This is a genomic window from Chryseobacterium aahli, from assembly GCF_022699665.1.
In the GTDB taxonomy this organism is placed as follows: domain Bacteria; phylum Bacteroidota; class Bacteroidia; order Flavobacteriales; family Weeksellaceae; genus Chryseobacterium; species Chryseobacterium aahli.
In genome coordinates, this window is sequence record NZ_JALDNB010000003.1 from 230,686 (window position 1) to 346,028 (window position 115,343).

Below are 115,343 nucleotides of genomic sequence, written 5' to 3' on the forward strand. Positions count from 1 at the left end.
TTGTAAGATGAGTTGGAACGGGTCGATTTTACAGTAATATGTCCGCTGAAATCTGCCAATCTCTCTTTAATGGCTTTTTTTGAACCAAAACCTGTGGAAACGGTAATCAAAGAAACAATGATTCCCAAAGCAACAGAAAGTCTGCCGATGAAGATGATCACCCGTGATAGGTTATTTTTGTTATCTTTGGAAAACGCTATTTTTCTAGAGAAATATAAAGGAAATTTCAAGCTTATGAATTTAGATTTCAAAATTAAAACTTTAGTTCTTATTTGCCTAATTTTTTTAGGAGTAATCAACCCATATTATTCTCAGTCTCAAGATCAGGAATGTTTTAAAACCGGTGCAGACCGACCAGAACTTTATTTGCCCTTATTGAAAGATAAAACCATCGGAATTGTGACCAACCAAACCGGTTTGATGAAAGACAAAACTCATGTTGTAGATTATCTGGTTAAAAACGGAATTAAAATTAAAACAATTTTTGCTCCTGAACACGGTTTCAGAGGTGATGCAGATGCAGGGGAAAAAGTGAAAAATGGGGTAGATGTTAAAACGGGAATTCCTATTATATCTCTTTACGGAGCTAATAAAAAACCAAAACCAGAGCAACTAAAAGGTTTAGATATTGTTTTATTTGATATTCAGGATGTTGGAGTGAGATTTTACACCTATATTTCTACTTTAACTTATTTAATGGAAGCAGGAGCTGAAAATAATGTCGAAATTCTGGTTTTAGACAGACCAAACCCACACGATGGATATATTGACGGACCGGTTTTAAAAAAGAAATGGGAAAGCTTTGTCGGAATGCATGAAGTTCCTGTTGTTTACGGCTTAACGATCGGTGAATACGGAAAAATGGTTAACGGAGAAAAATGGCTGAAGAATGGAGTGCAAGCAAAATACACTTTGATTCCGATGCAGAAGTATCATAAAAAACAGCGTTATGCCATTTTAGATAAGCCATCTCCCAATTTGCCTAATGATAAATCGATTAATCTCTATCCGAGTTTATGCTTTTTTGAAGGAACGCAGGTTTCTGTAGGAAGAGGAACAGATAGTCCGTTTCAAATCTATGGTTCACCATGGACGAAAAATTTGCCTTATCAATTCACTCCAAAACCAAACTTCGGAGCGAAAGATCCATTTTTAAATGGGAAATTGTGTTACGGAGAAAATCTTTCAAATTATTCTCAGGATTTGAGAAGTCTGAATTTAGAATGGCTGCTCAAAGCATATCAAAATTATAAAAATCCTCAACAAGATTTCTTTTTGAAGAATCTTTTCTTCGATACATTGGCAGGCAGTGATGATTTAAGAAAACAAATCGTTGCCGGAAAATCTGAATCTGAAATCAAAGCTTCATGGAAAGCTGATCTTGAAAAATTCTCAAAAATCAGAAGTAAATATCTGATTTATGAAGAATAAAAAAAATGTCAACTGCTAAACTTACAGTTGACATTTTTTTATGTTTTTCTTAATCAAAATTCTGTGGTGGGTTTTTATCATCTTTTCCTTTATTTAAAATAAAAAGTCCTATTGAGAGTCCAATAACTCCTGCAAAAGCTGTCATGAGCGCACGCTGCAATTTATCTGCTTCCTGATTTCCCAAATAATTCATCAAAAATAGGATTGCAAAAGTAATTACCGATATGATGATGTGGTTTCTTCCGAATAATTTCATACTACTTTAATTTATAAGATATCATTACACCTCCTCTGTAAGGGATGATTTCACCACTATGGTTATATCCTTCCGCAACATCATATCGTCTTCCTGTTTCGCGATCATATCCTTTGTAGAAATCCTGAGAAGTCCCAACAGTTCCATAAATATCCATGTTTAATCTGTCTGATAACCTGAATTGGTAACCAGCTGTAATTCCAAATAAAACAGAATATCCTTTTTGATATAAATTTGATTTTGTAAAAACTTCATTATTATCATTTATGTAATCACCTTCACCCCAATAATTCCATTTTTGTAAAACAAAAGACGATGCAGCAACATTTGCTCCTACATACCAGCCATTAAACGCTTCTTTAAAATAATACCTTCCCTCTACAGAAGCTGAATAGTATTGTAATTCATGCCCTGCAAATGATTTCCAGGGAGAGATAAGAACATCACCTTGTAAAGTATACTTTGAGTTGAGCTGATATTCAAGACCGGCGTTGATGACCCCAATCGGGATAAACAAAGCATTTCCTTTTAAACGTAAACTATTTTCGTTCTCTGAGATTTGCTCCTGAGCAGTCATTCGGTTTGCTGAGACTAATGCTAAGGCAGCTATAAAAATTTTGTATTTCAAATCGTCTTTTTATTTGATTTTACTTAATAATTCTGTCGCTAAATTGGCATCTTTTCCAGATTGTAAAGCCATGTTTTTTGATAATTCAGCGAAGTTTTTTGCTAAGTCTTTACTTCCTAAATTGTAATATATTTTTGCTAAAATATAAGTGTTTTCTGGAGTTTCACCACGCATGACCGATTTCTCAGCCCATTCTGCTGCTTTCTTTAACGAAGATTGTGTTTTGATATTGTCTGAGAAAATCCAGGCTGCCTTTAAAAGTTCGTTTGGTTCAAAAGAATCTGCGTTTTTATAATATTCTAACGCTGCTTTTTCGTATTCCAAGAAATTGGCATTTTGTTCATAATATGCTAATTTTGTTTGATTTAATTTTAAAATTGCTGCCTCTTTCCCAACTAAGGGTTCAGCAGTTTTTAAAAAATAATCGTCATTGATTTTCTTTGCTTTTTCGTCAATCGATTCTTGTACTACTTTGGCTAAAACCAATTGATTATTAAATTCTTTATAGTTTTCTTCAGGTAAAAATTTGATGATGTCTGCTTTTTGAGAAACAAATGTTTTGTAGTTGAGATCTTCTGTTGATTTTAAGAAATATAAAAGAAGACCAACATCGTCTTTGGTAAACTCGTCTGTTTTTTTTCTGTTGGAGAAGTATCTTTCAGAAGCTTGTTTTGCAAATTCGTAGTCAGCACTCGAATTCAACTTCATAATGTTGATGAGAAAATCTTTGTCTTTTTCACCTTTTGCAAAACGTTCTTTCAGCGAACCTTTTTTATTGTTTGGAGAATTGATATCCTGAGCCATTGCTAAGAAAATGCCTTCTTCCATGTACCCATAGTTTTGTGAAACCAATTCGCCGTCACCGTTTAAAAATAAATAAGTAGGATAGGAGCGAACGCCAAATTTTTGAGCAACCTCTCTTCCTTCACCTTTTTCCATGTCAATTCTTGCATTGACGAAGTTTTTATTATAAAAATCGCCTACAGATTTTTTGTTGAAAACATTCTTTTCCATCATCTTACAAGGGCCACACCAAGCAGCATATGCGTCGATAAAGACAAGTTTATTTTCCTCCTTAGCTTTTGCTACAAGATCTTTAAAAGGAAGATCCTGAAACTGAATTTCGTCCTGAGCAAAACCAAATATGGTGATAAAAATAAATAATCCGGAGATAATATTTTTCATTTTCAAATCAAAAATTTTAATAAGCGAAGATACTTAATTTTGACTGATAAGAATTGTTAAAAATATGTAAAAGTGAAAAAGCAATATTGCAGTTTCTATGTGATTACTGATATAAACGACATTAGAATTTTGAAGCTGGCTCTGAAAATTGAGACTTTTATTTATCTTTGAAATAATTTTTCATCGGTGAATTCTGTGCTATTATGTGAAATTTACAACACAAAAATACAGTTCAATTTAGAATCAATTTTTAGATCGAAAGAAAACTATTTTGCCTTCATCTTTCCGTTCTTAAATCTTTCGCTTGCGGTTTGATAATAAGAAATGGTCTCAGAAATTAGATCTTCATTCTTAAAATTGACTTCAGATAATGCTTGATCAGTTCCTGAAACTGTAAATTGTTTAACACGTTTTCTGTCATCAATTTGGGTGAATAAATTATTTCTTAGTAATCCTAAAGTTCTATAGTTTCCTATAAAAGCACGCTCATCGCCAATTTTGGTTTGATTAATATCTTTACCGTAAAAACTTGTGTTGTAATTCCATCCCAAATATCCGAATAGAGTAGGCATTAAGTCTATTTGTGAAGTCAGACGATTTATTTTTTCGGGTTGCTGATGAAGATTGTAAATAATTGCTGGAATATGATGTTTGGCAATATTAATTTCCCATTTTCCGGCGCTGCTTGCACAATGATCGGCAACTATTAAAAATACAGTATTTTTAAACCAAGGTTTCTTTTTTACATCTGAGATAAACTTTCCTAAGGCATAATCGGTATATTTTACGGCGCCGTTTCTGTCGCCTTGTGGAAGATTAATTTTTCCGTTCGGGAATGTGTAAGGTTTATGATTGGAAGTGGTCATTACAAACTGAAAAAAATGTTTTTTTTCTTGGGCACTTTTATCGGCGTATTTTATAGATTGTTTATAAAGGTCTTCATCACAGATTCCCCATGCATTTTCAAAACTGACTTCACTATCTTTGATCTGGAATCGATTCGTTTTAATTTCATCAGATAGAGGATTTCCTCTGTTTCTGTCTACGATATCAAATCCCTGACCTCCAAAAAAATTATTCATGTTATCAAAGTAACCATCACCACCGTAAATAAAGTAGGGTTGATAGTTTTTTGCTTTTACAATCGTGGAAACTGAAAATAAATTCTGATTGTTTGGTCTTCTCACAATGCTGTTTCCGGGAGTTGGAGGTACCGAAAGTGTTAATGCTTCCATGCCTCTTACCGTTCTCGTGCCTGTTGCATATAGATTGGTAAAAAATATACTTTCTTTTGATAATTGATCATAATTGGGTGTGAGATTTTCTTTATTCCCAAATTCAGTAAGGAAATCAGCACTGAAACTTTCAATCGCAATGACAATAATGTTAGGTTTCTGCTCGGTTTCTCCTTTTGTGAATCTTGAAAGATCATCATAATTTACACGGGTATATTTCTGATTTTCCTGCAGAAGATTGCCTTTCAGTATAGAATATGCTTTTTTCTCAGGCAGTTTAGGGTAAAATGTTTCGTAATCTAACTCGTTTGATTGGTAAGCAGATATAAAAGAAAAAGTTCCGTTTTTACCTAACTCATTAATAATTAAATTATTACTAAAATCTGCCTGCTTATTTTTCATTATTAATCCTAATACGAACGATATAACCAAAACAGGAATAGCGTAAAAGAGACGATTTGAAAAAGTAATTTTATCTGAAAATGTCTTTTTGAAAACATTTAATCTACTGAAAATGAAAAATGTAATTACTATAAGCCCAATGAGTAAAACTATAACTAACGGCAAAGGATAAGATTGATTAATGTTCTCAATAACTTCATATGTGTAGATTAAATAATCAACAGCAATAAAATTAAATCTTACCTCAAACTCATCCCAAAAAGGAATTTCTGCTAATAAGCTGAAATAAATGATGATAAAAATTAAACTTAAATAAAAATAAGTAAAACCTTTATCAAATAAGGATCCTACCCATTTTTTCGGGAAAAGCAAAAGATAAATGGTATACAAAAACAAGAAAAGCGAACCGACACAAAGATCATATAAAAATCCTGTAATGAATGCTCGTACAATGTATAGCAAATTTAAATCGACATCTTTTATTGACCAAATAAGCAATCCCAGTCTTATAATAAATGATAGTACGAGGTATAAACTTAAAACACTGAATAACGCAGAAAATCTACCACTAAAAATTTTTTTGAAAGGCTTTGAATTTATTTTTGAAGTCATGATGTTTGCTTTAAAAAACAAAGCAATGAATCAATTTAGAAGAAATTTTGAATTTTAAAGTTTTACAGAAAAAATATGCGAACTATTTTCAAATGAATAATCAATCTCCCAATTTTGAAATTTGCAAATTTCTTTGATGATTGCTAATCCCAGACCGCTTCCATTGTTTTCGGCAGACTGTCTTGAAAATCTTTTGAACAACAATTCAGAATTCAGTTTCTCAGTTCCGGAATTGGTTACTTCGAAGAAAGAATTGGTTAATTTCACTGAAATTATACCGTTGTTAGGTGTATGCCGAATGGCATTGATGAGTAAATTATTAATTAAAACCTCGGCCAGACCGCTGTTTCCAACTAATTTGATGTCTGATGAAATATTTGTGCTTACAGAAATGTTTTTTTGCTGAAAATGTTCTTCTAATAACTCCAGACTTTGTTTTACAAGTGCGTCTAGATCAATTTCTTCGGTTGCATCAAATTGGCTGTTGTCTATTTTAGCCAACAATAGAAGATTTTTATTGATTCTTGAACTTCTTGTCAGAGCTCGGTTCATCTCCTCGGTAATTTTATACTGATTTTCAGTCAGGTCTTTGTTTTGAAGTAAGAGGTCTAATTTGTTTTTAAGAATTGCCAGCGGTGTCTGCAGTTCATGCGAGGCATTTTCGGTAAATTCTTTTTGAGTTTTGTAGACAGAAATATTATGCTCAATCAATTTACTTAAAGACAGATGAAGTTCTTCGAATTCTGTAACATCGGTTTTTTCAAATTCTATTTTACTTTGATGATTAAGATTAAATTTTTTAAGCTGATTTAATGTATTTCTGAACGGCTTCCAGATCGTTACAGAAAGTTTTCGATTGAAAAAAAGTAAACCAAGAACAATCATAATAAAGAAAAAAGTAGTGGTGGCAGCAATTGCAGCAATCGTTTCACGAGATTCTTCAATGTTGGTCTGTACAGTAAATAAAAAAGGTTTGTTATTGATGTAAACTACTTTTTTCAGACATCTATAACGTTCCATTTCTGGTTCTGGTGAGAAAATTTCAGTTTTTTCTACCGTAAAATATTGGTCTTTTTTTAAATTATTAGAAGAGATTTCCTCAATATTTGTTTCTGGCTGAATTTTTTTCCAAAGGCTGATGCTTTCAGCCAATTCTTCATTAGAAAGTTTCAGATGATTAAATTCATAAGCTGTTTTTTCAGCGATGGTTTTGTTGTGTTCATCCAATTCATTTTTCCAGATGGTATCTATGATCAGATAATACACGGGAATACTTATTGCCAAAATAACAAGTACATAAATGATGAATGGCTTTGTGGTTTTGCTAAGTAATGGCTTCACAATGAATCTTGGATTATGATTTGTAAATGATGTTTTATTATAAAATCATCTTTGAAATTTAATGATACATAAAAGTATGAAAATAAAAGGTATGTTTAAATAAAAACCCATTTATAGCCTGTTCCGTAAACGGTTTTTAAGTAATGTTCACAACCTGCATCATATAATTTCTTTTTTAAGTTTTTAACGTGTGCGTAAACGAAGTCATGATTATCCAGCATATCTGCAAAATCGCCGGAAAGATGCTCTGCCAAAGTACTTTTGGAGATTACTCTATTTTTATTTCCGATGAAATAAATAAGTAAATCAAATTCTTTTTTTGTTAAGCTGATTATTTTTTGATTGATGGTAACGCTTTTTGCTAAAAGATCTAATTGCAATTCATTTTGAACAATAATATTTGAATTATTAAACTGTTTTCTACGGATCACTGAGAAAACTCTCGCCATTAATTCTGAAAGATGAAATGGTTTGGTAAGGTAATCATCAGCCCCCATTTGCAATCCTCGGATCTTGTCTTCAAGTGCATTTTTGGCAGAAACGATGATGACACCGTCCTGCTTGTTTTGAAGCTTTAGTTTTTCTAAAATTTTCAGCCCATTGCCATCAGGAAGCATAATGTCTAAAATAATGCAATCATATTCAAATTGCTCAATTTTATTGTTTGCATCAGCAAATGTCTTGGCAAATTCACACAAATAGTTTTCTTCAGAAAGATATTCTGCGATACTTTCAGCCAGTTCTATTTCGTCTTCAATGATTAGGATTTTCATACAGCTAATGTACTGTTTCAATTTTGAAGAAATTTAGAATGATGTTTTAATAAAATTAATATTTTCAATTTAAAATTTATTTAAAAACAAAAAAACCGCCTCAGAAAAGGCGGTTTAAGTGGTTTCTCCAGGAATCGAACCAGGGACACATGGATTTTCAATCCATTGCTCTACCAACTGAGCTAAGAAACCATTTTGGTTTGTACTTCGTTTTGAAGTGGTGCAAAAGTAATAATAAATATTAAATTCTGCAAATTACTTTTAAACAATTTTGAAAAGAAAACCGCCTAATGAAAGGCGGTTTAAGTGGTTTCTCCAGGAATCGAACCAGGGACACATGGATTTTCAATCCATTGCTCTACCAACTGAGCTAAGAAACCATTGATTTACTTCGTTGTTTTAAAGTGATGCAAAAGTAGGAAGTTTTGGTATATGAAGCAAATATTAATCAAACTTTTTTACCTTCAGATTAAAACCTACTGATTTTCAGTCGGATTATTTTCTTGCTCTTTTCTTATTTGCTCACTCATTTCCTCCAAAACAGGCTTAATTGTACTTTCAGGAAGATCACTTATTCTGATATACATCAATCCATCAATCGCATCATTGAAATTGGGGTCGACATTAAATGCAATCACCTTCGCATTTTGTTTGATATATTTTTTAATTAAAACAGGCATTCTCAGTTCTGGTTCCAGATCATCGATGATTTTATCTAATTTATTTAAATCAGATTCCATTTCATCTAAGAATAAATGTTTATCACGATCTCTTAGTTTTACTTTGAAATCATTTCTTGGTGTAATGTATTGAGCTACAGCAGAATCGTAGTAATTTGAACGCATAAACTCAATCATTAAAGATTTTGAAAACTCTGAGAATTTATTAGAAATACTCACGCCTCCCATCAGGAATTTATGATCCGGATTTCTCAAGCAAACATGTACAATTCCACGCCATAAAAGGAATAAAGGAAGTGGTTTTTGCTGATACTCTTCGCAGATATAAGCACGCCCCATTTCAATCACCTTTTTGAAAAACGGATGAATATCCTGTTCAAATTCAAATAAAGAACTCGTGTAAAAGCCTTTAATTCCGAATTTTTTCATCACATCTTTACCCAAAGCCATTCTATAAGCGCCGGCAAGTTTTTCTGCAGCGTTATCCCACAAAAATAGGTGATGATAGTGTTTGTCGTATTCATCAAGATCAAACGGTAGATTGCTTCCTTCACCCACCGCGCGGAAAGTCAGCTCTCTTTGTCTTCCGATTTCCCTCATCACTGACGGAATTTCTTCGTATGCTGTAAAATAAATTTCGTAATTACCGTTGCTGAAAAGCATTTTGTCGGTTCCACGAAGTTTAGAAATATCTTTTATTAAATCTTCCTTCGGAGTTTCATCGATAATATTCTGAACGATGTTTTCTTCTCGAAGCAACTGGAATTTTAATGATAAATTTTTAAGATTGATGACCTGAGCCAGAGATTTTCTTTTCTCATAGTAAGATTTCATCATATAGACCTTACGTTTCAGAAACTCTCCCAATTCATCAATATTTTCCATCTCATCCATCGTTTTTACGGTGATAGGTTTTCCTATTCTTATTCTGATGGGTTTCTCACGGTCATTCATCATTTCCGCAGGAAGCATAATGGTCTGTAAGTTAGGATGGATTTTGGCAACCTGATAAAATAAAGTGCTGTTCTTTGCATGAAAATACATTGGGACAACAGGAACTTTTGCCATTTTTATAAGCTTCAAAGCTGGTTTTTCCCACTCTCTATCCAGAATTTCACCATAAGGATTGTTCTTGTTTGAAACTTCTCCTGCTGGGAAAATTCCTACACAGCCACCGTTTTCAAGATGTTTTAAAGTTTCACGCATTCCGGTTGCACTGTTTCTGACTTCTTTTCTTCCTTCAAAAGGATTTACAGCAATCACAAACGGTTCCATGGGCTTTATTTTTTCTAAAAGAAAATTCCCCATCACTTTGAAATCCGGACGTACTTCTGAAAGAATTTTACACATCAAAATTCCGTCAATAGCACCCAAAGGATGATTAGAAACCAATATAAACGGCCCTGTTTTAGGTATTTTTGCTAAATCTTCCTCAAACGCAACATAGCTTAAATTCCTTTCTCTCACGAAAGAATCGAAAAAATCTTTACCTTCTTTGTCTTTCAGCTTGTCATAAAGTCTGTTGACTTCATTTATTTTTGCAATGCTCATGACAGCAGACGCAACAGGATTTTTGAGGAATCCTATTTTATGTAAGCCGGAAGCTTTGATTAAATCAGTTTTCGATATTAAGCTCATCTGTGGTTTAGTCGGAATTAGTTTTACAATGTTACCATTTGAAGTGTGTTTTTTGAAATCTGTTCCAATAATACACTTTTTTCTTGGTAAAATTTGTCGATGTTCTCCATTTTTGCATTTCTTACAGTAAATAAAGATACATTTTTTATTACATCGGTTTTGAAAATTTTCTGAAGTTCATTATTCAGTTCCTCAATTTTAAGGAATTTATCTTCAAGGCATAACGCCAATGAAATTGCAGAATTCTGCATCAAAGAAACTTTAATTTTATATTTAGCTAAATTGTTGAAAATTAAGCTCATGTGATCTTCTGCAATGAATGAAAAATCTCTTGTGGAAATTTTAAGTAATGTCTGATCACCTTTTAGAATATAAGATTCTTCGCTTTGATTTTTTTCAGAAGCGCCTACTTTAGTTCCTTCTTTTGTGGGATCTACGAAAGATTTCACATAAAAAGGAATATTTTTTTGCTGAAGCGGCTGCAAAGTTTTTGGGTGAATTACACTTGCACCAAAATATGCCATTTCTATTGCCTCTTCATAAGATATATTAGATAAAAGGGTGACGTTTTTAAAAACTCTTGGGTCACCTGTCATTACTCCAGGAACGTCTTTCCAAATCGTCATCGCCGTTGCATCAAGACAATATGCGAAAATCGCAGCAGAATAATCTGAACCTTCTCTTCCTAAAGTTACAGTGAAATTATTGTCATCAGAACCAATAAAACCTTGTGTAACATAGCAAATGTTAGAATTTAAATTTGATATGAATTCTTCAGTTTTTTGCCAATTCACATTACCATCTCTGTAAGAGTCGTCTGTTTTTATAAAGTCTCTTGCATCAAGCCATTGGTTGGTAAACTGTATATCATTAAGATATTCGCTTACAATTTTGGTAGATATCATTTCTCCACAGCTTACAACCTGGTCGTAGACAAAATTGTAATTAGGAGATTTATTTCTTCTTAAAAATGAAACAATATCATCAAAAAATAAATTGATCTCTGCAAATACTGCATGATCTTCCGAGAAAAGCCCCTTAGCTATTTCGATGTGTTTCTGTTTTATATTCTCAATTTCAGTTTGATAGTTGTCTTTTTTGAAATACATTTCTACCACCTTTTCCAGCTCATTGGTGGTTTTACCCATCGCTGAAATTACCAATAGACATTTTTCAAAACCTTGGCTGCTAAGAACCATTGATACATTTTTTACACTTTCAGCGTCTTTCACAGATGCGCCACCAAACTTGAAAATTTTCATTAAATTGTTAAGAATAAAATTGTTAGATAGAAATCATTCACGTTTTTTTTCGGAGGTCAAAATTAGACATTTACGATGAGATATGAAATAGGGCAACGGCAGGTTGAATTAAGATTTAATTAAAATTACCGTAAAAGAGAAGAAATATTGCTTTCCTAGGTGTGTAATTTGGGAGCACTTCTGATAGTCTGTCTCCTATTTATCTAGGTGAAATTTAGGTTTAAGATGTTGATTAATAGTGTTTAAAGTCTTTTATGAGAAAATGTTTTTTAGTGTGATAAATTTTACGAAATTTGACGGTAAAGTAAAAAACATAAAAATGTCAGATCAACCGTTACAGACTTTAGGAGAATTTTTAATTGATAAACAGGAAGATTTTCAGTATTCCACTGGTGAATTTTCACGTCTTCTAAGTGCTATAAGGCTGGCATCCAAGGTCGTAAATAGAGAAGTTAACAAAGCTGGAATCGTAGATATTACAGGAGCAGCCGGAAATCAGAACATTCAGGGGGAAGAGCAACAAAAGCTTGATGTGATTGCAAATGATATCTTTATCACTGCACTTTCTCAAAGAGAAGTTGTCTGCGGAATTGCTTCTGAAGAGAATGACGATTTTATCGATATCAAATGTGGAGAAAATGGTCATTTAAGTAAATATGTAGTATTGATCGATCCTTTGGATGGTTCTTCAAATATAGACGTCAATGTTTCTGTAGGAACTATTTTTTCAATTTACAGAAGAGTTACCGAGCCAGGAACACCGGTTCAGCTGGAAGATTTCTTACAAAAAGGAATTAATCAGATTGCTGCAGGATATGTAATTTACGGTTCGTCTACGATGATTGTTTACACAACAGGAAACGGCGTGAACGGATTTACTTTAGATCCTTCTTTGGGAACGTATTATCTTTCTCATCCTAATATGACATTCCCAAGAACTGGTAAAATTTACTCCATCAACGAAGGGAATTATATTAAATTCCCCCAAGGAGTTAAAAATTATCTGAAATATTGTCAGATGGAAGAAGGCGATCGTCCCTACACTTCAAGATATATCGGTTCGTTGGTAGCAGATTTTCATAGAAATATGTTAAAAGGTGGAATTTATATTTATCCATCATATGGTCAGTCGCCGAACGGAAAACTGAGATTGTTGTATGAATGTAATCCGATGGCATTCTTGGCTGAACAAGCTGGCGGGAAGGCAACAGACGGTTTCAGAAGAATTATGGAGGTTGAGCCTACCGAACTTCACCAGAGAATACCATTTTTTGCAGGAAGTATCGATATGGTGGAAAAAGCCGAAGAGTTTATGCGAATCGACAGCGTAAAATAAATGAAAGCAGAATATTTTAGATATTTATTAAAATTCAAACGCCCGAGTGGAACATCTCGCGGCGTTTTGTATGAAAAGGAAACTTTTATTCTTGAAATTTCTAATGACGGAAAAAAAGGAGTAGGAGAGTGTGCTATTTTCAGAGGACTGAGTTTTGATGATCGACCGGATTATGAAGATAAACTAAAATGGCTTTGTGAAAATATTCATCAGGATTTTAAATTTTTAAAACAAGAATTAAAAGGATTTCCCTCCATTTGGTTTGGGTACGAACAGGCTTTACTGAATTTAAAACATGGCGGAAAACTCTATTTTCCAAGTGAATTTACAGAAGGTAAAAGCTCAATGATGATCAACGGGTTGATCTGGATGGGCGATGTTGGTTACATGGAAGAACAGATTAAGGAAAAATTAGCACAAGGCTTTCGTTGTATTAAATTAAAAATCGGGGTCGACTGGAAGTCTGAACATGAAATTCTTCAAAAATTAAGACAAAAATTCTCTAAAGAAAAACTGGAGCTGCGTGTTGATGCCAACGGCGGTTTTTCGAAAGAAGAAGCTAAAATCGTATTGCAACAATTGGCAGATTTGAATATTCATTCAATAGAGCAGCCTATAAGAGCTGGAAATTGGAATGAAATGGCAGAATTGTGTGCGCAAACTCCAACTCCGATTGCTTTAGATGAAGAGTTGATTGGGGTAATTGATTTTACTGAAAAGAAAAAACTTTTAGAAGTTATAAAACCTCAATATATTATCTTGAAACCATCTTTAGTTGGTGGAATTTTTGGTTCTGACGAATGGATAGCTTTAGCCGAACAAAATAATATAGGATGGTGGATTACTTCTGCATTAGAAAGTAATTTAGGTCTAAATGCAATTGCACAATATACATTTACAAAAAATAATCCAATGCCTCAAGGTTTGGGAACAGGCAGTCTTTTCACAAACAATTTTGAAAGTGATTTGGAATTAAAAGGGGATCGATTATTTTTTAAATAAAGTAGTAGCTTTTTAAATCAATAATTTTCTGTTTAAAATTAATTCTGTGTGACTAAATCACGTCTTTTTTGATGAACATTGCTTTCTTTATATAGTCTAAAATATAAGAAAACTTTTTTTTAACTTTTTCCATAATATATAGTTTGGTTTATCTGAAGGATTTTGGTTAGGACAAAGGTCGTACCATTTATAGTAATAGCGAAAAAAATTACTATTTACTGCATTGTACTTTTTAATCTGAAATTATTGTGAAGGTATAATCGTTATTTTTTATTCTGTTAGTAATTAAATTTCTGTCAACTCCATTCAATGTCTGGAAAATATCATCTTGAGCTTGTGAACTTGAAAGATATCCCCAATGGTTTCCAAACTCAAATTTGAAAGTATTCTTTAAATCATTTTCAATAAATGTACAATCGACAATGGAGACAATATCTTTAAAATGTTCAATATTTGAAGGCCCATTTTTTCCTAATCTTGGGGTGAGAATGTTTTTTGTAAACTGAGAAATTCCCAGAATTGCATCTTTTCGATTTAAATAAATAGAAACTTTGTTTGCCAATAAGGGAAGCTTGTTAAAAGAATTTTCCGCATCATCAAATACTTTATAAGAAACATCGGCATTTAACAATAAAACTTGGTCAATCACTCTTAGCACATTTTCTTTTTTTAAACTGTACAACATACTTTGAAGCACTCTGTTCCCCATAGAATGCGTCATCAGGTGAATGTGCTGATTGCAAGGTTTCAGGTCTTTGTGAGAGAAAATATCTTTTAAAAATTGAGTATAGAAATAAAACATTCTCACCAATGAAGTTCCGGAATTAATGCTTGCCGCCTTATCATCAAAATACGTCATTGGAACCAAGCTGCTCGATGCGGGCCAACTCACAAACAAAATATGTTCAATCGGAGATTCGTGATTATCAATAAACAGTTTTTTGAGATCAATAATGGCTTTCAGTTCATCGTCAAAAGTGTACGCATACCCATGAATAAATATCAAAACATCACTTCTCACTTTTGTAGAAGACATATTTTTATATAACTCATAAAACATTCTTTGGGTTCCGCCAAGATTATTCGCGGTTAATTTTGAGTTTTTTAAACCTTTTTCGCTTAGTAAAACATCCAAAACTTCTTCATAACCTTGCTTTTCAGGTTCGGAAAACAGTTGGTAATCTAAAATTTTTCTATTGGAATAATCTTTTTTCTTTTTTGTCTGAGAAGTTGGCTCTGTGAAATTTTCAAAATTACATCTTGCAATCCTGAAATTTGGGATTGAGTATTCGTCGTTAGAGAAAGAATCTGTCTTTTCGCCTTTATGACGTACAATTTTGCGGTTGCTGAGGATATAAACAGCCATTATCAATAGTTTTGTGAATGTAGTTTTGGTTGAATAAAGGTCGGAATAAATTTTCAATTGTGTGTGAATTCATTGTTAAAAATATCGTTTTTTTAAACAACGAATTTTTCTTAAATTTGCAAATTGCTGTGTAAACTATGCAGCAACGTAAGTTTACTCTAATGGAAGAAGAAAAAAAATCACTCAATTTTATTGAGCAAATTATAGAAGATGATTTGGCAAACGGTATGAGAAATGATCAGATCCGTTTCCGTTTTCCGCCGGAACCTAATGGTTATCTGCATGTAGGTCACACAAAAGCGATCTGCATCAATTTTGGTTTGGGCGAAAAATACAATGCTCCTGTAAACCTTCGTTTCGACGATACAAACCCTGAAAAAGAAGAGCAGGAATTTGTAGATTCTATCATGAAAGATGTTGAATGGTTAGGTTTCAAATGGGATAAAGTGTTGTATGCATCTGATTACTTCCAGCAACTTTACGATTGGGCTGTTCAATTGATTAAAGAAGGGAAAGCTTATGTAGACGAGCAGCCATCGCAAACGATTACAGAGCAGAGAAAAAATCCTGCAGAACCAGGTGTAGAATCACCTTTCAGAAATCGTCCTGTGGAAGAATCTTTAGAGTTATTCGAAAAGATGAAAAACGGTGAATTTGAAAGTGGTTCAATGTCACTGCGTGCAAAAATCGATATGGTTTCGCCAAATATGAATATGCGTGACCCTGTTATGTATAGGATTTTAAACAAGCCGCACCACAGAACCGGTACAGATTGGAAAATTTATCCAATGTACGACTGGGCTCATGGTGAATCTGATTATATCGAACAAATTTCACACTCATTGTGCTCTTTAGAATTTGAAAACCACAGACCGCTTTACAACTGGTATTTAGACCAGGTGTACGAAGAAGGTAAGGTTAAAAATAAGCAAAGAGAATTTGCAAGGATGAATGTCTCTTATATGATTACTTCCAAACGAAAACTACAAAGGCTGGTCGCTGAAAATGTGGTCAACGGTTGGGATGATCCTAGAATGCCTACGATTTCCGGAATGAGAAGAAAAGGGTATACACCAACTTCTATCAGGAACTTTATTGATAAGGTAGGTGTTGCCAAGAGAGAAAATTTAATTTCCATTCAATTATTGGATTTCTGCGTGCGTGAAGACCTGAATAAAGTTGCAAAACGTGTCATGGCAGTCGTTGATCCGGTAAAATTGGTCATTGAAAATTATCCTGAAGGACAAGAAGAGTGGTTAGAGACTGAGAACAATCCTGAGCAGGAAAATGCAGGAACAAGAGAAGTTCCGTTTTCAAGAGAATTATATATCGAACGTGAAGATTTTCAGGAAGAAGCAAACAAAAAATTCTTCAGATTAAAATTGGGTGGTGAAGTCCGTTTAAAATCGGCCTACATCATTAAAGCTGAAAGAGTGGATAAGGATGAAAACGGAGAAATCACGACAATCTACGCTACTTACGACGAAAAATCTAAGTCAGGAAGCGGAACTGAAGAAAGTTTAAGAAAAGTAAAAGGAACACTTCATTGGGTTTCTGCATCACATGCAATTCCTGTAGATGTCAGAATTTACGATAACTTATTCACGGTAGAACAGCCTGATGCTGAGAAAGATGTAGATTTCTTAAATTTCATCAATCCGGATTCTGTTTCTACCATTCAGGGATTTGCTGAGCCTAGTTTGAAAGATGTTGCTGTTGGCGAGCCGCTTCAGTTCCAGAGAATTGGATATTTTACTAAAGATCAGGATTCTACGGATACAAATTTTGTATTCAACAGAACAGTAACTTTAAAAGACTCCTATAAGCCGGAGTAAAAATTTATTTATATCATTATAAATGAAACAGGGCTTAATTTTTTAAGTCCTGTTTTTTTTCGTCAGTTGAAGTGTTTTTCGAAATGAAATGAAGAAAAATGTATCGAGAACTATCAATGAACTTCTCGATACGATTCTCTTCAAAAATCTACTCGAAGTGACGTTATTAATCATTAAATCAGAAATTGTGAAACTCTTACATATATATACAAGTTCTTACAAAGGACTTTCAAAAGAAAGCTGGATGCTGGCATTGGTAATGCTCATCAACCGTTCCGGCTCTATGGTACTTCCGTTTTTGGGAGTATACATGACTGCGCATCTGAAATTCAGTATAGAAAATACCGGAATTGTTTTAAGCTTTTTCGGAATCGGTTCGGTAATCGGTTCTTGGTTAGGCGGATTCATTACCGATAGAATCGGAGAATACAAAGTTCAATATCTTAGTTTATTATTGAGTGTACCCTTATTTTGTTTAATTCCGCTTTTTAAAACAGAGGCTGGTGTTGCTTTAATTATTTTACTGCAAAGTATTGTAAGTGATTCATTTCGCCCGGCGAACTCTGTGGCCATTACAAAATATGCAAAGCCTGAAAATATTACGAGAGCGTTCTCGCTTAATCGTATGGCGGTCAATTTGGGATTTTCAATTGGTCCTGCTTTAGGTGGAATCTTGTCTGCAATTTCTTATGATTTTTTGTTTTACAGTAATGCATTAGCAGCTTTATTGGCGGGTTTAATTTATATTTGGTTTTTCTACAAAAGAAATAAATTGGCAAAAATAAAAGCAAAAAAGGTACAAGAAGTTATAGAAATTAAAAAAGAAAACTCGCCATATAGTGATGGTAAGTTCTTGATTTACTGTTTCTTTTGCATGTTGTTTTCAATCTGTTTTTTCCAGTTATTCAGTACATTGACCATATTTTACAAAGACACTGCTCACTTAAGTCAGCAAAGCATTGGATATATTTTAGGATACAGCGGATTTTTGGTGGTTTTACTTGAAATGGGACTGGTACAGATTGCCGAGAAGTATTTTACTTTGGCTCGTACCATGTTTTTAGGAACATTTATTTGTGGACTTTCGTACGCAATGTTAGGTTTCGATCATAGTATTGTGACTTTAATTATTTCAATGAGCCTCTTGTCTGCCGGTGAAATCTGGGCATTACCTTTCATGTCAACCATTACGGCTTTACGTTCAGGCAAAAATAACAAAGGCGCATACATGGGCTTGAACGGAATTTCCTTTTCAATCGCATTTATCGTTACGCCTTATTTAGGAACTTTAATTGCTGAAAAATTCGGATTTAATATGCTGTGGATAGGCACCGGAATTTTAGCGACCATGATAGCCATTGGTTTTTACTTTATTGTGCCTTGGATGTTGAAAGATAAAGAGGCTGAAGCGCAATCTTAAATAAAGTATAGGATTTCATCCTGTCAACGTATCAAAGAAAAGCTACAGAATTTCTGTAGCTTTTTTCTTTGTGTAATATGTATTCAATTAAAAAAATTCAAATCATTTTTATTCAGATTATATATTTTTTGGAAATTAGATATATTTTATCTCAAACTCCTCACACTTACTTCAGGTTTCTCACCTGCAGGCACAATAAAAATAGCATTGTCGTTAATGGTGTCTCCGGCATCAAAGTAATAACTTCCTATGACCGGAAGAATGTTGGTTACAGACTTACCAGATTTATCGTAAGAAGAATATGATACATTAATCATTTGGGTTTTCATTTTTAACTGAATCTTTTTTGAGGTCAGTTTTGCTCCTGTAGCATTTACGCAATCAAGTTCCACAATTCCGGTGTCTAGTACGATTTGCGGGTATGAAGTAAGCCTGATATTATAAGATTTATCTGATGTATTTTTTACAGATGCCGAAACTTTATAGCGGTCAAATGTTTTTCCGCCAGCCTGTACGCTTTCTTTGTTGGTGATATTAAAACTGACCTTCAGACCGTTGACGTCTACTGTTTCACCGTCAGAAATTTTCTGAGCCTTTGCGAAAGTTACGAAACTGCTGAATGTTAAAACTAAAAGTAAAAGAATTGAGTTTTTCATGTGATATGATTTTGGTGATTTTTATTGATATAAATTTACAAAATAATGAGAGTTGATAAAACTAAATTTCCTCATATTCAGAAAAAATTTGAGCATGAGGAAATATAAAGCTGAAAATTATTCAATTTTTGCTGTCCATTCTGCGCCGCTGATATCAGTTAATTTGATAATTGAAATCTTTTCATTTTGAATTAAAGCTTTTTTTATATCTAAACTTAAATCTGCTTTTGCACCTAGTGGAATAATCAAACTGTGCTTTCCTGGCTTTACTTTTGCCACATAATGATTATGAATATTTACTTTTGGAAATTTTGAAAGCTCTGTTCCGTTCAATGATTGAATAACTTTCCCTTTTTCGTTGAGTAAATCAATTCCGATAAGAAAAGAGCCATAGACATCTGCACCTTCCGTTCTGTAAACTTCAAATTTAATCTGGGATTGATTCATCTCAATATTAGATATTTCAATTTTTGGTTTTACCGATTTATTATGCAAAGTTCCAAAGACACCACCATGAAAATATTGATTGGTAAATAAGGTAAGTCCAAAAATAAGAAGTGATCCGAACAGTACAAAATATTTATAATTTAACATTGGAAATTGACCGGAGCCTAACCATTTAAACCATTTTTTCTGTGTAAAACCGTATTGTTTATTTTTAAAATATTGGTCTAAAGAATAAGATCCGCTTCCTGTGAGAAAGAGGGCAAATCCACACGCTATTCCTAAAACTCCTATTTGCCATTCGTCTAAGCAAGTCGTACCGATCCATCCTGAACCCAACAGGATGCCCATTGCTAAGCCGAAAACTCCTAGAGCCATTAATCTTGTGAATAAACCGAAAATAATAAATAATCCCACAATACCTTCGATAATGGTAAAACTGATCATAGAGGTTTGCAGCGCATCGGGATGAGTTACCAAATACTCAATAATGGGTTTTATTCCCAAAGCATTGGGCAAAAAGTGATTGAATTTTTCACCGATATATCCGGCTTCATCTGGTATCAGTTTGTTTTCGAGGATAAGTCTGCGCCAAAAAGCAGAAAAGTACGTCCATCCAATGACAAGGCGTATAGGTAAAGTATATAAACCAGCCACATCAAAGGGCTGATTGCTCATATTGTTTTTCATTAAAATTTATTTAAAAATTGATACTAAAAATGATTTTCGAACGAAATCTAAATCATATCTAATTTCAACTGCTTAAATAAAATATATTTTGGGGGACTGTTTCCGGACGTGTTTCCAGAATAGTTTTTGAGAGCGAAACTTTTATTTTCAGAGTAATAATTTACTAATTGTAAAATATCAGAAAATAGATTGTTTTTAAATTTAAAATCAGTTTTTAAAAAGGAAACTTTTGCAGAAGAACTGATTGTCTGACAACTTGAAAATGATAATGCTGTTGTTTTTACTTTGTTGAGAGAACTTGTATGCTGAATGTCGAAAATCTCCAACACATCTCTCTTTAGTGAGCACGGAGATAATGAAAACGCCACAACAAGCATCACTACAATTGCTTTGTATATTTTTATATGGAGTTTTACATTTGACATCGTCACAAAACTACGGTTTTTATTTGTATTGGTTTTTTTAGATTTAATTTCTTACTTATTTTTTTGCTACTGACTAACAGTTGTCAATAGTACATCTTATCTTTGTTTGTTAATTGTAAAATATAGATGATGGAATACAATAATTTAGACAAAATTATAGAACGCTCACTAGCAATCAGAGAAAAATACCACGAGTTAGAAATTCAGCAAAATGGAACTGAATGGACACTTGAGCAAGATGCTTTGGCATATCTTACGGATGCAGGGTTGGTTGGCAGAAATGTGATGTCCCATGAAAAAACGTGGTCAAAAAAGAATTCTGCGGAAGAATTGGAACATAAATTAGGCGAAAATATTTGGTGGCTCATCGTTTTGGCAGACCGTACCGGAATTGATATGAAAGAAGCTTTAGATAAATTTTTAACAAAAACAGAAAACCTATTCTCATGAGTTATTGTTCAGTAATCGAAAGAATGCAGCCCGAAAGCAGAAAAGAATTGCACAAAAAATACCACGACAACCATTATGGTTTCCCGATTCATGATGATAACGAATTGTTCGGAAGACTCATCATGGAAATCAATCAGGCAGGTTTGAGCTGGGAAACAATCCTGAAAAAGGAAGAAAGTTTCAGAAAAGCGTATGACAATTTTAATATTGAAAAAATTGCCGCTTACACCGAAGAAGACCGTGAAAGATTATTAAGCGATCCAGGAATTATTAGAAATAAATTGAAAGTTAATGCCGCAATAGAAAACGCAAAAACCATTATTGAACTTCAAAAAGAATTCGGCTCTTTTGAAAAATGGCTGGAACATCATCATCCAAAAGATCTACAGGAATGGATGAAATTATTCAAAAAAACATTCAAATTCACAGGCGGAGAGATTGTGAATGAGTTTTTGATGAGCATCGGTTTCCTGAAAGGTGCTCATGCTGAAGGTTGTGCTGTGAATGAGGATATTTGGAAGTGTGATCCGATGTGGAGGAGAGGTTAGGTTATTGTAATTTGTCATTCTGACGAAGGAAGAATCTCTAAAATTTTATTTTCAACTTCAATTTTTTAAATAAAAATAAACTTTTGCAATTATTTAATCTGACTTTTCAATCTTTCGATCAGCATTGTGATGATTCTTTTATTAAAAACTTTGCTGTCAAATTGATACACCTCCAATTCCTCTAACGTAAACATTCCGATGGTCATCCCGATGAAAGTGTTTTTCAAGACAGCATCTTTTTGCAGACTCTGCTCGATAAATGTTTGCTTTTTAAAAGCCGATAACGTAGGGAAATCCGATTTTTGTCGCAATGCATAGTTTGTAAACAGCGACAGATAAAGATCGTTCTGTAGTTTTAAAACAGGGCGCAGGATTTGGTTTTGAAATATTTCTGTTTCAGTGGCTGTTTCTGAGTTGGGTAGGTTGAGAGATTTTCTGAGGTTTATTTTTGTGGACATGGTTTGATTAATAATTTAATTTACAAGCATATGTTGTAGTTAGTGCTTTTTAAGTAAGTATAAGCGTTACATATGCGTTATGAAGATATATAAACTTCAAAAAATAGTAAGAATACAAGTGAATTAAGTTTATAGTTTGTGAAAATTTTATACATCAGTATTGATTATAGGTGTGTATTTTTAAAAACTCTAATTAACCAATGTGAAAATTACTGTTTTATAAATTTTTTTATTGTCGTTTTATTATTTATATCAACAGTAATGTAATAAAGTCCTTGCGATAATGAAGAAATGTCTATTTTAGACTGTTTGTTCTTAAAGTTTAATGCTTTTTTTCCAGAAGCATCAAATATTGATACATCCTGAACCTTGTCAGTATTTGAATAATTAATGTTAATAAATTGTCTTGCTGGATTTGGGTATATTGTTAGATAATTTTCCGATGTATTTTGTTCTTGCAAATCTAAATTGTTACATGAGTTATTAAGAATTTGGAGAGTATTTATGTTAGTTGTATTTCCGTTGCCTATTTGTCCAAAATTATTTTGTCCACTAAGCCATAATTCATTATTAGAATTAAGAGCTGCAGAATAGTTAAAGCCATTGCTGAGCTGTATCCAATTAGTTCCATTACCAATTTGGATAGGAATTGAACTTGGATTATTTGAACTGTTACCTAGCTGTCCGAAGCTGTTTGCTCCCCATCCCCACAAAGTTCCATCACTTTTTATTGCGGTTGTAAAGTTTGAATTAATATCTGCAATTGACCAATTAGTTTGAGATCCAATTTGAATAGGAATAGTGCTGTTTTGTGTAGAACCGTTCCCAAATTGCCCTGAATTCAATCCCCATGACCAAAGAGTTCCATTATTTTTAATGGCTATTGAAAACCAATTTCCAGATGTAACTAATTTCCAGTCTGTAGAATTACTTATTATAGCCGGAGTAAGATTTTGTGAATTACTTGTACCATTTCCTAATTCTCCAAAAGATGAAATCCCCCAAGACCATAATGTATTATCTGTTTTAAGCGCTATTGTAAATAATCCACCAAATGAAATTTGTTTCCAATTTGTATCATCTCCAACCTGTGTTGGTATGGAAACATCTGGAATATTATTTGTTGGAAGCCCAAGTTGACTCGAATCTATCTTACCCCAAGTCCACAATGAGAAATCGGTTTTAATGGCTGCAGAAACGTATATTCCAGTAAATATATCTTTCCAATTATTATTTGTACCCACCTGCGATGGCACAGGAATGTTTGTAAAAGAATTAAGCCCTAACTGTCCATTTTGATTATAACCCCATGCCCAAAGGGTTCCATCATTTTTTAATGCTAAAGTATGTGCACCACCACTAGAAATTGTCTTCCAATTATTATCTGTTCCAATTTGAATTGGAGTAGTACTGTTAATGAAATTGCCAGTTCCAAGTTGACCAAAGTTATTTGCACCCCAAGCCCATAATGTTCCATCATTTTTTATTGCAACACTGTAATATTGTCCATTACTTATTTGTTTCCAGCACTGGCAATAAATAGTAATTGGTACTAAAAATAGAATGAAAAAGAGTTTAGGTAAAAAAAGTTTCATATTAATATGTTATTTGTTTTTTACAAATGTACAAAAATTCACCCCACCGTCTTCGTATCCTCCTCCTTCAAAATCTTTTTCTCTTTCATCGCAACCATCATTCTTTCGCACTTATATTTTGCCCAGTCAAATTGATTCAGAAAATCAAGAGCCGCTAGAAACCCAGCGTTGAAAAGCTGTTCTTTTTCATCTTTTTTCATAAAGAAATTCAGCCAGCTGCTCGTTCCGCAGTTGACGGTTTTGATGCTGTAAAGATTGTAAAAAGAGTATTTGGTCAGAAACGTTTTGTCGTTAAAACCTTTTAAAGTTCCGATAATATTTCCGGCATAGGAGAGGGGAGTTTTCAGGATTTGTTCGCTTGTTTTTCCTTTTTCGCCTAAAATTTCAGAATCGCTGGTGAGTTGAACACCAAACAAAGGAAGTCTCGGATAAAAAATATCATTCATGTGAAAAAGATCAATCGGGAAATTGGAAAGTGTACCGCCATCGATAAAAATTCCGACAGGATAAATGTCTTCTTTTTGAGTGTTCATCCAGAATTTCCAGGCGTATTTTACAGAGTCATCGTCTTTGTTGATGAGTTTTTGCATTGGCTCAAAAAAGAACGGCACAGACATCGAAGCACGCACAAACTCAGCCGGACTGATGTGTTTCAGTTCTTCCTCAGACCAATAAAGATTGGCCATTGTCGGTAATTCGACTTTTATTTTTGCATTAATATCTGTGGTAATGACAATATATTCTGTCTTAAGCTGATAAAACGGATTGTTTTTGTAATAATCGTTGTTTTCGGCACTCTCGAAGAATATTTTGTAACGGGTTTCGTCGATGTGCTCGAGGTTATTCATCTTGATTTCTTCAATTCCATTTAAGGCATTCGTGTAAAATTCCATTCCGTTTCCGTAGCGGTAATTGAGATTCATTTGAGCTTCTTTCTGAATGAATTTTTGGTTGAGTTCTGCGACAGTTTTGATTCCGAATCCGTTCATCACATCAGTCATTTGTTGAAGAAAAACATTTCCTGGATTCAATCCGCTATTACTTTTCCTGAAATCACTATAAAACTTTTTAAAACAGAAAAATCCAATGATAATAGGAATCAACGGGACTAAAAATAAAAGTTTAGCATTAAGAATTGTTCCAGACGAAATAATAAAAGGCAGCGCAACAAGAATCAGCATGACAACAGAAATAATAATCACATTGATTTTAATGAAATTTTTATTGTTGAGCATGGCATGAATGGTGGTTCTCACATATGGTTTGCCATCCATAAAATCAGAAAAATCCCAATTGAATAGAATGTCTTTAATGACTTCAGCTTTCGCTTCTTCTTTTGTTTTGCAAGCTGCGATAAGCATCGTGTTGATGGCTCCGGCACTCGTTCCTGCCACTTTCAGAAACCGGATTCCGATGATTTCTAAAGCATAAAGATAGCCGACTAATGCACTACCCCAAACGCCACCGCCTTCCTGCACAAACTCAATATACTGATTGCCTTCAGCATCGAGAATGTCAGAAAATTCTTTGCTGGAAATATTTTCTTGTAAAGCATTAAGCTTTTCTTTTGATTCCTGAGAAAGTACGTCGTCCTCAAGGATTTTTTGAAGGATTTCGGGTTTCATGATTTGGTTTGGTGTTTTTTTTAAGTGAGGATATTTTCTTAGTAACTAAGTTAGTGGTTTTCGGATAATCCTGAAGTCTTTTCTTTTGCAAATGAAAATTTGATGTTGTTTAAAAGAAAATTATAAGGTTATTTCAAACCAAGAGCTTATAAAAAAACCGAGGCTGTACCTCGGTAAAATATTCAATAATTTTCATCAGATCAAATGGTAAATTTTTTGTGAAATTTCAATTCTTCAAGGTTTATAAAATAGGTTCAGAAGTTGTAAAACGAACGTTTTTGGTGAAAGAGACAGGACAGGGAGATTTTATTCCATAGTTCAATGAGTAAGTAATTCTGTAAGTTCCACCGGTTGTCATAGGCCTGAATGAGTTTGGCAAATGCAATTGGGTGATCACAAAAATTCTTTGTCCCATAGTATCTACAAAAGAAGTTAAATTACCTACAGGAATGGTAACTTGAATAGCATCACTTCTATAAATGGTAATATTTCCTTTAAATTCTGGCTTGCATTGGTTCCGGCCTTTATGATGAAAATCGAAGCGCAGATACAAGTGGGAATTGGGTGCACTCGCGTCTTTGTAATAGAAATAGGGATATATTTCTAAATCTTTGCATAGGCAAGAAGTTTGTGTGTCTGCTTGCGGAGGTCTTGGTTTTTTTTGAGCAAATATATTGCTGAAGCTTAGAAAGACGAAGGCTAAAAATATGATTTTTGTTTTCATGATTGTTTAGTTTAATGGTTATTAAATTATAATTGTTTGTATTTTATTTGCGTTTGATCATCTCCTTCAATTGTTCTCCCAATTGTTTGGCGCCATCTTCCATCGGATTTTTTTTGGTATTTCCCGCTTTGTCTTGGTTGCAATTGGTGTCTATGCTTCTCATTTTGCTCAGGTAAAGCATATTTTTTTCAGCCAAAGCTTTTGCATAGTTGCTTCCGTGTCTTACATTGATGGCTGTCAAAGATTTTTGTAATTCGTCCAATTGTTTTACTGCAATAGAGTAGCAAGCTATTTTTTTTGAAGCTCTTTCTTTTGCTTTTGCCCCGTTGTATTCTCTAGAAGCGACCTGAATAGAATATTCTGCCGCACAGATTCTTTTTTCGGTTTCCAGACGATGGGTTACAACCTGATCTGTTACATCCTGAGCCATTGCGCCAAGTCTCAATCCATCTTTACTATTGGGATTTCCGCCGGATTTAATAAAATTGTGGTAACTTTTTTCTTTATTTAAAACCTGTCGTTTGTGCTGAACCAATGCCGTGGTAGCTTCGCATGTTTTACCGTATTCTAAATTATCCTGATAATCGAGATCCTTTTCCCGTTCTCTTATCGTTTCTTCATTGGATTGAAGAGCTTCTTCTACACCATCTTTAAATAAACTTCCGTCAAAACATTCGGTAACATCGGTTATTTTTTCAATTTTCACGAAATTATTCTCGCTTTCCACTGCCAGACAGATAAAGGTATTTCCCATTCCGTCTTTGTAATAGCCTGTTCCAAAAGCACCCACATAATCTTTTAGCGGAATTCTTTGAGCATGATATACTCCAAACAAATATTTCGTGCTGCTTTCACCAATTCCTTCGATAACGTACCCAAGCGTCGGCAAATTGAGGTTGGTAAATGGTTCTCGATAATCCAGAGATAACGCTCTTGGATTTTTCAGGACAAAATTGGTAGACATTCCATAGGGAACACCTTCAGGAGGCATCTCTGCATAAAAAGTTCTTTCGCCTCTTTTATTAATTTTAAATGTGAAAGATTCTCCTACTTTAGAAGTGATCATCATTTCAAATCCGGGTTGCGGATTGTTCATTCCGTTGCAGCTTTCGTTCAGATTTGTTAAGAATTGAGCTACATATCCTGTTACAGAATTCATGTAATAGCAGCCTCTTTTGGTTTTTCCGTTGATGGTTGCCATGTATTCCAATTTTTTGTCGAAGCAGATTTTCTGAGTTCTGTTTATTTTTCTTGGAGCATGATTTCTGAAAACCGATTTCGGACCAATGGCATCATCATAATACAAGCAAGAATTCGGCGATTTTTTGCAGATAGAATCTAATTTAGTTTGGTCTCTTCTTCTTTGTTCTTCGGTGTAAGTTCCCTGTGCAACAAAGATTTGAAGCATCAGAAAAGTGATGAAAAAGGTAAAAATGGTTTTCATATTAGTAGATTTTAGGTAATAGTTTTTTTTGACTACTTCGAACCGCTTCTTTAAATTTATACAGCATTTGAAAGCATCGAATAACTATTTTATATTTTTTTATGGCAGCTTTTTCCGCCCTCCACTCCCGCTTTTTTGTTCGTCGTGCCTCCTCACAAAAAGAGCTCCGTTCAGGTCGGGCTGCGGGTGATTTCTTATAAAAAGATTGGCTTTTCATCAACCTTATCAAGGTTAGATTTGGTGAAAAGAATTACTGAACGACTACAAATTCAACTCTGCGGTTTTGCTTTTTATCTTCTGCTGAAGTATTGTCGTTCAAAGGCTCAGATTCGCCTTTACCGTAGGTTTCTAGTCGTGAACTTGAGATTTTATATTTCGTCTGAAAATATTGCGCAACCGCTTTTGCTCGGTTTTCAGAGAGTTTTTGGTTTGCATCATCATTGCCATCGTTGTCGGTATGGCCTGTAATACTTACATGTACGGAAGGATTTTCAGCAAGAACTTTTCCTAATTCATCTAAAATTTTAAAACTTGCGGGTTTTATGGTGGCTTTATTGACATCAAATAAAATTTCGTTGGTCGTGAAATTTCCTGTTTCTAATAATTTATGACGTTTGTCTTCGCCCGCTTCTGCTAATCTTAAGTTAGAAATGAAAAGTTTGTCTGTAGAATTTTTGTACGTTCCGATAAAAAAGATGATTTGATTGTAATTGGCATCTCCGAATGCAGATGGCAAATCCCACGCTTTTTTACCATCGATATACATTCTGAATCGGTTTTTTTGTCGCCACACTTGTACACGAACGGTATTGTTGTTATTGTTAAATTCAGAAATGTCAACTTTGTTTTTTAGAATTTCTTTCTTTTCAGAAATTACAAAAACCTCGCTTCTGCCTTGTTTTGAAAGCGAACTTGTAGGATGTACGCTAAAAACTACGCCTTCTTTTCTTTTAATAACGGTATTCCAAACATTGTCGGCTTTGGTCGTTTTTTCTGTAAAAACAATATTCAAAGGTGTAGAATAAAAATTGAAATTATCAGTCGTAGTAACATCAAATTCAAAAGTGAAATTCTCTGGTAGTTTGGTGATGTTATTTGGAGTAAAACTTCCTTTATCAGAAAGTTGCAACCATTTTTTGTTGTTGAGATTTTGTATTTCTCCGCTGCTGCTGGTAAACCAATTAACAGGGAAATCTCCTTCTGCATCCTGACCGAATTTTTCTTCAAAGATGACTTTAGTTCCGGGTACAAAATCAGAGTTTTTATTAAGGTTTTTCGTACCGGAAGAATTGTTTGTAGAAGAGTTGTTTTTCGTATTTGTTTTTTTATTGTTCAAAATAACGTCCATACCATCACTGGTAGTTTTCGTGGCTTTTTGTTCAACTTTTCTTTCAATGGCTCTTTCGGTGGATTTTTGAGCTTTTTTTGCAAGCTTTTCTAAGAATTGAGCGTTGAAAAACGCACACATAAAGAGAAAAGCAAAAGTGATAATTGTTTTCATAGTGTTTTTAGTTTAAATTATATTTAGATTCACAGATACTAAATGTTTGTGTTTTATTTGGTAAAATTAGACACCCTTTAATTAAAAATATAAGGCAAATCACCCTTTATTGTTGAAATTATCTTACATTATACATGATGTTTCCGTCATTATCCACATAAAACTGTGTGAAATAAACAGTTTCGCCGGTAATTCCTAGAAGTGCACGATTTGCCAGAATTCCTGACATTAGTTGATCAGAAATATCATTGATAGTCTCAGGACTGTTGAGGTACTCTGTGATTTTACCCGAGAATAGGTCAAACAGAGGCCCATTCATTGCTCTGGTAAATGGCTCTAATTGGGTGAAAATAAAATTAAAACCATCATGTCCTGCATTGGCAGAAATTTTACAGTTGGCGTTTCTATATCTTATTTTACCGTTCTCGGCATAAGGCTCTAGTTCAATGTTTAACCGCAAATCATCTACATGAAATTGAGGATTTCCTAATCCTCCACAAGCCAGATTTCTTACACAGTTCACACTTATCTCTACATCTTCTTTTTCAAAGCTTACCAAAAACTGTATTTTACCGTCTTTGGTATTTACTTCAGCTTTATTACTGTTGATATTTTTAAAATAAACGGTAAGCGGCTCATAGCGAAGTGGTTCTAATTTGAAAATAGTTTCAACGCCAGTTCTTCCCAATCGTAGTTTAGTGTCTTCTGGTTTATAAAACTGGAAATTCCCCGAAGCATCAGTTCCTGCAGGATCAAAATTGTTGATCCGAAAGTAAGATTGCCGCAAAGTCGCATTGATGAGAGTAACCCAAAGTCTACGGTCTATTTTTTTTATAAAGTTGAGTTTAGGTTTTTCAGTTATTTTTTTTGCAACATTGGGATTTACGACTTGTGAATATGCAGTTTGACTTATGAATAAGCTAAGAATAAGTAGTAGTAATTTTTTCATGATTTATTATTTTATAAAACTTTAAAATAGTAAGTACACGTTTTACACGTCATTTTGCCACATTTTGCAGACAAAACGAGTTTGAAATTTCCATTAGAAGGAAATTGAATGGTTTCGGTAAAAGTAAAATTGCTGAAATTCTGAACAACGCTGGTTCCGTTCATTAGTTTTGCAGAAATTTGTGCTTTACATTCTTTTTTGTCGATGCACAGATAGCCTCCGCTTACAAAGGTAATTTTAGCGGTGGTTTTTACGGTAAGTTGGTATCCGCAAGCGTATTTTTTGAGAGGTTCATCATTGATTCTGAATCCAATTCCGTCCCATCTGTTTTCTGATGGTGTAGTTCCACAAAGGCATTGCGCACTGATGTGATTTCCAAATACCAGAAATAATGTGATAATGAAGAGTAGTTTTTTCATGGTGATTAAATTTATAAGTAAAGCTCACCAAAAAAAAGAAGGTAAAAAATAGCAGATATCTGTCATTTTTCAAGACAGATAAAATAATTTAAATTCTAAAAAATATTGTTTTTAAAAGCGAAAGAGATCAATTCTGCAGAAGTTTTGGTATTGGTTTTTATTCTTAAATTTCTCTTGTGATTTTCTACCGTGTGATAAGAAATTGAAAGTTTCTCTGCAACTTCCGGTGAGTTAAGACCTTTGGAAGTAAGGAGTAAAATTTCATGCTCTCTTTTTGAAATTTTTGGAATGGGGAGTGGCTTTAAAGTTTGATCTTTCATTACTTTAAAGTATTGGTTTTCGATATTGCTTCCGTCAAAAAAAGTAATCATTGCCTGGTTGTCGATATGAAGATGAGAAATATCAGTTACCATAATCCAACTGCTTTCTACAATGCCATTTTCATCAAAATAATATCCTGGAAACTGAATAAGCCTCCACTGAAATTCTTCGTTGGCATCAAGCATTCTTCCGTAGATGTTTACTCTGCAGTTTTTTTGTTTTTCGAGAGGCAGCTTCTCTGCTAATTCTAATGCGAAAATAAAGGCGGAAAGTACGTGGTTTTTATCATCGGGATGAAAAAGATTGGCGAAGAAGTAAGCATCACCGTTCGTCCATTCTTTCTCAGAAAAAGGGGTTAGCTTATGAATATTTTTACTTACGGCGATTATTTTGCTGTCTTTTCGGCTTCCGATAAACCAAAAGTATTGACCAATCGCCAGATCGGCAACCTTTTCAATATTTGGAAAAAAATAAGAAATAAAATCTTGTTCTGAAAAGGCTTTATTTTTTTTTGAATTAATTACTTTGTTAAATTTTTCTTCCGAAATCGGCTTTACTATTTTCATCAGATGAATATTTGTGTTTTTTTATTGTTGAAAATCTACCACTGTTTTCTCCTCGCATAAATAAACGTACAAATCACAATCACCCCCATTAATCCCAAAGTGTAAAAATATCCGTGCTTGGTATGAAGTTCAGGCATATTATCGAAGTTCATTCCATATAATCCGGCAATAAAAGTGATCGGTAAAAAGTACACTGAGTAAATCGCTAAAACTTTCATCACTTGATTCGCTTTCTGATCAGACAATGCCAAAAACATCGAAATTAAGTTAGTAATCTGAATATTTAAATGATCAAAATCAGCAACAACATCTTTCTGTTTATCCTTTAAATCGACTACTTCAGAATCTTCCAATTCGAGCAATTTAAACTTATCAACGGCATCATTTGAAATCGTTAAAACTCTGGAATTTAAACCCGATTTTCTTTTTAATTTATAGAGCCTCCTGATTTGATTGGTGTGATTGGTGTTTTTAAGAAAAATTTCGTTTTCAATATTATCCATCGTCTCAAAAAGGCTGATGGCTTCATCATCAAAGGTTTTCATAATGACCAACGAAATCATCAGGGCAATTTTATGTGGATGTACATGATCGGAACTTTCGCTAAGCTCTTTCTTGGTTTCAGCAATACTTTTTGCCTTCATTCTGTGTACCGTGATAATGGTTTTTTCTAAAAGGAAAATTCCGATTTTGGTACTGATATCGCTGATGGTGTTGAGGTTTTTTCGTTCGAGTTCGGTGCTTTCACGAAGAAGGAAGAATTTCACGTTTCCGTCTTCCTCATATTTGGGTAAGTGATTGGGGTCTAAAGTGTCTTCCAAAAGGAGATTATTAATCTCATATCTTTCATGAAGGTACTTCATATCTTCGTCCGTAGGTGCTTCTACGTCTATCCATTCGCATCCCGAATCTCTGTAAATTGTATTGATAGGCATAAAGTAAAAATACTATAAATTTTAAAAAAACCTATGTGTAAAATAAAGTTTTATCTTTACCAAAATTAAACAAACTATATGATTAAAAGTACAATAAAAGGAATCGGATTTCATGTTCCGGATCACGTTGTCACCAATGATGATTTAGCCAAATTAATGACCACCAATGATGAATGGATTACTGAGCGAACCGGCATCAAAGAGCGCAGACACAGAATCAACAGAAATGATGCGCAGGAAACTACGGCGTTTCTAGGGTTTAAAGCTTCTGAAAAAGCACTTCAACATGCTGGCTTAACGGCAAAAGATATTGATTATATTGTTTTTGCAACGCTTTCACCGGATTATTATTTTCCTGGTTGTGGCGTTTTGCTGCAGGATATGTTGGGTTGCGATACGATCGGTGCTTTGGATGTTAGAAATCAGTGTTCAGGTTTTGTATATGCGATGAGTGTTGCCAATGCTTTTATTAAATCCGGTACTTATAAAAATATTTTGGTTGTAGGCGCAGAAGTTCATTCTTTCGGACTCGATTTTTCTGATGAAGGAAGAGGAGTTTCAGTAATTTTCGGGGATGGGGCAGGAGCGATTGTACTTTCGGCAACTGAAGACGAAAATGCAGGTGATATTTTAGCCATGAATATGCATTCTGAAGGAAAATATGCTGATGAATTGTGTACGCAGTTTCCGGGTTCAAAATACGGCTGGAGCGACAGAATGAGAAAGGAACCTGAAAATGTGACCGACAAGGAAGTTTACCCGATCATGAACGGAAATTTTGTTTTCAAACATGCAGTAACAAGATTCCCTGAGACAATGAAGGAAGCTTTAGATAAAGCTGGAAAAACGATTGAAGATTTAGATATGTTTATTCCGCATCAGGCGAATTTGAGAATTGCTCAATTTGTACAGCAGAAATTTGGTTTACCGGACGAAAAAATTCACAACAACATCCAAAAATACGGAAATACAACCGCAGCTTCTATTCCGATTGCATTGAGTGAAGCGATCGAACTTGGGAAAGTTAAAAGAGGAGATTTAGTACTTCTTTCAGCTTTTGGTAGTGGATTTACTTGGGGAAGTGTTTTATTTCAATATTAAATAAATATTACCGAAGATTTCAAATGCTACGTCATTTCGAGTAGGTTTTTGAAGAAAACTGTATCGAGAAATTTTTATTAAGTGTAACCGAAAGTTCCCAATACGCTTCGCTACTCGAACTGACGAAACTTATAACTAGTCAATAAATAAAAATTCCGCTGAAATTTATTTCAGCGGAATTTTTTATGTTTTTAAATTAAAGTTTATAAACTCTTCAATATTTTTTCGGTATCAGCAGTATCTTGACCTTCTGCTTTTCCTAATGCAATAGACTTTTCAGCCCAAAGTTTAGCGTTTTTCTTGTCACCGATTTTGTTGTAAAGATTGGCAAGAGTATCTGTATTTGCATATTCTTCTTTTTTCTTTACAGATTCCTGAGCCCATTTTACAGCAGTTTCAAGAGAAGATTTTGTGTTGACGTTTTCAAAGAAATTCCATGCAATTGAATTTAATTCTTCTGAATTTGCAGCAGAATAATCCTTGTAAAGATCTAAAGTCATTTTCTCATAAGTTGCGAAATCTTTGTCTTTTAAAGCTCTGTTTGATTTTGCTCTTTTTAAAAGCTTTTCAGATTCTTCTTTTGTTAAGAACTTCTGAGTTTCAGTGTAGAAATAATCGTCATTCCATTTTTTTGTATCAGCGCTGTACGTTTTTTTCATGATCGTATTCAGCTTGATGTTTTTGTCAAACATTTCGTAACGGTCAGCCGGGAAAACTTTAATGATTTCTTCTTTTTTATTCTGGAAAATCTTATACACAGGACTTTCTGTGCTTTGAGTTCCTGCAAGAATCATCTGAACATCATCTTTATCTAAAGTAGTTTTTGCACTGAAATAACGATCCAAAACTCTTCCTGCAAAGTCTGAATCATTGTAAATTGTAAGACCAGCAAGATTTTTCAAGAATTCAGGATCTTTTTCTCCTTTTTCAAATTTTTGCTTTAGAGCGGTCAATCTTTTATTAGGATCTCCTGCATCCATTGCAAACTGAATAAAGTCTTTCTCCTCAACATACCCTAAAGTTCTGTGAACCTCTTCACCATCACCATTGATGAAAAGATAAGTTGGGAAAGCTTTTACATTGTATTTTTTTGCTAAATCTATACCTTCACCCTTCTCCATGTCAATTTTAGCATTGATGAAATTGGCATTGTAATAATCACCAACAGGTTTTAGAGGGAAAATATTTTTCACCATCAGTTTACACGGTCCGCACCAAACTGCATAAGCATCAATGAAAATCAGTTTGTTTTCTTTTTTTGCTTTAGCTAAAAGGCTTTTAAAATTTCCTTCTTCAAATTTAATTCCTTGTCCGAATGCAATCACGGCAAAGAAAATAAGTGATAATATTGCTGTTTTTTTCATGAAATATTTTATTGAATACAAATGTAATAATTATGTTAATATAAGTCTTTAAAATTATCAGTAATTCAATTCATAAAATTAAGTTAAAATCTTTAAAGATAATTTGGATGAAATTGTTTGTAAACAAAAAATCCACAGAAAATTCTGTGGATTGTATTTTATCTTGAACCGCCTACTTTTGTGTTTGGGCGTGATTCTTTACTTTCGTAATCTGTTGGTTTTTTAAGAGTATCTTGTGCGAGATTTGTAGTGTCTGGAGCGTTCTTTTCAGAGTTGGCTACTGCCGAATCTCCCAAATCATTTCGCATGGCATCTTTGTTATGCTCAGCTTTAAATTCTTCTCTGTTTTCTTTTTTATCTGCGCAGCTTGCAAAAACCAACAATCCTAGAATTGTTCCTATCCATAGTTTTTTCATAGTAAATTTTTTAATGTTTGTTATTCAAATATAAAAAAATCCACAGAACTTTCATCTGTGGATTTCCATTTTTACATTAGACTTTTTATTTGGGTGCAGGAGCAACTACGCTATCTACTTTCGTACTATCCATTGGAGCTGTTGTCATTGTATCTGCTACAATTGGTGCGGCTTGCGCTGCGTCTATTGCTGTAGAATCTGTGTTACTAGATGACATTTGCTTCTCTTTAGTTCCGCAGCTCGCAGCAAAAAATCCTATCCCTAAGGTTAATAAAACTAACTTTTTCATAATATAATTTTAAATGGTGTGATAGGAAGTATTCAATAATTATTCCGAAAAGTATTGCTTTATTACTAATTAAATGATAAAAATATTAAAATACTGTTAAATTTTATACAAAAAACCTCGAAGTTAATTCCGAGGCCATTTTATATTTTGTGAGCAATTACTCATTACCCATTATTTATAATTGATAGTTATCCCAAATATGGGTATTTATAATCTTTAGGAGAAACGAAAGTTTCTTTGATGCTTCTCACAGAAGTCCATCTTAGTAAATTCATTTTAGAACCTGCTTTATCGTTTGTTCCTGAAGCTCTACCACCCCCGAAAGGTTGTTGACCTACAACCGCACCTGTTGGTTTATCGTTAATGTAGAAGTTTCCAGAAGCATTTTCTAACGCTTTGAAAGCTTCATCAGTTGCATATCTGTCTTGTGAAAACACAGAACCTGTTAATGAATAAGGTGATGAAGAATCTACTATTTTAAGGGTTTCTGTCCAGTCTTTATCTTCGTAAACATACACTGATAAGATTGGGCCGAAGATTTCTTCTACCATACTTTCGTACTGAGGATCAGTTGTCTCGATTACGGTTGGGCTTACAAACCATCCTTTAGAATCATCACATTTACCACCGATAATTACGTTGGCATTGCTTGATGCTTCAGCTCTGTCGATATACCCTTTGCATTTTTCGAATGAGTTTTTGTCGATTACTGCATTCACAAAGTTAGAAGGATCTTCTGGTGAACCAATTTTGATTGAACCAATCTGAGTTTCCATTACTTTTTTTACGTCTGCCCAAAGCGATCTTGGAATATAAGCTCTTGAAGCAGCAGAACATTTCTGTCCTTGATATTCAAAAGAACCTCTTACCAAACCTGTAGCCACAGCTTCTACATTTGCTGAAGGGTGAGCAATCACGAAATCTTTTCCACCGGTTTCTCCAACAATTCTCGGGTATGTTCTGTAGTTGTGAATATTGTCACCAATCATTTTCCACATTCCCTGGAAAACTTTTGTAGATCCTGTAAAGTGAAGTCCTGCAAAATCTCTGTGTGCCAAAACTTTTTCAGCAGTTTCTTTTCCGTCTGTGAAAATCATGTTGATGACCCCTGCTGGAAGACCAGCTTCAGTTAAAACATCCATGATTACTTTTGCAGAATAGATTTGTTTGTCTGAAGGTTTCCAAACAACTACGTTTCCAAGCATTGCCATACAAGCCGGTAAGTTTCCAGAGATTGCTGTAAAGTTGAAAGGTGTTACTGCAAAAACGAATCCTTCTAAAGGTCTGTACTCTACACGATTCCAGATTCCAGCGTCAGAAACCGGCTGCTCAGAATACATTTCTGTCATGAATTCTACGTTGAATCTCAAGAAATCGATGAACTCACAAGCTGCATCAATTTCTGCCTGATGAACATTTTTAGACTGTCCGATCATTGTAGCAGCGTTGATCACATCTCTGTAAGGTCCTGCCAAAAGATCAGCAGCTTTTAAGAAAATAGCTGCACGGTGCTCCCAACCCAATTCGTTCCACTGTTTTTTAGCAGCTAAAGCAGCGTTGATGGCATCATCTACATGTTGCATCGTTCCTCTGTGATAAAACCCGAAATCATGAGCGTGATCCTGAGGAGATTGAAGCTGAACTTTATCGTCAGTTTTTACTTCTTTACCATTGATAACCATTGGGATCTCGATCTTTTGTGCCCACATTTTTTTGTACTGAGCGATCAGAGATTTTACTTCCGGAGAACCTGGTTCGTAAGAATTTACCGGTTCGTTTACTGCAAATGGTACTTGCGAAATTGCTTTTGACATATTACGTTGTATTGTTTAATTTTTGCTTTTTACAAATTTACAACAATTAATTTGTACAAAAAATCGATAGAGACTATTTGCATTTTAGAATGATTATATTTGATAAATACTAAACTTTAGAATATGAAAAAAATATTTTTGATTCTTTTGTTGTTGTCTCAAACCGTTTTTGCACAACACAAAAAGAAAGTTGTAAAAGAATATCCTTTAGCTCCTCAAATTGAAGAATATAAAATTCCTGAAGATGAATTGTTGAATAGTAAGTTAAAAGGTTCAAAATGGTATTTCGACCTAAAAAATTATAAAGAAACGGAGCTGTTTTTAGATAAAGACAAAATGAAATCCGATGTTTTGTATTTTGTAGACGCTAAGAATTTTCAGATTAATATCAATCAGAAAAATTGTAAAAGTTTAATAAAAGGAACCTACCAGATCATGAAAATGAATGATGGAACTACTACGATACAAAAAGGACATCAACCTTTTAAAATCAAGTCACCTTATCAAAAATGTGTTGCGAAATTTTCTGGATTTTTGTCAAAAGCACTAGATGTTTCTTTTAATGAAAATGGACAAGTTATGGAAATGAAAGAAGGAGAAATTTATTCACCTATTACAGTTCCCGGATTTTAATTGAAATATCAAACTACATTTTTTCGTTTTCCAAAATTTTTAAAACTAATTTTTCCTCGTGCGTCAGTCCTGCTTTTCCGTCGTTTTCTTCAATGACCTCGAGGGCATCTAAATATTTTTTGATGGAATTGTTTTCGTAAAGATTAATGACTAAAGGGTGAACGTAATACTTTCTGCAAACGGTGCTTGTGTTTCCGAGATGTTCGGCGACAATGTCTAATGCGGCTTTTACTTTCTTTTTGTATTGAGTATTGTTTTCGGCATAACCGATTTCTTTGAATGCGATTAAAGCATTGACTGTTCCAGACCAGGTTCTGAAATCTTTTGCAGTAAAATCTTCACCACTTAATTCTTTGATGTAATCATTTACCATTCCGGAATCGATGTGATGGCGGTTTCCTTCGCTGTCGTAATATTGAAAGAGTTCTTTTCCTGGAATTTCTTTGCATTTTGTAATTAGTTTTGCGAGTCTTTTGCTTTTCAGATTGACATCATGCATTACTCCTTTTTTTCCTTTGAAGGCAAAATTGATTTTCTGTCCTTCCACTTTTACGTGTTTTCCTTTGAGAGTGGTAAGACCAAAAGAACCGTAAAGTTTTTCATAAATACTGTTCCCAATTCTAATGTTCGTGCGCTGCATTAAGCTTACAATTAATGCAAGGATTTTTCTTTTTTCGAAATTTCTTAAGGCTAAATCTTTTTCTAACTGCAAGCGAATCTCAGGCAAGGCATAGCCAAACTGAAGCATTCTGTAGAATTTGGTGTGATTTCTCAATGCGCTCCACAGTGAATGGTAACGGTACTGTTTTCTTTTTCTTGCGTCCAGACCAGTTGCCTGAAGATGACCATTATCGATGGCGCAAATCCAGACATTTTCCCATGCCGGAGGGATGACCAAGTCATTGATACGCTTGATCTCTTCTTTGTCTTTGATTTTCTCGCCGTCTTTGAAATAAAGATATTTCTTACCTCTTTTTCTGCGGATGATACCGGCTGTTTCTGCATCGGAAGTGTAAATAAGATTCACTGCCTTTGCAGAAGCTACCGGATCCTTCATAATTTTAACAATCTTTGACGGCTTTAGGTGAGAAATAATCTCTTGGTCTGATTGATTCATAAAATAATTTGGTTAAGAGTTTTTACCCCTAGAAAACAGCCATAATAATAAGGCCACGATGCCAACAACTACAATTATTCCCCACCACATTCCGGCTTTGAAGATTGTTTCTACTGCTTCACAACTTGTCAATAGCAGTATGGCAAAAAGACTCATACTGTATAAAGATAACTTTCTCATAATAGTTTATTTATAGTGATTATATAATTAAATTCTTTCGTTATCGGGACGCCAATTTTTGATTGACTTTTTGATCTCGTCTCCTGAAATATTTTCATTTAAAGCTTTGTATAAAAGTTCTTTAAACTCTTCATCATAGGCGAATCTCAGTGCAGCGATTTGTCCAAAACTTAATTTTTCACAAACTTCATCTGACCTTTTATTGAAAATCTCAAAATATCTTTGTCTGAACTCTAACAGAACGATTCTGTTTTGAAGTCCGAGTGCGTAATGCTGTCTGGTCATGAATGCCAAATAGAAAATCAGAAAAATGATGACCGAAAATAAAATCCAAAGCAGTTGGTTTTCTGTGTCATCCCAGATTTTATAAATTCCGTAAGCCTCTAAAATCATCAGTAATGGAAGCAAAATGAAGTGATGAGGCGGGTAAAACTTCCTATGGTTTTGGTAATTCTGTGTTTTCATTTTTAATGAATAGCAAGAACCTTTCCAAAATTTTATGAAATTGATAATGATTTAAGTTTATGGTATCTAAAACTATTTGTATTGAGGGTAACTGACACTCGTACAGAGACTTCAGCCTAGCCCGGATAGAAGCGGTTACCCCGCAACAGGCGGCAGGCTTTCGTCGCAGACGAAAAAGCGCTGGCGTGAGGAGTATGAGCGGATAGCCGGATAAAGCTCCTGAAAAAACAAGAATGCCTGCTGAAAACATCTGTAAATCGGAGTAACGCACTTGATTTTTTTGTAACTTTCGGTTTTTAAAATTTATAAAAATGACTTCAAAGGAAAAAGTAGCTGCGCTTCGTGAGGAGATGCAAAAAAACAATGTTGATGCATTTATCATATATTCTGCCGACCCGCATATGAGCGAATATTTGCCGGAAGAATGGCAAGAAAGGGCTTGGCTGTCGGGGTTTTTAGGCTCTGCGGGTTTTGTAGTTGTTACTCAAGATAAGGCAGGACTTTGGACTGACGGAAGGTATTTCACGCAGGCTCCGATTGAATTGGCGGGCTCAGGAATTGACCTTTTCAAAGACGGAATGGAAGGAACTCCAAACTATATTGACTGGATTATTTCTGAAATTCCTGCAAGCGGTAAAGTGGCCGTAAATGCAATGGCGACTTCTCATGCTAACTGGGAACTGCTTTTTGAAAAACTGAATGCCAAAAACATTACACTAGTTGACAATGCTTTACTAAAGAATGTTTGGAAAGAGAGAGGAGAAGCTTCAAAAAATCCTATTTATACACACCCTGTCGAAAGAGCTGGGAAATCTGTAGTTGATAAAATTGCAGCGATTCGCCAAAAGATGGAAAGCCTGGAAGTGACTGTTCACGTGATTTCGAGTCTTGATGATGTTGCATGGACCCTGAATTTGAGAGGAAGTGATGTCGAAAGCAATCCTGTATTTTTAGGATACATTATTATTACGAAAAATGACGCAATCTTGTTCACAGATCTTGATAAAATGGAGGTTGAAGCAAGAAAGCAAATGGACGAAGCTTGGGTGAAGATGATGCCTTATGAAGAATTCTACAATCACCTGAGAACCATCAAAAACGAAAAAGTTTTAGTTTCACCAAATAGCAATCAGTCGATTTTCGAGGCTTTAAAAATCGGAAATGAGTTTGTAAAAGCTGCTGTTCCTGGAAATCTGATGAAAGCTCAGAAAAATGAAACTGAATTGGAAGGTTTCAGAAAAGTAATGGTAAGAGATGGCGTTGCGATGGTAAAATTTCTTTACTGGCTGACGCACAATGTCGGAAAAGAGGCGATGAATGAATATTCTATCGGTCAAAAACTGAAAGGCTTCCGTGCAGAGGGAGAAAATTTTGTAGGAGAAAGCTTCGGAAGTATCGTTGGGTATAAAGATAATGGTGCCATCATGCACTACTCTGCAAAAAAAGAAGGTAGCAAAGATGTAATGAATGAGTCGACGATTTTAGTAGATTCAGGAGGTCAATATTTGGAAGGAACCACTGATATTACGAGAACTTTTGCTTTGGGTACGGCTTCTGAAGAGTTTAAAACAAATTCTACTTTAGTTTTACAGGGATTAATCCGTTTGTCGATGGTGAAATTTCCTAAAGGGACGAGAGGCGTACAGTTGGATGCCATTGCAAGACTTCCTTTGTGGATGAATGCTAAAGATTTTAATCACGGAACAGGTCACGGTGTAGGAAGTTTTATGAATGTGCATGAAGGTCCACAAAACATCAGAAAAGATTTGAATCCTCAGGAATTGCTTGTGGGAATGGTTTGTTCAAATGAGCCCGGATATTATGTTGAAGGTGAATACGGAATCCGTCATGAGAACCTGATTGCCGTAAAAGAATCTGAAACTACGACTTCTGGAACTTTCTATGAGTTTGAAACATTGACGTTCTGTCCGTTCTTCAAAGACACGATTACAAAAGATATTTTGTCTGTTGAAGAAATCAATTGGCTGAATGATTATCACAGAATTTGTGAAGAAAAATTGGCTCCGCATTTGGAAGGCGAAGTAAAAGATTGGTTCTTAGAACTGGTAAAACCTTTATAAGATAAAAATATAAACTGAAAGCCCTGCGTCGAATGATGTAGGGCTTTTTTTATTACATTTTTCCGCAATAAAATTAGGGTGTTTTTCCTGTTTTGCAATCTGAATATTGATTTTATCTTTGGGATATTAAATTTTCAGCATCAAAACACTCACTATATACTTTAAATTAATTTTATTTAAATCATCTCAGAAATGGGGTGATTTTTTTAATTTAAAACAATTATTCAGTATCTCGCTTTTTTAAACATCAAAAAACTGTATAATATTTGCTAATGAAATTATACAAATTCTTTCATGACCAAAATTTATTTTTTAGCTCTCACTTTTTGCGGTTCATTAGTCTTTTCTCAAAAACGAGATTCGGCGACGTTAATCTCCGAAGTACGAATTGATGCGTACAAAAAACCGACGTCTTTCATCACTTCTACAAAATCAGTTTCTGTAGTTTCTGAAAACTTATTAAATCAGAATCCACCCGAAAGGTTATTAGAATCCGTCAATCAGATCTCAGGAGCGAGAATGGAAGAACGTTCACCGGGAAGTTACAGAATTTCGTTGCGTGGAAGCACTTTGAGATCGCCTTTTGGAGTGCGGAATGTAAAAGTCTATCTCGATGATTTTATTTTGTCTGATGCATCTGGAAATACCTATTTTAATCTTATTTCTCCTGAATTGATCAACAGAATGGAAATCTTTAAAGGTCCTGAAAGCGGCGATTTTGGAGCAGCAACTGGCGGAATGGTTTTGTTGCAGACGCAGAATTCAGAAAAGACTACTGCCAATCTTTCTGTTGGAAGCTATGGGACTTTTAATGAAAGCGTAAATTTTTCAAAGCAGTTTGGGAAGCACTTTTTTCAGATTTTCCAAAATTATTATCGCACAGATTCTTACCGTGAACAGTCTGCTGTTGAAAGAAAACAGATATTTATTAAAGACAATTTTCAGTATTCAAAAAATGCTGAACTGAAAGCCATGATTCTTCTTTCAGATATGGATTATCAGACTCCGGGCGGATTAACTTTAGAGAAAATGCAGCTTAATAGAAAACTGGCCAGACCAAAGACGGCAACTGTTTCGGGAGCAAAAGAACAAGATGCGGGAATCCGTAATAAAATGGTTTTAGCAGGAATTTCTCATGACTTTAAAATTATTCCAAATCTATCGCATTTTGTTTTGGTTCAGGGATCGTATGTCGATTTTGAAAATCCGTTTATTACCAATTATGAAAACCGTTTTGAGAGTAATTTTGCATTAAGAACTCATCTGAATTATCAGCAAAACTGGGAGAAAGTTTCTGCAGAATGGAGATTGGGTTTTGAAGGCGGAACAAACAATATTTTTATTAAAAATTTTGATAATAACAGAGGAGTAGAAGGTGATCCGCAGAATTTTGACAAGCTTAAAAACAATTCGGGATTCTTTTTCGTTTCCCAGAAATTGAATTTTAATGAAAAACTATCTTCAGATATTTCCTTGAGTTTAAATTCAAATGCTTACGAATGGGAAAAGCTGTATCCTACGTCTGAAAATGGAAAAACAAAATTTAAAGATCAGTTGCTTCCCAATTTTGGACTGACCTATCTTATCGGAAAAGGTTTCTCGGTTCGGGGTAAAGTAGGAAAAGGAAATTCGGCACCGACCAATGAAGAAATCCGCTCATCCAATCAGGAATTTAATCTCAATCTTGTTCCCGAGTATGGCTGGAATAAAGAAATTGGGGTGAGAAAACAGTTCGGAAATATATTGTTTGCAGAAGCCAATTATTTCGATTTCCGAATGAAAGATGCGATTGTGAGAAGACAGAATGAACGTGGACGGGAATTTTTTGTAAACTCAGGTGAAACTATTCAGAAAGGAATAGAGTTGCTTTTAGAATCTAAAAATTTCAATCTGAAAAATGACTTTTTAAGCAATGTAAAATTTAGATTTTCAGGAAGTTTCTACAATTTTAAATTTCAAAATTATCAGCAGGGAGAAAATGATTTTTCGGGGAATGATTTAACCGGAGTTCCAAAAACGACTATTAACAGTTTATTGAATTTTACTTTCTTTAATAAACTTTCAGTCGATTACTCGCATTTCTATACTTCAAAAATGCCTTTGAATGATGCAAATACGATTTGGTCAGACTCTAATTTGATCGGGAATATCCAGTTTAGATTTCCTTTTGATATTGAAAACACAAGACTAAATTTATTTCTGCAAATTCAGAATTTATACAATACCGATTACGTTTTAGGATTTGATATCAACGCTTTTGGAAACCGTTACTATAATCCTGCTGCGAAAAGGAGTTTTGTTTTGGGTGTGAAGGTTGATTTTTAATCTTTCTTTTTACCATCAATAAATTCGAATGCCTTTTTCAAATAATCTTCATTGGTTTTTGTTTCGTCAGTGGATTTTTCGATTTTAATATCGGGAGAAATTCCTTCACCAATTTTAGCATATTCTTTTCCCGTTCTGTCAACAATATTCCCTATGGTAAGCACAAGAAAAGAACCGTCAGATAATTTGTATTCCTGATTTCCGGATGTTAAACCCTGAGTGTTTGTACCGATAAGATTTGCGTTTTTTTGACCTACAAATGCTGCGGTGATAAATTCAGCAGAACTTCCAGTAACTTTATTCACCAAGATAGCTATCGGCTTTTTTACGGCTTTTGGCTCTTTCTGTGTCAATTGAAATAACTGAGTTGCCGTAGAACCTTCATAAAATCTACCATTTTTATAGTTGTAGTATTCAATCGCTCCCTCAGCATCTTTTGTGCCGACCACATTTTTACTATCCAGAAAAGGAGCAATTGCAGCATACATCGGATAAAGCATCCCTCCGAAATTACCTCGCAAATCAATAATCCATCCCTTTGGATTGCGTTTTTGTAATTCATTCACTTTTGCGTAAAAAGTGTTGATATACAAATTCCAATCTCCTTTGTTGAACGAGCCAATATCGGGCAAACTAATGTAGGCATATTTGTTTTCCAGCAATTCGCTTTTAATAACCGGAAATTCTTGCCCGGTTGCTTTGTACCCTAAAGTGTACGCTCTTACCATTTCTTCAGGATAAAAATTTGAGTGAGAGTCGTTTAAAGAACTTAAAGCATTCTTGATACTCGGATAAGTTTCTTTAATAGTTTTAGCTTTTGAAGCTTCTGCTAAGGTCTTATTAAATATATCTTCCCAGTTGAGTTTAGATTTATTGACCGATTTATTTTTCATAATCTTTAGTGCTTTGGTGACATACGTCTGAATGCTGTCTGCCTGAGCAAAAGTATGAACTGAACAAAAAGTAGCTAAGAATATGAAGATGATGAGTTTTTTCATGTTGAATATGGAATAGTCAAATGTAAGATATTTTGTGATGAGTTTATTTCTGGCTAACAAGAATATTTCTCACAATTATTTCCGCATGAATTCTTGAGTTCTCGATAAACCAAAGATGGGTGTCTTTTCCGCCACAAACCACACCTGCCAAATATAAATTCGGGATATTGGTTTCCATCGTTTTAGGATCATAAACAGGATTTAAGCATTCTCCCTGAAGATCAATTCCTGAATTTCTCAGAAAATCAAAATCTGGAAGATAACCGGTCATTGCCAACACAAAATCATTTTCAATTTCCTGAATTTCGCCATTTTCATCTTTAAAAATCACAGAATTTTCTTTAATTTCTACTAATTCAGAATTAAAATGAGCCGTGATGTTTCCTTCAGAAATTCTGTTTTCAATATCAGGTTTTACCCAATATTTTACATTCTTAGAAATCTCAGAATGACGGATAATCATTGTCACTTCAGCACCTTTTCTATATGTTTCTAAAGCAGCATCAACAGAAGAATTGCTTGAGCCAACGACCACGATTTTTTGTTTAGCGTAAGGATAAGGTTCGGTGTAGTAATGTTTTACTTTTTCTAAATGTTCTCCGGGAATATTCATCAAATTTGGGATGTCGTAGAAACCTGTAGAAATGATGACGTTTTTTGCCAAATATTTTGATTTAGAAGTTTCAATTTCAAATATTTCTTCTTTTTTAAAGACATTTAAAACCTTTTCATACAAATTGATATTCAGATTTTTCTGTCTCGCAATTCCTTGATAATATTCTAAAGCATCCTGTCTTCCCGGTTTCGGAGCTGCTGAAATGAAAGGGATTTCAGCGATTTCCAATTTTTCGGCAGTCGAAAAAAATCTCATGTACAAAGGATAATTATACAACGAATTAACAATGGTTCCTTTTTCTATGATCAAATAACTGAGGTTGTTTTTCTTTGCCTCCAAGGCGCAATTTAAACCAATGGGTCCGGCTCCAATAATCAGAATATCTACAATTTCCATATAACAAATTTACAAAAATAGGTAAAGCAAAAGACCGTGAGATAATGCTAAAAGACTAAAGTTTAAAATTGAAACTAAAAAAGCTCAACAAAACACTCTTACTCCCTAACTCAATCGTGGCATTGGTTTTGGACTTTTTGTGAAAATTTTAGAATGAAAAAAGCTTTTGCCATATTTTCACTTTTATTGGCGTTATCATGTGAAAAAAAACAGGATAAAAATCCGGCGGTTGCCACAGATAATATTAAAAGGTCAAATGAAAGAACCGATACCAAACAAGATGCATTATCAACTGAAGTTGCATTGAAAAAAACTAACGATGAGCTTATTCAGGCTTTGAAAGTTGGATATTATGATATTTTCGCAAACTACATCCATCCTCAGAAAGGAGTTCGATTTTCTATGTATGCTTTCATCAATAAAAATGAAGACAAACATTTTACAAAAGCTGATTTTGAGAAATATCTTCCTACAAAAACGGTTTTTACATGGGGATCTAGAGATGGCTCTGGTGAAATTTATAAATCCGCATTAGATAAATATCTTAAAGATTGGGTGTTTAAAAAAGACTTTACCAAATCTGAATATTCATTTAACCAATTTCGTGGTGGAGGTAATTCTCTGAATAATTTAAAAGAAATATATCCCAATACCAATTTCACAGAAAATTTTATTCCAGGTTCAGAAAAAAACGGTGGAATGGATTGGAATGCTCTCCGTTTTGTCTTTGAAGAATTTGACGGTAAATATTATGTAGTTGCAGTCATCAACGATGAGTGGACGATATAATATTCCCCTTCTTTGAAGGGGTGGATTCAACGAAGTTGAAGACGGGGTAGTTTACAAAATCTCAGATAATTGTTTCGTTAAATTTCTTCTTGAAAACTGTTCAATGTTTCCAGGATTTTCTAAAAGATTTCCAGCTTTCCAAAGTTCAAATTTCTCTGAGATAAATTGCTTAATCGTTTCAAAATCCTGATAACCGAAATGCTTTCCGGCTTTTGTTTCATTTAAAATTTTTGAAACATCCGCGTCATTGGGACCAAACGAAATAATCTGTTTTCCGGTAGCCAAATATTCAAATATTTTTCCAGGAATAATTCCTTTTGAAGAATCGTTGGGGAAATTGGTAATCAGTAACATAGAAGAATTGGCCATCTCATCAATTGCTTTATCGTGTGAGAGATATCCGAGATTGTCAATGTGATTTTTTAAGTTTGAATTTTCAATAGAACTTAAAATCTTATCATCAATTCTCCCGACAAATTTTAATCTGAAATCTTCTGCAAAATCAGCATTGGTTTTAACCAAATCATCAAGCGCCTTCCAAAGGTTCTCAGGATTTCTCAATTGTTCAAGAACGCCTATGTAGCTGAGCGTGAATTTTGCTTGAGAATTTGAAGGTTTGAGAGTTTTAGAGTTTGAGGAGTCGCTTTCATCAAAACCGTTTGTAATACACACTGCATTAGCTCCGTTTTTTCTGAAATTTTCAGCATCGGTATAGCTAGTGGCAAGAGTAATATCTGCATTTCTGAAAACCTCGCTTTCTAATTGACGGTGTTTTTTGTCAGATTTATTGGTGAGTTTTAGATGTTTGTAGTACGAAATTTCTGTCCATGGATCACGGAAATCTGCAATCCATTTGATATTAGGGAATTTCTTTTTTAAATTTAAACCAATCAAATGCAATGAGTGTGGCGGCCCAGAAGTGACAACTACACCAATCTTGTTTATTTTTAAATATTGTTCTAAAAATTTCACAGAAGGATTTACCCAAAAAACTCTGGCATCGGGAATGAAAAAGTTTCCACGAACCCAAATCGAAAGTTTAGATTTCCAGCTTTGGTTATTTCCCACATCAAACTGTCCGGCCTTGAATTTTTTATTGCTTTTATTAAGCTTTTCCGCTAACTGATAAGGTTCCCAGATTTTAGTTTTTATAATTTCTAAATCTTTAGGAACATCTTTCATTAAACTTTCATCAATCAAAGGATAACTTGGATTTTCCGGGGTGAAGATGATTGGTTTCCAACCAAATTCCGGTAAATATTTTGCAAACTTTAACCACCGCTGAACGCCTGGTCCACCTGCAGGCGGCCAGTAGTAGGTGATGATAAGGATTTTTTTTTCCTGCATGGGTTTAAAAAATGTTGTTGTCATTCTGAATGAAGCAAAGCGTAATGAAGAATCTCATTAAATTTCATCATTCAAAAATTTCCAAGTAGGATTAAATTCTTTTATTAGGTTGTTTTTTTTAATTCTTGTCCAACCTTTTATTTGTTTTTCTCTTTTGATCGCAGTTTCAATGTCACTAAATTGCTCGAAGTAGATTAAATAAAAGCATTTGTATTTAGTGGTGAAATGTTTATCAATTGCTTCAGAATTTTGATGCCAGTACAATCTAATTTTTAAGTCATTAGTTACTCCTGTATACAATACCGTTTTTATTTTATTAGTTAAAATATAAACGTAGTAATTATGAGTTCCTAAAGTTTTCATGTTTTTAAGATATTTTTGAGATTCTTCACTTCGCTTTGCTCCGTTCAGAATGACAGAATGTTAAATCTTTTCTTCAATCAAAACTTCTTTCTTTTTGCTTTTATTCAGCCAGAAAATTCCAAAAGCGCTCAGAGTAACAAACAATCCGAAAGATAATAAAGAGATCCATTTTCCTGTAGCAATAACTTCCGGTTCAAAAATCATTCTGATGCTGTGTTCTCCGGCAGGAACATGTACTGCACGCAACAAATAATCTGCTTTAATATAGGGAACTTCTTTTTCGTCAACAAACATTTTCCAGCCATGAGGATAATAAATCTCTGAAAATACAGCTAACTGTGGAGTTTTCGATTGAGATTTAAACTCTAGTTCGTTGGCTTCATATTTTGTTAAATTAATGGAAGCTGTAGAATCTGCCTGAACCTGTTTTCCGCTCAAATAAGCTTTGTCTGAAACATTGACAACTACAGTTTTTTTAGAATCGATGTTTCCAAGTGATTTTATTTCTTCATCCGGAGTATTTACAAATTTTACATCAGCAACAAACCATGCATTTCCGTTGGCATTAGGATTCGGAACAACCTGTGGCTCTTGTGGATTTCCGAAAACCATGTATTTGGTGTTCAGTAAATTCAGGATTCTCGGCGTTTTTATACTGTCTGGATTCGAAATGTATTCATTCATTAAATCATCATAACGTCTCAGTCTCACTGCGTGATAACCACCGATGGAAGATTTAAAATAAGACGTATTGGTCTCACTCGTTACGCCCAAAACCTGATTGTAAACTCGGTAATGTTTTTTGTCTTTTTCAGCAATCGTTTCCAAAGTTTTATTGACAGGAATACTTGCCATAATAGACTGTAAATTCGGATTATCACCTACTTTTTCGGCTAAATAGTCTGAACCTTCTGTCTGGAAAGGATTTTCAGCAAAGATTTTATCAACGTAATTTTCGTCATTCAGATAACGTTTGTTCACTGTCCATAAATCAAATAAACTTACTGCACCGATGATAATCAAAGCAATATTCTGATTCAGTTTTTGTTTTAGACTAAAGAATAAAACAGCTGCGGTAATTCCAACATAAAGCAATGCTTTAATCGCATCAATTCTGAATAATTTGAATCTTTCATCAGTTAAATAATCTAACAAGAAAGGTGGTAAATATGTTTTCTCGTTATCTGTATGGAAACCTAATAATGCCTTCCCGAAAACGATCAATAGTAAAGTTAAACCTAAAACCCCACCGCTTACATAGGTTAGAATTTTCTTTTTGTAATCTTCCTCTAAAGTTGAATCTGTGTAAAATCTGTACAAACCGATGATCGCAACCAATGGGAATAATAGTTCTACCACAACCAAAATCGAAGATGGTGCTCTGAATTTGCTGTAAAAAGGAACATACTCAATAAATAAATCTGAAAGCGGCATGAAGTTGCTTCCCCAAGCCAAAGGTATCGTCAGAATTGTTGCTCCAAGAATCCAGTAGCGGTATTTTTTCCAGGCAAAAAAGAAACCTAATAATGCAAGGAAACAAACGATAGCACCTTGATACGCTGGTCCCGAAGTTCCAGGTTGGTCTCCCCAATAGGTGATGCTACCAAAACCTTTAGAAATTCTATCGTATTCAGCTTGAGAACTAACGTTGTCCTGTACCAACTGCTGTACGTTTTCCATCATTTCTTTTCCTTCAGGCTCCTGACTTCCACCTCCCATCAATCTTGGGATAAAAAGATTTAAAGTTTCAAGTTTACCGTAGCTCCACATCAGGATACTTTTTTTATCCATCCCTGTATCTCCGGCGGTGTGGTCTTCGGTGTTTAAAATCTGTTTTCCTCTTACGGTTTCTTTGATGTACTCAGAGTTGGCCATGATTCTTTGAGAGTTCATCCCAACACCAATGGCTAAAGCACCTGCTATAATTCCTGATGAGATCAGGAAATGTTTCATCGCAGTCTTCTTTACGATGGCTCTTATCAATTCAGATAAAAATAAAAATCCAAGTCCTAAAAATAGATAATAGGTCATCTGGGGGTGATTGGCAGCGACCTGCAGTCCGAAGAATAGGGTAGTGACAATAAAACCGAGGACGTATTTTTTTCTGATATAAACCAATAAAATTCCGGCTAAAAGTGGTGCGAAATATTCGATGGTATTCACTTTTCCGTTGTGTCCTGCGGCAATGATGATGTAGAAATACGTGGAGAGCCCGAAAAATGTGGCTCCCAAAAGTGCATATTTCCAGTTTCTAACGGCAACCATCCCTAAAAGGAAAAATCCTGAAAATAAAAGGAATAAATAGTTGACAGGTCTCGGAAGAATATTCAGATAACTGTCCAGTTTTTTGATAATATCACCTTCAAAACGGCTTCCCATCTGGTAAGTGGGCATTCCTCCAAACATAGAGTCACTCCAATACGTTTCTTTGTCGTAAGTGTCTCTGTAATCGATGAGTTCTTTTGCTCCGCCACGATACTGAACGATATCATGCTGGAAAAGCTGCTTGCCCGTAAAAACAGGAGTGGAATATAAAAATGCTAAAACTAAGAATGCGATGATGGAAATCGCAATATAAATTAAGTTTTTATTTTTCGCCATTTTGGTTATTAAGTTGATATTTAATTGAGAAGTTCTGATTTTTTAAGAATCAGTCATTTAGATTCGTTTTGTTTCTAACGCAAAGTCCGCAAAGATTTTTTTGACTACTATCTGCATAGATTTAAGTTAGCAAAGGCGTTTCACTCAGCAAAGTTCACAAAGATTTATTAATGATTCGCACTGTTTTTATCTTTCACTTCCTCATAGTCCACAGTTTCTGCGTCCCATTTTACTTTCTTTTCAATATTCGTGTTTGAGTTTTTAGGTTCTTGATTCGGAACATTGTTAGGTTTAAAGCCTGTGTATTTATAAAAAGATTTAAAGAAGATTCTTTTTAAAATATTCCAAACAAAAAAAATAATAATAGTACCGAGTATTAACTCAAAAAGGAATTTCATAAAATAATTAATTTAATATTCAATGTTTACTATTCAAGATTGAACGTTTGTTTGCGATGACTCAATAACGTTAAAACTCTCATACTTTATTTCGCTGCAGGATTCACCATTACTGAAGAATTTGAAACACTTTTCATGCTCTGAGACTGTTTTCCGTCTGAAATCGTTTCAATCTGAGTCGTTTTTACCGTGATATTCTGATTAGTAATCCAACCTGTGTTTTGATCAAATTTTATGATTCCGTTTTGTGCCAGTTCACTGCTCATGCTGTGAGTCATTTCGCCTTGAGATTTTTTCTCTTCTTTTTTCGGAATTCCACCGTTTACAGAGATTTCAGCAATGCCATTTCCTACGCTTTTTAAAACATAGTTTGATGTTACTTTAAATTTTCCGGTTTCGTCTGCACTTTCACTCGTTGTCCATTTTTCACCGATTTTAACTCCTTTCTTAGGAATAATCGTTAAGTTTTTTGCAAACTGATCCTTTAAGACTTTTTCGTTAAAACTTTGTTTCAGACCTGCAACGGCACTTGCTTTTTGGTTAGCATCTTTGATAAGCGTTCCCAATGCATTGGATATTTTTGTGTAAATAGCATCAAAACCTGTGATAGAAATCACATTTCCTTTGCTGTCCATCTTCATGTTTAGTTTGTTTCCGGTCAAAGCACGGTTTACATTCCAGATCATTTTCAGATTATCTTCTTTAGGAATTGGCAATTTCGTATCAACAATGATTGTCTTTCCGTCAGCACTTTGAGAATTTCTTTTTCCGATTAGATTGATGGTAATATCGTAAACCCCACCTTTCACATCATTTACGGTAAAGCTCATTTCATCGGTCGATTCGCTGGTTCCGTTCAGGGTTTTTCCTGATGGGTCAGTCATTGTCTTTACATCTCTTTGGTACGTTGTCAAAGGATAAGTTTTTCCTTTTTCAAGTTTAAAAGATTGAGTAAAAACTCCCAAAGAATCTTTGATTGCAGGGTTTGCTTTTACTTCAGCCACAGAATCTGCAGGAACTTCAACGGTGATTGTTTTTCCTGTTTTAGGATCAACTTTAGTGATGGTTGCTGTTTCTTTCTTACAAGAAATAATTGCTAAAGAGATGAGTGCTAATACTGCTATATTTTTCATAAATAATATTCTGATTTTTAAGAAATTTCCTCCTTTTAGGGTTGGGGAAAAGAAATTTCTTTTTTTATAAATTTTAATTAATTTTCACTAATTTTTGTCTCATTGCCTCGTAAAGAATAGCTCCACAAGCAACAGAAACATTCAGTGACTGTGTTTTTCCTTCAATCGGAAGTTTGATTTTTTCGTCAGAATGATGAAGAACTTCTTTTGAAATACCGGTTTCTTCATTCCCCATCACAATAGCGCAAGGTTCTGTGAAATTAACATCGTAAATCAGCTTTTGTGCCTTTTCTGTTGCTGAAAACACAGAAACACCGCTCTGCTGAAGGTAATCTACAACGTGAGCTAAATTATTTTCTTTACAGATTTTGATATTGTACATCGCTCCCGCAGAAGTTTTGATTGCATCAGAATTGATTGGCGCTCCACCTTTTTCTGGAATGACAACGGCATGAATTCCTACACATTCTGCTGTTCTGCAGATGGCTCCAAAGTTTCTGACGTCAGTTAATCGGTCTAAGATTAATATAAAGGGCACTTTCCCTTCCTCAAATAATTCCGGAATTATGTTTTCTATCTTGTGAAAAGGTACATCTGAAATAAACGCCACCACACCCTGGTGGTTTTTTCTTGTAAAACGGTTAAGTTTCTCAACCGGAACATAGTTCGGACGAATTTTATATTTTGCTAAAACCGCTTTCAGTTCTGCATAAATTTCTCCCTGCAAAGCGTTTTGTACAAAGATTTTATCAATTGTTTTCCCTGCTTCAATCGCTTCTAACACGGGACGTAGCCCAAATATAAAATCGTCTTTTTTACTAGGTTCTGAATTTCTAAATTCAGGTTTTGAGTTCTTATGTTGAAAATCTTCCAAAATTTTTATTTTATTTTTTTAAATGAATAAACTTCGTTATTCAAACTTATTTTACTTTACTCTTTTAAGACTTTTCTCCTAAAATTGCTCTCTTTATTGCCATTGCATAACCGTAATGCAGGCTTTCATGCATGTTATTGAAAATGATAGCATCCTGAATGCTTTTCAAATCCATCCCAAAACTTGTGGTGTAGGGCGTGTAATCTGAAAAGAAATCGCTGTCATAATCTTTCATTAAAATCTTTGAAGTTTCGGTTAAAAGAAATTCCAGGTCTTCCACTTCAGACTTCTGTACATTCAGATTGGGCATCGTTCCTTTTTTGTAGGTTTCGATCCAATAATTATCAATTCTGAACGGATTTCCGCTTAGGTAATAATGCAGTAATTGCTGTGTAGCAACGGTGTGGGCAATATTCCAATACAGATTGTTATTAAAACCATCGGGGATTAATAAAAGGTCTTCGTGAGAAGTGTCCCGCAAGATATCCAAAAGGTTTTTTCTAACCTGTCTGTGAGCTTGAAAATGATAATTCATGTTTCAAAAATTTAATCACCAAAAATAGTTTAATAAACTGAAAATGACAATTTTTTGAATGGAGTATAAAAGTTAAAATTTTTTTAATTTTAAAGATAAATTGAATTTTTAAACAAAAACGCATTAAAAAAACCTCTTATGGAGAATATCCAAGAGGAGGTTTTTAGTTTTTTAAATTTAGTCGAATGGAATGATTTTTAAAATAAAATAAAATAATTTTATTTTTTGATGATTTTATGTTTGAAAGTTGTACCATCTTTCAAAACAATATTTAAAATATACACTCCAGTGTTGTATGAAGAAATATTTATTTTGTTTTCTTTAAAATTTTCTGTTAATTTCCTTCCATCAATACTGAAAAGAGTCATTGAAGCTACATCTGTTTTTGATTTTATATTAACGAAATCAGAAGTAGGATTAGGATAAATACTAACATCTATTGATTTGATGTCTTTTACATCCATAGTAGCATTATTTTTACTTTGCATGTAAACAGATAGAAAAACATCTCCTTGTTGTTGGTTGAAAACAGCTGTTGGTATTGTATGTTTAAGGGTGTGGGTTCCTGCGGTCATACTAGTCATTGTAAAACTTCTGATAGGAACAGCGTCACCGGGACACCAGTTATTCCAGGCAGTCCAGTCAGCAGTTGAACTAGGAGAGCTGCCATAGATTCCGTTTCCTTGTGTATTGTAAACCCTAAATGGTTCGCAAGAAGTTCCTCCAGGTTTATAGGTTAGCATTTGTACATCATCTATATAGGTGAAGTTATCTCTTCTCACATATTCTTCACCACCAGCATTTGCACCATGAGGTGTAGATATTACGAAAAACTGAGCATCCGTAATTGCATTGGGTAGATTGAACGTTGTAATTCTCACAGTTTGCCCTGGAACATCTGTACTATTGTAATTATTTAATTTACTATAATTTACTATTGGGGTGAGGTTATTGTAACTTGTTGGAGTTGCGCCTGCATTCGTGGAGAAAAAAGTAAGTGTTCCTTTAAAAACGTCATTCCTGCCTGAGCATCCTGCAATTTCAGTTTGTGCTGCATAAGGAACACCGAAAACATCAAGTTCCATATACATGTCGTAAGTGTTTCGCAATGTTGCATCATGAAACACATTATACAAATTACTTAGATTATAGGTGTAAGGAACTTCTAAAGGCGAAACATTTTTATTCATAAAAGGAGTAATGTATCTAGCTACCTCAATCCTTTTCACATTTGCATCATCTATAGTATATGTAGGTTGGTTTTTTGGAACCATGGCTAAAAATACACTTCCCAATCGGTCATAATTATCACACAAAGCTCCAATGGTTACTCTCATAGCAATCTTTGCTTTAAAGCCATCCAACTCAGCATCTGTCATTTTTCTTGCATACCTCGCATTTGTTAACCGAATGAGACCTGCAGGCACAGGTTGAGATACTAAAGCTGCATAACCATCGTAATAAACTGCTTCGGAAACGATATTCGTTCTTGTAGTTTGTGAATTAAAAAATCCCGTGATTAAAACGCTTAAAAAAAATAGCTTTTTATACATACCATTATTATTTGTCGAGTTGTGTGCAAATGTATCAAAAATATATTAAAATAAATAAATATTTATAATTAAATTATCTTAATCAATTGCGAATAATCAAAATAAATTATTAAATTCGCACATTATTAACTATTGATCTATTAAAGATGAGAAAGAAATTACTTTTATTTTTATTGTTGGCGACTTTGATGTCTAATGCCCAAATAAATTTGAACATTGGAAGCACAGATGTAGGAGTAGCACCTGTAAGTAGTTTTTTTTCATACTCTTACGTTCAGCAGATATATCCTAAACAAGAAATAAATGCTAATTCTGCAGGGAATATTACGGGCCTAATATTTTATGTAGATCCTTCAGTAACTATCTCAGATTCTTCAGATTGGACTGTATATCTTGGTCTTAGCTCAAAAACCGCTTTCACTTCCAATACAGATTGGGTTCCTGTAACGCAGCTTACTCAAGTATTTACAGGAACGGTAACTAATAATAATGGTCAGGTTGTGGTTACCTTTACAACCCCATTTGCTTATAACAATACAGATAATTTAATAATTGCTACAAAAGAAAACTCGCAAAGTATTGATATTAATAATTTCAGCGAAGTTTTCCGTGTTTATCAGCATCTTCCATCTTCTACACTTTATTACACAAGAGATCTTGCAGTGATTGACCCTGCATCTCCACCAGCAGGTTTGAGAGCTGGTTATAAATCATCAGTTACATTTTCAGGACTAACTCCTAATACAACTCCTCCTTGCCCATTTGTTACCTATCCGGCAAATAATCAGCAGATGGTTCTTTTATCTCCTATTATTAAATGGCTTCCGGTACCTGTGGCAAATTCTTATAAAGTTTCAATAGGAACTAGTGCGGGAGCTACAGATGTTGTTAATCAACAGGTAGTACTTACTAATAGTTTCACTCCATCTACTCCTCTTGTACAAAATACAAATTATTATTTGAGGGTTACTTCTGTTTCAGGTGGTCTGGAATCTTCTGGTTGTACAGATGTTGTCTTTAAAACTATTCCACCGCCGCCGGCTAATGATGTTTGTTCGGGTGCTTTAGTAGCCACTGTTTTCCCTTATGTTTACACACAAGCTGACGCTGCATCAGCTACCAATAATACTGGATTTATAACTACTTGTCCTGATGCGATGAATGACGGTACTTGGTTTAAATTCACAGGAGATGGTGGTGTGTTTAATATTAAAGTAACTATGCCTGCAAGTAGCGCTGATTTTGATCCTCAAATGGGAGTTTACAGAGGTAGTTGCGGTAGTTTAATATGCGTTGGTACATTAGATAATAACGGCGGTGGCGGTACGGAATCTGCTAATTTGACTACTACAGTGGGTACAGTTTATTATATCAATGTAGGATCTTATGAAGAGACTGTAGATGTTCCGGAAAATGTATTCACTTTAACTATTACGAAACTATAAAAAATAACTTATGTTTTTTATAAATTGATCCTGTTTGTCAACTGATAAACAGGATCAATTTTTCATAATCGCAAAAAAAAATCAATATATCATATTGATTACCTTATTAGCTATAAAATATTTAACAAATTTTAACTCAAAAATGGCATTTATTGTGTTGATTAATGCAAGTATTTATCAGAAATTTACCACTTATTTTAATTTAAACTATGTCAGATTCATATCAAGCAGAAGACATTCGTCAACTCACAGAGAAAGTAAGAGAACAGAATTATTTCTTTTCACTTTTGAGGCAGGAAATCAACAAAGTAATTATCGGACAAGAATACATGATAGACCGACTTTTGGTTGGGCTTCTAGGTAACGGTCACGTTTTACTTGAAGGGGTTCCCGGGTTGGCAAAAACATTGGCGATAAAAACCTTGGCGGAGGCTGTTCATGGTGATTTTTCAAGAATTCAGTTTACGCCAGATTTGCTTCCTGCAGATGTTGTGGGAACGATGATTTATAATATTAAAGAAAACGATTTTTCTATAAAAAGAGGTCCTGTTTTCGCGAACTTCGTGCTTGCAGATGAGATCAACAGGGCTCCGGCAAAGGTTCAGTCAGCACTTTTGGAGGTGATGCAGGAAAAGCAGGTGACGATTGGTGACGAAACGATGCATTTACCAAAACCGTTTTTAGTGTTGGCAACGCAAAACCCTATCGACCAGGAAGGAACGTATCTTTTGCCTGAAGCACAAAGCGACCGTTTTATGTTGAAATGTACCATTGATTATCCCGAGTTTGAGGATGAAAGAAAGGTTATGAGAATGGTTTCCACTTCTCATCAGTATGACGTAAAACCTGTAATTTCATTACAAAATATTGTTGAAGCAAAATCAATTGTCAATCAAATTTATTTGGATGAAAAAATTGAGAAATATATTCTCGATATGGTTTTTGCAACCCGTTTCCCTGAAAGATATGGTCTTTCAGAATTGAAGAATTATATCAGTTTTGGAGCTTCGCCAAGAGCGTCGATTAACTTGGCCATTGCGTCTAGGGCTTATGCATTTTTAAAAGGTAGAGCTTTTGTAATTCCTGAAGATGTAAAAGAATTGGCAAAAGATGTCTTAAGACACAGAATTGGATTAACCTTTGAAGCGGAAGCCGAAGAAATTACTTCTGAGGAAATTGTGAATAGAATTTTGGCTAAAATACAGGCACCATAATCTATAATTGATAAATGATTATTTATAATTGATGTTGTTGTATCGATCATTAATTATCATTCATCATTTATATTGAAGTTATGCAGATAAAAGACATCATAAAAAAAGTAAAGCAAATAGAAATTCGTACTCGCAAGAAGACGGAAGCTTCCTTGATGGGACAATATCACAGTGCTTTTAAAGGTCAGGGAATGACATTTTCTGAAGTTCGCCCTTACCAATTTGGTGATGAAATCCGCAGAATCGACTGGAATAAAACGGCACGTTTCCGTGAGCCTTTTGTGAAAGTGATGGAAGAGGAGCGTGAATTAACGATGATGATTTTAGTTGATATTTCTGCTTCAATGGACTACGGAACAAAAACCCAACTGAAAAGAGAGTATGTCGCAGAAATTGCCGCAAGTTTAGGGTTTTCAGCAGCCGGAAATAATGATAAGGTGGGTTTGATTTTGTTTGCAGATAAAGTTTACAAGGTGATTCCACCACAAAAAGGAAGAAAACATATTTTGTCAATTATCAGTAATATTCTGACGGCAGATTATATTCCTACGGTTTCTAAAATCGATAAATCTTTAGAATACATGATGGGAATTTTCAAAAGAAAATCGTTGGTGTTTTTACTTTCAGATTTTGGAGATGCCTATGATTCTAAAATGCTTCGTGTCGCTTCAAAGAAACATCAGCTTTTGGGAATGAGAATTTTTGATGAGAAAGACAACGAAATTCCTGATGTTGGTTACACGCTTTTCAGCGATGTAGAAACGGGGAAACAAGTTTGGGTCAATACGTCAAACGCAAGATGGAGATATACATTTGCGGAAGCTCAAAAACAAAAAATTAGAGCGTTGGAAGAAGATTTTGCCAACAGTTCGGCAAGCTTTATGAATATCAGTACGGGCGATGATTACTCAAAATTGTTGTATCATTACTTTCAGAAGAAATAAATTTAAATTAAAAATAAATTAGGCATTAGCCGAAATTGACTATTTAAAATTGAAAAAATTAGTATTACTCTTATCATTTTTCATCTGTGCAAATGCTTTTTCGCAGATACTTTCCTCGAATCTTGAAAAGAAGACCCTGGCTCTAGGTGAAGTCAACCGCTTTACCGTGAAAATTGATAATCTGAACAATCAGGAAGTAAAAGCTGCACCAAAAGACAAGTTGCTCCCTTTTCATTTTGAAGAAATTAAAGACAGTATAGGGATTCAACCCAATTCTTATCAGAGAAATATTGAATTTTCAGTTTTTGAAGAAGGAAAATATACCATTCCCGAGCTTGAATTTAAAGTAGGAGACAGGGTTTTAAAAACAATTCCTTACGAAATTGAAGTAATCAACACTGCTCAAAAAGGCGACCCGATCAACGATATTATGAACAATAAAGATGTCAAGCTGGAAGTTACAGATTATTGGCAGCTTTATAAATGGTATGTTTTGGGTGCTTTGGCTTTGATTGCTTTAATAATTGCCATTTTTATGATTGTGAAATACGGCAGAAAATCTAAAGATTCTCCGGTTGTGGCAACCAATCAGACTTTGAAAGAACTAGACTCATTAAAAAAGAAAAAATATATCGAAGACGGAAATTACCGTTCGTTTTATGTGGAGTTAATCGATATTTCAAGGAAATTTTTGGCCAAACAATACAGAATTCCTGCAGATGTTTTGTTGACTGACGATTTGGTTCAGCTGATGAAAGAAAACAATACCATTTCGCAGGACAATGAAAAGATCATCGAAGATGTTTTCTTCAGAGGCGATCTGGTGAAATTTGCCAAAACGTTCCCGGATCAGCAGATGATGGAAAAAGATTTTAACGAGATCAAAGACTTTGTGAAAAGATCATCAAAGGATATAGAATTTGAAAACCTGAGAAAAGATGCTTAATTTCGAGTTTTACAGTCCGTGGTTTTTATTTCTTTTCCTTTTGTTTATTCCATTATTGATCAGAGATATCAGCAGAAAAAAACTGAAAGGAATAAAAGTTCCTACCGTTCAGAATATGAACTCAAGCAGTGGGATTTTACCTGTTTTGTTTTTACTTAAAATTTCAAAGTACATCATTTTATCGTGTCTCTTCATTGCGATGGCGAGACCGAGAACGTTTACCATTTCTCAGGACAGAGACGATACCAAAGGGGTAGATATTATGTTTGCAGTCGATGTGTCGTTGAGTATGTTGTCTAAAGATCTTTCACCAGACCGACTGACAGCATTGAAAGAAATTGCCATTCAGTTTGTTGAAAAACGACCGAATGACCGGATTGGAGTCGTAACTTATGCTTCTGAAGCTTTTACCAAAGTTCCCGTGACTTCCGATCATCAGGTTGTGGTAGATGAACTTAAAAATCTGAACACTGCTGAGCTTTATCCCGGAACGGCCATTGGTGAAGGACTTTCTGTTGCGGTAAACCATCTTCGCACAAGCAAAGCAAAGAGCAAAATCATTATTCTGATGACCGATGGGGTGAATAATGTTCAAAATGCCATCGCACCACAAATCGCTGCAGAACTGGCGAGAAGTAATGATATTAAAGTGTATTCAATTGGTGTAGGAACCAATGGTGTCGCTTTGATGCCGACTGAAGTTGATATTTTTGGAGATTTGGTTTTTACTGAAACTCAGGTGCAGATTGATGAGCCCGTTTTAAGAGAAATCGCTGAGGCAACAGGCGGAAAATATTTCCGTGCTACGTCAAACAGTAGTTTGGAGGAAGTTTACAGCGAAATCAATCAACTTGAAAAGACTGATGTGAAAGTTTCAAAACTTTACAATTATCAGGAATATTTTACAATTTTCCTTTGGGCTGCTTTGGGAATGCTATTTTTTGACGCATTATTGAGATGGGTATTATATAAATTTTTAAGCTGATGGAATTGTATTTAGGAAATTATTGGTACTTATTATTGCTGTTGCTTTTACCGGTCTTAGCTTTTTTTCTGATCAGATATTTAAAATGGAAAAACAAGAGAAGAGAAGTTTTTGCAGACAGCCGTTTTCATGAAGCTTTATTCGAAAAAAAATCTGGCTTTATTAAAATATTTCCCGTTTTATACTTTTTGGCAACTTTGTTTTTGATTTTTTCAATCATCGATTTGCTGAGTGGTTCTGAAGAGGTGACGACCAACCAGAAGTTCAATAATGTTATTTTTATGCTGGATGTTTCCAATTCTATGAATGCGGAAGATATTTCGCCGAGTCGTTTGACGGAAGGTAAAAATCTGATGATTCAGACAATGAAGAAACTGAAAAATGATAAAGTGGGAGTGATTATTTTTGCAGGTCAGGCAACTTCTATTATGCCGCTCACAACGGATTATAATTCTGCGGAAACGTATATTAGCGGTGTTGAAACCAATTCAATTAAAATACAGGGAACAGACTTTTTAAAAGCGATGCAAACTGCGGTTGATAAATTTATAAATATCAGTAAAGGTTCACGAAAAGTCATTCTTCTGAGTGATGGTGAAGATAATGAAGGAAACGACAATGCTGCTATAAAACTAGCCAACAAAGAAGGGATTATTGTGACTTCCGTAGGAATTGGTTCAGACGAGGGCGCACCTGTTCCGGAATACGAGTTTGGTCAGTTGATGGGATATAAAAGTGATATGAACGGACAAACCGTTATTTCTAAAAGGCAGACCGAAGCGCTGCATAAGATGGCAGAATCTACCGGTGGAACTTATATTGATGGTAATAATATCGACGAAGCTCCCGATAAAATCGTTGAAGCCTTAAACAAAAAAGCATCATCAACGGCAACTTTGGTGAAATCTCAAAACGCTACTCATTATTATCAGTACTTTTTGGCGGTTTCTATTTTCTTCTTTCTGATTATTTTTCTATTTAATCCTAAAAGAGATTTTAATGTTTGATTTGCTTTTGTTAAAATCTTAAGCTGGTGAATACTTTAACCCAATTTTAACAATTAAAAGACTGTTTCTTAACATATAAAGGAATAATTTTGCAAGGGATGAATACTAAAATTTTATTTTTATCGTTTATGATTGTTTTCTGTTGCTCAGGCGCATTGTTTGGGCAGAAAAGCTATAAGACTTTGGTCTATGAGGGCAATCAGAAATTCAACGGTAAAGATTATGATGGTGCGTCGTCAAGATACATGGAAGCGGTGAAATCGAACGAAAAAGATTTTACGGCACATTACAATTTGGGTAATGCTTTGTACAAGAACAAGAAATATGAAGAGGCAAAAGGAGAGTTTGAAAAGGCACAGCGTCTTTCCCAAACAATTCCAGATAAAGCGGCAGCTTTGCACAACTTGGGGAATACGTATATGCAAATGAATCAGCCTGAGAAGGCAGCTGATTTTTATAAACAATCGCTGAAACAAGATCCTTACAATGAAGCAACGAGAAAGAATTTTGAAATTGCCAAATTAAAGGAAAAAGAAAATCAGCAGAAGAAAAATAAAGATGACAAATCCGGCAAAGGCGGCGGAGGCGAAGATCAGCAAAAAGATAAAGATCAAAAAGGCGATTCTAAAGATAAAGGAGAAGGTCAGAAAAGTGAGGGCAACAGCCCAGAAGGAAATCAGCCCGATCCTAATAAAAATAATCAGGGCAAAATGCCTAAAGATCTTCAAAACGCAATACTGGATAAAGTAGGCGAGAAAGAAAAAGAAACTGCCAAAAGGATTTTAAATAAGAATTCTTATTCGTTGCCTCAAAGCAATGAGAAAGATTGGTGATGAAACAAAAATTGATTTACATATTGTTGACTTTTGTCTCCGTAATTGCTTACGGACAGGTAGAACTCAATATGAAACCTGACAAAACCGACTACAACGGTAGAGATATTGTAAATCTAACGATTACCTTAGAACTAAACGGCGATAATCTGGTTCAGCAAAGTAAGATTCAGCTTCCGGACTTATCAAAGTTTACGATGATTGGAAATGGGTCGTTTAACCAAATGGTTAGAGATCCCGAATCTAATGTTGCCGTTGAACAATATGTTACTAGAATTGCCTTAGAACCGAAACAAAGAGGGAAAATAAGAATAGGTTCTGTCTTGGTGACTGTCAATAACAAAATCTATAAAACTGAGCCTTTCGATATTTTCATTCGTGATATTGAGAAAAAGCCAATTGCAAAAAATACTGATAATGACGTCTATCTCAATATGGAAATTGAAGATAGAGATGTATATCAAAATCAGCCAACAGTCGCAGTTTTGAGGGTGTATTCTAAAAATATAGACAACCTTAGAAAAGTAAGACACATCAATCTTCCGGAGCAGGAAGATATCAATGTACATCCTATTAATTTTCATAAATCAGACATCGATCCATCGGGATATAGCAACATGCCTTCGCAGGTTTTGGCAATGTTTATTGTATTTCCAAATGAGTCAGGTTATGTTGAAGTGCCATCTGTTTCAGCTTCAGTAAATTCTTATTCTAGCAAAAATAAAATTGTTTCTAATAAGGTAAAACTTAATGTTAAAAAGCTTCCTGAAGGTTCACCGGAATGTTTTAAAGATGCTGTAGGAAATTTTAAAGTGGATGTTTACCACGAATCTAAAGAAAAAATTGAGGCTAAAAAACCGGTTAATGTTATTCTGAAAGTTTCAGGAGAAGGGAATTTAGCAGATATGCATTTGCCTAAAATTGAAAGTTCCCCAGATTACGAAGTTTTTGCTCCAAAGATCACTTCAAAAGTTGTAGCTGGAATTGAGGGAATGAAAGGGTATATTTTAGCCAATTATGTTTTAATTCCAAATAAATCTGGTCAGCTTAATATTAAAACTGAAGAATTTGCTTTCTTTAATCCTTCAGAAAAAGAATATGTAAATCTCGGGAAGGAAACCTTAAATCTTACGGCTTTTTCACATGATGAGGTTTTAGAAGCCCGCACAACGGTTGAAAAAGTAAACGAATATACCAATACACTGCTTGAAACTGTCAATAGTCCGGTATTAAAGACGACGACTTTCAAAGTAAAAGAAAAAAGCCGATTTAATTGGAGCATTCTTTTGATTAATGCAGGAATTCTTTTAGGCTTATTTATTGCGTATTTGTTGTTTAAAAATTGGCAAAAAAAGCGTATTGTAATTAAAGAAAAAATAGCTTCAAAAAAACCTCTTGGTTCTGTTGCAGAAACTGAAAGAGAAATCAGAGAAAGCCTGAAAACTGATGTCGGTGATTATTTTACATACTTGGAAAATCTTAAAGATAGTCAGAGTTTTGATGAATTTTTTAAGACGGTAGATGAGTTGGACTCTGAAGTTAGAAACCAGTATTTCCAAAGTTCTAAAGATGATTTCAGACAGTTTTTAGAAAATTATAAAGGAAATGCAGTGGCAGAAGAATACCGAAATCTTTCTCAAAGGATTCAGATTGAAAAATATACACCAGTAAAATCTCAGGAGGGAATTTCTGAACTTCTGAAAGATATTATCAATTTGTATTCTCAGATTAGTAAATAATCATTTTTTATTCATAATTTTGCGAAATTAATAATTATTGAATAATGGAGATTTTTGACGATTTTTCTATCAAAGAAACGGTAACTTGTTTTATGGTGCTTTTTGCGGTGATTGACATCATCGGATCTATTCCAATTATCGTTAGCTTAAAGCAAAAATTCGGACAAATTGAAGCGAGAAGAGCGTCAATCACTGCCGGACTAATCATGATTGTATTTCTTTTTGTAGGAAATAAGCTTTTGAAATTTATTGGTGTAGATGTGAACTCATTTGCGATTGCCGGTGCAGTTGTAATTTTTGTGATTGCTTTAGAAATGATTCTAGGTATCGAAATCAATAAAACCACAGAAGCAAAAGCTGCATCTATTGTTCCCATTGCGTTTCCTTTGGTTGCAGGTGCAGGAACTCTTACGACAACATTGTCATTACGTGCCGAATTTCATGATATCAATATCATTCTGGGGATTATTCTCAACACAATTTTCGTATATTTGGTGCTGAAATCTGCTCCTTGGCTAGAGAAGAGAATGGGAGAGGCGACTTTGTCGATTCTACAGAAAGTTTTCGGGATTATCCTTTTGGCAATTTCAATCAAATTATTTACAGCAAATTTTGCTCAACTAATACAAGCAAACATTAATTTTTAATTATCATGCAGAAGTTTTATAAAGTATTTTTGATCGTGTTTATCATTATTATCGCAATCAACATTTATGCAATAGATTGGCATTCAGAAATTTCATCTGAGGACAATATGAAATATGTAATTTCAATTATTTGTGGTGTAGTCGGACTTTTCGTACTCTTCATTATGAATACTTGGAGTAAAATCGGATTAAAGAAATAATCATTTCTGATATAAAATATAATCCTCTTTCAGTTTTTGAGAGAGGATTTTTTTTGCTTTAAAATAATTGATTTGAAAGTGTTCTAAACTAATGCTTGTGATTGAGTAAAGTCATCCGCATAATTTTAGAAGTTTATCCGCATGAATTGAGTAAGTGTCATCCGGTTAATTTTAAAAAGAAAGGTTTTTCAAAACGGCTTCAGATTTCAATTCCGTTTCTCTCCATTCTTTTTCAGGATTGCTTTGAGGTGTTATACCGCCGCCAACGAAAAGGTGTACTGAATCGCTGTATAATTTTGCACAACGTAAGTTGACGAAGTATTGAATGAAATCATCTGTTTCAATTCTTATAAATCCTGCGTACAATTCTCTCGGAAATTTCTCAAACTCCTGAATTTTATCTTTACAAAAATCTTTTGGAATCCCGCAAACTGCAGGTGTTGGGTGAAGTTCTTCTATGATGAAATCAAGATCTTCAGGATTTATTTTCAATTTAAAATCAGTTTTTAAATGTTTAATATTTCCTGAAATGTGATCATAGGTTTCAGATTCCTGAATTTCAGATTCTGTATTGAATTTTTCTAAAACATTTCTGATGTAAGATGAAACGGGTTTTTGTTCTTCAATTTCTTTATCAGTCCAGCTCTCAGACGTTGGTATAGTGCCTGCTAAACTCATTGTTTCAAACTCGTGAGTAGATTTATTGAATTTTCCTAAAACCTCCGAAAAAGCACCCATCCAAGCTTTGTTTTCTTTAATAAAAATATATCGAAAAGCGTTTGGATAAGCTTTACATAGGTTATTAAAACTTTCCTTTAAATCGATTTCATTAAAGTCTGTGAAAATCTTTCTTCTTGAAATTACCAGTTTTGGAAGTTGATTTTTCTTGATGACATCAATAACTTCCTGAAGTTTTTCTAAATATTCATCATGGGTTTCCGCCGAAAATTCGGTTTCGTCTTTAGCTAATAATTGATTAGAGAATCTTTCTGAAATAGTGTTGACTTCAATACAATTCCCATTAAAATTGACACTTTCAGCTTGATCAAAAGACTTGAAAATGACTGCCTTTTTATCTATATTTTCGTCTGTAGAATAGAGTTTTTCGTCAAAAGGAAATTTGAAGTAAATCATAAATTGAATGCTTAATGAAAACATCTATTTGGAAATGACATAAGAAATTCCCAGATTGAGTTTTCGTTCAGCAAAGGTATTATTAGTCTTAAAAATGTCAAAATCAAATGAACTATTTTTTAAAGATAAATTGTTTGACGAATACTGTTGATAATCGGCAGTGATCAATATTTTTGGTAAAATTCGATATTGAAGTCCGAATGAAAATCCTAAATTGAAATTGCTGCTTTTAAAGTCATCAAGTTTATTTAAAACCTTGTTTTCAGGAACTAAAAATTGCATTTTGTAACTGTTTTTATTTAAAGCAAACCCAATAAAAGGTCTGAATTTTCTCCATTCGTACAAAACTTTTAGCTGTGCGGTGTATTCAAAATGTTTGTTGTTGAATCTTTGAAAAAGCAGTGGCTGACTGTCTTGCGTAAAATAAAAGCCGTTCAGATAGGTGTCTTTTTTGTTTGCATCGAGATCAAAAGTTGAGTTCCAGCGGTAGACATTGGCAGATAACATCAGATATAAATTAGAAGTTACACTTTTAGAAATCCAGATTCCAAGATTTTGCCCGAATTGTTGTTTGTTGCTGCTGAGTTCTTTCGCCCAAGTTGATTTTTTTAAGCCGATTCCAGCTTCTATACCGTATTGAAATGTAGACAAGAAACTGTTTTTTTTAATTTCTTTTTCTTCTTCAATTTTGAAAATCCGTTTTTTAATCGATAATTCGTTTAATGTAGGTAAGGCTAAATTGATGTCTCGAAATTTGCTTTTAATCGCTTTTTCAAAATAAATCGTGTCATATACAATTACTTTTTCATAAACATAGACGGTATCTACTTTTGTTTTTTGTGCCTTAACAAATTGCAAAAATAATAGGGTAAAAATTAAGAAAAATTTTCGGTAAAACATATAGGGGAATTAGTTTTCTCTTTCAATGAAAATAGTATCTCTTTGAATGATTTTTTTTACAATAATAACTTTTTTTGGAGCATTTTCAATTGAATCTTTTTGTTTGATTGCTTTTTCTTTTGCCTTATTTTCGATTGCAATAGGTTTTTGAATTTCTATTTCTTGATTTAATTTAACTTCATTCAATTTTTTAAGATCAGCTTGTGTTTTCTCATTAATTCCAGGTTGTGCTTGAAGAGGAATGTCATTTTTCTGAATGTTTTCTTTAACCAAATTATTTGAGGATTCTTCAGTAGAAAATTTTTGGAATAATGAGCTGTTATTTTTATTAATATAAACCGAAAAGAAAAGTACGATTAAAAGAGTCGTTGCGATGATTATTTTATTCTGAAGATTTTTATTGGAAACAGATGATGAAAAACTCCTTGTGATAGCATCTTCAGGAACAATAAATTCTTTCTTCGGAGAAATGCTAAAGTCTAAAAATTTAGTTTGAAAAGTCTGCGCTAAGGCCAACCCGCCAAAACCTAGGAAAACCAATAGCTGGGTGGTTTTCTTTTTATTTTTGGGTGTGTTTCCATTGACGAAATTATTTAATAAATAATTTTGGACTGATTTTTTGGCTCTTAATAAATGTGATTTTGAAGTATTCACAGTAATTCCTAACAGTTTTGAAATTTCTGCATGAGAATTTTTTTCAATAAAATACAGATTAAAAACAGAACGGTGATGTAAAGGCAAACTATCAATCGATTTCAGGAGTTCTTCTCTGGTGAAATCATATGCTAAAACGTGATTTTTTTCTGTGGAAGAGTTGTTCATTTCGGTCAGTTGTTCCGGGATTTCTGATATTTCTTTAGAAACGAAAATTTCTTTGGAGCTGCTTCGTAAATACTGTAGAGCATTATTCACAACAATGGTTTTAAGCCAGCCAAATAATGCATTTTCATCTTTCAATTGATGGCTTTTTTGCATTGCTAAAATAAAACTGTCCTGTAAAAGATCTTCTGCGGTCTGTAAGTCTGCGATGTATCTACGACAAATCCCCAAGAGTTTTGGGGAATGGTCGAGATAGATTTTTTGCCAGTTGATTTTATGCATCATATTAGTCTATATATATCGATAGGAGACCTCCGATATTTGGATCTGAAACGGCTGTAATGGACTGACTCTGAACTTCAACATCATTAATGAATACTTTTGCCAAAATTCCAATACTTGGACCATCTTTATATCTGATGGTGTAAATTTGCTGGTTTTTCACGTTAAATCCACGAATTCTGTTATATCCATTCGGATCGTTTAATTGCACTAATGTATTATTTTTATAATAAAAATTATCTCCGATGTAATACTTATCATTATCAATCCAAATAATATCTAAAATTTCACTAGGAGGATTTAAAGGTAATGGTATGGTAGCATTTGTATTTATATTTTTCAAAGTCTTTTCACCTGTTAGTATATTTTTAATATAGGCATATATTCCGGTATTATCAGTATAAAAATCTTCAATTTGTGAGTCATTTGTCAGGGGGAAATATATGTTGTTTTTGTAAAATCCAGTTTCCCAAGTAAGTGGATTGTACTGATAATCTTTCCTGATTCCCAAATAAATTTCATTATTAATTAATTGATATCCTGCAGGGAATGTTACAGTTGTGTCATTTGAAATCATAAATTTCATTCCGTTTTTCCAATAATAATAAGTTTGAGTTGTTTGACTAGGTATAGAAGTGTCAGTAATTGATCCGCAAAAATATATATTTCCATTTTGAACAATCATTCTAGAAGAAATCTGAAAATAGTTACTTTGACTTGGATTTGGGACGCCCTCTAAATATTCATCTAAATTATGCTTTGTTCCATTTATCCATAAATACAAATGCTTAGATGGTAAATTTAAAATATATTCTGAGGTCATTGCTCCATACACGTAAACATTGTTGTTTTCAACTATAATTTGACTAGCGTATAATCCTGTACCATTACTAAGAATTACTTTTTGCCCGTTTTTCCAGTAACATGCCTGATTGTTCTCTGCTCCGGCAACATATATGTCTACAGAATTTACATTTTTCTCAAGCATTTCATCACTTTCACTTCTGCAAGAAAACATTATAGTCAAAATCAATAAAAATGGTAGAATTAAATTTCTCATGGTCGTTATTTTATTATTAAGATGCAAAAAACTGAAAAGGTTGCAGATGGGTTATTGGAATGAAACAGGTTTTGTACTTTTTGGTATTTTCACAATGTGATAGGGTTGCGTAACAACAGATGTTGCGTTTCCTGTCAGAAGTTTTTCAAGATCTACCACGATGCTTTGCGGGTTCTCATCTACGGTAATAATATCAATGGAATGTCCGCCATTTGAGAAAACCTGATCAAAAGTTGCGATAATCATAAACTGGTTAAAATCTATATTAGTTTCTGTAAAACTACCTGAAATATTATTAGAAGCATCTAAATTATTAAGGAGAGTATTCCACTGTGCAGAATTTGTGATGACCATATTTTGCTGCGGAATATTATTTCCAACCAAATCACCTTTCCCGATCTGTTGTACGGCTATCGGAGTTTTATATTCAGTATTTTCTTCATTATCTTTACAGGAGTTTAAGATAAAGAAAACTGAACAAAAGAATAGAAGTAGATAATTTTTCATAATTGATAATTTTTTGGTTACAATTATAAGATGAAAAAAACTCAAAAGGTTGCAGCAAGTATATAAAAAAAGACTCAAATAATTTGAGCCTTAAGTATTTTTACTTTAAATATTATCTGTTAATAATATTATTCGTCATCGTCGTATGATTGATCAGTTGACCTTTCTCGTCCCGTATTTCAATTTCAGAAACATGCATGGTCTTTCCTTTTCTGATGAATCTTGCAACTGCAGTTACAATTCCGTCTTTTTTGCTTCGTAAATGATTGGAATTGATATTGGTTCCCACGCCGAAATACTTGCTCCCATCTATGAAAATATTAGAAAGGCTCGACCCCATCGTTTCTGCTAAAACGCAACTTGCACCGCCATGCATAATCCCGAAAGGCTGATGGATTTTTGGTGAAACAGGCATTGTTGCAGTAAGCGTTTCATTTTCGATGTCGATATCGATGAATTGTATATCAAGAGTCTTTGCAAAAGTTTCCTCGCCCCAATTGTTGATGAATTCTAAAATTTCTTCTTTTGTTTTGCCTTCTGTGTACATATCTATAAGTAATGAGTAATTGGTAATGAGTAATTTTGTTTTTAGCTCTTCGCTTCTGCATCGTTTCCGATAATGTTCGGATTCCAATTGGCTGGTATTTTCGGTCCGATGTCGTTTTTGATATAGTAATTTTGAATTTCTTCCATCACTTCAAGGAAAGATGCAGTTTCTAATCTTTCATAGGGGATAGTGTAGCCTAAGTAAACAATATTTCTTTTAAAATCTCCTGCCGCTAAAACGATAGGAACTTTTGCTGCCAAAGCCATGTGATAAAAGCCTTTTCTCCATTTCGGAACCCAGCTTCTTGTGCCTTCCGGTGTGATTACCAAACTGAAATCATCTTTTTTAAATTCATTTGCAACAAAATTAATCAAATCATTTTTCTGGCTTCTGTCGATACCGATACCTCCTAGACCCCGTACAAGCGAACCATACCAGGCTTTTGTGTGAGCATCTTTGATAATGATTTTCAACGGTTTTTCTAAGGTCCAGTAAGCAAGATTTCCCAATATGTATTCCATGTTGTGGGTGTGGGGTGCCACCACCAGAATACAACGGTTCAGGCTATTTACATCGCCCTGAAGAACGACTTTCCAACCCAATATTTTTAATATCAATTTGCCTAATAGCTTTTTCATGAATTTAAATTTAAAACAAAAAAGTATAACCAATAATGGTTATACTCTACAAATATATTGAAATATTATGGCTCTTAAAATAATCCGCTGATTAAATCTGCGATTTTTACTGCAATTTCTAAAACTAATTGTACCATGATTTGATGTTTTTGTATTGGTTAATTTTTTTTACGAATATAAGACTATTTTAGCATATAAACCACTTATTAATGAAAATTTTTGCTATTTTTTTGAGAGTAGAAGGGTGTGGGTTTCAAACGGTTGCTCTACATCCACACCTTCCGCCACTCTCTCAAGTTTAATTATTTGGTTTTGATAGAAACTTCTTTTTTTCCGTCTTTTATTTTGATATCAACGTCTTTCATTTTATCAATGTTCATCTTCATCGTATCCATAATCTTTTTGGCTTCATCTTTTTGATATTTCTTGCCATTGATGATGACGCTGTCTCTGTCGTTATCGTTATATTCTATGGTAGAACCGTTGATTGAGATTTTGTTTTTCTCAATTGAAATATTTCCGTTTTCATTGTCGTTGTTGTCTTCTTCATCATTATCTTCTTCATCATTATCATTGATTCCGTTACCGTCTGTATCTCCGTCAAAATTGATTCCGTCTTTCTTCAAAGGAATTACAATTGAGTTTTGTGGAATTACCAATTCGTAATCAATGCTGTAATCTCTGAAACGGTGATCGTAAGGATATTTGATATAATTCGGAAGAATCACTTTGTTACCAACAATCTCCACAGGAACACTTGCATTAAGCGGGATATTGTATCCTTTCGCCTCCTTTTTAATAATTAAATAAGGGGTTTTGATATCTGCTTTTCTTGTAACGTCCACATGAATCCAGTCTTTCTCATAAACAGATATTTTATCAGAAAAAAGATCATCGTCGTATGCAGTGAAGTTCTGAGGGATTGTTACACTTTTCATGTCCACATAAATGGTGTCAGATAATGTATTGATGGCTACCTCTTCAGTGTCTTCTTTTTGTCCTTTTAAGAACATTTCTTTTTTTGCCATGCTCACTCCAAAATAAGTACCTAATGCAATAACTGCCAGAAAAAGAACTCCTATTACCCAACCAATGTTTCTCAGTTTAGTTTTTGGTGAGAAAATCTTGATGCTTAGCAAACTGAATAATATTGCAGGAATCAATGATGCTATAATGATTAGTGCAGTAAATACAGTGTACAATCCATCATCATCAAAAAGGAACTTCATTTCATTTGCTCCCGGAAAATTTGAATCTATTCCGAAAAGTCCGAATAACACAAATACTCCAATGATGCTTCCAAATGCAAAAAAGACAAATAATGCACCTATTAAATATTTTAGAATATTCCAAACACCGCTTCCTGCATTATTGATATGAGGTTTGTTTTCAATATAAATTTCTCCGGCTCTGGTAGTAGTTTCATTGGCAAACTGTACAATTTTGCTCGATTCTTCTTTCAGATTGTCAAAATTCAAAGGCTTTCCCTTCATTTTCAAAAAATCTGATGCGGTCTCTGCTTGCGGTAAAACAGCCCAAAGAATGAAATATAAAATAATCACTAGGAAAGATGATCCCGGTGCTACCCAAAGAAAGATAAATGCACCCACCCAGATTAATCTCATCCAAGTAATATCCATTCCTGAATAAGCGGCTAAACCTGCGCAAACTCCGGCAATCTTTTGTCTTTCAGGATCACGGAATAACTGTCTTTTATCAGTCTGTGTAGTTCCTGAGAAGTTATTTCTGTTTGAGTTTGTATTTTTCTCAGAATAATAAGCTTCTTCCTGTTCTTCAATTTTTTCAGGAGAACCGATTTGGGCAATTACCTTTTCTACATCACCATCGTTGATTACTTCACGTTTTCCTAAAGTATCTCTGAAGATTTCTACCATTCTGATTTCTATGTCGTGCATTACCTCGTCTGCTTCAGAAGCCTCTAGTGAGCTTCTAAGAGCGTTAAGATAATCGCTGAGCTTTATGTATGCGTGTTCTTCTATTGTGAAAGAAAAACCTGCGAGTCCTATTGAGAGTGTCTTGTTCATAGCTTTGTTTTTTTAAATTTTTTGAGTGATTTGGTTCACAGAATCTGTCAATTCTTTCCAGGTATTTTGCAGCTCGGCTAAAAAAGTTTCCCCTTTCTCTGTGATCTGATAATATTTTCTTGGCGGGCCTCCTGTAGATTCTTCCCATCTGTAAGAAAGAAATTCACCGTTTTTCAATCTTGTTAAAAGAGGGTAGAGGGTTCCTTCCACAACATCCAGTTTTCCTTTTTTCAGTTCATCTATTAAATCAGAAACATACATTTCGCGATTGTTGATAAGACTCAAAATACAGAATTCCAGAATCCCTTTTCGCATTTGCGCTTTGGTATTTTCAGTATTCATCTTTAGTAAGTTTTTGTTATTGAGTTATATAAAATCAGTTTTCGGTTCCTAGCTAGTTAAACCTTCTCCGATTCTACATTACAAAGATATGTAATTAAAATGGTAATATGCAATACAAAGTAGTGTAAATATTTTTAAATTTAATTTAAAGTGTTGATTTTTAGTTATATAAATTTTAAACTGATTTTGTATTCTGAATTATTTATACTTAAAAAAAGATATTTTAAAACCTAAATTTTCTATTTTTGCAATATATTATGTTAAATTGATACTCGGAAAAACAACTAAAAACAATGAAGTACAAATTTTTCTACCTGTTAAGTCTATTTGGAACTTTATGTTGGGCTCAGAATTATTTTGAATTAAATGAAATCTCTAAAAATTATCATGTGAGCATTGATATAGCCACATGTAATGAAAAAGAATGTTTTGGGAAATCATCCGTTAATTTGACAGATAAGAAAACATCAGAGAAATTTCCAGCCTTGATTTCAGATAATTTTACTTTTACCATTGAAACAGATTCATTAAATTTAAACAAAGCTAAATTTAACGAAGAACCGCAATCTTTAATTTTTGAAGATTTTAATTTTGATGGTTTTGAAGATCTAGCTTTGATTAATAAATTTTCAGATAATTCTGAGAAATCCATTTATGATATTTATACCTTTGATTCCATTCAAAAACAGTTTTTAATGAATGAAGGAATGACGACTGTGGTAAAAGATAATTCAGCAATGTTTACCGTAGATTCTGAAAGAAAAAGACTAATCATGTATTTGAAATCAGGATGTTGTTTACATATTACCAAAGAATATAACGTCATTCCGGAAAGAGATCCTTTAAAAGTATACGAATTTGAAGAAGACACCAGAGATCGGGAAACTGTAATCACAAAGAAAAGTGAGTTTATAGATTACAAATGGTTTACAAAGACGACAAAATATCCCAGAGAAGTTTATTATAAAGAAAATAATGATGAAAATACAGAAAGAAATTGATTTTATAGTCGCTATCGACGCTTTAAAAAATGTACAAAGAAGAAATTACAACGCTGACGATTCTAGAAGAGAAAATACAGCTGAACATTCCTGGCAGATTATCATTTTAGCTCAAATTCTATTTCCTTATGCGAAAAACAGAGCAGATATAGATTTGTTGAGAGTAATCAGAATGCTGTCAATTCACGATTTGGTAGAAATTGAAGCGGGAGATACTTTCCTTTTTGATGAAGCAGCAATGGTTGGGAAGTTTGAAAGAGAAAAGCTTTCTGCTAAAAATATTTTTGGAATTTTAGATGAACCCATTCGTTCAGAATTTTTCAATCTTTGGCTGGAATTTGAAGAGGAGCAAACTCCGGATGCAATTTTCGCGTGTGCTATTGATAGAATCATGCCTTTTATTCTCAACTCCCACACTTCCGGAAAAAGCTGGACAGAAGCTTCGGTAACTGAGAAACAAGTTAGAAATATGCTCGAAAATGCCATCAGCAGAGCATCCGATGAAATGGGAGAGGCTTTTCAGTTTTTAATGATTAAAAATCTTGAAACGGAGAAGGTTTTAAGATGATTTTAAAATAAATACTCTTACTAGATTATTCAAATTTTCATTTTAAGTTTGTCATTCCGCAGGAATCTAAATTCACTATATAGAGATGCTTCCAGTATGACAAAATAGATTTAAATATAAGAAGAAAATGGTTTCGGCGGGCCAAAGGCCCGCCGAAACCGCTCTGAATTTATAGTATTTGAATTGGTTTCTTAAATTCATCAATCGCTACAAAAGTAAAATCACCTACAATTGCCTTTTCTCTTTCGTAAGAATACATTTGCTCAGTATAGATTTCGACATTCACTTTCATACTAGTTTTTCCGACATAAATTACTTTCCCGATTAGTTCAACAATCGTTCCGGCAGGAATTGGTTTTTTAAAGTCAATTTTATCGCTGCTTACGGTTACCACTCTTTTTCTTGCAAAACGGGTAGCGGTAATAAAGGCAACTTCATCCATTAATTGCATGGCTGTTCCACCGAAAAGTGTGTCGTAATGATTGGTGGTGTTGGGGAAAACCGCTTTAAAAATTCGGGTCTCGGAAGCTTCAATTCTTTCTTCTGTAGTCATATTTCATTATTAAATTAAAACGAAATGAAATACATTGAAACAAACAGATAGTTCAGGAACAAGAAATTCCTGAGATAAACCATAAGATCAACAAACTTCAAATCGCGAAAGTTTTTTGTCTAAAGAAATAGGCAGGTCTCCTGACTTGTAACATCTTTATTTCCTTCCCATGCCTTTTACACAGTGGATTTTAATAAAGACTTCTGTTACTTTACAGTTGCGCGACAGTTCGTGATTTTCACACGATTCCCTTTTCATCTGCGGTTAGGCAGAACCAATTTCCTGAAAATTATAAGCATGAGGTATTAGCCAAAAGCTCAATTCTTTTCGGATGCAAAAATAATGATAAATAGATGAATTATTCAGGATTTTTAAAAATAATCTGGCTGATTACTTTTCCCTCTTTGATTGTCCAAAGCGTCGTGTATCTATTCGCTCCAGAACCGTTGATCATATAAAGAAAAATATGGTCGTTATCGATTGACGTTACTCCAATGCTCTCAAAATTCATGGTTGGCTGAAACATGTTTTTAATGGCTTCACGCACAAAAACAGAACCTCTTCCCGGTTGTTGTACTCTGATCGATTTTATTTCGGTCATCCCTTCAGGCAATTCTTTATCAATTCCCCAAGGTTTTACTTTGTCGATGGTTGCAATATTTCCGTCAGCATCTTTTACCTGTTTACGGAAACCTGCATTAGAAGGATAAATGTCAATCACCACTTTACTTCTTTGTGCTGTAGGAATTTTAGGATTGCTGTTATCAGTGAAAATCAATGATTTTCCGTTTTTAGATTTTGATGGCGTGTATTTTGGAAGCTGATCAATGAAGGCAATACGGTTCTTATTGACCATTCCTTCTTTGGTTAGGCTGTCATATCTTACAAAAGGTTTTTCTATTTCTGCTTTTTCAGGATATTTTATCCAGATCCATTCTGTTTCGCCAGGAGCAGGCTTTACATAAACAAAAACATCACCTCTTTTCATTCTGATTTTATCTACGATTTTACGATAATCTTCTTTGTGTACACGCACCATCGCATAGCCTTCCTCGGCTTTTACAACGCCAAAAGGAACTTTGCTTTGTGCAAAAATCAACGAAAAAGAAAATATACTGAATATCGATAGGTAGATTGTTTTGTTTATAAACGTCATTATAAAGAGTATTTATGGCCAAAGATATAAATTAAATATTTTTTGGAAGGTAATTAAACCTTTTCAATTCTGTTAAATCTTTAATAGGCTTTAAATAAGAGTCAGATAACAAATATACCTCGTCCGAAATGTCTAAAACATCTTGGTATAAATGATCAGAAATAATAAAACCTTTGAACTGCGACTGTTCTTTAATCAAATCTTTTACTATTGAAACAATTTTTGGCGAAAGACTATGGAATGGCTCGTCAAGTAAAATAAATTCTGCTGACGAATATATAATGAGCAAAACTTCTAAAAGTCTGATCTCACCACCAGATAATTTATTGGGAGTTGTATTAGTGAGAGGTTTGATTAGATCCAAATTTCTAAGTTTTTTTGCATTTTCATGATTACAGAAGACTTTAATTAAGTTTTCAACTTTTACATTTTTTGGTAAAAATGGATATTGTGGTAAATAAGCAATTCTGTTTTTCCTGTCAAACTGATTTTTCAGTATAGTATCATTAAATTTGATATATTGAGTATCGCCTTTCAATGTTCCGAAAATAATCTGAAATAAAGTTGATTTTCCACATCCGTTTCTGCCTAGAATACTTACGATTTTACCTGTTTCACAAGACAAATAAACATCTTGTAAAATTTTCTTTTCACTAAATGATTTTGTAATGCTGTCGATGTGAAGACTGCTCATAAAAATGCGGTTGATGTTTTAATGAAGAATCCGAAAGACAAGGTGAATGTCCATAGAAAGGCTTTTGAGAATCCGAAATTTGCATAAAAGCAATATTCATTTTTAAGTCTTAATTCATAGATGAAAAAATGCATCACTGGGAAAATGAATAAAAAACATAATCCAAAACTTTTACAGCTCATCCCTGCTGCAAAATTAAGTATCAATGAAAACAGAACTGTCGGAATGAGCAGTTTTTTATAAAAAATCCATAGAATTTTAATGAATGTCTGCATTATATGAAAAAGCAATTATAAATTTTTCGAATGTAGTTTTAATTGTTAAATAATGAAAAAAGCAAAACTATGGATAGTTTTGCTTTTTTGCTATATATAACTGTTTGGTGTAAATGTTCTTAGTTTTGTCCTTTCCAATGAGTGCTATTTTTAGGGGGATCAGTTACGTCTATGATTTTTATAGAATCATTTAATCTCCAATGCGTACCATTTTTTGGAGGGTCACTTGGTGTTATACCTGTATCGGTAGAATCGGAACTTTTACTATAGGAAATGCTATCAGATTTTTTAGATGTTTTTTTTTCTACAATGTCTTTAGATTGTAATTCGATAAACTTTAATTCAGTTACGGGTAAATCTTCATCTTGACGACAAGACACAACAGAAATACTTATAATCGCAAAAGCTATGAAAAGATATTTTTTTATCATGATGCAAGATTTAAAAGGACTGAACTATTTTTTACAAAGATAGATATGTAAAGTACTTATTACAAGTTAATCTAAGGTTAATTTATAAATATGGCTGTAAAAATTTATAAATGTTTACTTTTAATTATTTGTAAAACAATGTTTTATGAGTTTTTTGAAAGTTGAATTTTATTTACTTGTCAGCATTGTGGTTATGAATGAATTTGCTTATTTTTGGCTATGATTTTTAATTATACATATCCAATGATAAAGAGAATGCTGGCGCTTTGCTTTTGTTTTTTCGCGTCATTTTTATTTTCGCAGGATATCTATTCCGAATTGCGAAAAAAATATTGGGGATATGAAGAGAACGACGGTCGTGCTTTTGTTTACTTAAATCAATACATTAAAAAAGCTAAATCTGAAAAAAATTATCCTGAATTATTTCAAGGATACAAAGATGCTATATTGTTTTCTAAAGAACAAAAAATACAATATTCAGATAGTGCAATTTCTGCAGCAAAAAAGTCTGGTAACAATGATTTGATAGGTGATTCCTATCTTGGTAAGGGTGCTATTTATTATTTCAATCACAGGAAATTTCAGTCTGCTTTAAATGAATATTTGACAGCTTATGAATATTTAAAAGATTCGAAAAATGATTTTTTAAAGTATCAAAATCTATATCATATTGGCGTTGTAAAAAGTTATTTAGGCTACTATGACGAGGCTTTGCAGATTTTTAAAGAGTGTATTGCTTACTTTGAGACCAATGCTAAAGGCGATTTTCATGAAAATCTTATTTACAATAATAAAAAAGGATATCTCAATTCACTTCATCAGGCAATTATTTGTTATCAGGCTTTAGGGAAATTTGACGAGGTGCAAAATCTGCTTGAACTCGCTGAAGAATCTACTCCTAAAACTAAAGACTTCAGTCTTGAAAACAGCTACTTTAAGAAAAGTTTAGGTGTATTAAATTTTTCAAAAAAAAATTATAAAGAAGCTATCTTAGAGTTTAATCAATCGCTTCCTGGGCTTCTGAAAGTGAATGATTTCACTTGGGCATCTTATGTTTACTTTTATAAAGGAAAAAGTTATACAAATCTCGGTGACAAAGAATTAGGTGTTGAAAATTATAAAAAGGTAGATTCTATATTTAATAAACATCAATTCATACTTCCTGAATTACGGAGTAATTACGAAGAGCTTATTAATTACTATAAAAAGCAAAATAATTCTGAAAATGAATTGTATTACACTAATCAGCTTCTGAAAGTAGACAGTATTATATCTTCAGACTTCAAATATCTCTCCACTCGTATTTATAAAGATTACGATACGAAACAATTATTAGAGGTAAAAGAAAATCTCGAAAAGACAAACACTTTAGGAATTGGTTTATTGGTTATTTGCGGTATTGTTATCATATTGCTGGGTTTTATGATGTTTTACAGAAATAGAAAACAAAAACAAATACAGCAAAAGTATGAAGAGCTATTGGTGAAAATAGAAGATGAAAAATTGTCTGATGCTGTTGCTGTCAATGAGCCGCTAAAATTCGATGAAAGTAAAAATGTAAAACTCGATCAGAATATTGTAGAGAAATTGTTGAAAGATATCAGCGCTTTTGAAGCTAACGAAGGCTTCCTTGAGCGTGGATTGACGCTGAAAAAACTGGCCGAGCACTTCAAAACCAATACTTCTTATCTTTCACAAGTTATTAATGAATATAAAGGAAGTAATTTCAGTGTTTATATTAATGTTCTTAGAATCAATTATGCTACGCAAAAAATTTATCATGAGAAAGAGTGGAGAAAATACTCAATCGAGCATGTTGCCTCAGCTTCTGGATTCAGTAATAGACAAAGTTTTTCTAATATTTTCCTTGAAATAAACGGAATAAGACCTGTTGATTTTATCAAAAAAAGAGTGAAGGAATTAGAAGTTGGTGAATAAAGAAAATAATAAAAAGTTTCAACGTATATAAAAGTAGATGCCCAGATTGTGAAATCTGGGCATACTACTAATAGAAACTAAGTGATGAAACAATATATTTTAATGTGATAATGATGAATGTTCAATTTTGATAAGACAATCTTAGATTACTTTGTATCATGTCTGTCAATTATTATAATGCTAAAGTATAAAGTTTTACAATCTATTGCAAGGTGATGTTGGGCGCATTTATAAATGTTTACGTAGTAATTTATAAATCGATACGGATTTTATGTATTGTAAATCATTATTATTCAGATGCTTATAATGTAATGTGGATGAGGTTGTAAAATTCATATTTCTATTTTTAAATTATCTAGACTTTATTAGAATTTTGTAAAATTTATTTTAAAATCATCAATTCCCTCAGATACTTTAACTTTTATTAAGCAGTCTTCCGCCCTCTGTTCTCGCAAATTTCCTTAACTTTAGTAAAAATAAATTTATGCAGATAGATACTCGTACACTGAATATTGATGATTATGATGAATTGGTTTCGGCAATGCGTCGGGCTTATCCGAAAATGTCCGAATACGTTTGGTCTAAGAAAAGCATTTTAAAGCTTACCAAAATTTTTGAAGCCGGCCAGATTTGTATTACTGTTGACGGGAAAATTGCTGCGGTTGCGCTTTCTATCGTGGTTAATTATGAAGAATTCGATGATGAACATACTTACAGTGACATTACAGGGAATTATACTTTTAATACCCATTCTTCAACCGGAAATGTATTGTACGGAATTGAAATTTTTGTAGATCCTGTTTATCGTGAGTTGAGATTAGGGCGAAGATTGTATGATGCAAGAAAAGAATTGTGTGAGCAATTAAATTTAAAATCAATTATTCTGGGCGGAAGAATTCCTGATTATCATAAATACAGTCACGAGATTTCCCCAAGAGAATACATCAGAAGGGTAAGAGATAAAGAAATTTATGATCCTGTGCTTTCTTTTCAGCTTTCCAATAATTTTTTACCAATCAGAGTTCTGAAAAAATATTTACCTGAAGATGAGGCTTCCAGAGAAAATGCTGTTTTGCTTCAGTGGAATAATATTTATTACAGCAAAAAACCAAATACAATGCAGGATAGTACTATTCGATTGGGTTTGGTGCAGTGGCAGATGAGGCATTTCAAAGACATCAATGCGTTTTATGAGCAGGTAGAATTTTTTGTAAATGTGATGGGAGATTACAAGTCTGATTTTGTGCTTTTCCCGGAGTTATTTAACACACCTCTGCTTGCACCTTTCAATAATCTTTCGGAGCGTGATAGTATGATTGAGCTGGCAAAAATTACGGATCAGATTAAAACTAAAATTTCTGAGCTGGCAATCAGCTACAACGTCAATATCATTTCCGGAAGTATGCCTGTTTTTGAAAATAATGATTTATATAATGTAAGTTACCTTTTGCATCGTGACGGGCGGATAGACGAATATAGAAAAATTCACATTACGCCAAACGAAAGAAAATATTATGGAATGAAAGGCGGGAGCGAAATCAAAGTTTTCGATACCGATTGCGGAAAAATTGGTTTGGTGATTTGCTACGATGTTGAATTTCCAGAATTACCAAGGCTATTAGCCGATCAGGGAATGAAAATTCTTTTCGTTCCATATCTTACCGATACTCAAAATGCGTATATGAGAGTGCGTCATTGTGCTGCGGCAAGAGCTATTGAAAACGAATGTTATGTAGCCATTGCAGGCTGTGTCGGGAATTTGCCTGGTGTTAACAATATGGATATTCAGTTTGGTCAGGCTGCCGTATTTACGCCTTCAGATTTTGCTTTTCCATCGAATGCGGTGAAAGGTGAGGCGACACCAAATACAGAGATGACGTTGATTGTGGATGTAGATTTAAATCTTTTAAAAGATCTTCATTATCACGGTTCGGTTCAGATTCTGAACGATAGACGAAAAGATTTATATGAAACTTATCTTATTAAAGACAAAAATCCAATAATCTAGATTATATAAATTAATCCCCATTTTAAATAGAAATGGGGATTTGTTTTAGTTAAAAATTATCCTGCTATTAAAATCGGTTGTTGTGTAGCAATAAAGATGCTTTCATTTTGTCTTCCTCCTTCACTGATTTCTGATTTTAAGTAATTCAATTGGTAATTACTATCTCGATTTTTATAAAATTTTCTTCTGTAAAATCTTTGTGTGCTATGATAATGGTTTTAGTGTTTATTTGAGTTTTAATAAATTCATGATTTAAATATTTCATCAAGCAAAAATCCCTAAACATATTGTTCAGGGATTTCATTTATTAATATGATGTGAATTTGGTTAACTTTCTTTCTTTCTTTCTTATCATTTGTTTAAATGTTATTTTCAAATTTTGTGCCTAAAAAATAGATTATCCGAAATAAAGCATAAAAATTTCATGTTGGCATTACTAATGTATAAAAATTAGTGTTGTAGTTGTTATTAAAATATTATGGTTTGGAAAAATTTAATTATAATTTAATATTTATATGAATAATAAATTGTGATTCAAATCATAAGACAAGCGTAAGATTAATTTATACATTTGAAATACACCAAATACCAAAATATGAAAACGATATTTTTCTCACTGCTTGTCACGAGTATTACTCTGATGAGTTGCAAAAAAGAATTGCAAAACACTGCGACCAATTCAGATTCAATTACAACCGCTGATACTGTAAGCAAGATTCCGGTGTCTGCTCCTATAGATACATTAGTTGCGGCTCCAAAATCTGATACAGCATCTTTGAAGAAAGATTCTGCTAAATAACTGAGATTTTTAGCGGTTCATTTCATAACTGAAATTCCAAGAAAAGTTTTCGCAGCGTAATAATGATGCTTTATTACGTTGTTAATTGGAATAAGACAGTTTACAAAATCATTTTAATCATCCATGCATTTTAAAAAAATATGAAATACAAAATAGATGTTCGGCATTTGGTACTTATCAACAATAAAGGCTCTGAAAATAATGCAATATCCTTTCTACTTTGTAATTCTGAAACTGAAGCTTTCGACAAGTTTAGGAAACTATCACAAAAGCTATTACAAATAAATAATTGGAAAGTAAGTGCAGGTAAAAATCCAACCGAGTTTTATATCTACCACAATGAAAAGGAGAAGTCAACAATTGCTCAATTGAATGATTTAGTAAAAATAAAAATGCCTGCTCCGAAAAATAATTTAGGAAAAGGTTTTGACTGGGTGAAAGTGAATCAAATTCAGACAATAGAGCAGAAAGAGGTAAAAGCTTTTTTAATACAGATGAAACCCCATTCTTGTCCTGAGAATTCGAGTGGAAGCATCGCACATTTTTATAAAGGTCAAGCTTCAAATACTTTTATTTTGGCCAAAAAAGATAAAACTCTGCAATTAAGCATTCATGGAAGAAATGAAATGCCTAATACAACTAAAGTAGGATTTATGGATGTTTTGAGAAATTTATTTGTTGCAAGCGGAGGAATTTTTGGAGGAAGCAAAATTCAATGGCAGGATTTCACAGAAGAATTTTTAAAAAATAAAACTATATAATATGGACAATAAAGACTTTAAACCAAATGAAAAGCTGAATCAGCTTCAAGATCACACAACAGATAATCAGGATACGAAACTGACAACCAATCAGGGATTAAAAGTCAACAACAATCAGGATTCACTAAAGACTGATCAAAGGGGTGCAACTTTGTTGGAAGATTTTATTTTAAGAGAAAAAATTACGCATTTCGATCACGAGAGAATTCCAGAAAGAATTGTTCATGCAAGAGGTTCTGGTGCTCATGGGGTTTTTAAACTGAATAAAAGTTTAGCCAAATACACTAAAGCAAAATTTTTAAATGATGTTGATAAAGAAACACCTGTTTTTGTAAGATTTTCTACCGTTGCCGGAAGTGCCGGAAGTACAGATTTGGCAAGAGACGTAAGAGGTTTTGCGGTAAAATTCTATACCGAAGAAGGAAATTATGACTTGGTAGGAAACAATATTCCTGTATTCTTTATTCAGGATGCGATGAAATTTCCGGACTTGGTACATGCGGTAAAACCAGAACCTGATAATGCTATTCCGCAGGCTGCCTCAGCGCACGATACATTTTGGGATTTTATATCATTAATGCCCGAAAGTATGCACATGATTATGTGGGCAATGAGCGACCGTGCCATCCCGAGAAGTTACAGAATGATGGAAGGTTTCGGGGTGCATTCATTTAAATTTATCAACAGTGAAGGTTCCGTTCATTTCGTTAAATTTCATTTTAAACCTAAATTAGGTGTGCATTCTGTTGCATGGAGTGAAGCACAGAAGATTTCAGGTACAGACCCAGATTTTCACAGAAGAGATCTTTGGGAATCTATTGAAAATGGTGCTTTTCCTGAATGGGATTTTGGAGTACAAATTATTCCTGAAGAAAATGAGCACGATTTTGATTTTGATCTTCTTGATCCTACAAAATTAGTTCCTGAAGAATTGGTTCCTGTTCAGCTTGTCGGAACTTTAACTTTAAACAGAAATCCTGATAACTTTTTTGCAGAAACAGAGCAGGTGGCATTTCACCCAGGGCATTTGGTTTCGGGAATTGATTTCTCTAATGATCCGCTTTTGCAGGGAAGATTATTTTCTTACACAGATACACAGCTATCAAGATTAGGATCACCTAATTTTCACGAAATTCCGATCAATAGATCAATCAATACAGTTCACAATAATCAGCGTGACGGGCACATGAGACAGCAGATTATAAAAGGCAAAGTAAGTTATGAACCCAATTCTATTGGTGGAGGATGTCCTTTTCAGGCAATGATGAAAGAGGGCGGATTTACATCAAATAACGAAAGGGTAGACGGGCATAAAATAAGAGCAAGAAGCGACAGTTTTGTTGATCATTATTCTCAGGCAAAAATGTTTTTAAACAGTCAGTCAGCACCGGAAAAAACTCACCTTCAGAATGCCTTGATATTTGAATTGTCAAAAGTGACCATCTTAGAAATCAGAGAAAGAGTCGTTGGGCAATTGGCGTTCATTGATGCTGAACTTGCTGCGAATGTTGCTGAAAAAGTAGGTGTTGAAGTTAAGAAACTGGAAATGCCTAATCAAAGCATTCCTGCCGATGCCGATGCCGCAAGTTTACAGAGCGAAGAAAGAGAACCGGAAACTAAAAGTTCGAAGGCTCTAAGCATGAAAAATACAGTGAAAGATACGATCGAAAGTCGTATAATTGGTTTCATTATGGCAGACGAAGTAAATACTCAGGCTGTAAAATCTTTAAAAAGTAAGCTGGAAAGTGAAGGAGCGGTTGTTCAGATCATTGCACCAAGTGTTGCACCGGTGAAAGCTGATGACGGAAGTAAATTTGAACCAAAACATTCGATTACAAGTACAGCAAGTGTATCTTTCGATGCTTTATACATCTGTTCAGGTGAAAAATCTGCCAAGGAATTGATGCATCCGGAAAGAAAACCGATTGTTACAGAATTCATCAACGAAGCGTACAAACATTGCAAGGCAATCTATTTTGGGAAAGATACTGACGAAATATACAATGTAACCAGAATCAGCGCCAAAAAACATGAAGATCCGGCAATCATCAATACTTCAGGAGGCGATTCTGATGAGAAATTTATTTCAGCAATTGCCAAACACAGAGTTTGGGATCTTGAGAAAGAGCGTAACTCTATGGCATAGAAATAGATAGATTCTCATTACATCCAACCAATATATTATGAAAGCAGCAGTTTTTCGTTCTTCATTTTTCCTATATGAACATGAGATTGCAGATGCTAAAATTTAATCAAACTAAAATTTTACTATTATGGAATTTCAAAAAAAAATATTAGAATACATCAGCGAATGTATGATGACAACTGGTGAAACAGTTGCTGTTGCCGAAAGTGTAACTTCCGGAATGCTTCAATTGGCTTTTTCACAGATGCCCAATGCATCAATGTTTTATAAAGGTGGGATGACCGCATTTACTTTAGCGGAAAAAGTGAGACTTTTAAACGTAGACAAGCGGGAAGCCGAAAACAGCGATTGTGTATCAGAAAATATAGCAGACACGATGGCGCTGAATGTTGCGAAATTATTCGAAAGCGACTGGTCAATTGCAACAACAGGATATTGCACTCCTGTCAGACATTCGACGTACAGTGTTTACGCACATTATACAATTGCTTACAAAGGTGAAATTATTGTATCAAAAAAACTAGAGCTTCATCCAAAAACTCAGGCGTTGAATGCGCAACTGTATTATGCGGAATTTATTTTAGGTTGCTTCAAAAGTGAATTGAATAATCTGCTTATTTTAAATAATTAATATAAAAGCTTTCAATATTTTGTAACCATATCAATCAAAAAATTCCTCAATTTATATTGAGGAATTTCTTTTTGACTTAATTTTGATTTTGAAAAACTATTTTGCCTTGCTGTTCAGCGCTGTGTCTGCAATCGTTGACAATAATTTATCGCAATTTTTTTCTTCTTTTAAAGTTGCTAAAAAGTTGCTTAGGCATTTTTTCTCTTTTAAAACTTTCGCATAAGCTGCAAGACTTCCGTAGGTCGCAATCTCATAATGTTCTACTTTTTGAGAAGCAGCAATGATTCCTACATCACGAATAGCGCCAACCTTTGTTTCTTCCATGATGCCATTTCCTTCATCTAATAATCCTTGCATCGCGTCGCATTTTTTGGCTTCCGGTTTTAACCCTAAAGACTTGAAGCATTCTTCTAATCTCATTACATGAACTTTCGTTTCAGCTAAATGTGAAGAAATTGCATTTTTCAAATCCGGATGCGTTGCATTTTTCTCCATTTTCGGAAGTGCTTTTGTCAAGGCTTTTTCTGCCCAATAAATGTCTTTCAATACGTCTTCAAAGAATTCTCTTAAATCTGCAGAAGCATCTTTTTTAGCTGGTGTTTTAGAAGATTTTGATGCTGTGCTTTTTGAAGCAGTCGGTTTTTTTGGTGCTACAGTTTTCTTGGGAGCTGTAGTTTTTTTAACTGTTGCTGTTTTAGTTGCCATATTGTTTTATTTTAGTGATTTTATATTGTGTTTTATTATTCAATTTTAAGACCAAAAAAGTTTTTAAATGATATAAATAAAGAAAAGCTTTGTGTCAGTTTTAATGGCAAGTGTTTTGTTTAATCAATCTCAAACAAATCACATGAATAATAAAGTAAAAATAGCTCTGGCATTAATTGCCGGGGGTACGGCAATTCTCCTTAATCAAAGAAGAAAGAAACTGAGTCGAAAAGTAAAAACTTTTACTACACCAGACGGAACTACCTACAAGGAAAATCAAATTTATCGTAATTCAGAAGGTAAAGCTTATAGAAATGGTAAAGTTGTGCATTTCGATACTTTAGAATTTGAAAATGAACCTCATTCAAATAATGCTTTTAGTCACTTGCATGATGATAAACTTTCAAAAAATTATCAGGCGAAACCTCAAAATGTTGATTATCATCAAAGAGGGAAGAGGCATCGCTAAATTATTTAAAAATAAAATGAGCGGTTGTGATTGAGGTCATAGCCGCTTACTGTTTAACTCAGTATATTTAGATTATGGATGTAAATATTTTAGGGATAGTAGCAGGATTTCTCACTTCAATTGCCATGATTCCGCAGTTGATTAAAGTTATCAAAGAAAAAAACGTCGAAGATTTATCTTGGGTTATGATTTTGGTCTTAATCTGCGGGCTCTCTCTGTGGGTTTGGTACGGATTTATTCAGGATGAATTACCTATTATTATTTCAAATGCCTTTGCTTTATTGGTGAATTTAACTTTGTTTATTTGCTATCTATTATTTAGAAAAAAATCTTAAAAATATTATCTTGACAACTTTATTACCTAATAGAAAGAATTATTCTAATTAATCTGATTTTAGTTAAATATTCCTGATAAATATCAGTTAATTATTGGGATTTGTGCAAAAATCATAATGTTACGTTAATAATACATCAATTTTTGAACTTGTAGTTTATTTGGTGACCGAAAATTTGTATCTTAGTCGCATATTTTATGAAGCAACAGATTTAGAGTTTAAACTGCGCCATTCGCTTCATTATGTAATCCCGCTGTATCAATGGCATACGGCACATATTTTTTATTTTGTATGACTGAATCTTCAAACAAGTTATCCGGGGAAAATTACCCTGAATTTCTTGATCATTTTAAAACTTCACTCCATCATCTTTTTCAGAGAGAAAACATCGACCAGCTAAGTCTTTCAAGAGGTCTTCCGCCAAGTGTATGGAAAGAAATCATGAATCTAAAACCGCTTTCGGTTGCTGTTCCTACTGAATTCGGAGGCCGCGGATTGAAAGTGAAAGAATGTTTGGGGATTTTATCTGCCGCTTCTTACGAATCTCTACCTTTATCATTAACTTTTGGGATCAATATCGCTCTTTTTCTTGAGCCGTTAGCCAAATACGGAAATGAATCGATTAAAGAAAATATCTTTAAACATTTCTTAGATTACGGTGCAATGGGTGGTTTGATGATCACAGAACCCGATTTTGGAAGTGATGCCTTAAATATGAAGACTCAAAACGAGTTGAAAGGAGATTCTTACGAAGTAAAAGGTACAAAACACTGGCAAGGTCTTACAGGTTTGGCTAATTATTGGCTGATTACCTCAAGAAGTGCCAATGCAGAAGGAAATCTATCGAGAGATGTTGATTTCTTCATCGCAGACACTCATCAACCTGAACAAAATATTGAGGTTTTGGAATATTATGATAATCCTGGATTATACATGATTCCTTACGGTCTTAATAAAATTGATATCAAAGTTCCTCAAGCCAACAAATTGATTCCTGAATCTACAGGTCTTAAAATGATGCTTGATATTCTTCACAGAAGCAGATTTCAGTTCCCGGGAATGGGAATGGGCTTCCTGAAAAGAATGCTTGATGAAGCTCTTGATCATACAAGAACAAGAATTGTAGGAAATTCAAATCTATATGCACTAGATCAGGTACAATATCAATTGACTAGATTAGAATCTTTTTTCACATTGTGTTCGGCAATGTGTGCAAAAAGTTCTAAGATCAGCGGAATTGATCATAACCTTTCATCAGAAGGTGTTCATGCCAATTCTATGAAAGCTTTGGTAACCGATATGATGCAGGAAGCTGCACAGATTTTGGTTCAGCTTTCAGGTGGAAAAGGTTACAGAATGAGCCATATCGGTGGAAGAGGAATTATGGACAGCCGTCCGTTCCAGATTTTTGAAGGTTCTAATGAAATGTTGTACACACAGATTTCAGAAGGAATTTTAAAAGACATGAAGAAAAAGAAACTGGAAAATGTAGGTGAATATCTTCAGCAAAATGTTTTAAGTGAAAATGCTGCTAAATTATATACTCAAAATCTAGATTTCACCATCAATACTGCAATTTCTCAGAGAAAAATGATTGATCTTGGTAAAGTAGTGGCAAGAATCATCACGGTGAATGACCTTTTGGAATTGAGCAACGCAGGATTTAACCAAAAATTGGTTGATAATGCTGTGGAGATGACAAGACAAGATATTGTTACGCTTCTTGCATCAATGAATCATCATCAGGATTTGAAGCCATTGGATGATTACTCAGAAAACAGCAATTGGATGTCTTTAGTTTAAGCTAAAAATATTTTTAAATATACTTCTCCTCAAATTTATTTGGGGAGATTTGTTTTAATTTAAAATTTAAAACCGATTAGTTATTTTGACCTAAATTATTTCTAAGTTCTTTGTCTACATCACTGATATCCGGCAAAGCAGAATGGAAATTTTCATCGATATATGTCAGCAAATTCTGGTGATTAGTATAATTCAGTTTTCTAATAAAAAGATGATTATTTGATTTTAAATAATTTTCAAAAACTGAAGCAGCATCAGTGATGTTTAATGCATTAATATCTATAATGGCTCGTTTGTCATCATTCACAATAACAGAATGAAAAGGTGTATTCATCAGCACAGTTTGAAAGAAAGATTCTGCAGGAAGTAACGTATGCAGATAATAATCTTTAAAAGCCATTACTTTTTCGCTATTGCACAGAAAAGAACATGTATCCCTCGTTAAAATCATCCATTTTCCACCAATAAATGGAATGACATCTTTCATAAATTCCCTTTTATAAATAAAAGATGAGATACGAAATGCCAATTCTGTGAAATGATTTTGAATACGTTTTAACGTATCGGGTCTGTAAAATTTTTGATCATAATAAAAGAGATAATTTTTCCCTTTTTGTGCAGTCAGAAATTTCCGGATAATTGTCTGAGACTTCAAAGGATAATCTTCACCGCTCAAATTGATGAAATATTCCCATTCATTGCTGACGTTCAACAAAAATTCCATGGCATTGAGCTCAATTTGTACCATATTAAAACCGCCCGAAGTAATATTCATGCTTTCAAGAATATAAGCGTTTGGGTATTGAATTAGAAATCCCTGAATCCTTTCTGTTACTTCCTCATTTGCTTTTCTGTCGATATGGATGAGGTAAAACTGATCTCTAGTATAGATTTTTCTAAACATTCTGATGAATTGCTCAGGCTCATCGTGAACCATAATAAAATAGGCAATCCGCACCGAAGAAGAGGGAGCACGAACCAAAGGTTTTGGCTGCGACTGAGGTTGGTGAAAAGTTGTGCGCATGACTTTACGGTTAAAGTCATTTACCAAGTATCAAGCAAACAACTTGATACTAAAGATAGGCATACTTTCTGTAAGAAATTTGATTTATTTGTAAATATTTGATTTTTAAATAATTGTACAGCGTTTGTTTAAAATAAATGATTCCTTTCAAAGAATGTTTTAAATATTTTCAATCAATATTTTATTTAATTAATGTAACTTACCTAATCATTTTGGTCATCGTTTTAATTGTGTGAAAAATTTATTCAGATTGCCGGAAATTACTAAAATGTATGAGGATTTACATAAAATATATGGTCAGTCTGCGATGTAAAATGATGGTGCAGCAAGAAATTGAGCAGCTGGGCTTAAAGAATACTGTTGTAAACCTTGGTACCGTTGATATTCCCGATGGAATTACGAATGAGCAGCTGGAAGTTTTCAGAATAAAATTAGAGCATCTCGGACTTGAACTTTTAGACGACAAGAAAAGTATTTTAATTGAAAAAATTAAAAATACAATTATTGAAATGGTTCATAATGCCGATGAACAGCCAAAAGAAAACTACTCAGAATACTTAAGCGAAAAACTGGGTTATGATTACACTTATCTGTCTAATATATTTTCCGAAGTGAATGGTTACACGATACAGCATTTTATCATCATCAATAAGATTGAAAAGGTAAAAGAATTGCTGTTATATAACGAACTGAACCTTACAGAAATTGCCTATAAACTCAATTACAGCAGTGTTGCGCATCTTTCTTATCAGTTTAAAAAGATTACCGGTCTGGCGCCATCTTTCTACAAAAGTTTAAAGCAAAAAAGACTAAAGAATCTTGAAGATTTATAAATAATGTGTGATTTATGTAAGTTTAATATTTATTTATGTAACCTTTTCATCTCATTATTGACCCATCTTTGTACTGTGAAATAAATACCATAAGACTGTTCTTCAAATAAAATGGAAGAAGTTGAAAGTAATTACAGCACATCAGAGTTATATATTAAAGTAACTCAGTTATAAAGTTTATCCAGAAAATATTCTTCGAAAAGAAATTCCAGTTTCTATATTGAGTTCCCCAAAATTATAATTCCCCAAAAGACCATTAATAAAGTTTCCGAACGTTATTTTGACAAAGGAGAGCCGCAACTCGGCAAGCAAATACTATGAGTTTTAAGAATTTAAACTTAATCAATCCCATCGTTCGTGCCGCTACAGAAGCAGGATGTCCGAAGCCTACCGAATTGCAGACTAGAATTATTCCGCAAATCTTAAATGGTAAAGATGTTTTATGTGTTATTCCCCGCGGAACAGAAAGGATGACTTCTTTTACAATGCCGGTTCTACAGGCACTGAAAAAGAACAATCCGGATCATAATGACACGAGGGTTTTGGTTCTGACGCCTACTAAAGAAACGGTGTTAGAGATTGAGAAAAATTTTGAAATTTATACTAAATATTTACCATTATCACAGCTTTCTGTGTATGAAGGGATTTCAAACGGAACGCAATTATCTTCGTTGAGAAGAAGATTAGATGTATTGATTGCGACTCCTGAAAAATTAATGGAACTTGATGATCAGAGGCACATCAGCCTTTCGAAGATAGAAGTTCTGATTATAGATGATATCGAGATTTTATTGAAAGATAAAAGCAATGAGCTTAAAAAATTGATCAGTAAACTTCCGATAAAACGACAAAACATTCTTTTTTCATCGATTATCTCGCCAGAAGTCACTACCTTCGCAGACAAGATTATAGATGGAGGAGTGCAAATTAAGAAAACAACCGTCTATTCAGCTGTTTCTTGAAATAATAAAAGTAAAAAAGTTTAATCTTAGAATTAGACGCCCAATAATAAAACAATTTTTAATACCAATACAATGCAACAAGGCACAGTAAAATTTTTTAACGAAACAAAAGGTTTCGGATTTATTTCTCCAGCAGAAGGAGGACAAGACATTTTTGTACATTCTTCAGGATTGAACACTAAAATGATTCGTGAGAATGATAAAGTAGTTTTCGACGTAGAAAAAAGCGAAAAAGGATTAAATGCAGTTAACGTAAGACTTGCATAATCGATATATATCGTAAAAGAAAAGCTGCTTCACAAGAGGCAGCTTTTTTTTATGTTTAAATTGTAAGAGGCTTTTAATTTTCAATAACGAAAGCAGTCAGTTCATCCATTTTATTATTTTTAAATTTCCAAACGTCGCAGTAAGAATATTCTACTGTTTTTCAGTCTCCGTTTTTCATGCTTATTTTTCCGATAGCAGTTACAAAATCGTTCTCAGTAATGATATGGTCTACCATGAATTTTGGAGGTTCTACATAAGCTTTTTTAATGTATTCACGAACTTCATTTTTACCGCTAAGAATCTGATCACCTACGAAAGTCCATTTTGTATCTTCTGTACAGAATGATAAAAATCCTTCGTAATCATCTTTTGTAATCAGCGAATTGGCTTTTTGCAGTATTTCTTTATTATTCATTACTTTAGGGTTATCGTTAAATGTGTAATAAACTTTTTAAAACTAATTTGCAGCAACATTCATCGGCAATGTAAACCAAAAGCTGCTTCCTTCTCCTAAAACACTATCTACACCAATTTCTCCGCCGTGACGCTTGATGATTTCTGCTGAAATATATAATCCCAATCCCAGGCCGGAGTAGGTTTTACCTTTATGGTTGGCTCTGTAATATCTGTCAAACAATAAGGGCTGAATTTCGGGGTCAATACCGTCGCCATGATCCTTTACTGTTATTTTCACACAATCTTCTAGTTGATTTACAATAAGATGAATCTCTTTCGATAGAGGCGCATATTTTACAGCGTTATTTACAAAATTCACGACCACTTGGTCAATTCGCTGCTCGTCTGCGAAAATAGTTGCATCAAGGTCACCTTTTACAATTAAATGATGTTTTCCAGTAATTCTGATATCGTCACAACACGTTCCGAGCATTTCTGAAACGGTAAATACTTCTTTTGTCAGTTCTAAATTACCACCACTCAATCGGTTGATATTCAATAAATCATCTACAAGAGTGCTTAGTTTATCTAAACTCCTTGATGACTGATCGATTAATTTAGGAACCATCTCATGAGTAGGCTTATCTTTTAGTCTCATAAGAAGCTGAATGCTTGCTTTTAAACTTGTAATAGGTGTTTTAAGTTCATGGCTGGCAATAGAAAGGAAGTCATCTTTTTGAGCTTCATAATTCTTTCTTTTGGTAATGTCAACGGTTACACCAATCATATTGGTGGCAGTCCCAGTTTCATCAAAACTTAGAATACCGGATGCGTTGATCCAATGCAGTGATTCATCTGGCCATCTCACCAGATATTCTGCATTAAATGGTGAATGATTTTCTATCGACTGATTTATTTTTTCTTTCAGATTATCTCGATATTCGGGAAGAATAATTTGCATTAAATTATCAAAATCAAATGTATAATCACCTGGCAAACCATAATTTGCTTTGCATTGAGATGAAGAATTGATTTTTCCAGTGATTAAATCTAAATTATAAGAACCCAGCTGACCTGCATACAAAGCAATTTCAAGCTGCTGGTTAAGTTCTTCTAGTTCATATTTTTTATTGATACGCTCTGTCACTTCATTAGCGATGACAATGATAGCAACGGTTTTATCATCTTCATCTTTCAAAGGTTCATAGATGAAATCAAAATAGCATTCCTTTAAAACTCCGTCAGATTCTAATTTTACGGGTGCTGTATCACCGATATAGGAGTTACCAGAAGTGAAAACATCTGCAAGAATATCCAAATAGGGTTGTTCTTTCAGTTCAGGTAAAGCTTCTGCCAATGGTTGACCGATTATTTTCTGATCTTTACCCCAAATTTTGAGAATCATATCATTGGCAACCTCAATTTTAAGTTCACTTCCTGCTAAAATCCCAAAAGCCACAGGTGCTTTACTGATGAATGATTTTAAACGAAGTTCACTGGTCTGAAGATTTTTATTAAGCTGAACAGTAAGATCATATGATTTGCTTACGTTTTCATTGGCGGTGTTCAGTTCTTCATTGGTGGCTTCCATTTCTTCATTGATGGCAGCGAGTTCTTCAACGGCTGATTCCAGATCAAGCTGAATACTATTGAGTCTGAGATTTGATTTTTGTAACTCATCAATTGTATCTAATGATGATCTTCTAAGCTCAATCTGATCCATTGCAACTTTGGCAAGACCTTCGAGAATCTTTCTGTCTGCCAGACTAAATTCTCTTGTTTTCTGATCAATAACACAAAGGGTTCCTATCAGAAATCCGTCATGGGTAATCAGCGGAGCGCCTGCATAAAATCTTAAACCAAAGTCTCCAATCACATTAGGATTTGCCATAAGGCAAGGTTCTTTCAATGCATCTTCGAAAACGGTTACTTCTTTATCCAAAATTGCTAATGCACAAAGGCTTTTTCCTCTGTTGGCTTCTTTGGCTTTGCCCATTCCTATATTTGCCTTGAAAAAAACAGATTCTGCATCTACCAAAGAGAGTAGAGAAATAGGAACATTGAATATCTGTGTCGCCAATCTGGCGATTCCGTCGAAACTGTCTTCTGAAGGAGAATCAGTAATCCTATAACGTTGTAAGGCTTCAAGGCGTTCTGCCTCATTTTTGGGCACGATGTTTATGCCAAAGGTATTCTCAATCATTCTCACCGTATTAACAGTTGGAGTAAAGGTAAATCTTAAATTACCAATAACCAAGACTTTATTTTAAGCTGTTTTTTTATGTTAAATTTAGAATGATGATTGATAATCAATTTTTCATCAATTAAGTCCATTTTTTTTAATTAAATGATAATTCTATTTAATAATCATTAAAATTAAATCAAATTTGAAATTTTGAAAATCTTTTATGCTATGGGCATAGTATTTGGTTTATGAAATCATACGAAGATAAGAATGATGAATATTTTTAACTTTCTTATTTTGGGAAATAGTGTTAATAAAATAGCTAAGAATTGGAAACATCACATAACGCCCGCCCCGATCATCGGAGTAACTCAGGGACTCATCTTGATCTTTATCTTAAAGCACTCAATTCTGCCAATTCGGGTATTATCATTACTGACAATATGCAACCAGACAATCCGATTATCTATTGCAATAAAGCATTTGAAACGATTAGCGGTTATAAACATAACGAAATCATCGGTCACAACTGTCGGTTTCTGCAATTACAAGACAGAATGCAGCCTGAAAGAAATGAGCTTAGAGAAGCTATAAAAAACGGAAAAGAATGCAGAGTTGAAATCAGAAATTACAGAAAAAATGGTAAATTATTCTGGAATGAATTGTTTGTCTCCCCGGTTAAAAATGACAAAGATGAAATTACACATTTCATAGGAGTTCAAAATGACATTACCGACCGTAAAAAAGCTGAGCACGAACTGAGAGAAGAAAAAGCTTCGGTAGAAAGAAAAATTATGGACAGAACGAAAGAGCTGGTTGATAATGAAATATTTCTTTCAAGTATTATCCAGACGGTGAGAGAAAGTTTATTGGTTCTAGATGCAAATTACACGGTTCTAAGTGCCAACAGTCATTTTTTACATACCTTTAAAGTAACTTCAGAAGATACTGTAGGAGTATTATTATTTGAGCTCGGAAACCACCAATGGGATATCGATCCGCTTAGAGAGCTATTACTAAAAATATTACCGACCAACAATCCTGTCATTGATTTTGAAGTAGAGCACGATTTCCCGCATATTGGTAAAAAGATTATGCTGCTGAATGCCTATCGAATAGAGTTTGAGGGTCAGTATAAAGACAGAATTCTGATTGCCATCGAAGATATTACAGAAAAAAGAGAAACGGATCGCCGCAAAGACGACTTTCTTTCTATCGCAAGCCATGAGCTAAAGACTCCTTTAACTACTATTAAAGGTCTTGTACAGCTTCTTCAAAGAATGCCACCTGAAGGTTCATCTCACAAATACATATCGACACTTGATAAAGTGGGAACTTATGTAGACAGGCTCAATAATTTAATTACAGAACTTTTAGATACCTCAAAAATACAGTCAGGGAATATAGAGCTGCACAATGAACCCTTTGATCTTAATAAAACGATTCGGGATACAGTAGAAAATTTGTCTTTGGCAACTCCGGATTATAATATTATCTTGTCTGGCAATACTGAAGCTGTAATTCTAGGTGACGAACTGCAAATTTCGCAAGTGATTAATAATTTAATTTCCAATGCGATTAAATATTCTCCGGGTTCTGATAAAATTGAGGTTTATTTAAATAAAGTCGGAGATTTTGTGAAAATATCTGTCACTGATTACGGAATGGGAATTAGTCCGCAGGACAAAGCCAAAATTTTTGAGAGATTCTTCAGAGCAAGAGATATTCAGAAAAAATTTCCCGGTTTAGGAATTGGTCTTTATATTTCTCACGAAATTATTGCCAATCACAAAGGAACGCTGTGGGTAGAAAGTGAAATAGGTAAAGGATCAACTTTTAGCTTTACATTACCAATCATGAAAGATGAAAACAATGGACAATAAAAAAATAATGGTCTGTGACGATGACCAAGGAATATTGGATGTTCTGCAAATGTTGCTGGAGTCTGAAGGGTATGATGTTTTCACTGAAATCAACAGTACAAATCTGATTAAAGAAATAAAAACTGAACTTCCCGATCTGCTTTTATTAGATCTTTGGATGCCTGTTTTATCAGGAGATCAGGTTCTAAAAGCCATCAGGGCAACAGAAGAATTTGAACATTTACCAGTGATTGTACTTTCTGCAAGTGTTGACGGAAGCAGTATTGCAGGAAATGCAGGGGCTACAGATTTCGTTCCGAAACCTTTTGATATGGATGATTTGATTGCTAAAATCAGAGGATTGTTGCCTTACTCGGATGAGGTTGATACAAAGCTTGATTTGATCGTATAAACTTCAATTTATTTAAATAATTATAAACTTGTAAGACCTTTTCTTGAAATGAGAAGGTTTTTTTGTTTAGCACAAGAATGATTGATATTCGATGCTCCGGAGGTGCAAAATGTTTGTAATCCAAAAGCCAATAGCTCAAGAGGGGCGGCACAATTATTAGATATTAAAAATTCAGAATTTAATTAAGATAACTATATATTTTAATGTACCAAAAATAAAACAACAGCATCAAAAATAAATAACAGCATCATGATTGATGCTGTTATTTATTCTTATGACATTATTTGATTTTAAAAGGTGTATTTTGAGGTACTATATTATTATATTGATATAGTAAACATATCAATAATTTCAATAAATAAACTCATATTTTTTTGTATATAATTTGTAGATAAAATGACAACAGTATAACAATTTGTTATATATTTGTGACATAAAGTTACACAAGTACAATAAAAAAAATACTCCTTGCGTCAACAAGGAGTATAATCAAAGGAAATTATTTTATTTCTACATAGAAAACAAATAGTCCTCCTTTTGGATGGTAAATAGTTTTACCATTCCTTTTAATTGATCTGGTATAAACTTTTTTATAAGTTTTACCATTTTTTTCAAAAGTTTCCATTATCTCGGATTTTTGAATTAAACCAATTACCAAACGACTCAGGCTGTCACCTGAGTCGTTCTGATTACAGACTCAGCATTTCTGCCTACGAATAACTTCGTATATCGTTCGTTCTATGCAAAGATAATAATAAAAACACCTGACTTACAAGCTATATGCGTGTGTTATTTCCTTCAATTACTATTGTGTATTAAAAAAGATTGATTCACTTTTGCAGTCCCAAAAAAGGCATCATCTAGATAATATGTTTAAGTAACTATTGAAGCTTATGATGATAAAAATGATGAAACATAGCTAAATGATAAGCTTGTTCCTCATACAGTTGAATATATAAATAAAATATAAATTTCAACACTATGAAATCATTAACTGATTATCTTAACGAACAATTAGAAAACACTCCTATAGCTGCTTTTGAAGCAAATCAAGAAGCAAACGAAAATACATCAGAAAAAACTGATACTAACAAGACTAACGAGAATAATGAAAACATTCTTAAAGGACAGCCAAATGATGAAAAGACTGATTAAAACATAATATTTCTAATACGTCGAGTTTTGTCGCTTACTATAAAGATATTTGCATAGTAATAAAATCATAAAAATACATTGTTGATTTTCTTGGTAAAAGTTATCTTTGCAGACTTAACTAACCGTGAAAATCAATAATAAGAAATTTAAGAAAAAGAGGAGGTTGCCAAGGAAGCAACATCATATTCGGAATTATATTAGAATTCGGAAGTTTTTTCCATTTAAAAATTTCAAAGAATTTTATAAACAAACTATTTATAGGGCAAAATATACTAAGATTATTGAGCCTTTTAAAGATTTTAGATTATTAGTAAACCCGATTGAGGTTATTAAAACGATAGCTGAATTAAAATCTTTGACAAAAAAGGATAAAATTCACCGTGTTATTATTGAGTTGAAAGATATAACACATATAGATATAGGGGCCATATCTTTGATGTTATCATCTGTTAAAGAATTAAGAAATAGTAAAATTAAAGTTTCCGGAACACAACCTTTAGATGAAGAAGTGCTGGACTTTATAATTAGAAGTGGATTTTTTGGAAATATGTCAAATGTATCAGCCCATATTAGTAATACATTACAATCTCATAAGAAAAATAATAAAAATACACTTGTTATTGCAGATTGTAATATGAAGAGTAAAGGTCAGTTAATTGGCACAAATATTCGACAAATAAAAAAATTATTATTAGGTGAAGAGAATCACTATCCACCATTATATACCATTCTAATGGAGATGAATGCTAATGCTTTTGAACATGCATACAACGATGATAAAAAACATTGGATTTTAGGTATAAATTTTGATGAAAAAAGTAAAAAAGTTTATGTCACATTTACAGATAATGGCTTAGGTATAATAAAACAATTAAATTTAAAGAGGTCTACTAGAGTTAAAGAATTTATTTTAGATTTTGCTAAATTAAAAACTCCAGATGTTTTTAATAATGGAATATTATTACAAAAAGTTTTTGACAAAGTCTACAATTCTAGATTTAAAAGTCAAATTAATAGAAATAGAGGATTACCAACGATAAAAGATAAAAATACTAAAAATAAAATCAAAAATCTTATTTGTATTACTAACGATGTCTATTTAGATTTAACCACAGATAAATATACAATTTTAGATGATGATTTTACAGGAACTTTTTATTATTTAGAATTAGAAGCACAAAATTTTAATTAATGGATAAAATAATTGTAAAAGTTAAAGATTTTACAGAATACCCAGATGCCAGATATATCGAACATGATTCATTTTCTGGCGAAGAATTTTACTATGAGTATATAAAACCAAATTTTGAGAAAGCTGTCAGTGAAAATAAATATCTTGTTGTAGATTTAGATGATACAGCAGGTTATGCATCTTCATTTTTAGATGAAGCTTTTGGAAATTTAGTTTATGATTTTAGTATTGATATTATTAAATTAAAATTAAAAATCATTTCAAATCAAGAACCTGATTGGATTGATTTAATTTTAGAAGATATAATTGATATATGGAAAGAGAAAAAAGAAAAAGGTCTTCCACGTAAAGAACTATGATTATAGATTTTTTTAAATTTTTGATAAATCATACACATCTAAATTTCATATTTTCCATGGAATTTTCATTTAGTGATTTTATAGCAATTTTAGCACTTATTTCAGGCATTGGTGTGCCAATATACATAGCGGATAGATTACAAAATAAATTCCTTAAAAATACAAATTTAAAAACCTATCACGTAAAACTACTTGATGATATTTTTTCAGATTATAAAAATTTTATTGAAGAATTAATCAAAGGAAATTATAACAAAAGAGAGATTGCAAATAAATTTAAAATGTTTACAATTAGGTTTGCTTCTATTGATCATCAAAATCTAATACGCTTTAAGATATCTCAAAAATTACAAACAATTAATAGACAATTACAAATGTTCGTAACGAGTTCTAATGAATATAACACCACTCAAACAAGTGGTAAAGTCAAATTAAATAATCCTACTAAGAGTCAAATAGAAATATTATATTCATTATTAATAAAAACTAATGGAGATGTGATTTTCGAGTTGCATAAATAGTTAAAACCCTCTATTTTAGAGGGTTTTAACTATTTATGCAACTCGAAAATTTTCATTAAATTTTTGGTTTATTCGTTTAATAGTGATATTTTTGAAAAACTATAAACTTTATGAATATTACTGTTATTGCTAATTACGAATTAGTACAAGATTTAGATATAGATAAGAAAATTACGTATCAACCCACAAGGTTAATAATTGAGATCAGAAATGATTCTGATATTGATTTTAATGTAGAAACTTTAGATGTTAAAGTTTGTAATAAATTTTTACCATTTATATTTAGCAAAACTGAATTTACACAAAAGAAAAATGTAATTATAAGACCAAATCACAAAAGTGATTTTTTAATTAATTTTTCTAATAAAAAGGATAAAAAATATAAAGTAATTGTTAACAGAAAATATTCTAATAAAGAAATAATTAATTATTTTGGATATGAAGATTATGAAAAAATTAAATCAGGTATTTATTAATTAGTTTTATAACAGTCTCAAATGCTGGTGCTTTTTTTACAGGAATTCTATAGATAATTTTATTTTCATTGATTACTGAAAATTTTATTCTTGATATACAATATTCGCTATGATTTTTTTTAAATATTGTGATTGTTAAAATTGATTTTATAATATTGTTCATGTTGTTTAAATTTGATAATTAAACATCTATTAGTTAATAAAATAACATACTTTCCAAAACCCTCTATTTTAGAGGGTTTTGCATTTTACAGCCTCGAAACTTTTGATTATATTTGTATTATAAATCATTCTAATATAGAATGTAATAATCGTGCTTAATTGCATTATTGTCAACCTAAAATTACCACACGAAGTAGTTATTTACTTCACCTAGAAAAGACAAATAATGTATATAAGGTACGCCAGTATTGGCGTGGCTTGTATCATTGTTTTTTTGGGGTGTGGTAATCCTAAGGTTGACATGGTACAATGTCCACGCTTTATTTTTTGTTAAACCTTAAATTACCACACAATGAAATTTGAATTTTCTACATTCAAAACAGTAGCATCATGTTCTTTAATGATGTTTGCAAACTATTCCTTATCAGCACAAGAAACTTTTAAAATTGACCAGCAAAGTCTAAAGGACATTTCTAACGATTATTACGTTTATAGTGTTGAATTAAAAACAATAACCGATAGTTCAACAGTTCGGAAAGGCTATATGGTAATACCTGAAATAAATTTTCGAATAGATTCGGAAGATTTGGAAGGTACTTATAAAGAAATTTCTAGTATAATGGCATTTTCAGATGAGGGTATTACAGATAAATTCTTGAAAAATGAATTGTCTGAAAAAGTCAGAACACACTTTGATTATAGTAGTAAAATTAGCACCTTAATTGAACAACAAGATAATAAAAAATTGTATGTTTTAGATTATGATGTTTTTACAAGAATAATTGATAATATTAAAAGAAATGACTCTCAAAATGATACTGAAGCATTCTTGCAATCTTTAGGTTATAAAGTTTATTCTGAAAATAATTATAGATATATAAACACGAAATATTACAAAGTTGAGTGTAAAGAATTATTAGTAAATACTTTAAAAAAGAATAGCAATTACTTGAAAAATATTGATGCCTATTTTGAACAACTTCAAAGTTTACGTAAACAAGCTTTGGTCTATAATCCTAAATTTAATAGGTATATTAGATTATATAGATTACAGAGAAATAGAATGTCAAAAGCTGATATATCATCGTGGACTGCTCTGACAAAATTAGCATTAGAACTAAACAAAAAATTTGTTAATGTCAATGATAAATTATGGGGTGGTCCAGAGAAATTTCCTTTATCAGAAAATTACATAAAAGATTCTAAAGACTTTGATGATTATTTGGGAGCTTCTATGGGAGTTTTGGGCTTATAATTGTGTATGTTTTATATATAAATTATAATACGTCAATATTTGACGTTTTTCTATACTAAATTTAGCAATATGAATTACGGAAAACAGTAATTTCAATTTTAAACTTTTTTATATATTTACCAAATCGATAAACATACCATGGAAAATGAATTAAAAATAAAAATTCTTTCAAACAGTAATGGAGAAAAAGTTAGTCTAGATAACATAACTATAGATGCTGCAGATGCTTTAAAAGTATTTATAGAATCATTGAGTGATTTTGCAAAGAGTTATAATTATAATTCAGATGTAAAATTATCAATAAAAAATGGATCTATTGAAACCGTGCTAATTTATCCTTCTGACAAAACAGAAATATCAGAAGATATTAATGAGATAGTTGCTGGAAAATCATTTGAAACTCATAGAACAAAACTATTTAAAAATATTCAGGACAAAATCAAACTGAATGGTTTAGAATATAGTGTACTATTAAAAGAAAATGACATTGAAACAGATTTAACTAAAAACTTTAAAGATAAAAATTTTCCAATAAGAAGAGGGAAAAAAGTTCAACTAAAATTCGAAATTATTTTTTTAAATGGTGAAATATTTGAAGCTGGTGGAAAATCTAAAACAAATGTTCACATTACAGTTGGAGACAAAGATTATAAAATTGACTGTACTAAACCGCAGGCAACGGCCATGGGTAGTGTATATAGCAGAGTGAATTTATCTGTACTAAAAAAATGGAGAACAGAAAGCAGTATTGAATATATATTAATAGAAAACTATTTAATAGAAAAAGATTATAATTATTTCAAAAATTTACATGAAGAATTCAAGAAAAAAAATACTTTAGAAAAGTATGATTATTTGCATGATAAAGTTGTTGAGATATTTGAAAATAAAGATTTGCATACAAACAACTTGATTAAATTACTGCGACTTTATAATAATCAATATACTGATAAAGACAGGGGTATTGTAAGAACTTTGTTGATGAGTATAAAACCCTTATTAAAAGATAATGATGAAATTTCTTACTACTATAATGAGGTGGCTAAAAGATTTAGATATGGTAGTAAATTACAAAAGATATAGTAAATAATGGATTTTAAAAAACTATTAACCAAATATAACGACAAAAACCCATCAGAAAATTTTGTTGCTATTGCTACAAAAATTTATGATAGAAAAGCGTATCATGCTGGAATTATTATACGATATAAAAATAAAGATTATCTACATCATTATCCAGGTGGAAATCAAAGCCCTTTAGTTGAGGAGGATTTTGATGGTAATGATTGGTATATTTATAAATCAGCAGATTTTGTAAGTGATAACGAATATGAAGTAGCTTCTTTTCTTCAATATTGTAGAAGAGTCTGTAAAAATAGTACGATTAGCTATGGATATTTTACAGATGGTTCTAAGTATGATCAACAAGGAAAATTTGTTAGTAAAAATGAGCTTCCAGAAATTGGAACATGTGTTGGATTTTGTATTAATACATTAACAGGTGCAATCCTTGATATTAAAGACAATATGTTTGAACTTGATGATTGGGATGATTCTGAAATTCCTAAATTTTATGATACAAAATTTAGAGAAGATATTAAGGATAAATATCCTGATTTGGATTGGGATTTATATAATGTTTTTAGAAAAAGAATTACACCAATTGAATACTTGTGTTCATCGTTTTTTGATAGTTTTCCAATACGAAAAGATGAAATTTCTGATATAATTATTCCTGTACAAGCAGTTATTGATCAAAAATTTGCTTCATAAATTAAAGGGGCTTTTGCCCCATTTTTTTATGCTATCAGTTCCTCATAACTTAGCCTATCATTAGCATTTAGTATTGCAAGATTAAATCTATCACCTTCGGTAAATTGTTTGGTATTGTATCTAAAAGAAAACTCGTCACAATATTTCTGTAAATGTTTTGGGCTTGTTGAATGATAAATTCCAAGAATTCCACGTTTTAATAAACTCCAAAAACCTTCAATACTATTGGTATGATATTTATCTTTTACGAATTGTCCGTTGTTATGTGGAATCTTTTTGTGATTGTAAGCTCTATGCAAACTTGAATAACCAACCCAACCATCACTAACTACAATAGAACCTTCTTTAACCATATTTTTAATAACAGTTGTAAGGGTTTTACCTTTTGTGTTTGGGATAATTTCAGTTGTAACAATTCCGTTGCTTAAAAGACCAAATACTACAGTTTTTGTTTTAGTGCTTCTACCTTGAGTTTTTTCTTTCCTTCGTTCTTTTGGCTTTTTCATATTTTTCCCACCTACAAATGTTTCATCAACTTGAGTAACACCGTCAAATTTTTCAATGTTTTTAACTCTGAATGAATGTCTTATTCGGTTCAACATAAACCAAGCAGTTTTTTGAGTTACTGCAATGTCTTTAGATAATTGAACACTACTAATGCCTTTTTTGTGTGATGAAAATATGTAGATAGCTAAAAACCATTTCTTGAAAGCAATATGAGTTCCTTCGAACATGGTTCCTATTCTAACTGTAAATCTTTCTCTGCAATCTTTACATTTATATAAACCATTGAAGCGACCTGACTGTTTTAGTTTGTAATGATTCTCTCTAACACTTCCACAATGTGGACAAACTGGTTCTCCATTCCAACGCAATTCTTCAATATATTCTCTGCATTTTTGTTCGGTATCTAAGACCTCTATCATTTTTATTAGAGAATTGAATTCAGTGTTCTTAGTTATTGATTTTGAGTACCTTAACATTTTTATTGATATTATAAATTTATAAAAAAATTTCGAGGCTGAACAATGCTGCAAAACTTATTTTTAGATAGTTTTGCAGCTTGTAAGCCTTTCTGAATCAGTAAGTTTGTTTAATTAAACATTAAGGATTTAATAACAAATTAACTGCATAGGAAACCTTATCTATAGAAAGATTTTGATAAATAATTTGATAGAAAGGTGTTCCTTTAATCAATAAAAAGAGTGATGACAAACTTTCAATTGTTCCGAGAGTTTTAATGATTGAAAAACGTTTTGAATTGTTATTAGCATTTCCGGTGCTAAATTCAAAATTTTTTGAGGATTCTTTAATTGCAATACCTTGGTCAGATAAGGTTGTAATTTTCTTTTGATTGTTGAATTTAATCTGCATAATTTAAAATTTATGTGAGATTAAATTCAACTGCTTTTGAAAAGCTGAAGATGTTAGAATATTAAGTTGACGCTTTTAAAAGAAAATTTTTATATTTTTGATTTACAATGTTTTATGTATTTAATTTTCTTAAAATTAAAAATATGTTATTTAAAACTATTACATATTACAGGCTGATTTTAAATTTTAACACTTAAAAATACTGTTTTCACATATTTACATGAAAAAATCCAGCTATTTTAGCTGGATTTCAAGTGATAAAAATAACCTTTTAAAAAAGTGAAAAACTAACATCTTTAAGAATAATTAGCGTTTTTGATTAATAACTAAAGCAGTATAAATTTTGAAAATTTGATAAATTATAAATGTTTGGTACATTAAAATATATAGTTATCTTAATTAAATCTCCCTGAAAATATTTATTCTCTCTATCATCACTAATTAAATTTTAAGCTGAAACCTTGACCCAAGCTTTTTTATCGTTCGTAAATTTGAGTTTGAAAAATAAAATATTAAAACAAGCGCATGCAAAAGAGAAAAATTAAAAATACAGATTTAGAAGTAGCTCCAATTAATTTTGGAGGAAATGTTTTTGGCTGGACATTAGATGAAAAACAGTCATTTGACATCTTAGACCAATTTGTGGGTGGAGGTTTCAATTTCATTGATACTGCAGATACCTATTCATGGTGGGTCAACGGAAAAGGCGGACAGTCAGAAGAAATCATTGGAAAATGGCTGAAGCAGCGCGGAAACCGAAATGATTTGGTAATTGCTACAAAAGTAGGTTCAGAAACTAAAGAGCATGGTTTTGATATCAGTAAAAAGCATATTTTAAAATCGGTAGACGAATCTTTAGCAAGACTTCAGACAGATCATATCGATTTGTATTATACACACTTTGACGATAACAAAACTCCGGTTGAAGAAACCTTGGAAGCTTATGATGAAATCATTAAAGCCGGAAAAGTAAGATATATCGCAGCGTCTAATCTTTCTCCTGAAAGATTAAAGGCATCTTTTGAGGCCGCAGAGAAAAACAATCTTCCTAAATATGTTGTATTGCAGCCTCACTACAATTTGTTAGAAAGAGAAAAATTTGAAACCAAATATGCAGATTTAGTAAAGCAATATGACTTGAGCGTCTTCACTTACCGGTCTTTGGCAGCAGGATTTTTAACGGGAAAATACCGTACAGAAGAAGATTTGGCAAAAAGTACAAGAGGAGAAGGGGTCAGAAAATATCTGGATAAAAAAGGTCTTGAAGTATTGAAAGCTTTAGATCAGATAAGTGAAAAGCATGAGACTACCCAAGCATCTGTAGCATTAGCGTGGCTGTTGGCAAATCCGTTGGTGACTGCACCAATTGTAAGTGCAACAAGTGCATCTCAATTGAAAACTTTATTTCAGGCACCTGAATTAAAATTAAGCTCAGATGATATTGAACTTTTAAATAAAGTGAGTCAATAAATGTTTTAAACTTTTTTGTAATAAAGATCCCGGTACTGAAGTTCTATAAGTACCAAACTTTATTTGCCTCTTTTATGATCAATTAACAGAATCCGTGCTTATTCGTGAGCCGGATTTTTTTATTATGGCTAATGATCATTTTTTTAATTAAGATTTTACTGCTCTTCGATAGTTCTTCGGGTCTTCTTCGGAAAAAGAATCATTTTTCCGAAGAAGACCCGAAGGAATGCAAAAGAATCGGTCAAAAACCAATTGATTTTTTCGGGAGTGAGTCTCAGATGAATATTCTAAAATGCCTTCGTTTAACAATCATCAAAAACAAATGATATAGCAAGAATTACAAAAGAAATTTTAGCTTGGTACTTTTACTCTAATTTTATTTTAGTTTCTATCTGAAAGGATAGAGGTTTTTTTGTGAAAAGTTTTAGATTGTACATCAGCCTCTACCAAGTATAATAAGTTTAACGTTGAAATCTCAATAACCAATTTACAACACAGATACGGTTTCCCACAATTGTGAAAATATTTTTTTGGTATATTTGAGAGTTAAAAAACTAATTTATTATAAATGTCTGCAATTTCCAGCTTTAATTTTCTCAATGAGTATTATCCTGCATTATTTAATCAGGCAATGCTTGCGGAAAGCTTATATTATATTGATGCAAGTTCATCAATTGCTAAGACTAGATTGTTTTACGAAAAATTGATACAGTTAATTGCAGAGTTAGAGATTGAAAGCCTAAACGGTAGAAACCAATTGGAAGTTAAGAACAACAAGAAATTGTTTCCCGCGAAAGCCTATTTGCCAAAGCAGATGCCATAGAAGAAAAATACAAAAACCTAAAAGCGAAAATAGAAACTTTGCCACAGACTATTTTGCACAAAGCTTTCAAAGGCGAGCTTACAGAGCAGTTGGAGACCGATGGCGATGCAAAGGTTTTGCTGGAGGAGATTGTGGCGTTGAAGAGTGAAGGAAAAAGCGGGAAGGTTATTTATAAAAAGTATGTTCAGCCTGATGATGAGGTTTTAAGAATTGTGGCGGAATCTGCAACGATGGACTATCTCGTACGACAGTGGAGAAAACCACTGCTTGGTACTATCAACGTTTTGAATTGTGGGTTTCTCAACAAGGTCTTGCGGCAAGAGGAACCTTAGATGAAACTACACTTAGAGAACTGTTCGATGCTATGAATGATGAAGACAAATAGCGAAATAGAAGATATCGTAAATAGTGTTTTAACAAAATACCAAAAAAGAGGTGGAAGTTACAAGCTCTTTGACGATATAATGTTAGAAGAAGGAATCGTATTTAGAGAAATTAATAGTCTTAATAGTGATTTTGTCGGCGCACTCACTAAAGGAAATAATGGTCAGAAAAGCTATATTTTCATTAATGGAAATATCGAGAATGCAGGTCGCAGACATTTTACTATAGCGCACGAGTTGGGTCATTATTTCTTATCGCATCAGTTAAAGGATAATTCTATTTTTTGCTCCAATACTGATATAGCAGAAGAAGGTAGCCAGATTGACCCGATTGAAAGGGAAGCCAATTATTTTGCAAGTTGCTTTTTAATGCCTGAGGAAAAAGTAAAATCTGCATTTTTGATTATCTTGGAAAATCACACAAGACAAAGAATGAAAGATTTTTTGTTAGTGAAAAATGATTACACTTTCGGAGTTTGGATATTGATAAGAGATGAACTTACCAAGCGGTATGGCGTTTCGGAAGCTGCTTTGCGTTACCGTTTGCAGTATTTGAAATTGGCGAGGTTTGAGTTTAAAAAATAGATTAGCAGAGTAATTAGAAAAGGATTTATGAGCAATGAACTTTTTTGCCAAAGTGGATTACGGTAATCGAGGCTTGATAAGGCTTTTTGCTGAACGGTTTAGGGGATAGAAGTAAAGAGGGCAAAGAAAAAAAAATATAAAAAAACTAATAAACAATTAAGAATACAAATATGAAAGAATTATTATTTGGAGATATAAAAGAATCAGATGAAGTTTTTTATGTTGGGCTTGAAAATATTGAGGAATTAAAAGATGACTATTATGAAATTGTTTTTGATGGTATTAAGAGTGATACAATAAAATTTTACAAGAAGTCATCACTTGAAGAATCGTTTGAAGAAATTAGAAGTTTTCTGTTTTCAATAGAAATTCATAAAAATAAGTACAAGGAATTTAAGGATTTTTTTAGGCATGAAATTTTTAAAAGCAGATGGTTTTCAATAAGAGTTTCAGAAAAAGAGACTAGGTTACCAGTCAGTATTATCCAAGATACCAATGAGGATATACCTGAAAAAAAATATATTGTCTCTATAAAACAAATTAATAATCGAAACAGTATTAATAAAATTCTAAGTAAGTATTTTTCTTGGAATAATTTTGTAAAATCCAATAAGGAAGAAATATTCAACATTTTGAACTCTATATATGATAAACAGCTTCATTTTAATCATAAGTTAAATGTATATAATGTAGGACAAGGTAGTTTAACTGCAGTAACTACTCAAGATAATATTCCTATTTTTTATTTTGATCTAGGTGGAGGCTTTGCGTGGAATAAGAGTACCTATCCAGTAACGTTAAATTTATGTTTTAGTTTTGTAAATACCATTATAATTTCTCACTGGGATGGAGATCATTTAGAAACAGCTAGAAGATATTTCGCGACAAATTCAGCACAATTGAAAGATATTACTTGGATCATTCCAGAACAAAATATAACTCCTTTATATTTTAAGTTTGCTGCTAAAATGAGAGCAACAGGTAGACTTATTTTATGGCCAAAAACTTTAACAGGCAATATCAAAACTTGGTTTGGAGAATTGATAAAATGCACAGGACCAGATAAGAATCATTCTGGTTTAGCATTAATTGTTGATTCTCCTAACAATTCTATAAAAAAGGTTTTAAATCCAGCAGATGCAGCATATAAATATATACCCTTAATTAAGAAAATTCAGTTTGACGGATTGTTGGCTACTCATCATGGAGCAAACTTTGATGACAAAAACTCTCCTCTCCCAAAATGTGTAAATGGTAATATTGTATATTCTCATGCTACAACCAAGTACGGCCATCCAAAGCCTAGCGCTGTATTAGCTTATGATAGCTGTAATTGGAATAACAAATTATTTACTCCTGATAACCACATCTCTTTTGTAACAATAGATAACAATTTGAATATAGGGTGTGGAGGGAATTCTTGTAACTTAATAATCTCTCAAACATTTTAAATTTAGATAAATATCTTAATAAAATTATAAAAACTAACTAAACCATGAATTACTGGAAACTTGGATGCCGCTGGTATAGCGGTGCACCACTATTTTTCAAGTACTTACTTGAAAGCAAAATTGTTATAAGCTGGACTGATAAAGAATTTAATATTAATGATTCTGTACTATTAACAGATGGTTTCACCGCAATAGGTGTAGCAAAGGTTTTATCTCCACCAACTTCAATTTTAGAGTTAGTAGAATTTCAAGAGACTTTTAAAAAATTGGAGATTCCCATTGATCAGCAAGATTTGATTGTTTTTAATGCGGATGTTTTTGAATTAGAAAAATCCCAACAATTTACTTATCAATTACGACAAGGTATTTGTCAGATACACGCGTCAGAAATTCAAATTAAAACTCAAGAATTACTTCAAAATAAATTATCAGAAACCATTATGGAAAATTTAAATAATCTTCTTACATATAAAAAACAGATAATCCTACAAGGTCCTCCAGGAAACGGTAAGACAAGATTGGCTAAGCAAATTGCGAAAGAAATTTTACAAAAATCACAAAATAATATTAGACCAAAAGAAATCAATTCTGAAATTATTGATCAGATTCTACTACCAGGTTTAGAATTTAAAAGTGTTGCTGGCAGAGAAACTTATAAGATCAAATCAGCAACTGATAATAATTTTTCTATTCAAACTTCAGGAGTTGACAGATCGCCTTCAAAGAAAGGTATAAAGAATTTTTACAAAAATAATTTAAATTGGAATACTTCAAGTTTAAGTGGTGTAGAGTCATATGAAATGGCTTTGGCAAAATACATCTTTGAAAACGTTGACAGTTATAATAGGTTCATACAACTTGAAGAAAACGACCAATTTAAACTCATTCAGTTTCATCCAAGTTATACCTATGAAGATTTTGTAAGAGGTATCGTGGCAAAACCTAACCCCGATGGAGATGGTGTTTTATACGAAGCTGAAAATAAAACCTTGGGAGAATTTGCTAAAAAAGCTTTGGATAATTATTTTTTAAGCAAAGGAGTTATTAATAGTAGTGATGAGTTTGAAGAAAAATTGAATATACTTTTAACTGCTGTTAATGATGCTGTATCTCAGGGGAAAACATATTCGTTCGGAAATAAAAGTACCGCTGAGATTATATATAGTACTAATAGAGGATTTGTTTACAGGTTTCCTAAACGACAAGAAGTAGAATACAATTTGTTATTTGATGATTTACGAAAAGTATATGAAAGAAGTAATGAAATAAAAATTCCCATTGATTTGAGAGATAAAGAAAAAGCTTTTGGTTTGGAAATGAAAGGTAAATATCTTTACTATTTTATGCTACTTCAACAATTGGAAAAGTTTAATATTGTGGGTAAAAAGTTTGATGATGAAAAACCTTTTGTATTAATCATCGATGAAATCAACCGAGCTAACCTTTCTTCTGTTTTAGGAGAACTTATTTATGCATTAGAATATCGCGGAGAAGAAGTGGAAAGTATGTATGAGGTTGATGGTTCTCAGAAATTAATTCTTCCTCCAAATCTGTACATCATTGGTACAATGAACACTGCAGACCGAAGCGTGGGGCATATAGATTATGCCATTAGAAGAAGGTTTGCTTTTGTAGATGTATTGCCAAAAGAATTACAAGATGATGATGAAATTTATTTCAATAGCACCGATTTCCTTCGGATTTCATCTTTATTTAATGATAAAAATGTAAGTAAAGAGTTTGAAATAGATGCAGTGAGAATTGGTCACAGCTATTTCATTGTGAAAAAATCTGATGCAAATGACGATGCACGAAAGGATGAGTTATTTAAAATGAAAATGCAATACGAAGTAAAGCCAATTTTATTAGAGTACGAAAGAGACGGAATTTTAATTGGTGAGTACGAGGAAAAACCTATCAAAGAATTTATAAAATCTTTGTAATGGGCATCTTCCTAAAAGAACATATTGCTTATAAGTTACTGTTAACGGATGATTTTAATGGTATCGAAGAAAAAGATAGGAAGGCTTATCTCTGGAATGACTCTTTAGAAGAAATTAAACCACGCAAATTCAAAACTGAAAGGGGAAGAGATTACCATTGTTTCTCCTGCAAAATTTCTGAAAAAGAAGTAACTCTAAATTCAGATTATTTTGTAGGTCTGGATTGGTTGACCAGAGACAGATTTATTCACATAGAACCTAAGCTTAATTTTGCGGTTTTAAAAGGCTTTGAAAATGTAAGTGCCAAGACTGAAGAGGAAATTTCAGACGAAGAAATTGAAAAATTAAACGAAGCAGCTAAAAAAGAAGTAGAGGGAGAATCAGACAATTCTTTTAAAGAAGTCAATGTCATTGCGATGCTAATGAAGATTATGTCACACAGCGAAGTGGCAAAAGAAACGGATAAATTACTACTGATTGATTGGGAAGCCTCTGAAATAGAAATCGAACAAAAGCAAGATTTATTGACCCCGTTTTTGGTAGTGAAATTCCTTAATCTGCTTCAGAACATCGCAAGAAAAGGTTTAAAAAAATCTTATTATAAAGTTCAGGAAAACCTTCGAAACAGAGTGAAAGGTAAAATCTTGGTGGGACAGCAAATCAAACAAAATGTTTTTAAAAACCGCTTCACCAATACCGTTTGTGAATATCAGGTTTTTGGAGATGATTCTTTAGAAAATAGATTCTTAAAAAAAGTATTTTTGTTTTGTACACAGTATGTAGACAATAACCAACATTTTTTTACAGGTGAAAGTAATATTTCTTACATAGTGAATTACATTCGTCCGACTTTTGAGCATATTAGTTCAGACGTTGATAATCAAGATATAAAACATTTGAAATACAATCCGTTTTTCAAAGAATACAAAGATTCGATCAAAATCGGGCAACAGATTTTAAGAAGGTTTTCATACAACATTACAAAAACGTCAGCCGAAAAAATCTCTACACCACCATTTTGGATTGATATGCCCAAAATGTTTGAACTGTATGTTTATGCAAAATTTTTGGAGGATAACTCAAATTTCGGTGATAGAAATTTCAATTACCAATTTGCTACGCACGGTAACTCTCTTGATTTTTTGATTTGCACAGATGATAAAAAAATAGTTGTTGACACAAAGTATAAACTGAAATACAATTATGGCCAAATTCACGAAGACATGAGACAGGTCGCTGGATACGCAAGATTGAATAAAGTAAAAAATAAATTACCATACATTGACAATGAAATTCCTTGCTTAATTATTAATCCAAAACCTGCTGACAGTAAAAATGATAGTAAATTAGAAATCGATAAATTACTCGAAGATGAAAATAAAATAAATGCTTATCACCAAATCTACAAAATAGGAATTGATTTGCCTCTAATGTAGGTTTATGGACATGATGAGTTCCTGTTATCAATAATGTCTTTGAGATTGCTTCTCTTCGCTCGCAATGACTAAAATGAAAATCAATTCAAAAACTCATTCGTATTAATCCTAACACAATACTCACTCCCCAAATACAGAGGATTACCATGCTTCTCAGACCAGAAGCCATCCAGAATATCCTTTGTGAGACAACGGTAAACAGCAGTTCCTTTGTAGATTTTCTGATCATCGCCTTCATAATTAAAGTTGATCAATAAAATATCATCTTTAAAAAAACCTGTACCATTTTGTTCGTGGTCGCCGATTATCCATTGGGCGATGATGCGGTTGTTTTCATCAAGAGAAAGAGTCAATATTCCGTGATAGGAAATGTGATCCGATTCTTCCTGATTACTGCCCTGAATAGAGTAGCTGCCTGCCAAATCCTGTACTGTCATTGATTTAATTTTTATGGATAACAAATTTAGAAACTTTTATAATGTCGGAATCAGGATAAAACGTGTTTTCTGATATTTATTTTTGTTTTAGATTTGCGGTAATGTTCTACCTATTTTTAATAATCAATCTGATCACTTTCACAATCTTTGCTTTGGATAAATGTAAAGCGACCCAACACAAAAGAAGAATTTCTGAGTTTTCTTTGCTAACCTTGACGTTTATTGGAGGGACAGTCGGATCCATTTTGGCAATGCTGATTTTCAGACATAAGGTTTCTAAGAAAAGTTTTTTGCTTAAACTGTGCGGAATTATTGTATTGCAGATTATTATTTTTGTTGGATACCGGAACTGGGGTGTGGGAAGTTTTGAGTAGATTGAAAATCAGGAAACTGACAACCAAAAACTGACAACCAACAACGAATTTAACACTTTTTAAATACCACATCACTAAGTCACGGCATTATATTTTCTTAGTCATTAGCATATAACACCAAAAAATAAAATAATATGTCAAAGAAAATTGCAATCTTAGCAACACACGGATTTGAAGAAAGCGAAT

General features: G+C 33.2%; 113 protein-coding genes, 2 tRNA genes and 1 riboswitch (2 of these 116 only partly in view). Of the genes, 55 read left to right on the plus strand and 60 right to left on the minus strand.

The annotated features are described in order from the left end of the window. Window positions 1-230, minus strand: partial view of an ABC transporter permease gene (locus tag MQX03_RS07150; protein ID WP_242802297.1) — the 5' end (the start) only. It extends 1,000 nt beyond the left edge of the window; the window shows 230 of its 1,230 coding nt (coding positions 1-230); the start codon lies at window positions 228-230; its stop codon lies off the left edge, out of view. A 4-nt stretch (window positions 231-234) separates the two neighbouring features. Here MQX03_RS07150 and MQX03_RS07155 point away from each other — a divergent pair, with 4 nt between their 5' ends. Further along, complete coding sequence (locus MQX03_RS07155; RefSeq protein ID WP_242802298.1) at window positions 235-1,431, plus strand: exo-beta-N-acetylmuramidase NamZ family protein; 1,197 nt, start codon at window positions 235-237, stop codon at window positions 1,429-1,431. A 49-nt stretch (window positions 1,432-1,480) separates the two neighbouring features. Here MQX03_RS07155 and MQX03_RS07160 read toward each other — a convergent pair whose 3' ends face one another. The 10 genes from MQX03_RS07160 to MQX03_RS07205 form a co-directional block, all read right to left on the minus strand. Continuing rightward, window positions 1,481-1,687 (minus strand): hypothetical protein, encoded by a 207-nt coding sequence (locus MQX03_RS07160; protein WP_229985573.1) that lies wholly within the window; start codon window positions 1,685-1,687, stop codon window positions 1,481-1,483. Window position 1,688: 1 nt separating this feature from the next. Then, window positions 1,689-2,315, minus strand: coding sequence for a DUF3575 domain-containing protein (locus tag MQX03_RS07165; RefSeq protein WP_242802299.1), 627 nt, complete (start codon window positions 2,313-2,315; stop codon window positions 1,689-1,691). Window positions 2,316-2,324: 9 nt separating this feature from the next. Next, window positions 2,325-3,500, minus strand: a complete 1,176-nt coding sequence (locus MQX03_RS07170; RefSeq protein ID WP_129534545.1) for a thioredoxin family protein — start codon at window positions 3,498-3,500, stop codon at window positions 2,325-2,327. A gap of 266 nt (window positions 3,501-3,766) precedes the next feature. Beyond that, on the minus strand, window positions 3,767-5,749 hold the full coding sequence (locus MQX03_RS07175; RefSeq protein WP_242802300.1) for an LTA synthase family protein: 1,983 nt from the start codon (window positions 5,747-5,749) through the stop codon (window positions 3,767-3,769). Between the two features lie 54 nt (window positions 5,750-5,803). Beyond that, on the minus strand, window positions 5,804-7,090 hold the full coding sequence (locus MQX03_RS20520) for a sensor histidine kinase (protein ID WP_242802301.1): 1,287 nt from the start codon (window positions 7,088-7,090) through the stop codon (window positions 5,804-5,806). 95 nt (window positions 7,091-7,185) lie between these two features. Next, on the minus strand, window positions 7,186-7,863 hold the full coding sequence (locus tag MQX03_RS07185; protein ID WP_242802302.1) for a response regulator transcription factor: 678 nt from the start codon (window positions 7,861-7,863) through the stop codon (window positions 7,186-7,188). Window positions 7,864-7,982: 119 nt separating this feature from the next. After that, window positions 7,983-8,055: transfer RNA gene (locus MQX03_RS07190), tRNA-Phe, on the minus strand. Between the two features lie 115 nt (window positions 8,056-8,170). Then, window positions 8,171-8,243 (minus strand) — tRNA-Phe (locus MQX03_RS07195). Between the two features lie 96 nt (window positions 8,244-8,339). Further along, complete coding sequence (locus MQX03_RS07200) at window positions 8,340-10,181, minus strand: lysophospholipid acyltransferase family protein (protein ID WP_242802303.1); 1,842 nt, start codon at window positions 10,179-10,181, stop codon at window positions 8,340-8,342. Between the two features lie 23 nt (window positions 10,182-10,204). After that, window positions 10,205-11,443 carry an aspartate kinase gene (locus tag MQX03_RS07205; protein WP_242802305.1) on the minus strand — a complete coding sequence of 413 codons (1,239 nt, stop codon included), beginning with the start codon at window positions 11,441-11,443 and terminating at the stop codon, window positions 10,205-10,207. 319 nt (window positions 11,444-11,762) lie between these two features. Here MQX03_RS07205 and fbp point away from each other — a divergent pair, with 319 nt between their 5' ends. Together fbp and menC are read left to right on the plus strand one after the other, a co-directional pair. Beyond that, a complete protein-coding gene (gene fbp, locus MQX03_RS07210) occupies window positions 11,763-12,779 on the plus strand; it encodes a class 1 fructose-bisphosphatase (RefSeq protein WP_047442521.1) in 1,017 nt (338 codons plus the stop codon). Next, window positions 12,780-13,781, plus strand: coding sequence for an o-succinylbenzoate synthase (menC, locus tag MQX03_RS07215; RefSeq protein WP_242802306.1), 1,002 nt, complete (start codon window positions 12,780-12,782; stop codon window positions 13,779-13,781). A 232-nt stretch (window positions 13,782-14,013) separates the two neighbouring features. Here menC and MQX03_RS07220 read toward each other — a convergent pair whose 3' ends face one another. Beyond that, the gene (locus tag MQX03_RS07220; RefSeq protein ID WP_242802307.1) at window positions 14,014-15,147 is read right to left on the minus strand and encodes an alpha/beta hydrolase; all 1,134 of its coding nucleotides are present in this window, start codon (window positions 15,145-15,147) and stop codon (window positions 14,014-14,016) included. Between the two features lie 161 nt (window positions 15,148-15,308). On the opposite strand from MQX03_RS07220, the gene MQX03_RS07225 reads away from it, so the two are divergent. Continuing rightward, window positions 15,309-16,982: a glutamine--tRNA ligase/YqeY domain fusion protein gene (locus tag MQX03_RS07225; protein WP_242802586.1), complete on the plus strand. Its 1,674-nt coding sequence runs from the start codon at window positions 15,309-15,311 to the stop codon at window positions 16,980-16,982. Window positions 16,983-17,226: 244 nt separating this feature from the next. Then, entirely contained in the window at window positions 17,227-18,402 is a 1,176-nt protein-coding gene (locus MQX03_RS07230) for an MFS transporter (protein WP_242802587.1), read from the plus strand. A gap of 146 nt (window positions 18,403-18,548) precedes the next feature. Here the strand turns inward: MQX03_RS07230 and MQX03_RS07235 are convergent, their stop codons facing one another. Together MQX03_RS07235 and MQX03_RS07240 are read right to left on the minus strand one after the other, a co-directional pair. After that, window positions 18,549-19,058: a hypothetical protein gene (locus MQX03_RS07235; protein ID WP_242802308.1), complete on the minus strand. Its 510-nt coding sequence runs from the start codon at window positions 19,056-19,058 to the stop codon at window positions 18,549-18,551. A gap of 117 nt (window positions 19,059-19,175) precedes the next feature. Beyond that, the gene (locus tag MQX03_RS07240) at window positions 19,176-20,192 is read right to left on the minus strand and encodes a TQO small subunit DoxD (RefSeq protein ID WP_242802310.1); all 1,017 of its coding nucleotides are present in this window, start codon (window positions 20,190-20,192) and stop codon (window positions 19,176-19,178) included. Between the two features lie 551 nt (window positions 20,193-20,743). Between MQX03_RS07240 and MQX03_RS07245 the strand changes: the two genes are divergently transcribed. After that, on the plus strand, window positions 20,744-21,067 hold the full coding sequence (locus tag MQX03_RS07245) for a nucleoside triphosphate pyrophosphohydrolase family protein (protein ID WP_242802311.1): 324 nt from the start codon (window positions 20,744-20,746) through the stop codon (window positions 21,065-21,067). After that, on the plus strand, window positions 21,064-21,615 hold the full coding sequence (locus MQX03_RS07250; protein WP_242802312.1) for a DNA-3-methyladenine glycosylase I: 552 nt from the start codon (window positions 21,064-21,066) through the stop codon (window positions 21,613-21,615). Before MQX03_RS07245 ends, MQX03_RS07250 begins: the two co-directional genes overlap by 4 nt. A gap of 89 nt (window positions 21,616-21,704) precedes the next feature. On the opposite strand, the gene MQX03_RS07255 is transcribed toward MQX03_RS07250, so the two are convergent. The 10 genes from MQX03_RS07255 to MQX03_RS07300 form a co-directional block, all read right to left on the minus strand. Next, window positions 21,705-22,073: a glyoxalase gene (locus tag MQX03_RS07255; RefSeq protein WP_242802314.1), complete on the minus strand. Its 369-nt coding sequence runs from the start codon at window positions 22,071-22,073 to the stop codon at window positions 21,705-21,707. Window positions 22,074-22,282: 209 nt separating this feature from the next. Next, window positions 22,283-23,668: an RCC1 domain-containing protein gene (locus tag MQX03_RS07260; protein WP_242802315.1), complete on the minus strand. Its 1,386-nt coding sequence runs from the start codon at window positions 23,666-23,668 to the stop codon at window positions 22,283-22,285. 38 nt (window positions 23,669-23,706) lie between these two features. Continuing rightward, a complete protein-coding gene (locus MQX03_RS07265) occupies window positions 23,707-25,293 on the minus strand; it encodes a patatin-like phospholipase family protein (RefSeq protein WP_242802316.1) in 1,587 nt (528 codons plus the stop codon). A gap of 241 nt (window positions 25,294-25,534) precedes the next feature. Next, complete coding sequence (locus MQX03_RS07270) at window positions 25,535-26,017, minus strand: hypothetical protein (RefSeq protein WP_242802318.1); 483 nt, start codon at window positions 26,015-26,017, stop codon at window positions 25,535-25,537. A gap of 43 nt (window positions 26,018-26,060) precedes the next feature. Beyond that, a complete protein-coding gene (locus tag MQX03_RS07275; RefSeq protein WP_242802320.1) occupies window positions 26,061-27,461 on the minus strand; it encodes a hypothetical protein in 1,401 nt (466 codons plus the stop codon). A 250-nt stretch (window positions 27,462-27,711) separates the two neighbouring features. Then, the gene (locus MQX03_RS07280) at window positions 27,712-28,962 is read right to left on the minus strand and encodes an OmpA family protein (protein WP_242802322.1); all 1,251 of its coding nucleotides are present in this window, start codon (window positions 28,960-28,962) and stop codon (window positions 27,712-27,714) included. Window positions 28,963-29,080: 118 nt separating this feature from the next. Beyond that, entirely contained in the window at window positions 29,081-29,911 is an 831-nt protein-coding gene (locus MQX03_RS07285) for a hypothetical protein (protein ID WP_242802323.1), read from the minus strand. An 11-nt stretch (window positions 29,912-29,922) separates the two neighbouring features. Next, window positions 29,923-30,330 carry a hypothetical protein gene (locus MQX03_RS07290; RefSeq protein ID WP_242802324.1) on the minus strand — a complete coding sequence of 136 codons (408 nt, stop codon included), beginning with the start codon at window positions 30,328-30,330 and terminating at the stop codon, window positions 29,923-29,925. Between the two features lie 95 nt (window positions 30,331-30,425). Continuing rightward, window positions 30,426-31,217 (minus strand): helix-turn-helix transcriptional regulator, encoded by a 792-nt coding sequence (locus tag MQX03_RS07295; RefSeq protein WP_242802325.1) that lies wholly within the window; start codon window positions 31,215-31,217, stop codon window positions 30,426-30,428. 35 nt (window positions 31,218-31,252) lie between these two features. Further along, window positions 31,253-32,152: a magnesium transporter CorA family protein gene (locus MQX03_RS07300; protein WP_242802326.1), complete on the minus strand. Its 900-nt coding sequence runs from the start codon at window positions 32,150-32,152 to the stop codon at window positions 31,253-31,255. Window positions 32,153-32,230: 78 nt separating this feature from the next. Here MQX03_RS07300 and MQX03_RS07305 point away from each other — a divergent pair, with 78 nt between their 5' ends. Then, window positions 32,231-33,253, plus strand: coding sequence for a 3-oxoacyl-ACP synthase III family protein (locus MQX03_RS07305; RefSeq protein WP_242802327.1), 1,023 nt, complete (start codon window positions 32,231-32,233; stop codon window positions 33,251-33,253). Window positions 33,254-33,456: 203 nt separating this feature from the next. Here MQX03_RS07305 and MQX03_RS07310 read toward each other — a convergent pair whose 3' ends face one another. From MQX03_RS07310 to pruA, 4 genes are all read right to left on the minus strand, one after another. Next, window positions 33,457-34,617 (minus strand): thioredoxin family protein, encoded by a 1,161-nt coding sequence (locus MQX03_RS07310; protein ID WP_242802328.1) that lies wholly within the window; start codon window positions 34,615-34,617, stop codon window positions 33,457-33,459. Between the two features lie 158 nt (window positions 34,618-34,775). Beyond that, window positions 34,776-35,033, minus strand: coding sequence for a hypothetical protein (locus tag MQX03_RS07315; RefSeq protein ID WP_242802329.1), 258 nt, complete (start codon window positions 35,031-35,033; stop codon window positions 34,776-34,778). Between the two features lie 85 nt (window positions 35,034-35,118). Continuing rightward, window positions 35,119-35,250, minus strand: coding sequence for a hypothetical protein (locus MQX03_RS20465; protein WP_262916917.1), 132 nt, complete (start codon window positions 35,248-35,250; stop codon window positions 35,119-35,121). Window positions 35,251-35,510: 260 nt separating this feature from the next. After that, window positions 35,511-37,136: an L-glutamate gamma-semialdehyde dehydrogenase gene (gene pruA, locus MQX03_RS07320; RefSeq protein ID WP_242802330.1), complete on the minus strand. Its 1,626-nt coding sequence runs from the start codon at window positions 37,134-37,136 to the stop codon at window positions 35,511-35,513. Between the two features lie 123 nt (window positions 37,137-37,259). On the opposite strand from pruA, the gene MQX03_RS07325 reads away from it, so the two are divergent. Beyond that, window positions 37,260-37,769 carry a hypothetical protein gene (locus MQX03_RS07325; RefSeq protein WP_242802331.1) on the plus strand — a complete coding sequence of 170 codons (510 nt, stop codon included), beginning with the start codon at window positions 37,260-37,262 and terminating at the stop codon, window positions 37,767-37,769. A 13-nt stretch (window positions 37,770-37,782) separates the two neighbouring features. On the opposite strand, the gene MQX03_RS07330 is transcribed toward MQX03_RS07325, so the two are convergent. Further along, window positions 37,783-38,826 carry a DNA topoisomerase IB gene (locus MQX03_RS07330; protein ID WP_242802332.1) on the minus strand — a complete coding sequence of 348 codons (1,044 nt, stop codon included), beginning with the start codon at window positions 38,824-38,826 and terminating at the stop codon, window positions 37,783-37,785. 267 nt (window positions 38,827-39,093) lie between these two features. After that, the gene (locus MQX03_RS07335) at window positions 39,094-39,531 is read right to left on the minus strand and encodes a DUF6526 family protein (RefSeq protein ID WP_242802333.1); all 438 of its coding nucleotides are present in this window, start codon (window positions 39,529-39,531) and stop codon (window positions 39,094-39,096) included. A 311-nt stretch (window positions 39,532-39,842) separates the two neighbouring features. Here MQX03_RS07335 and MQX03_RS07340 point away from each other — a divergent pair, with 311 nt between their 5' ends. Next, the gene (locus tag MQX03_RS07340) at window positions 39,843-41,612 is read left to right on the plus strand and encodes an aminopeptidase P family protein (protein ID WP_242802334.1); all 1,770 of its coding nucleotides are present in this window, start codon (window positions 39,843-39,845) and stop codon (window positions 41,610-41,612) included. 294 nt (window positions 41,613-41,906) lie between these two features. Continuing rightward, window positions 41,907-43,937 carry a TonB-dependent receptor gene (locus tag MQX03_RS07345; RefSeq protein ID WP_242802335.1) on the plus strand — a complete coding sequence of 677 codons (2,031 nt, stop codon included), beginning with the start codon at window positions 41,907-41,909 and terminating at the stop codon, window positions 43,935-43,937. Here the strand turns inward: MQX03_RS07345 and MQX03_RS07350 are convergent. Both MQX03_RS07350 and MQX03_RS07355 read right to left on the minus strand, forming a co-directional pair. Beyond that, the gene (locus tag MQX03_RS07350) at window positions 43,934-44,935 is read right to left on the minus strand and encodes a S41 family peptidase (RefSeq protein WP_242802336.1); all 1,002 of its coding nucleotides are present in this window, start codon (window positions 44,933-44,935) and stop codon (window positions 43,934-43,936) included. The two genes, MQX03_RS07345 and MQX03_RS07350, sit on opposite strands and share 4 nt — an antisense overlap. 43 nt (window positions 44,936-44,978) lie before the next feature. Continuing rightward, the gene (locus MQX03_RS07355) at window positions 44,979-45,947 is read right to left on the minus strand and encodes a YpdA family putative bacillithiol disulfide reductase (RefSeq protein WP_242802337.1); all 969 of its coding nucleotides are present in this window, start codon (window positions 45,945-45,947) and stop codon (window positions 44,979-44,981) included. A gap of 153 nt (window positions 45,948-46,100) precedes the next feature. On the opposite strand from MQX03_RS07355, the gene MQX03_RS07360 reads away from it, so the two are divergent. Continuing rightward, window positions 46,101-46,736 carry a hypothetical protein gene (locus tag MQX03_RS07360; RefSeq protein ID WP_242802338.1) on the plus strand — a complete coding sequence of 212 codons (636 nt, stop codon included), beginning with the start codon at window positions 46,101-46,103 and terminating at the stop codon, window positions 46,734-46,736. A gap of 51 nt (window positions 46,737-46,787) precedes the next feature. Here MQX03_RS07360 and MQX03_RS07365 read toward each other — a convergent pair whose 3' ends face one another. The 8 genes from MQX03_RS07365 to MQX03_RS07400 form a co-directional block, all read right to left on the minus strand. Next, complete coding sequence (locus tag MQX03_RS07365) at window positions 46,788-48,083, minus strand: glycosyltransferase family protein (protein WP_242802588.1); 1,296 nt, start codon at window positions 48,081-48,083, stop codon at window positions 46,788-46,790. Window positions 48,084-48,140: 57 nt separating this feature from the next. Continuing rightward, entirely contained in the window at window positions 48,141-48,446 is a 306-nt protein-coding gene (locus MQX03_RS07370) for a GIY-YIG nuclease family protein (protein ID WP_242802339.1), read from the minus strand. A 60-nt stretch (window positions 48,447-48,506) separates the two neighbouring features. After that, a complete protein-coding gene (locus MQX03_RS07375) occupies window positions 48,507-51,047 on the minus strand; it encodes a YfhO family protein (protein ID WP_242802340.1) in 2,541 nt (846 codons plus the stop codon). Between the two features lie 167 nt (window positions 51,048-51,214). After that, window positions 51,215-51,445, minus strand: a complete 231-nt coding sequence (locus MQX03_RS07380; protein WP_129534508.1) for a hypothetical protein — start codon at window positions 51,443-51,445, stop codon at window positions 51,215-51,217. A gap of 86 nt (window positions 51,446-51,531) precedes the next feature. Further along, complete coding sequence (locus tag MQX03_RS07385; protein ID WP_242802341.1) at window positions 51,532-52,578, minus strand: DUF6263 family protein; 1,047 nt, start codon at window positions 52,576-52,578, stop codon at window positions 51,532-51,534. A 73-nt stretch (window positions 52,579-52,651) separates the two neighbouring features. Further along, the gene (gene rlmB / locus MQX03_RS07390) at window positions 52,652-53,452 is read right to left on the minus strand and encodes a 23S rRNA (guanosine(2251)-2'-O)-methyltransferase RlmB (protein WP_052187630.1); all 801 of its coding nucleotides are present in this window, start codon (window positions 53,450-53,452) and stop codon (window positions 52,652-52,654) included. Between the two features lie 64 nt (window positions 53,453-53,516). Further along, complete coding sequence (locus MQX03_RS07395) at window positions 53,517-53,987, minus strand: DinB family protein (protein WP_129534505.1); 471 nt, start codon at window positions 53,985-53,987, stop codon at window positions 53,517-53,519. Window positions 53,988-54,205: 218 nt separating this feature from the next. After that, window positions 54,206-55,540 carry a peptide-N-glycosidase F-related protein gene (locus MQX03_RS07400; RefSeq protein ID WP_242802342.1) on the minus strand — a complete coding sequence of 445 codons (1,335 nt, stop codon included), beginning with the start codon at window positions 55,538-55,540 and terminating at the stop codon, window positions 54,206-54,208. A 146-nt stretch (window positions 55,541-55,686) separates the two neighbouring features. Here MQX03_RS07400 and MQX03_RS07405 point away from each other — a divergent pair, with 146 nt between their 5' ends. From MQX03_RS07405 to MQX03_RS07450, 10 genes are all read left to right on the plus strand, one after another. Beyond that, window positions 55,687-56,985 (plus strand): hypothetical protein, encoded by a 1,299-nt coding sequence (locus tag MQX03_RS07405; protein ID WP_242802343.1) that lies wholly within the window; start codon window positions 55,687-55,689, stop codon window positions 56,983-56,985. A gap of 209 nt (window positions 56,986-57,194) precedes the next feature. Continuing rightward, window positions 57,195-58,199 carry an AAA family ATPase gene (locus tag MQX03_RS07410; protein ID WP_047442535.1) on the plus strand — a complete coding sequence of 335 codons (1,005 nt, stop codon included), beginning with the start codon at window positions 57,195-57,197 and terminating at the stop codon, window positions 58,197-58,199. Between the two features lie 80 nt (window positions 58,200-58,279). Next, on the plus strand, window positions 58,280-59,143 hold the full coding sequence (locus MQX03_RS07415) for a DUF58 domain-containing protein (RefSeq protein WP_129534502.1): 864 nt from the start codon (window positions 58,280-58,282) through the stop codon (window positions 59,141-59,143). 49 nt (window positions 59,144-59,192) lie between these two features. Then, window positions 59,193-60,089 carry a BatD family protein gene (locus tag MQX03_RS07420; protein WP_242802344.1) on the plus strand — a complete coding sequence of 299 codons (897 nt, stop codon included), beginning with the start codon at window positions 59,193-59,195 and terminating at the stop codon, window positions 60,087-60,089. Further along, the gene (locus tag MQX03_RS07425; RefSeq protein WP_242802345.1) at window positions 60,082-61,074 is read left to right on the plus strand and encodes a VWA domain-containing protein; all 993 of its coding nucleotides are present in this window, start codon (window positions 60,082-60,084) and stop codon (window positions 61,072-61,074) included. The genes MQX03_RS07420 and MQX03_RS07425 overlap by 8 nt, the downstream gene beginning before the upstream one ends. Beyond that, the gene (locus MQX03_RS07430) at window positions 61,074-62,081 is read left to right on the plus strand and encodes a vWA domain-containing protein (RefSeq protein ID WP_242802346.1); all 1,008 of its coding nucleotides are present in this window, start codon (window positions 61,074-61,076) and stop codon (window positions 62,079-62,081) included. Before MQX03_RS07425 ends, MQX03_RS07430 begins: the two co-directional genes overlap by 1 nt. A gap of 98 nt (window positions 62,082-62,179) precedes the next feature. Beyond that, complete coding sequence (locus MQX03_RS07435; RefSeq protein ID WP_242802347.1) at window positions 62,180-62,914, plus strand: tetratricopeptide repeat protein; 735 nt, start codon at window positions 62,180-62,182, stop codon at window positions 62,912-62,914. Further along, window positions 62,914-64,653, plus strand: coding sequence for a BatD family protein (locus MQX03_RS07440; RefSeq protein ID WP_242802348.1), 1,740 nt, complete (start codon window positions 62,914-62,916; stop codon window positions 64,651-64,653). Before MQX03_RS07435 ends, MQX03_RS07440 begins: the two co-directional genes overlap by 1 nt. Window positions 64,654-64,697: 44 nt before the next feature. Continuing rightward, window positions 64,698-65,300: a MarC family protein gene (locus tag MQX03_RS07445; protein WP_129534498.1), complete on the plus strand. Its 603-nt coding sequence runs from the start codon at window positions 64,698-64,700 to the stop codon at window positions 65,298-65,300. Between the two features lie 5 nt (window positions 65,301-65,305). Then, entirely contained in the window at window positions 65,306-65,500 is a 195-nt protein-coding gene (locus tag MQX03_RS07450; RefSeq protein WP_242802349.1) for a hypothetical protein, read from the plus strand. A gap of 171 nt (window positions 65,501-65,671) precedes the next feature. Here MQX03_RS07450 and MQX03_RS07455 read toward each other — a convergent pair whose 3' ends face one another. The 9 genes from MQX03_RS07455 to MQX03_RS07495 all read right to left on the minus strand — a co-directional run bounded on the left by MQX03_RS07455 (window position 65,672) and on the right by MQX03_RS07495 (window position 73,774). Beyond that, window positions 65,672-66,634 carry a chorismate-binding protein gene (locus MQX03_RS07455; RefSeq protein ID WP_242802350.1) on the minus strand — a complete coding sequence of 321 codons (963 nt, stop codon included), beginning with the start codon at window positions 66,632-66,634 and terminating at the stop codon, window positions 65,672-65,674. Between the two features lie 24 nt (window positions 66,635-66,658). Beyond that, window positions 66,659-67,492: an outer membrane beta-barrel protein gene (locus tag MQX03_RS07460; protein WP_242802351.1), complete on the minus strand. Its 834-nt coding sequence runs from the start codon at window positions 67,490-67,492 to the stop codon at window positions 66,659-66,661. Window positions 67,493-67,543: 51 nt separating this feature from the next. Beyond that, the gene (locus MQX03_RS07465) at window positions 67,544-68,638 is read right to left on the minus strand and encodes an RNA polymerase sigma factor (protein ID WP_242802352.1); all 1,095 of its coding nucleotides are present in this window, start codon (window positions 68,636-68,638) and stop codon (window positions 67,544-67,546) included. Between the two features lies 1 nt (window position 68,639). Continuing rightward, complete coding sequence (locus MQX03_RS07470; protein WP_242802353.1) at window positions 68,640-69,695, minus strand: hypothetical protein; 1,056 nt, start codon at window positions 69,693-69,695, stop codon at window positions 68,640-68,642. A 51-nt stretch (window positions 69,696-69,746) separates the two neighbouring features. After that, the gene (locus MQX03_RS07475; RefSeq protein ID WP_242802354.1) at window positions 69,747-70,202 is read right to left on the minus strand and encodes a hypothetical protein; all 456 of its coding nucleotides are present in this window, start codon (window positions 70,200-70,202) and stop codon (window positions 69,747-69,749) included. A 112-nt stretch (window positions 70,203-70,314) separates the two neighbouring features. Beyond that, a complete protein-coding gene (locus MQX03_RS07480; RefSeq protein WP_242802355.1) occupies window positions 70,315-70,749 on the minus strand; it encodes a PaaI family thioesterase in 435 nt (144 codons plus the stop codon). Window positions 70,750-70,790: 41 nt separating this feature from the next. Further along, a complete protein-coding gene (locus tag MQX03_RS07485; protein ID WP_129534494.1) occupies window positions 70,791-71,387 on the minus strand; it encodes a 1-acyl-sn-glycerol-3-phosphate acyltransferase in 597 nt (198 codons plus the stop codon). Window positions 71,388-71,689: 302 nt separating this feature from the next. Next, window positions 71,690-73,432 carry a PspC domain-containing protein gene (locus tag MQX03_RS07490; protein ID WP_242802356.1) on the minus strand — a complete coding sequence of 581 codons (1,743 nt, stop codon included), beginning with the start codon at window positions 73,430-73,432 and terminating at the stop codon, window positions 71,690-71,692. A gap of 12 nt (window positions 73,433-73,444) precedes the next feature. Beyond that, a complete protein-coding gene (locus tag MQX03_RS07495) occupies window positions 73,445-73,774 on the minus strand; it encodes a PadR family transcriptional regulator (protein ID WP_129534492.1) in 330 nt (109 codons plus the stop codon). Window positions 73,775-74,067: 293 nt separating this feature from the next. On the opposite strand from MQX03_RS07495, the gene MQX03_RS07500 reads away from it, so the two are divergent. Together MQX03_RS07500 and MQX03_RS07505 are read left to right on the plus strand one after the other, a co-directional pair. Beyond that, entirely contained in the window at window positions 74,068-74,775 is a 708-nt protein-coding gene (locus tag MQX03_RS07500; protein ID WP_242802357.1) for an XAC2610-related protein, read from the plus strand. Next, window positions 74,753-75,343 carry an HD domain-containing protein gene (locus MQX03_RS07505; RefSeq protein ID WP_129537216.1) on the plus strand — a complete coding sequence of 197 codons (591 nt, stop codon included), beginning with the start codon at window positions 74,753-74,755 and terminating at the stop codon, window positions 75,341-75,343. Before MQX03_RS07500 ends, MQX03_RS07505 begins: the two co-directional genes overlap by 23 nt. Before the next feature lie 169 nt (window positions 75,344-75,512). Here MQX03_RS07505 and MQX03_RS07510 read toward each other — a convergent pair whose 3' ends face one another. From MQX03_RS07510 to MQX03_RS07525, 4 genes are all read right to left on the minus strand, one after another. Then, window positions 75,513-75,896: an acyl-CoA thioesterase gene (locus MQX03_RS07510; protein WP_129534490.1), complete on the minus strand. Its 384-nt coding sequence runs from the start codon at window positions 75,894-75,896 to the stop codon at window positions 75,513-75,515. A 113-nt stretch (window positions 75,897-76,009) separates the two neighbouring features. Continuing rightward, window positions 76,010-76,190: riboswitch (cobalamin riboswitch) on the minus strand. Window positions 76,191-76,254: 64 nt separating this feature from the next. Then, window positions 76,255-77,052, minus strand: coding sequence for a hypothetical protein (locus MQX03_RS07515; RefSeq protein ID WP_242802358.1), 798 nt, complete (start codon window positions 77,050-77,052; stop codon window positions 76,255-76,257). Between the two features lie 31 nt (window positions 77,053-77,083). Then, window positions 77,084-77,746, minus strand: a complete 663-nt coding sequence (locus MQX03_RS07520) for an ATP-binding cassette domain-containing protein (protein ID WP_242802359.1) — start codon at window positions 77,744-77,746, stop codon at window positions 77,084-77,086. Between the two features lie 394 nt (window positions 77,747-78,140). Then, window positions 78,141-78,452, minus strand: coding sequence for a hypothetical protein (locus MQX03_RS07525; protein WP_242802360.1), 312 nt, complete (start codon window positions 78,450-78,452; stop codon window positions 78,141-78,143). 318 nt (window positions 78,453-78,770) lie between these two features. Between MQX03_RS07525 and MQX03_RS07530 the strand changes: the two genes are divergently transcribed. From MQX03_RS07530 to MQX03_RS07555, 6 genes are all read left to right on the plus strand, one after another. Next, window positions 78,771-80,390, plus strand: a complete 1,620-nt coding sequence (locus MQX03_RS07530) for a helix-turn-helix domain-containing protein (RefSeq protein ID WP_242802361.1) — start codon at window positions 78,771-78,773, stop codon at window positions 80,388-80,390. A gap of 484 nt (window positions 80,391-80,874) precedes the next feature. Then, complete coding sequence (locus tag MQX03_RS07535; protein WP_242802362.1) at window positions 80,875-82,398, plus strand: carbon-nitrogen hydrolase family protein; 1,524 nt, start codon at window positions 80,875-80,877, stop codon at window positions 82,396-82,398. A gap of 595 nt (window positions 82,399-82,993) precedes the next feature. Then, window positions 82,994-83,197, plus strand: coding sequence for a hypothetical protein (locus MQX03_RS07540; RefSeq protein WP_242802363.1), 204 nt, complete (start codon window positions 82,994-82,996; stop codon window positions 83,195-83,197). A gap of 140 nt (window positions 83,198-83,337) precedes the next feature. Then, the gene (locus MQX03_RS07545) at window positions 83,338-83,958 is read left to right on the plus strand and encodes a hypothetical protein (protein ID WP_242802364.1); all 621 of its coding nucleotides are present in this window, start codon (window positions 83,338-83,340) and stop codon (window positions 83,956-83,958) included. Window position 83,959: 1 nt separating this feature from the next. After that, complete coding sequence (locus MQX03_RS07550) at window positions 83,960-86,104, plus strand: catalase (RefSeq protein ID WP_242802365.1); 2,145 nt, start codon at window positions 83,960-83,962, stop codon at window positions 86,102-86,104. A 127-nt stretch (window positions 86,105-86,231) separates the two neighbouring features. Then, complete coding sequence (locus MQX03_RS07555) at window positions 86,232-86,735, plus strand: CinA family protein (RefSeq protein WP_242802366.1); 504 nt, start codon at window positions 86,232-86,234, stop codon at window positions 86,733-86,735. 96 nt (window positions 86,736-86,831) lie between these two features. Here MQX03_RS07555 and MQX03_RS07560 read toward each other — a convergent pair whose 3' ends face one another. Further along, complete coding sequence (locus MQX03_RS07560) at window positions 86,832-87,440, minus strand: YciE/YciF ferroxidase family protein (RefSeq protein WP_242802367.1); 609 nt, start codon at window positions 87,438-87,440, stop codon at window positions 86,832-86,834. A 142-nt stretch (window positions 87,441-87,582) separates the two neighbouring features. Here MQX03_RS07560 and MQX03_RS07565 point away from each other — a divergent pair, with 142 nt between their 5' ends. The 3 genes from MQX03_RS07565 to MQX03_RS07575 all read left to right on the plus strand — a co-directional run bounded on the left by MQX03_RS07565 (window position 87,583) and on the right by MQX03_RS07575 (window position 90,047). Continuing rightward, window positions 87,583-87,909 (plus strand): hypothetical protein, encoded by a 327-nt coding sequence (locus MQX03_RS07565; RefSeq protein WP_242802368.1) that lies wholly within the window; start codon window positions 87,583-87,585, stop codon window positions 87,907-87,909. Window positions 87,910-87,983: 74 nt separating this feature from the next. Further along, window positions 87,984-88,244, plus strand: coding sequence for a SemiSWEET transporter (locus MQX03_RS07570; protein WP_242802369.1), 261 nt, complete (start codon window positions 87,984-87,986; stop codon window positions 88,242-88,244). Between the two features lie 291 nt (window positions 88,245-88,535). After that, entirely contained in the window at window positions 88,536-90,047 is a 1,512-nt protein-coding gene (locus MQX03_RS07575) for an acyl-CoA dehydrogenase family protein (protein WP_242802370.1), read from the plus strand. Between the two features lie 76 nt (window positions 90,048-90,123). Here MQX03_RS07575 and MQX03_RS07580 read toward each other — a convergent pair whose 3' ends face one another. After that, complete coding sequence (locus MQX03_RS07580; protein WP_242802371.1) at window positions 90,124-91,071, minus strand: beta-1,6-N-acetylglucosaminyltransferase; 948 nt, start codon at window positions 91,069-91,071, stop codon at window positions 90,124-90,126. A 272-nt stretch (window positions 91,072-91,343) separates the two neighbouring features. Here MQX03_RS07580 and MQX03_RS07585 point away from each other — a divergent pair, with 272 nt between their 5' ends. The 3 genes from MQX03_RS07585 (at window position 91,344) to MQX03_RS07595 (ending at window position 93,133) form a co-directional block, all read left to right on the plus strand. Then, window positions 91,344-91,904 carry a helix-turn-helix domain-containing protein gene (locus tag MQX03_RS07585; protein ID WP_242802372.1) on the plus strand — a complete coding sequence of 187 codons (561 nt, stop codon included), beginning with the start codon at window positions 91,344-91,346 and terminating at the stop codon, window positions 91,902-91,904. A 317-nt stretch (window positions 91,905-92,221) separates the two neighbouring features. Continuing rightward, window positions 92,222-92,866, plus strand: a complete 645-nt coding sequence (locus MQX03_RS07590; RefSeq protein ID WP_242802373.1) for a DEAD/DEAH box helicase — start codon at window positions 92,222-92,224, stop codon at window positions 92,864-92,866. A gap of 72 nt (window positions 92,867-92,938) precedes the next feature. Beyond that, window positions 92,939-93,133 (plus strand): cold-shock protein, encoded by a 195-nt coding sequence (locus MQX03_RS07595; RefSeq protein ID WP_047445827.1) that lies wholly within the window; start codon window positions 92,939-92,941, stop codon window positions 93,131-93,133. Window positions 93,134-93,293: 160 nt separating this feature from the next. Here MQX03_RS07595 and MQX03_RS07600 read toward each other — a convergent pair whose 3' ends face one another. Continuing rightward, a complete protein-coding gene (locus MQX03_RS07600) occupies window positions 93,294-93,548 on the minus strand; it encodes a nuclear transport factor 2 family protein (RefSeq protein WP_242802374.1) in 255 nt (84 codons plus the stop codon). 42 nt (window positions 93,549-93,590) lie between these two features. Beyond that, window positions 93,591-95,732 carry an ATP-binding protein gene (locus MQX03_RS07605; protein ID WP_242802375.1) on the minus strand — a complete coding sequence of 714 codons (2,142 nt, stop codon included), beginning with the start codon at window positions 95,730-95,732 and terminating at the stop codon, window positions 93,591-93,593. Between the two features lie 311 nt (window positions 95,733-96,043). On the opposite strand from MQX03_RS07605, the gene MQX03_RS07610 reads away from it, so the two are divergent. From MQX03_RS07610 to MQX03_RS07655, 10 genes are all read left to right on the plus strand, one after another. Further along, window positions 96,044-97,597: a PAS domain-containing sensor histidine kinase gene (locus MQX03_RS07610; RefSeq protein ID WP_242802376.1), complete on the plus strand. Its 1,554-nt coding sequence runs from the start codon at window positions 96,044-96,046 to the stop codon at window positions 97,595-97,597. After that, window positions 97,587-97,988: a response regulator gene (locus tag MQX03_RS07615; protein WP_129534472.1), complete on the plus strand. Its 402-nt coding sequence runs from the start codon at window positions 97,587-97,589 to the stop codon at window positions 97,986-97,988. Before MQX03_RS07610 ends, MQX03_RS07615 begins: the two co-directional genes overlap by 11 nt. Window positions 97,989-98,969: 981 nt before the next feature. Further along, complete coding sequence (locus MQX03_RS07620) at window positions 98,970-99,143, plus strand: hypothetical protein (RefSeq protein ID WP_242802377.1); 174 nt, start codon at window positions 98,970-98,972, stop codon at window positions 99,141-99,143. Between the two features lie 124 nt (window positions 99,144-99,267). Continuing rightward, window positions 99,268-100,335, plus strand: coding sequence for an STAS domain-containing protein (locus MQX03_RS07625; RefSeq protein ID WP_242802378.1), 1,068 nt, complete (start codon window positions 99,268-99,270; stop codon window positions 100,333-100,335). Beyond that, window positions 100,335-100,694 carry an STAS-like domain-containing protein gene (locus MQX03_RS07630; RefSeq protein WP_242802379.1) on the plus strand — a complete coding sequence of 120 codons (360 nt, stop codon included), beginning with the start codon at window positions 100,335-100,337 and terminating at the stop codon, window positions 100,692-100,694. Before MQX03_RS07625 ends, MQX03_RS07630 begins: the two co-directional genes overlap by 1 nt. Before the next feature lie 56 nt (window positions 100,695-100,750). Beyond that, window positions 100,751-101,215 (plus strand): hypothetical protein, encoded by a 465-nt coding sequence (locus MQX03_RS07635; protein WP_242802380.1) that lies wholly within the window; start codon window positions 100,751-100,753, stop codon window positions 101,213-101,215. Between the two features lie 110 nt (window positions 101,216-101,325). After that, window positions 101,326-101,691: a hypothetical protein gene (locus MQX03_RS07640; protein WP_242802381.1), complete on the plus strand. Its 366-nt coding sequence runs from the start codon at window positions 101,326-101,328 to the stop codon at window positions 101,689-101,691. 514 nt (window positions 101,692-102,205) lie between these two features. Continuing rightward, on the plus strand, window positions 102,206-103,108 hold the full coding sequence (locus tag MQX03_RS07645) for a hypothetical protein (RefSeq protein ID WP_242802382.1): 903 nt from the start codon (window positions 102,206-102,208) through the stop codon (window positions 103,106-103,108). A gap of 138 nt (window positions 103,109-103,246) precedes the next feature. Beyond that, the gene (locus tag MQX03_RS07650) at window positions 103,247-104,191 is read left to right on the plus strand and encodes a hypothetical protein (protein WP_242802383.1); all 945 of its coding nucleotides are present in this window, start codon (window positions 103,247-103,249) and stop codon (window positions 104,189-104,191) included. Between the two features lie 6 nt (window positions 104,192-104,197). Further along, complete coding sequence (locus MQX03_RS07655) at window positions 104,198-104,881, plus strand: hypothetical protein (RefSeq protein ID WP_242802384.1); 684 nt, start codon at window positions 104,198-104,200, stop codon at window positions 104,879-104,881. Window positions 104,882-104,907: 26 nt separating this feature from the next. On the opposite strand, the gene MQX03_RS07660 is transcribed toward MQX03_RS07655, so the two are convergent. Both MQX03_RS07660 and MQX03_RS07665 read right to left on the minus strand, forming a co-directional pair. Further along, on the minus strand, window positions 104,908-105,876 hold the full coding sequence (locus MQX03_RS07660) for an IS1595 family transposase (protein WP_394801741.1): 969 nt from the start codon (window positions 105,874-105,876) through the stop codon (window positions 104,908-104,910). Window positions 105,877-105,985: 109 nt separating this feature from the next. After that, window positions 105,986-106,255, minus strand: a complete 270-nt coding sequence (locus MQX03_RS07665) for a hypothetical protein (RefSeq protein WP_242802385.1) — start codon at window positions 106,253-106,255, stop codon at window positions 105,986-105,988. A 525-nt stretch (window positions 106,256-106,780) separates the two neighbouring features. Between MQX03_RS07665 and MQX03_RS07670 the strand changes: the two genes are divergently transcribed. The 7 genes from MQX03_RS07670 to MQX03_RS07700 all read left to right on the plus strand — a co-directional run bounded on the left by MQX03_RS07670 (window position 106,781) and on the right by MQX03_RS07700 (window position 114,346). Further along, the gene (locus tag MQX03_RS07670) at window positions 106,781-107,725 is read left to right on the plus strand and encodes an aldo/keto reductase (RefSeq protein WP_242802386.1); all 945 of its coding nucleotides are present in this window, start codon (window positions 106,781-106,783) and stop codon (window positions 107,723-107,725) included. 568 nt (window positions 107,726-108,293) lie between these two features. After that, on the plus strand, window positions 108,294-108,548 hold the full coding sequence (locus MQX03_RS07675) for a hypothetical protein (protein WP_242802387.1): 255 nt from the start codon (window positions 108,294-108,296) through the stop codon (window positions 108,546-108,548). Between the two features lie 38 nt (window positions 108,549-108,586). After that, window positions 108,587-108,880, plus strand: coding sequence for a hypothetical protein (locus tag MQX03_RS07680; protein WP_242802388.1), 294 nt, complete (start codon window positions 108,587-108,589; stop codon window positions 108,878-108,880). A 36-nt stretch (window positions 108,881-108,916) separates the two neighbouring features. Beyond that, entirely contained in the window at window positions 108,917-109,516 is a 600-nt protein-coding gene (locus MQX03_RS07685; protein ID WP_242802389.1) for an ImmA/IrrE family metallo-endopeptidase, read from the plus strand. A gap of 170 nt (window positions 109,517-109,686) precedes the next feature. Beyond that, window positions 109,687-110,967, plus strand: a complete 1,281-nt coding sequence (locus MQX03_RS07690) for a hypothetical protein (protein WP_242802390.1) — start codon at window positions 109,687-109,689, stop codon at window positions 110,965-110,967. A gap of 44 nt (window positions 110,968-111,011) precedes the next feature. Next, entirely contained in the window at window positions 111,012-112,910 is a 1,899-nt protein-coding gene (locus tag MQX03_RS07695; protein ID WP_242802391.1) for an AAA family ATPase, read from the plus strand. Continuing rightward, window positions 112,910-114,346 carry an McrC family protein gene (locus tag MQX03_RS07700; protein WP_242802392.1) on the plus strand — a complete coding sequence of 479 codons (1,437 nt, stop codon included), beginning with the start codon at window positions 112,910-112,912 and terminating at the stop codon, window positions 114,344-114,346. The genes MQX03_RS07695 and MQX03_RS07700 overlap by 1 nt, the downstream gene beginning before the upstream one ends. An 80-nt stretch (window positions 114,347-114,426) precedes the next feature. Here the strand turns inward: MQX03_RS07700 and MQX03_RS07705 are convergent, their stop codons facing one another. Further along, window positions 114,427-114,783, minus strand: a complete 357-nt coding sequence (locus tag MQX03_RS07705; RefSeq protein ID WP_242802393.1) for a hypothetical protein — start codon at window positions 114,781-114,783, stop codon at window positions 114,427-114,429. 101 nt (window positions 114,784-114,884) lie between these two features. Here MQX03_RS07705 and MQX03_RS07710 point away from each other — a divergent pair, with 101 nt between their 5' ends. Together MQX03_RS07710 and MQX03_RS07715 are read left to right on the plus strand one after the other, a co-directional pair. Next, entirely contained in the window at window positions 114,885-115,157 is a 273-nt protein-coding gene (locus MQX03_RS07710) for a DUF1294 domain-containing protein (RefSeq protein ID WP_242802394.1), read from the plus strand. A gap of 134 nt (window positions 115,158-115,291) precedes the next feature. Next, window positions 115,292-115,343: the 5' end (the start) of a type 1 glutamine amidotransferase domain-containing protein gene (locus tag MQX03_RS07715; protein WP_242802395.1), read on the plus strand. 497 nt of this gene lie beyond the right edge of the window; the window shows 52 of its 549 coding nt (coding positions 1-52); its start codon is at window positions 115,292-115,294; the stop codon falls past the right edge of the window.

What these genes read in the sequence shown, in the direction of transcription:
- MQX03_RS07695 (WP_242802391.1), top strand. Translation starts at nt 111,012, where the DNA reads ATGAATTACTGGAAACTTGGATGCCGCTGGTATAGCGGTGCACCACTA.
- MQX03_RS07310 (WP_242802328.1), bottom strand. Translation starts at nt 34,617, where the DNA reads ATGAAAAAAACAGCAATATTATCACTTATTTTCTTTGCCGTGATTGCA.
- menC (WP_242802306.1), top strand. Translation starts at nt 12,780, where the DNA reads ATGAAAGCAGAATATTTTAGATATTTATTAAAATTCAAACGCCCGAGT.
- MQX03_RS07415 (WP_129534502.1), top strand. Translation starts at nt 58,280, where the DNA reads ATGCAGATAAAAGACATCATAAAAAAAGTAAAGCAAATAGAAATTCGT.
- MQX03_RS07560 (WP_242802367.1), bottom strand. Translation starts at nt 87,440, where the DNA reads ATGGCAACTAAAACAGCAACAGTTAAAAAAACTACAGCTCCCAAGAAA.
- MQX03_RS07465 (WP_242802352.1), bottom strand. Translation starts at nt 68,638, where the DNA reads ATGATGCATAAAATCAACTGGCAAAAAATCTATCTCGACCATTCCCCA.
- MQX03_RS07385 (WP_242802341.1), bottom strand. Translation starts at nt 52,578, where the DNA reads ATGAAAAATATAGCAGTATTAGCACTCATCTCTTTAGCAATTATTTCT.
- MQX03_RS07365 (WP_242802588.1), bottom strand. Translation starts at nt 48,083, where the DNA reads ATGCAGGAAAAAAAAATCCTTATCATCACCTACTACTGGCCGCCTGCA.
- MQX03_RS07675 (WP_242802387.1), top strand. Translation starts at nt 108,294, where the DNA reads ATGTCTGCAATTTCCAGCTTTAATTTTCTCAATGAGTATTATCCTGCA.
- MQX03_RS07710 (WP_242802394.1), top strand. Translation starts at nt 114,885, where the DNA reads ATGTTCTACCTATTTTTAATAATCAATCTGATCACTTTCACAATCTTT.
- MQX03_RS07425 (WP_242802345.1), top strand. Translation starts at nt 60,082, where the DNA reads ATGCTTAATTTCGAGTTTTACAGTCCGTGGTTTTTATTTCTTTTCCTT.
- MQX03_RS07515 (WP_242802358.1), bottom strand. Translation starts at nt 77,052, where the DNA reads ATGACGTTTATAAACAAAACAATCTACCTATCGATATTCAGTATATTT.
- MQX03_RS07185 (WP_242802302.1), bottom strand. Translation starts at nt 7,863, where the DNA reads ATGAAAATCCTAATCATTGAAGACGAAATAGAACTGGCTGAAAGTATC.
- MQX03_RS07255 (WP_242802314.1), bottom strand. Translation starts at nt 22,073, where the DNA reads ATGTCCACAAAAATAAACCTCAGAAAATCTCTCAACCTACCCAACTCA.
- MQX03_RS07455 (WP_242802350.1), bottom strand. Translation starts at nt 66,634, where the DNA reads ATGATTTACTTCAAATTTCCTTTTGACGAAAAACTCTATTCTACAGAC.
- MQX03_RS07595 (WP_047445827.1), top strand. Translation starts at nt 92,939, where the DNA reads ATGCAACAAGGCACAGTAAAATTTTTTAACGAAACAAAAGGTTTCGGA.
- MQX03_RS07525 (WP_242802360.1), bottom strand. Translation starts at nt 78,452, where the DNA reads ATGATAAAAAAATATCTTTTCATAGCTTTTGCGATTATAAGTATTTCT.
- MQX03_RS07405 (WP_242802343.1), top strand. Translation starts at nt 55,687, where the DNA reads ATGAGAAAGAAATTACTTTTATTTTTATTGTTGGCGACTTTGATGTCT.
- MQX03_RS07655 (WP_242802384.1), top strand. Translation starts at nt 104,198, where the DNA reads ATGGATTTTAAAAAACTATTAACCAAATATAACGACAAAAACCCATCA.
- MQX03_RS07395 (WP_129534505.1), bottom strand. Translation starts at nt 53,987, where the DNA reads ATGAATTATCATTTTCAAGCTCACAGACAGGTTAGAAAAAACCTTTTG.
- MQX03_RS07685 (WP_242802389.1), top strand. Translation starts at nt 108,917, where the DNA reads ATGATGAAGACAAATAGCGAAATAGAAGATATCGTAAATAGTGTTTTA.
- MQX03_RS07290 (WP_242802324.1), bottom strand. Translation starts at nt 30,330, where the DNA reads ATGAAAAAACTACTCTTCATTATCACATTATTTCTGGTATTTGGAAAT.
- MQX03_RS07375 (WP_242802340.1), bottom strand. Translation starts at nt 51,047, where the DNA reads ATGGCGAAAAATAAAAACTTAATTTATATTGCGATTTCCATCATCGCA.
- MQX03_RS07500 (WP_242802357.1), top strand. Translation starts at nt 74,068, where the DNA reads ATGAAGTACAAATTTTTCTACCTGTTAAGTCTATTTGGAACTTTATGT.
- MQX03_RS07550 (WP_242802365.1), top strand. Translation starts at nt 83,960, where the DNA reads ATGGACAATAAAGACTTTAAACCAAATGAAAAGCTGAATCAGCTTCAA.
- MQX03_RS07260 (WP_242802315.1), bottom strand. Translation starts at nt 23,668, where the DNA reads ATGAAACTTTTTTTACCTAAACTCTTTTTCATTCTATTTTTAGTACCA.
- MQX03_RS07170 (WP_129534545.1), bottom strand. Translation starts at nt 3,500, where the DNA reads ATGAAAAATATTATCTCCGGATTATTTATTTTTATCACCATATTTGGT.
- MQX03_RS07630 (WP_242802379.1), top strand. Translation starts at nt 100,335, where the DNA reads ATGGATAAAATAATTGTAAAAGTTAAAGATTTTACAGAATACCCAGAT.
- MQX03_RS07175 (WP_242802300.1), bottom strand. Translation starts at nt 5,749, where the DNA reads ATGACTTCAAAAATAAATTCAAAGCCTTTCAAAAAAATTTTTAGTGGT.
- MQX03_RS07450 (WP_242802349.1), top strand. Translation starts at nt 65,306, where the DNA reads ATGCAGAAGTTTTATAAAGTATTTTTGATCGTGTTTATCATTATTATC.
- MQX03_RS07155 (WP_242802298.1), top strand. Translation starts at nt 235, where the DNA reads ATGAATTTAGATTTCAAAATTAAAACTTTAGTTCTTATTTGCCTAATT.
- MQX03_RS07345 (WP_242802335.1), top strand. Translation starts at nt 41,907, where the DNA reads ATGACCAAAATTTATTTTTTAGCTCTCACTTTTTGCGGTTCATTAGTC.
- MQX03_RS07510 (WP_129534490.1), bottom strand. Translation starts at nt 75,896, where the DNA reads ATGACTACAGAAGAAAGAATTGAAGCTTCCGAGACCCGAATTTTTAAA.
- MQX03_RS07690 (WP_242802390.1), top strand. Translation starts at nt 109,687, where the DNA reads ATGAAAGAATTATTATTTGGAGATATAAAAGAATCAGATGAAGTTTTT.
- MQX03_RS07545 (WP_242802364.1), top strand. Translation starts at nt 83,338, where the DNA reads ATGAAATACAAAATAGATGTTCGGCATTTGGTACTTATCAACAATAAA.
- MQX03_RS07600 (WP_242802374.1), bottom strand. Translation starts at nt 93,548, where the DNA reads ATGAATAATAAAGAAATACTGCAAAAAGCCAATTCGCTGATTACAAAA.
- fbp (WP_047442521.1), top strand. Translation starts at nt 11,763, where the DNA reads ATGTCAGATCAACCGTTACAGACTTTAGGAGAATTTTTAATTGATAAA.
- MQX03_RS07535 (WP_242802362.1), top strand. Translation starts at nt 80,875, where the DNA reads ATGCAGATAGATACTCGTACACTGAATATTGATGATTATGATGAATTG.
- MQX03_RS07590 (WP_242802373.1), top strand. Translation starts at nt 92,222, where the DNA reads ATGAGTTTTAAGAATTTAAACTTAATCAATCCCATCGTTCGTGCCGCT.
- MQX03_RS07645 (WP_242802382.1), top strand. Translation starts at nt 102,206, where the DNA reads ATGAAATTTGAATTTTCTACATTCAAAACAGTAGCATCATGTTCTTTA.
- MQX03_RS07705 (WP_242802393.1), bottom strand. Translation starts at nt 114,783, where the DNA reads ATGACAGTACAGGATTTGGCAGGCAGCTACTCTATTCAGGGCAGTAAT.
- MQX03_RS07370 (WP_242802339.1), bottom strand. Translation starts at nt 48,446, where the DNA reads ATGAAAACTTTAGGAACTCATAATTACTACGTTTATATTTTAACTAAT.
- MQX03_RS07640 (WP_242802381.1), top strand. Translation starts at nt 101,326, where the DNA reads ATGAATATTACTGTTATTGCTAATTACGAATTAGTACAAGATTTAGAT.
- MQX03_RS07300 (WP_242802326.1), bottom strand. Translation starts at nt 32,152, where the DNA reads ATGCCTATCAATACAATTTACAGAGATTCGGGATGCGAATGGATAGAC.
- MQX03_RS07380 (WP_129534508.1), bottom strand. Translation starts at nt 51,445, where the DNA reads ATGAAATTCCTTTTTGAGTTAATACTCGGTACTATTATTATTTTTTTT.
- MQX03_RS07225 (WP_242802586.1), top strand. Translation starts at nt 15,309, where the DNA reads ATGGAAGAAGAAAAAAAATCACTCAATTTTATTGAGCAAATTATAGAA.
- MQX03_RS07275 (WP_242802320.1), bottom strand. Translation starts at nt 27,461, where the DNA reads ATGAAAACCATTTTTACCTTTTTCATCACTTTTCTGATGCTTCAAATC.
- MQX03_RS07580 (WP_242802371.1), bottom strand. Translation starts at nt 91,071, where the DNA reads ATGCGCACAACTTTTCACCAACCTCAGTCGCAGCCAAAACCTTTGGTT.
- MQX03_RS07565 (WP_242802368.1), top strand. Translation starts at nt 87,583, where the DNA reads ATGAATAATAAAGTAAAAATAGCTCTGGCATTAATTGCCGGGGGTACG.
- MQX03_RS07230 (WP_242802587.1), top strand. Translation starts at nt 17,227, where the DNA reads ATGCTGGCATTGGTAATGCTCATCAACCGTTCCGGCTCTATGGTACTT.
- MQX03_RS07295 (WP_242802325.1), bottom strand. Translation starts at nt 31,217, where the DNA reads ATGAAAATAGTAAAGCCGATTTCGGAAGAAAAATTTAACAAAGTAATT.
- MQX03_RS07585 (WP_242802372.1), top strand. Translation starts at nt 91,344, where the DNA reads ATGAGGATTTACATAAAATATATGGTCAGTCTGCGATGTAAAATGATG.
- MQX03_RS07440 (WP_242802348.1), top strand. Translation starts at nt 62,914, where the DNA reads ATGAAACAAAAATTGATTTACATATTGTTGACTTTTGTCTCCGTAATT.
- MQX03_RS07355 (WP_242802337.1), bottom strand. Translation starts at nt 45,947, where the DNA reads ATGGAAATTGTAGATATTCTGATTATTGGAGCCGGACCCATTGGTTTA.
- MQX03_RS07520 (WP_242802359.1), bottom strand. Translation starts at nt 77,746, where the DNA reads ATGAGCAGTCTTCACATCGACAGCATTACAAAATCATTTAGTGAAAAG.
- MQX03_RS20465 (WP_262916917.1), bottom strand. Translation starts at nt 35,250, where the DNA reads ATGTCATCTAGTAACACAGATTCTACAGCAATAGACGCAGCGCAAGCC.
- MQX03_RS07350 (WP_242802336.1), bottom strand. Translation starts at nt 44,935, where the DNA reads ATGAAAAAACTCATCATCTTCATATTCTTAGCTACTTTTTGTTCAGTT.
- MQX03_RS07665 (WP_242802385.1), bottom strand. Translation starts at nt 106,255, where the DNA reads ATGCAGATTAAATTCAACAATCAAAAGAAAATTACAACCTTATCTGAC.
- MQX03_RS07635 (WP_242802380.1), top strand. Translation starts at nt 100,751, where the DNA reads ATGGAATTTTCATTTAGTGATTTTATAGCAATTTTAGCACTTATTTCA.
- MQX03_RS07360 (WP_242802338.1), top strand. Translation starts at nt 46,101, where the DNA reads ATGAAAAAAGCTTTTGCCATATTTTCACTTTTATTGGCGTTATCATGT.
- MQX03_RS07650 (WP_242802383.1), top strand. Translation starts at nt 103,247, where the DNA reads ATGGAAAATGAATTAAAAATAAAAATTCTTTCAAACAGTAATGGAGAA.
- MQX03_RS07400 (WP_242802342.1), bottom strand. Translation starts at nt 55,540, where the DNA reads ATGTATAAAAAGCTATTTTTTTTAAGCGTTTTAATCACGGGATTTTTT.
- MQX03_RS07495 (WP_129534492.1), bottom strand. Translation starts at nt 73,774, where the DNA reads ATGAATACTGAAAATACCAAAGCGCAAATGCGAAAAGGGATTCTGGAA.
- MQX03_RS07315 (WP_242802329.1), bottom strand. Translation starts at nt 35,033, where the DNA reads ATGAAAAAACTATGGATAGGAACAATTCTAGGATTGTTGGTTTTTGCA.
- MQX03_RS07620 (WP_242802377.1), top strand. Translation starts at nt 98,970, where the DNA reads ATGAAATCATTAACTGATTATCTTAACGAACAATTAGAAAACACTCCT.
- MQX03_RS07340 (WP_242802334.1), top strand. Translation starts at nt 39,843, where the DNA reads ATGACTTCAAAGGAAAAAGTAGCTGCGCTTCGTGAGGAGATGCAAAAA.
- MQX03_RS07280 (WP_242802322.1), bottom strand. Translation starts at nt 28,962, where the DNA reads ATGAAAACAATTATCACTTTTGCTTTTCTCTTTATGTGTGCGTTTTTC.
- MQX03_RS07235 (WP_242802308.1), bottom strand. Translation starts at nt 19,058, where the DNA reads ATGAAAAACTCAATTCTTTTACTTTTAGTTTTAACATTCAGCAGTTTC.
- MQX03_RS07575 (WP_242802370.1), top strand. Translation starts at nt 88,536, where the DNA reads ATGACTGAATCTTCAAACAAGTTATCCGGGGAAAATTACCCTGAATTT.
- MQX03_RS07670 (WP_242802386.1), top strand. Translation starts at nt 106,781, where the DNA reads ATGCAAAAGAGAAAAATTAAAAATACAGATTTAGAAGTAGCTCCAATT.
- MQX03_RS07570 (WP_242802369.1), top strand. Translation starts at nt 87,984, where the DNA reads ATGGATGTAAATATTTTAGGGATAGTAGCAGGATTTCTCACTTCAATT.
- MQX03_RS07470 (WP_242802353.1), bottom strand. Translation starts at nt 69,695, where the DNA reads ATGAGAAATTTAATTCTACCATTTTTATTGATTTTGACTATAATGTTT.
- MQX03_RS07505 (WP_129537216.1), top strand. Translation starts at nt 74,753, where the DNA reads ATGAAAATACAGAAAGAAATTGATTTTATAGTCGCTATCGACGCTTTA.
- MQX03_RS07435 (WP_242802347.1), top strand. Translation starts at nt 62,180, where the DNA reads ATGAATACTAAAATTTTATTTTTATCGTTTATGATTGTTTTCTGTTGC.
- MQX03_RS07330 (WP_242802332.1), bottom strand. Translation starts at nt 38,826, where the DNA reads ATGAAGGATCCGGTAGCTTCTGCAAAGGCAGTGAATCTTATTTACACT.
- MQX03_RS07700 (WP_242802392.1), top strand. Translation starts at nt 112,910, where the DNA reads ATGGGCATCTTCCTAAAAGAACATATTGCTTATAAGTTACTGTTAACG.
- MQX03_RS07270 (WP_242802318.1), bottom strand. Translation starts at nt 26,017, where the DNA reads ATGAAAACAAAAATCATATTTTTAGCCTTCGTCTTTCTAAGCTTCAGC.
- MQX03_RS07335 (WP_242802333.1), bottom strand. Translation starts at nt 39,531, where the DNA reads ATGAAAACACAGAATTACCAAAACCATAGGAAGTTTTACCCGCCTCAT.
- MQX03_RS07615 (WP_129534472.1), top strand. Translation starts at nt 97,587, where the DNA reads ATGGACAATAAAAAAATAATGGTCTGTGACGATGACCAAGGAATATTG.
- MQX03_RS07430 (WP_242802346.1), top strand. Translation starts at nt 61,074, where the DNA reads ATGGAATTGTATTTAGGAAATTATTGGTACTTATTATTGCTGTTGCTT.
- MQX03_RS07605 (WP_242802375.1), bottom strand. Translation starts at nt 95,732, where the DNA reads ATGATTGAGAATACCTTTGGCATAAACATCGTGCCCAAAAATGAGGCA.
- MQX03_RS07160 (WP_229985573.1), bottom strand. Translation starts at nt 1,687, where the DNA reads ATGAAATTATTCGGAAGAAACCACATCATCATATCGGTAATTACTTTT.
- MQX03_RS07285 (WP_242802323.1), bottom strand. Translation starts at nt 29,911, where the DNA reads ATGAAAAAATTACTACTACTTATTCTTAGCTTATTCATAAGTCAAACT.
- MQX03_RS07200 (WP_242802303.1), bottom strand. Translation starts at nt 10,181, where the DNA reads ATGAGCTTAATATCGAAAACTGATTTAATCAAAGCTTCCGGCTTACAT.
- MQX03_RS07475 (WP_242802354.1), bottom strand. Translation starts at nt 70,202, where the DNA reads ATGAAAAATTATCTACTTCTATTCTTTTGTTCAGTTTTCTTTATCTTA.
- MQX03_RS07220 (WP_242802307.1), bottom strand. Translation starts at nt 15,147, where the DNA reads ATGGCTGTTTATATCCTCAGCAACCGCAAAATTGTACGTCATAAAGGC.
- MQX03_RS07205 (WP_242802305.1), bottom strand. Translation starts at nt 11,443, where the DNA reads ATGAAAATTTTCAAGTTTGGTGGCGCATCTGTGAAAGACGCTGAAAGT.
- MQX03_RS07250 (WP_242802312.1), top strand. Translation starts at nt 21,064, where the DNA reads ATGAGTTATTGTTCAGTAATCGAAAGAATGCAGCCCGAAAGCAGAAAA.
- MQX03_RS07485 (WP_129534494.1), bottom strand. Translation starts at nt 71,387, where the DNA reads ATGAAAAAGCTATTAGGCAAATTGATATTAAAAATATTGGGTTGGAAA.
- MQX03_RS07305 (WP_242802327.1), top strand. Translation starts at nt 32,231, where the DNA reads ATGATTAAAAGTACAATAAAAGGAATCGGATTTCATGTTCCGGATCAC.
- MQX03_RS07540 (WP_242802363.1), top strand. Translation starts at nt 82,994, where the DNA reads ATGAAAACGATATTTTTCTCACTGCTTGTCACGAGTATTACTCTGATG.
- MQX03_RS07445 (WP_129534498.1), top strand. Translation starts at nt 64,698, where the DNA reads ATGGAGATTTTTGACGATTTTTCTATCAAAGAAACGGTAACTTGTTTT.
- MQX03_RS07480 (WP_242802355.1), bottom strand. Translation starts at nt 70,749, where the DNA reads ATGTACACAGAAGGCAAAACAAAAGAAGAAATTTTAGAATTCATCAAC.
- MQX03_RS07245 (WP_242802311.1), top strand. Translation starts at nt 20,744, where the DNA reads ATGATGGAATACAATAATTTAGACAAAATTATAGAACGCTCACTAGCA.
- MQX03_RS07490 (WP_242802356.1), bottom strand. Translation starts at nt 73,432, where the DNA reads ATGAACAAGACACTCTCAATAGGACTCGCAGGTTTTTCTTTCACAATA.
- MQX03_RS07265 (WP_242802316.1), bottom strand. Translation starts at nt 25,293, where the DNA reads ATGAAACCCGAAATCCTTCAAAAAATCCTTGAGGACGACGTACTTTCT.
- MQX03_RS07410 (WP_047442535.1), top strand. Translation starts at nt 57,195, where the DNA reads ATGTCAGATTCATATCAAGCAGAAGACATTCGTCAACTCACAGAGAAA.
- MQX03_RS07240 (WP_242802310.1), bottom strand. Translation starts at nt 20,192, where the DNA reads ATGAAAAACAATATGAGCAATCAGCCCTTTGATGTGGCTGGTTTATAT.
- MQX03_RS07325 (WP_242802331.1), top strand. Translation starts at nt 37,260, where the DNA reads ATGAAAAAAATATTTTTGATTCTTTTGTTGTTGTCTCAAACCGTTTTT.
- pruA (WP_242802330.1), bottom strand. Translation starts at nt 37,136, where the DNA reads ATGTCAAAAGCAATTTCGCAAGTACCATTTGCAGTAAACGAACCGGTA.
- MQX03_RS07555 (WP_242802366.1), top strand. Translation starts at nt 86,232, where the DNA reads ATGGAATTTCAAAAAAAAATATTAGAATACATCAGCGAATGTATGATG.